Source organism: Roseovarius sp. JB2-10 (assembly GCF_055693585.1).
The window spans coordinates 2098274-2210260 of the sequence record NZ_CM146337.1; the positions used below are offsets into that span (position 1 = coordinate 2098274).

Annotated in this window: 109 protein-coding genes, 1 tRNA gene, 1 other RNA gene, 2 pseudogenes and 1 riboswitch (2 of these 114 only partly in view); of the genes and pseudogenes, 69 read left to right on the forward strand and 44 right to left on the reverse strand. The window is 57.5% G+C overall.

The features are described from left to right. The 4 genes from ACZ1HJ_RS10560 to ACZ1HJ_RS10575 form a co-directional block, all read right to left on the reverse strand. Positions 1-860: the 5' portion of a 5-bromo-4-chloroindolyl phosphate hydrolysis family protein gene (locus tag ACZ1HJ_RS10560; RefSeq protein ID WP_472718628.1), read on the reverse strand. 43 nt of this gene lie to the left of the window's left edge; 860 of the gene's 903 nt are visible here — the first part of the coding sequence; the start codon lies at positions 858-860; the stop codon falls past the left edge of the window. Positions 861-1215: 355 nt separating this feature from the next. Beyond that, on the reverse strand, positions 1216-1989 hold the full coding sequence (locus ACZ1HJ_RS10565; protein WP_472718629.1) for a hypothetical protein: 774 nt from the start codon (positions 1987-1989) through the stop codon (positions 1216-1218). Positions 1990-2296: 307 nt separating this feature from the next. Further along, the gene (locus tag ACZ1HJ_RS10570; RefSeq protein WP_472718630.1) at positions 2297-3115 is read right to left on the reverse strand and encodes a TerC family protein; all 819 of its coding nucleotides are present in this window, start codon (positions 3113-3115) and stop codon (positions 2297-2299) included. An 89-nt stretch (positions 3116-3204) separates the two neighbouring features. Continuing rightward, positions 3205-3606, reverse strand: a complete 402-nt coding sequence (locus tag ACZ1HJ_RS10575) for a DUF6314 family protein (protein ID WP_472718631.1) — start codon at positions 3604-3606, stop codon at positions 3205-3207. 122 nt (positions 3607-3728) lie between these two features. Here ACZ1HJ_RS10575 and purB point away from each other — a divergent pair, with 122 nt between their 5' ends. The 7 genes from purB (at position 3729) to nthA (ending at position 8612) form a co-directional block, all read left to right on the forward strand. Continuing rightward, positions 3729-5036 carry an adenylosuccinate lyase gene (purB, locus tag ACZ1HJ_RS10580; protein ID WP_472718632.1) on the forward strand — a complete coding sequence of 436 codons (1308 nt, stop codon included), beginning with the start codon at positions 3729-3731 and terminating at the stop codon, positions 5034-5036. Between the two features lie 98 nt (positions 5037-5134). Then, positions 5135-5668 (forward strand): tetratricopeptide repeat protein, encoded by a 534-nt coding sequence (locus ACZ1HJ_RS10585; RefSeq protein WP_472718633.1) that lies wholly within the window; start codon positions 5135-5137, stop codon positions 5666-5668. A gap of 101 nt (positions 5669-5769) precedes the next feature. After that, the gene (locus tag ACZ1HJ_RS10590; protein ID WP_472718634.1) at positions 5770-5934 is read left to right on the forward strand and encodes a hypothetical protein; all 165 of its coding nucleotides are present in this window, start codon (positions 5770-5772) and stop codon (positions 5932-5934) included. 127 nt (positions 5935-6061) lie between these two features. Continuing rightward, positions 6062-7132, forward strand: coding sequence for a flagellar motor switch protein FliG (locus tag ACZ1HJ_RS10595; RefSeq protein ID WP_472718635.1), 1071 nt, complete (start codon positions 6062-6064; stop codon positions 7130-7132). Positions 7133-7369: 237 nt separating this feature from the next. Next, positions 7370-7711: a ScnB-like protein gene (locus tag ACZ1HJ_RS10600; protein WP_472718636.1), complete on the forward strand. Its 342-nt coding sequence runs from the start codon at positions 7370-7372 to the stop codon at positions 7709-7711. Then, positions 7704-7967, forward strand: a complete 264-nt coding sequence (locus tag ACZ1HJ_RS10605) for an SH3-like domain-containing protein (RefSeq protein ID WP_472718637.1) — start codon at positions 7704-7706, stop codon at positions 7965-7967. The genes ACZ1HJ_RS10600 and ACZ1HJ_RS10605 overlap by 8 nt, the downstream gene beginning before the upstream one ends. 6 nt (positions 7968-7973) lie before the next feature. Further along, positions 7974-8612, forward strand: a complete 639-nt coding sequence (gene nthA / locus ACZ1HJ_RS10610; RefSeq protein ID WP_472718638.1) for a nitrile hydratase subunit alpha — start codon at positions 7974-7976, stop codon at positions 8610-8612. On the opposite strand, the gene hemF is transcribed toward nthA, so the two are convergent. The 5 genes from hemF to ACZ1HJ_RS10635 all read right to left on the reverse strand — a co-directional run bounded on the left by hemF (position 8613) and on the right by ACZ1HJ_RS10635 (position 12623). Continuing rightward, complete coding sequence (gene hemF / locus ACZ1HJ_RS10615; RefSeq protein ID WP_472718639.1) at positions 8613-9503, reverse strand: oxygen-dependent coproporphyrinogen oxidase; 891 nt, start codon at positions 9501-9503, stop codon at positions 8613-8615. Between the two features lie 12 nt (positions 9504-9515). After that, positions 9516-10316 carry an SDR family NAD(P)-dependent oxidoreductase gene (locus ACZ1HJ_RS10620; protein WP_472718640.1) on the reverse strand — a complete coding sequence of 267 codons (801 nt, stop codon included), beginning with the start codon at positions 10314-10316 and terminating at the stop codon, positions 9516-9518. Between the two features lie 46 nt (positions 10317-10362). Beyond that, positions 10363-11355 (reverse strand): class I SAM-dependent methyltransferase, encoded by a 993-nt coding sequence (locus tag ACZ1HJ_RS10625; RefSeq protein WP_472718641.1) that lies wholly within the window; start codon positions 11353-11355, stop codon positions 10363-10365. Position 11356: 1 nt separating this feature from the next. After that, a complete protein-coding gene (gene clpS / locus ACZ1HJ_RS10630; protein ID WP_472718642.1) occupies positions 11357-11695 on the reverse strand; it encodes an ATP-dependent Clp protease adapter ClpS in 339 nt (112 codons plus the stop codon). 136 nt (positions 11696-11831) lie between these two features. Continuing rightward, positions 11832-12623, reverse strand: a complete 792-nt coding sequence (locus ACZ1HJ_RS10635; RefSeq protein ID WP_472718643.1) for a pseudouridine synthase — start codon at positions 12621-12623, stop codon at positions 11832-11834. A 62-nt stretch (positions 12624-12685) separates the two neighbouring features. On the opposite strand from ACZ1HJ_RS10635, the gene ACZ1HJ_RS10640 reads away from it, so the two are divergent. Beyond that, the gene (locus tag ACZ1HJ_RS10640) at positions 12686-13135 is read left to right on the forward strand and encodes a nucleoside deaminase (RefSeq protein ID WP_472718644.1); all 450 of its coding nucleotides are present in this window, start codon (positions 12686-12688) and stop codon (positions 13133-13135) included. An 8-nt stretch (positions 13136-13143) separates the two neighbouring features. Here ACZ1HJ_RS10640 and ACZ1HJ_RS10645 read toward each other — a convergent pair whose 3' ends face one another. Further along, a complete protein-coding gene (locus ACZ1HJ_RS10645; RefSeq protein ID WP_472718645.1) occupies positions 13144-13836 on the reverse strand; it encodes a metal-dependent hydrolase in 693 nt (230 codons plus the stop codon). A 128-nt stretch (positions 13837-13964) separates the two neighbouring features. Between ACZ1HJ_RS10645 and gatC the strand changes: the two genes are divergently transcribed. The 5 genes and pseudogenes from gatC to rnpB all read left to right on the forward strand — a co-directional run bounded on the left by gatC (position 13965) and on the right by rnpB (position 17601). Next, a complete protein-coding gene (gene gatC, locus ACZ1HJ_RS10650; protein ID WP_472718646.1) occupies positions 13965-14252 on the forward strand; it encodes an Asp-tRNA(Asn)/Glu-tRNA(Gln) amidotransferase subunit GatC in 288 nt (95 codons plus the stop codon). Beyond that, positions 14252-15740: pseudogene (gene gatA / locus ACZ1HJ_RS10655) on the forward strand (Asp-tRNA(Asn)/Glu-tRNA(Gln) amidotransferase subunit GatA). Before gatC ends, gatA begins: the two are co-directional and overlap by 1 nt. 36 nt (positions 15741-15776) lie before the next feature. Continuing rightward, entirely contained in the window at positions 15777-16502 is a 726-nt protein-coding gene (locus ACZ1HJ_RS10660) for a hypothetical protein (RefSeq protein ID WP_472718647.1), read from the forward strand. A gap of 2 nt (positions 16503-16504) precedes the next feature. Further along, a complete protein-coding gene (locus ACZ1HJ_RS10665; protein WP_472718648.1) occupies positions 16505-17197 on the forward strand; it encodes an N-acetylmuramoyl-L-alanine amidase in 693 nt (230 codons plus the stop codon). A gap of 11 nt (positions 17198-17208) precedes the next feature. After that, positions 17209-17601, forward strand: an RNA gene (gene rnpB, locus ACZ1HJ_RS10670) — RNase P RNA component class A. Here rnpB and ACZ1HJ_RS10675 read toward each other — a convergent pair. After that, complete coding sequence (locus ACZ1HJ_RS10675) at positions 17602-18357, reverse strand: phosphate/phosphite/phosphonate ABC transporter substrate-binding protein (RefSeq protein WP_472718649.1); 756 nt, start codon at positions 18355-18357, stop codon at positions 17602-17604. Between the two features lie 192 nt (positions 18358-18549). Here ACZ1HJ_RS10675 and rpmG point away from each other — a divergent pair, with 192 nt between their 5' ends. Beyond that, complete coding sequence (gene rpmG, locus ACZ1HJ_RS10680) at positions 18550-18717, forward strand: 50S ribosomal protein L33 (protein WP_007814563.1); 168 nt, start codon at positions 18550-18552, stop codon at positions 18715-18717. 66 nt (positions 18718-18783) lie between these two features. Here rpmG and radC read toward each other — a convergent pair whose 3' ends face one another. The 3 genes from radC to ACZ1HJ_RS10695 all read right to left on the reverse strand — a co-directional run bounded on the left by radC (position 18784) and on the right by ACZ1HJ_RS10695 (position 20988). After that, positions 18784-19605 (reverse strand): RadC family protein, encoded by an 822-nt coding sequence (gene radC / locus ACZ1HJ_RS10685; protein WP_472722197.1) that lies wholly within the window; start codon positions 19603-19605, stop codon positions 18784-18786. 336 nt (positions 19606-19941) lie between these two features. Beyond that, positions 19942-20661, reverse strand: a complete 720-nt coding sequence (locus tag ACZ1HJ_RS10690; RefSeq protein WP_472718650.1) for a Bax inhibitor-1/YccA family protein — start codon at positions 20659-20661, stop codon at positions 19942-19944. Between the two features lie 126 nt (positions 20662-20787). Beyond that, positions 20788-20988, reverse strand: coding sequence for a DUF1127 domain-containing protein (locus ACZ1HJ_RS10695; RefSeq protein WP_472718651.1), 201 nt, complete (start codon positions 20986-20988; stop codon positions 20788-20790). A 123-nt stretch (positions 20989-21111) separates the two neighbouring features. On the opposite strand from ACZ1HJ_RS10695, the gene ACZ1HJ_RS10700 reads away from it, so the two are divergent. After that, entirely contained in the window at positions 21112-21987 is an 876-nt protein-coding gene (locus ACZ1HJ_RS10700) for a LysR family transcriptional regulator (protein ID WP_472718652.1), read from the forward strand. Here the strand turns inward: ACZ1HJ_RS10700 and ACZ1HJ_RS10705 are convergent. Then, positions 21974-22936, reverse strand: coding sequence for an NADPH:quinone oxidoreductase family protein (locus ACZ1HJ_RS10705; protein WP_472718653.1), 963 nt, complete (start codon positions 22934-22936; stop codon positions 21974-21976). The genes ACZ1HJ_RS10700 and ACZ1HJ_RS10705 overlap by 14 nt on opposite strands. Positions 22937-23247: 311 nt before the next feature. Here ACZ1HJ_RS10705 and ACZ1HJ_RS10710 point away from each other — a divergent pair, with 311 nt between their 5' ends. From ACZ1HJ_RS10710 to ACZ1HJ_RS10730, 5 genes are all read left to right on the forward strand, one after another. Beyond that, positions 23248-23619, forward strand: coding sequence for a helix-turn-helix domain-containing protein (locus ACZ1HJ_RS10710; RefSeq protein ID WP_472718654.1), 372 nt, complete (start codon positions 23248-23250; stop codon positions 23617-23619). 58 nt (positions 23620-23677) lie between these two features. Next, positions 23678-24466 (forward strand): inositol monophosphatase family protein, encoded by a 789-nt coding sequence (locus tag ACZ1HJ_RS10715; protein WP_472718655.1) that lies wholly within the window; start codon positions 23678-23680, stop codon positions 24464-24466. Positions 24467-24568: 102 nt separating this feature from the next. Then, on the forward strand, positions 24569-25165 hold the full coding sequence (locus ACZ1HJ_RS10720; protein ID WP_472718656.1) for a heme NO-binding domain-containing protein: 597 nt from the start codon (positions 24569-24571) through the stop codon (positions 25163-25165). Continuing rightward, positions 25162-26208: a diguanylate cyclase domain-containing protein gene (locus tag ACZ1HJ_RS10725; protein ID WP_472718657.1), complete on the forward strand. Its 1047-nt coding sequence runs from the start codon at positions 25162-25164 to the stop codon at positions 26206-26208. The genes ACZ1HJ_RS10720 and ACZ1HJ_RS10725 overlap by 4 nt, the downstream gene beginning before the upstream one ends. 145 nt (positions 26209-26353) lie before the next feature. After that, positions 26354-26965, forward strand: a complete 612-nt coding sequence (locus tag ACZ1HJ_RS10730; RefSeq protein ID WP_472718658.1) for a hypothetical protein — start codon at positions 26354-26356, stop codon at positions 26963-26965. A gap of 18 nt (positions 26966-26983) precedes the next feature. Here ACZ1HJ_RS10730 and ACZ1HJ_RS10735 read toward each other — a convergent pair whose 3' ends face one another. The 6 genes from ACZ1HJ_RS10735 to bcoG are packed head-to-tail and all read right to left on the reverse strand — an operon-like array spanning position 26984 to position 34078. Beyond that, entirely contained in the window at positions 26984-27769 is a 786-nt protein-coding gene (locus ACZ1HJ_RS10735; protein ID WP_472718659.1) for a carnitinyl-CoA dehydratase, read from the reverse strand. Beyond that, positions 27766-29826, reverse strand: a complete 2061-nt coding sequence (locus tag ACZ1HJ_RS10740) for an acetate--CoA ligase family protein (RefSeq protein WP_472718660.1) — start codon at positions 29824-29826, stop codon at positions 27766-27768. The genes ACZ1HJ_RS10735 and ACZ1HJ_RS10740 overlap by 4 nt, the downstream gene beginning before the upstream one ends. Positions 29827-29834: 8 nt before the next feature. After that, entirely contained in the window at positions 29835-30995 is a 1161-nt protein-coding gene (locus tag ACZ1HJ_RS10745) for an acyl-CoA dehydrogenase family protein (protein ID WP_472718661.1), read from the reverse strand. Between the two features lies 1 nt (position 30996). After that, on the reverse strand, positions 30997-32406 hold the full coding sequence (locus tag ACZ1HJ_RS10750; protein WP_472718662.1) for a carnitine 3-dehydrogenase: 1410 nt from the start codon (positions 32404-32406) through the stop codon (positions 30997-30999). Next, the gene (locus ACZ1HJ_RS10755) at positions 32406-33170 is read right to left on the reverse strand and encodes an SDR family oxidoreductase (RefSeq protein ID WP_472718663.1); all 765 of its coding nucleotides are present in this window, start codon (positions 33168-33170) and stop codon (positions 32406-32408) included. The genes ACZ1HJ_RS10750 and ACZ1HJ_RS10755 overlap by 1 nt, the downstream gene beginning before the upstream one ends. Continuing rightward, the gene (bcoG, locus tag ACZ1HJ_RS10760) at positions 33167-34078 is read right to left on the reverse strand and encodes a 3-dehydrocarnitine:acetyl-CoA trimethylamine transferase BcoG (RefSeq protein ID WP_472718664.1); all 912 of its coding nucleotides are present in this window, start codon (positions 34076-34078) and stop codon (positions 33167-33169) included. Before bcoG ends, ACZ1HJ_RS10755 begins: the two co-directional genes overlap by 4 nt. Before the next feature lie 79 nt (positions 34079-34157). On the opposite strand from bcoG, the gene ACZ1HJ_RS10765 reads away from it, so the two are divergent. Beyond that, on the forward strand, positions 34158-35048 hold the full coding sequence (locus ACZ1HJ_RS10765; RefSeq protein WP_472718665.1) for a GlxA family transcriptional regulator: 891 nt from the start codon (positions 34158-34160) through the stop codon (positions 35046-35048). A gap of 50 nt (positions 35049-35098) precedes the next feature. Here the strand turns inward: ACZ1HJ_RS10765 and bhcR are convergent, their stop codons facing one another. Further along, a complete protein-coding gene (bhcR, locus tag ACZ1HJ_RS10770) occupies positions 35099-35932 on the reverse strand; it encodes an HTH-type transcriptional regulator BhcR (protein ID WP_472718666.1) in 834 nt (277 codons plus the stop codon). 197 nt (positions 35933-36129) lie between these two features. On the opposite strand from bhcR, the gene bhcA reads away from it, so the two are divergent. The 4 genes from bhcA to bhcD all read left to right on the forward strand — a co-directional run bounded on the left by bhcA (position 36130) and on the right by bhcD (position 40503). Continuing rightward, positions 36130-37320, forward strand: coding sequence for an L-aspartate--glyoxylate aminotransferase BhcA (gene bhcA, locus ACZ1HJ_RS10775; protein ID WP_472718667.1), 1191 nt, complete (start codon positions 36130-36132; stop codon positions 37318-37320). Then, positions 37320-38291: a beta-hydroxyaspartate dehydratase BhcB gene (gene bhcB / locus ACZ1HJ_RS10780; RefSeq protein WP_472718668.1), complete on the forward strand. Its 972-nt coding sequence runs from the start codon at positions 37320-37322 to the stop codon at positions 38289-38291. The genes bhcA and bhcB overlap by 1 nt, the downstream gene beginning before the upstream one ends. Positions 38292-38310: 19 nt before the next feature. Next, positions 38311-39474, forward strand: coding sequence for a 3-hydroxy-D-aspartate aldolase BhcC (gene bhcC, locus ACZ1HJ_RS10785; protein ID WP_472718669.1), 1164 nt, complete (start codon positions 38311-38313; stop codon positions 39472-39474). Positions 39475-39537: 63 nt separating this feature from the next. Next, entirely contained in the window at positions 39538-40503 is a 966-nt protein-coding gene (gene bhcD, locus ACZ1HJ_RS10790; protein WP_472718670.1) for an iminosuccinate reductase BhcD, read from the forward strand. 77 nt (positions 40504-40580) lie between these two features. Here the strand turns inward: bhcD and ACZ1HJ_RS10795 are convergent, their stop codons facing one another. Continuing rightward, positions 40581-41216, reverse strand: a complete 636-nt coding sequence (locus ACZ1HJ_RS10795; protein ID WP_472718671.1) for a ChrR family anti-sigma-E factor — start codon at positions 41214-41216, stop codon at positions 40581-40583. Next, positions 41213-41755 carry a sigma-70 family RNA polymerase sigma factor gene (locus ACZ1HJ_RS10800; RefSeq protein WP_472722198.1) on the reverse strand — a complete coding sequence of 181 codons (543 nt, stop codon included), beginning with the start codon at positions 41753-41755 and terminating at the stop codon, positions 41213-41215. Before ACZ1HJ_RS10800 ends, ACZ1HJ_RS10795 begins: the two co-directional genes overlap by 4 nt. Before the next feature lie 212 nt (positions 41756-41967). On the opposite strand from ACZ1HJ_RS10800, the gene ACZ1HJ_RS10805 reads away from it, so the two are divergent. From ACZ1HJ_RS10805 to ACZ1HJ_RS10835, 7 genes are read left to right on the forward strand one after another with little or no spacing between them, the layout of a single operon-like run. After that, positions 41968-43251, forward strand: a complete 1284-nt coding sequence (locus ACZ1HJ_RS10805; protein WP_472718672.1) for an NAD(P)/FAD-dependent oxidoreductase — start codon at positions 41968-41970, stop codon at positions 43249-43251. Continuing rightward, positions 43248-43997, forward strand: coding sequence for a DUF1365 domain-containing protein (locus ACZ1HJ_RS10810; protein WP_472718673.1), 750 nt, complete (start codon positions 43248-43250; stop codon positions 43995-43997). The genes ACZ1HJ_RS10805 and ACZ1HJ_RS10810 overlap by 4 nt, the downstream gene beginning before the upstream one ends. Beyond that, a complete protein-coding gene (locus ACZ1HJ_RS10815; protein WP_472718674.1) occupies positions 43997-45154 on the forward strand; it encodes a class I SAM-dependent methyltransferase in 1158 nt (385 codons plus the stop codon). Before ACZ1HJ_RS10810 ends, ACZ1HJ_RS10815 begins: the two co-directional genes overlap by 1 nt. Then, positions 45147-45665 (forward strand): chalcone isomerase family protein, encoded by a 519-nt coding sequence (locus ACZ1HJ_RS10820; RefSeq protein ID WP_472718675.1) that lies wholly within the window; start codon positions 45147-45149, stop codon positions 45663-45665. Before ACZ1HJ_RS10815 ends, ACZ1HJ_RS10820 begins: the two co-directional genes overlap by 8 nt. Then, complete coding sequence (locus ACZ1HJ_RS10825) at positions 45665-46891, forward strand: MFS transporter (protein ID WP_472718676.1); 1227 nt, start codon at positions 45665-45667, stop codon at positions 46889-46891. The genes ACZ1HJ_RS10820 and ACZ1HJ_RS10825 overlap by 1 nt, the downstream gene beginning before the upstream one ends. Further along, positions 46888-47436 carry a DUF3833 domain-containing protein gene (locus ACZ1HJ_RS10830; RefSeq protein WP_472718677.1) on the forward strand — a complete coding sequence of 183 codons (549 nt, stop codon included), beginning with the start codon at positions 46888-46890 and terminating at the stop codon, positions 47434-47436. Before ACZ1HJ_RS10825 ends, ACZ1HJ_RS10830 begins: the two co-directional genes overlap by 4 nt. 1 nt (position 47437) lies before the next feature. Next, the gene (locus ACZ1HJ_RS10835) at positions 47438-48160 is read left to right on the forward strand and encodes an SDR family NAD(P)-dependent oxidoreductase (protein WP_472718678.1); all 723 of its coding nucleotides are present in this window, start codon (positions 47438-47440) and stop codon (positions 48158-48160) included. A gap of 9 nt (positions 48161-48169) precedes the next feature. On the opposite strand, the gene ACZ1HJ_RS10840 is transcribed toward ACZ1HJ_RS10835, so the two are convergent. Genes ACZ1HJ_RS10840 through ACZ1HJ_RS10850 form a run of 3 tightly spaced genes read right to left on the reverse strand, consistent with a single transcriptional unit; the run spans position 48170 to position 50588 of the window. Continuing rightward, positions 48170-48898: a glycosyltransferase family 2 protein gene (locus ACZ1HJ_RS10840; protein WP_472718679.1), complete on the reverse strand. Its 729-nt coding sequence runs from the start codon at positions 48896-48898 to the stop codon at positions 48170-48172. After that, complete coding sequence (locus tag ACZ1HJ_RS10845; protein WP_472718680.1) at positions 48898-50301, reverse strand: hypothetical protein; 1404 nt, start codon at positions 50299-50301, stop codon at positions 48898-48900. Before ACZ1HJ_RS10845 ends, ACZ1HJ_RS10840 begins: the two co-directional genes overlap by 1 nt. A 26-nt stretch (positions 50302-50327) precedes the next feature. Then, complete coding sequence (locus ACZ1HJ_RS10850; RefSeq protein WP_472718681.1) at positions 50328-50588, reverse strand: hypothetical protein; 261 nt, start codon at positions 50586-50588, stop codon at positions 50328-50330. Positions 50589-50763: 175 nt separating this feature from the next. Between ACZ1HJ_RS10850 and ACZ1HJ_RS10855 the strand changes: the two genes are divergently transcribed. Beyond that, positions 50764-51585 (forward strand): DUF547 domain-containing protein, encoded by an 822-nt coding sequence (locus tag ACZ1HJ_RS10855; RefSeq protein WP_472718682.1) that lies wholly within the window; start codon positions 50764-50766, stop codon positions 51583-51585. 7 nt (positions 51586-51592) lie between these two features. Here the strand turns inward: ACZ1HJ_RS10855 and ACZ1HJ_RS10860 are convergent, their stop codons facing one another. After that, complete coding sequence (locus ACZ1HJ_RS10860) at positions 51593-52129, reverse strand: peroxiredoxin-like family protein (RefSeq protein WP_472718683.1); 537 nt, start codon at positions 52127-52129, stop codon at positions 51593-51595. A gap of 88 nt (positions 52130-52217) precedes the next feature. Here ACZ1HJ_RS10860 and ACZ1HJ_RS10865 point away from each other — a divergent pair, with 88 nt between their 5' ends. From ACZ1HJ_RS10865 to ACZ1HJ_RS10880, 4 genes are all read left to right on the forward strand, one after another. Continuing rightward, positions 52218-52988, forward strand: a complete 771-nt coding sequence (locus tag ACZ1HJ_RS10865; RefSeq protein WP_472718684.1) for a helix-turn-helix transcriptional regulator — start codon at positions 52218-52220, stop codon at positions 52986-52988. Between the two features lie 82 nt (positions 52989-53070). Then, on the forward strand, positions 53071-54591 hold the full coding sequence (locus ACZ1HJ_RS10870) for an FAD-binding domain-containing protein (RefSeq protein WP_472718685.1): 1521 nt from the start codon (positions 53071-53073) through the stop codon (positions 54589-54591). A 4-nt stretch (positions 54592-54595) separates the two neighbouring features. Next, the gene (locus tag ACZ1HJ_RS10875) at positions 54596-54733 is read left to right on the forward strand and encodes a DUF2256 domain-containing protein (protein ID WP_472718686.1); all 138 of its coding nucleotides are present in this window, start codon (positions 54596-54598) and stop codon (positions 54731-54733) included. After that, a complete protein-coding gene (locus ACZ1HJ_RS10880; RefSeq protein WP_472718687.1) occupies positions 54730-55989 on the forward strand; it encodes an FAD-binding domain-containing protein in 1260 nt (419 codons plus the stop codon). The genes ACZ1HJ_RS10875 and ACZ1HJ_RS10880 overlap by 4 nt, the downstream gene beginning before the upstream one ends. A gap of 13 nt (positions 55990-56002) precedes the next feature. On the opposite strand, the gene ACZ1HJ_RS10885 is transcribed toward ACZ1HJ_RS10880, so the two are convergent. Continuing rightward, entirely contained in the window at positions 56003-58729 is a 2727-nt protein-coding gene (locus tag ACZ1HJ_RS10885; protein WP_472718688.1) for an ATP-binding protein, read from the reverse strand. A gap of 245 nt (positions 58730-58974) precedes the next feature. Here ACZ1HJ_RS10885 and ACZ1HJ_RS10890 point away from each other — a divergent pair, with 245 nt between their 5' ends. Then, the gene (locus ACZ1HJ_RS10890; protein ID WP_472718689.1) at positions 58975-60447 is read left to right on the forward strand and encodes an extracellular solute-binding protein; all 1473 of its coding nucleotides are present in this window, start codon (positions 58975-58977) and stop codon (positions 60445-60447) included. Positions 60448-60572: 125 nt separating this feature from the next. Here ACZ1HJ_RS10890 and ACZ1HJ_RS10895 read toward each other — a convergent pair whose 3' ends face one another. Continuing rightward, positions 60573-61460, reverse strand: coding sequence for a LysR substrate-binding domain-containing protein (locus ACZ1HJ_RS10895; protein ID WP_472718690.1), 888 nt, complete (start codon positions 61458-61460; stop codon positions 60573-60575). A 358-nt stretch (positions 61461-61818) separates the two neighbouring features. Between ACZ1HJ_RS10895 and ACZ1HJ_RS10900 the strand changes: the two genes are divergently transcribed. Together ACZ1HJ_RS10900 and ACZ1HJ_RS10905 are read left to right on the forward strand one after the other, a co-directional pair. Further along, the gene (locus ACZ1HJ_RS10900; RefSeq protein WP_472718691.1) at positions 61819-64008 is read left to right on the forward strand and encodes a dehydrogenase E1 component subunit alpha/beta; all 2190 of its coding nucleotides are present in this window, start codon (positions 61819-61821) and stop codon (positions 64006-64008) included. Further along, on the forward strand, positions 64005-65045 hold the full coding sequence (locus ACZ1HJ_RS10905) for an ACP S-malonyltransferase (protein WP_472718692.1): 1041 nt from the start codon (positions 64005-64007) through the stop codon (positions 65043-65045). Before ACZ1HJ_RS10900 ends, ACZ1HJ_RS10905 begins: the two co-directional genes overlap by 4 nt. A 133-nt stretch (positions 65046-65178) precedes the next feature. Here the strand turns inward: ACZ1HJ_RS10905 and ACZ1HJ_RS10910 are convergent. Further along, positions 65179-65255: transfer RNA gene (locus tag ACZ1HJ_RS10910), tRNA-Arg, on the reverse strand. Between the two features lie 48 nt (positions 65256-65303). Continuing rightward, the gene (truA, locus tag ACZ1HJ_RS10915; RefSeq protein WP_472718693.1) at positions 65304-66071 is read right to left on the reverse strand and encodes a tRNA pseudouridine(38-40) synthase TruA; all 768 of its coding nucleotides are present in this window, start codon (positions 66069-66071) and stop codon (positions 65304-65306) included. A 111-nt stretch (positions 66072-66182) separates the two neighbouring features. Between truA and ACZ1HJ_RS10920 the strand changes: the two genes are divergently transcribed. Further along, the gene (locus ACZ1HJ_RS10920; RefSeq protein ID WP_472718694.1) at positions 66183-67598 is read left to right on the forward strand and encodes a YcjX family GTP-binding protein; all 1416 of its coding nucleotides are present in this window, start codon (positions 66183-66185) and stop codon (positions 67596-67598) included. Continuing rightward, a pseudogene (locus ACZ1HJ_RS10925) lies at positions 67595-68585 on the forward strand (YcjF family protein). Before ACZ1HJ_RS10920 ends, ACZ1HJ_RS10925 begins: the two are co-directional and overlap by 4 nt. 7 nt (positions 68586-68592) lie before the next feature. On the opposite strand, the gene ACZ1HJ_RS10930 reads toward ACZ1HJ_RS10925, so the two are convergent. Continuing rightward, on the reverse strand, positions 68593-69405 hold the full coding sequence (locus tag ACZ1HJ_RS10930) for an alpha/beta fold hydrolase (RefSeq protein WP_472718695.1): 813 nt from the start codon (positions 69403-69405) through the stop codon (positions 68593-68595). 54 nt (positions 69406-69459) lie between these two features. Between ACZ1HJ_RS10930 and ACZ1HJ_RS10935 the strand changes: the two genes are divergently transcribed. Then, positions 69460-69780: an ArsR/SmtB family transcription factor gene (locus tag ACZ1HJ_RS10935; protein WP_472718696.1), complete on the forward strand. Its 321-nt coding sequence runs from the start codon at positions 69460-69462 to the stop codon at positions 69778-69780. A 21-nt stretch (positions 69781-69801) separates the two neighbouring features. On the opposite strand, the gene ACZ1HJ_RS10940 is transcribed toward ACZ1HJ_RS10935, so the two are convergent. After that, positions 69802-70212, reverse strand: coding sequence for a group III truncated hemoglobin (locus ACZ1HJ_RS10940; protein WP_472718697.1), 411 nt, complete (start codon positions 70210-70212; stop codon positions 69802-69804). A 49-nt stretch (positions 70213-70261) separates the two neighbouring features. After that, positions 70262-70894 (reverse strand): MSMEG_1061 family FMN-dependent PPOX-type flavoprotein, encoded by a 633-nt coding sequence (locus ACZ1HJ_RS10945; RefSeq protein WP_472718698.1) that lies wholly within the window; start codon positions 70892-70894, stop codon positions 70262-70264. Positions 70895-71134: 240 nt separating this feature from the next. Here ACZ1HJ_RS10945 and ileS point away from each other — a divergent pair, with 240 nt between their 5' ends. From ileS to rnc, 3 genes are all read left to right on the forward strand, one after another. Next, positions 71135-74050: an isoleucine--tRNA ligase gene (ileS, locus tag ACZ1HJ_RS10950; protein ID WP_472718699.1), complete on the forward strand. Its 2916-nt coding sequence runs from the start codon at positions 71135-71137 to the stop codon at positions 74048-74050. Between the two features lie 136 nt (positions 74051-74186). Then, on the forward strand, positions 74187-75023 hold the full coding sequence (gene lepB, locus ACZ1HJ_RS10955) for a signal peptidase I (RefSeq protein WP_472718700.1): 837 nt from the start codon (positions 74187-74189) through the stop codon (positions 75021-75023). Continuing rightward, positions 75020-75703, forward strand: a complete 684-nt coding sequence (gene rnc, locus ACZ1HJ_RS10960; protein WP_472718701.1) for a ribonuclease III — start codon at positions 75020-75022, stop codon at positions 75701-75703. Before lepB ends, rnc begins: the two co-directional genes overlap by 4 nt. A gap of 458 nt (positions 75704-76161) precedes the next feature. On the opposite strand, the gene ACZ1HJ_RS10965 is transcribed toward rnc, so the two are convergent. The 3 genes from ACZ1HJ_RS10965 to ACZ1HJ_RS10975 are packed head-to-tail and all read right to left on the reverse strand — an operon-like array spanning position 76162 to position 80891. Then, complete coding sequence (locus tag ACZ1HJ_RS10965) at positions 76162-78489, reverse strand: DUF3604 domain-containing protein (RefSeq protein WP_472718702.1); 2328 nt, start codon at positions 78487-78489, stop codon at positions 76162-76164. Positions 78490-78516: 27 nt separating this feature from the next. Then, a complete protein-coding gene (yihU, locus tag ACZ1HJ_RS10970; RefSeq protein ID WP_472718703.1) occupies positions 78517-79407 on the reverse strand; it encodes a sulfolactaldehyde 3-reductase in 891 nt (296 codons plus the stop codon). A gap of 47 nt (positions 79408-79454) precedes the next feature. After that, positions 79455-80891: an NAD-dependent succinate-semialdehyde dehydrogenase gene (locus ACZ1HJ_RS10975; protein ID WP_472718704.1), complete on the reverse strand. Its 1437-nt coding sequence runs from the start codon at positions 80889-80891 to the stop codon at positions 79455-79457. A 127-nt stretch (positions 80892-81018) separates the two neighbouring features. On the opposite strand from ACZ1HJ_RS10975, the gene ACZ1HJ_RS10980 reads away from it, so the two are divergent. The 5 genes from ACZ1HJ_RS10980 (at position 81019) to ACZ1HJ_RS11000 (ending at position 87495) form a co-directional block, all read left to right on the forward strand. Next, positions 81019-81795: a GntR family transcriptional regulator gene (locus ACZ1HJ_RS10980; protein ID WP_472718705.1), complete on the forward strand. Its 777-nt coding sequence runs from the start codon at positions 81019-81021 to the stop codon at positions 81793-81795. Positions 81796-82004: 209 nt separating this feature from the next. Next, complete coding sequence (gene era, locus ACZ1HJ_RS10985) at positions 82005-82913, forward strand: GTPase Era (RefSeq protein WP_472718706.1); 909 nt, start codon at positions 82005-82007, stop codon at positions 82911-82913. Beyond that, complete coding sequence (locus ACZ1HJ_RS10990) at positions 82910-83242, forward strand: DUF1491 family protein (RefSeq protein ID WP_472718707.1); 333 nt, start codon at positions 82910-82912, stop codon at positions 83240-83242. Before era ends, ACZ1HJ_RS10990 begins: the two co-directional genes overlap by 4 nt. Before the next feature lie 110 nt (positions 83243-83352). Then, a complete protein-coding gene (locus tag ACZ1HJ_RS10995) occupies positions 83353-84858 on the forward strand; it encodes a hypothetical protein (protein WP_472718708.1) in 1506 nt (501 codons plus the stop codon). 123 nt (positions 84859-84981) lie between these two features. Beyond that, positions 84982-87495 (forward strand): GcvT family protein, encoded by a 2514-nt coding sequence (locus tag ACZ1HJ_RS11000; RefSeq protein WP_472718709.1) that lies wholly within the window; start codon positions 84982-84984, stop codon positions 87493-87495. 137 nt (positions 87496-87632) lie between these two features. Here ACZ1HJ_RS11000 and ACZ1HJ_RS11005 read toward each other — a convergent pair whose 3' ends face one another. Next, positions 87633-88148 (reverse strand): peptidoglycan-binding domain-containing protein, encoded by a 516-nt coding sequence (locus ACZ1HJ_RS11005; RefSeq protein WP_472718710.1) that lies wholly within the window; start codon positions 88146-88148, stop codon positions 87633-87635. A gap of 34 nt (positions 88149-88182) precedes the next feature. After that, positions 88183-88578 carry an OB-fold nucleic acid binding domain-containing protein gene (locus ACZ1HJ_RS11010; RefSeq protein ID WP_472718711.1) on the reverse strand — a complete coding sequence of 132 codons (396 nt, stop codon included), beginning with the start codon at positions 88576-88578 and terminating at the stop codon, positions 88183-88185. A 129-nt stretch (positions 88579-88707) separates the two neighbouring features. Here ACZ1HJ_RS11010 and ACZ1HJ_RS11015 point away from each other — a divergent pair, with 129 nt between their 5' ends. Both ACZ1HJ_RS11015 and ACZ1HJ_RS11020 read left to right on the forward strand, forming a co-directional pair. Further along, the gene (locus ACZ1HJ_RS11015) at positions 88708-89031 is read left to right on the forward strand and encodes a 2Fe-2S iron-sulfur cluster-binding protein (RefSeq protein WP_472718712.1); all 324 of its coding nucleotides are present in this window, start codon (positions 88708-88710) and stop codon (positions 89029-89031) included. Further along, positions 89031-89858 carry an FG-GAP repeat domain-containing protein gene (locus tag ACZ1HJ_RS11020; RefSeq protein WP_472718713.1) on the forward strand — a complete coding sequence of 276 codons (828 nt, stop codon included), beginning with the start codon at positions 89031-89033 and terminating at the stop codon, positions 89856-89858. Before ACZ1HJ_RS11015 ends, ACZ1HJ_RS11020 begins: the two co-directional genes overlap by 1 nt. Before the next feature lie 13 nt (positions 89859-89871). On the opposite strand, the gene purD is transcribed toward ACZ1HJ_RS11020, so the two are convergent. Continuing rightward, on the reverse strand, positions 89872-91134 hold the full coding sequence (purD, locus tag ACZ1HJ_RS11025) for a phosphoribosylamine--glycine ligase (protein WP_472718714.1): 1263 nt from the start codon (positions 91132-91134) through the stop codon (positions 89872-89874). Positions 91135-91245: 111 nt separating this feature from the next. On the opposite strand from purD, the gene xseA reads away from it, so the two are divergent. Then, a complete protein-coding gene (gene xseA / locus ACZ1HJ_RS11030) occupies positions 91246-92736 on the forward strand; it encodes an exodeoxyribonuclease VII large subunit (RefSeq protein WP_472718715.1) in 1491 nt (496 codons plus the stop codon). A 110-nt stretch (positions 92737-92846) separates the two neighbouring features. On the opposite strand, the gene ACZ1HJ_RS11035 is transcribed toward xseA, so the two are convergent. Next, positions 92847-93212 carry a hypothetical protein gene (locus tag ACZ1HJ_RS11035; RefSeq protein WP_472718716.1) on the reverse strand — a complete coding sequence of 122 codons (366 nt, stop codon included), beginning with the start codon at positions 93210-93212 and terminating at the stop codon, positions 92847-92849. After that, positions 93184-94377, reverse strand: a complete 1194-nt coding sequence (locus tag ACZ1HJ_RS11040) for an alkane 1-monooxygenase (RefSeq protein WP_472718717.1) — start codon at positions 94375-94377, stop codon at positions 93184-93186. The genes ACZ1HJ_RS11035 and ACZ1HJ_RS11040 overlap by 29 nt, the downstream gene beginning before the upstream one ends. Positions 94378-94558: 181 nt before the next feature. Between ACZ1HJ_RS11040 and ACZ1HJ_RS11045 the strand changes: the two genes are divergently transcribed. The 10 genes from ACZ1HJ_RS11045 (at position 94559) to ACZ1HJ_RS11090 (ending at position 106973) form a co-directional block, all read left to right on the forward strand. Beyond that, positions 94559-96244 carry an NAD(P)H-dependent oxidoreductase subunit E gene (locus ACZ1HJ_RS11045; RefSeq protein ID WP_472718718.1) on the forward strand — a complete coding sequence of 562 codons (1686 nt, stop codon included), beginning with the start codon at positions 94559-94561 and terminating at the stop codon, positions 96242-96244. A gap of 71 nt (positions 96245-96315) precedes the next feature. Beyond that, complete coding sequence (ftsY, locus tag ACZ1HJ_RS11050) at positions 96316-97899, forward strand: signal recognition particle-docking protein FtsY (RefSeq protein WP_472718719.1); 1584 nt, start codon at positions 96316-96318, stop codon at positions 97897-97899. A 37-nt stretch (positions 97900-97936) separates the two neighbouring features. Next, complete coding sequence (locus ACZ1HJ_RS11055) at positions 97937-98839, forward strand: EamA family transporter (protein ID WP_472718720.1); 903 nt, start codon at positions 97937-97939, stop codon at positions 98837-98839. A 20-nt stretch (positions 98840-98859) separates the two neighbouring features. Then, entirely contained in the window at positions 98860-99465 is a 606-nt protein-coding gene (locus tag ACZ1HJ_RS11060; RefSeq protein WP_472718721.1) for an inner membrane-spanning protein YciB, read from the forward strand. Positions 99466-99566: 101 nt separating this feature from the next. Beyond that, the gene (locus tag ACZ1HJ_RS11065) at positions 99567-100199 is read left to right on the forward strand and encodes a hypothetical protein (protein WP_472718722.1); all 633 of its coding nucleotides are present in this window, start codon (positions 99567-99569) and stop codon (positions 100197-100199) included. Positions 100200-100287: 88 nt separating this feature from the next. Then, a riboswitch (SAM riboswitch) is annotated at positions 100288-100366 on the forward strand. Between the two features lie 56 nt (positions 100367-100422). Further along, a complete protein-coding gene (metZ, locus tag ACZ1HJ_RS11070) occupies positions 100423-101604 on the forward strand; it encodes an O-succinylhomoserine sulfhydrylase (protein WP_472718723.1) in 1182 nt (393 codons plus the stop codon). 247 nt (positions 101605-101851) lie between these two features. Continuing rightward, positions 101852-102952, forward strand: a complete 1101-nt coding sequence (folE2, locus tag ACZ1HJ_RS11075; RefSeq protein WP_472718724.1) for a GTP cyclohydrolase FolE2 — start codon at positions 101852-101854, stop codon at positions 102950-102952. Positions 102953-103120: 168 nt separating this feature from the next. Further along, positions 103121-103897: a hypothetical protein gene (locus ACZ1HJ_RS11080; RefSeq protein ID WP_472718725.1), complete on the forward strand. Its 777-nt coding sequence runs from the start codon at positions 103121-103123 to the stop codon at positions 103895-103897. Between the two features lie 26 nt (positions 103898-103923). Then, complete coding sequence (locus ACZ1HJ_RS11085; RefSeq protein ID WP_472718726.1) at positions 103924-105372, forward strand: TrkH family potassium uptake protein; 1449 nt, start codon at positions 103924-103926, stop codon at positions 105370-105372. Positions 105373-105374: 2 nt separating this feature from the next. Then, a complete protein-coding gene (locus ACZ1HJ_RS11090; protein WP_472718727.1) occupies positions 105375-106973 on the forward strand; it encodes a thiamine pyrophosphate-binding protein in 1599 nt (532 codons plus the stop codon). A gap of 13 nt (positions 106974-106986) precedes the next feature. On the opposite strand, the gene ACZ1HJ_RS11095 is transcribed toward ACZ1HJ_RS11090, so the two are convergent. Next, positions 106987-107709: a Hint domain-containing protein gene (locus ACZ1HJ_RS11095; RefSeq protein WP_472718728.1), complete on the reverse strand. Its 723-nt coding sequence runs from the start codon at positions 107707-107709 to the stop codon at positions 106987-106989. Between the two features lie 251 nt (positions 107710-107960). On the opposite strand from ACZ1HJ_RS11095, the gene ACZ1HJ_RS11100 reads away from it, so the two are divergent. The 5 genes from ACZ1HJ_RS11100 to mlaD form a co-directional block, all read left to right on the forward strand. Next, entirely contained in the window at positions 107961-109190 is a 1230-nt protein-coding gene (locus tag ACZ1HJ_RS11100; protein ID WP_472718729.1) for an acyl-CoA dehydrogenase family protein, read from the forward strand. Positions 109191-109367: 177 nt separating this feature from the next. After that, entirely contained in the window at positions 109368-110000 is a 633-nt protein-coding gene (locus ACZ1HJ_RS11105) for an ATP-dependent Clp protease proteolytic subunit (protein WP_472718730.1), read from the forward strand. 140 nt (positions 110001-110140) lie between these two features. Beyond that, positions 110141-111406 carry an ATP-dependent Clp protease ATP-binding subunit ClpX gene (gene clpX / locus ACZ1HJ_RS11110; protein ID WP_472718731.1) on the forward strand — a complete coding sequence of 422 codons (1266 nt, stop codon included), beginning with the start codon at positions 110141-110143 and terminating at the stop codon, positions 111404-111406. A 177-nt stretch (positions 111407-111583) separates the two neighbouring features. Beyond that, complete coding sequence (locus ACZ1HJ_RS11115; RefSeq protein ID WP_472718732.1) at positions 111584-111967, forward strand: NADH:ubiquinone oxidoreductase subunit NDUFA12; 384 nt, start codon at positions 111584-111586, stop codon at positions 111965-111967. An 8-nt stretch (positions 111968-111975) separates the two neighbouring features. After that, positions 111976-111987 carry the 5' portion of an outer membrane lipid asymmetry maintenance protein MlaD gene (mlaD, locus tag ACZ1HJ_RS11120; protein ID WP_472718733.1) on the forward strand. Its footprint extends 450 nt past the window's final position, so 12 of the gene's 462 nt are visible here — the first part of the coding sequence; the start codon lies at positions 111976-111978; the stop codon falls past the right edge of the window.

The window sequence follows — 111987 nt, forward strand, 5'->3', positions numbered from 1 at the left end:
CGCTGCAACCGGTCGCGCAGCACGTCGATCTCAATCTCAAGATCGGTTTGGTTATCGGCCAGAAGCTTTTGCGTCTTGGCCACGAAATTCTCTTCCAGATCGGTCAGCAACATCATGTAATCCGACCGCGCCCCGGCATCGCGGGACCGGGCATAGATATCAGCGAACTTGGCGGTCGCATCGCGCGCGCCCACCAGATAGATGCCCATGTACTTGCGCGCTGCGGTCAGATCGCGCGGGTCGTTTTCCACGGTGCGCAGCATGTCGCGGACGCTGGCCTGAAAGCGCTCAACACGGGACTCGGCCTGCCGGTCGCCCGCGCGTTTGATCGCATCGGACATGGCCGCCAGATGGGTTTCGGCCTTTTCAACGGCGCGCGCCACGCGGTCCGTCTGAAACTGGTCCACGCCTTCGAGGCCCTTGTCCTTCATCGGATCAAGACCAAAGGCAAAGCTGTGCAGCAGCGTGCCGATCACGCCGTAAATCACCGGTGCCACGATACCGCCACTGGCGGCAAACCCGGCGACAGCCAGACCCAGACCGGTCAGTACGGAGCCGAACATCTTGCGCGGAATGCCAGGTCGTCGCGCCACCTTGCGGGCCTCAAAGGCCTCTTGCGCCAGAACACCCTCGCGGGTCATCCACGCGGCCAAGAGCAGCAGGCCAAGTGCGGCCAAATTAAGCGCCAAGGCCACCGGGCCGTTGCCAAAAGCGGACCAGATCAGGGGCAGAGGCGCCAGAAACAGAAGATTGATGCGGCCACCAGCACGGGTACGCCGCGCGCCTTGGTAAGATCCACGGCGTGGAGTGCCCGGAGGTCCGCCATCAGGGCTGTATTTGCCACCGTAGCGCTGTGCCATGTCAGACGCCCCCCGAGATCGAAACGAAGAGGATCAGAAGCACAAGCAGGAAGAATGCAAGCTTTTGCAGCCCTGTTTCTGTCATGAAAATCCCCGGTGTCCTTTATTCAGGTGTAAATCTAGGGGATGCAGGCGCAGCATACTAGGGGGAAGATTCCCATGCGCGGCTCATTGCAGGAATGTGGTGCGAGGGTGAAAGCCAGCAAAGCAAGCTATTTGCTGCACCTGATTTTGGTCAGTCAGGCTCGAATGGCAGCTTTGAGCCCTAAGCGACGAGTTCTGCACGACGCATGAATGTCCGCCAACTCGGTCAATGTAGCAACAAATTCATCAGGCTGATCCGGCGGATCACCGTTCATACTAGGCTACCGCGTTCGAAGTCAGTTATATGCCGATAGCCTGTATCTCTGAGCCTTTTTGCAATGCGATCCCGCCCCGCTTTGCTTTGCGAAACTTCTTGCACCTCGCTGGGCAACAAGGCGGTCACTGGCACCATTCGAACAGGTGATAACGGGGTATCAAGCACTATTTTTGGTCGGCCTTTTGCAACCATTCCAAAGATAATACCGATACCGCCATCAGAGGTTAGAAATTTATCTGGAATGGCGTCGCTTGATACCGGGATTTCCGAAGACGCAACATTAGTTTGCTCAAGAAGCTTAGTAATACCGCCCCAAGCCGCGACCTGTCTGGCTGTTTGCTCAATCAGCGCAAAGGCGGCGGAGGATTGGATGTCCTCGAAGGCCATATCTTGGTGGCCTTTCACTTCGATGAAAACTTCCATTTCGAAGCCGTTTCGCAGTTCGTTCTTATCTTCCTCGAACGGGTCAGAAAGCCCGTCTGATGCGATAATCAGGCTTTCTGTTGCGCGGATAATCTTGAATGCCTGTCTGCCGCCTGGCCATGGAGGAGATCCCAGGAACATTGGATTGACGATATAGGTGATGACATCAGGATCGACCGCGCCGATTTTTTCCCAGTAAGCTTGCAGAGCATCATAAGTTTTTTGGTTTGCCGGATCATCGGGATCGCGCTGATTTGCATTAGCCTCGACCATGTTTCCTGCCGTGATCTCGCCTTTAGGAGCTGGTCGAGAAAACAGTGATTTAATCCAATCGAGAAATCTCATGTCGCCTTCCACTTCAAATTTAAATTTTTTGATATCTGGAAACGCGCAGAAGAGCGATAGCAGTCTTTCGCGCAGTTGCGGCGAAAGTTCAAAATGTCCGCTTAGCGGCCATCTTTTGTTCTAATGCGTCGATTGTTTGTTTCGAATGTCTGGAAAGTGACCTAGAGGCGCCCTACCAGTATCCCGCGTACCGATAGCGCATGACATCAGCGTGTCCTGCCAGCAAGTTCCATAGCCTTGTAGACATGTCGCACAATGGGCGGCAGATGGTTAGTGGCCGCCCATTGTAGTGCTGTCGGTAATCCTTTTAGTGTTTTGACGCCGTGCGCCGTTCGGCATTCAGCTTGCGGGTATAGCCCGACTGGATAACCTCAACCGCCACAAGCACAATCACCGAGAAGTAGAAGGTGGTTTTGGACATGGGCACGACCTCATAGCCAAAGAATTTCAGCGCGAGGCTGTCGTCATGCATTGCGTGAGCCGCTGCCTGACCGGATTCGCCCAGAAGAACCACGCCGACGATCAGCAGGATGAAAAGACCGAGCACCTCGTACATGCGGTTTTTCTCAAGAAACCGCGTGACGCCATCGGCCAGCACCAACATCGCCAGCCCCGAAAGGATGATCGCCGTGGCCAGAATGGGGAAAACATCGGTGATCGCCAGTGCCGAGAGGACCGAGTCAAACGAAAAGATCAGGTTCATGATCACGATCATCATCACGACCCGGAAGGCGGATTTGCCCGGTTTGCCTTCCACATCCGTGTCCAGATGCTCGATCGTCAGCATGTGGCCGATTTCCTTCACCGCCGTGTAGATGATGAAAATGCCGCCGATAATGAACACACAGGTCGCAAAATTGACGCCGCCTTCTATCAGGCCGGGGCTGTTAAATACGTAAAACGGCTCGGCCATCGCGTCGATCAGCCGGATCATGGTGAAGAGAAGTACAACCCGCAGAACCACCGCAAGGATGATGCCCCAGAACCGAACGGCCTTTTGCTGCGCGACGGGCGCGCGTTGGCTTTCGATCGAGATGTAAAGCAGGTTATCGAACCCCAGAACCGCCTGCAAAAAGCATAGCATCAGCAGGTTGCCCAGGTTTTCCACTGTCAAAAGTTCAGCCATTTGGTCTGTCCTCGCACGTTTTGAACTGTTTTTGCTGCTATAGCGCGGGTCGCCCGCGAAAACAAAACGAAACGGTACGTCCAAATGCTTTAGGGCGCGGGTTTGTATTCCGAAACCATCACGTAATCCTTGGCCGGGCCTGTGACGCGCCATATGACGCGAAACGTTGGCCAGCTGTCGAAATCATAGGTCACATCATACTGGTCGGGATCACACCAATGGCTGGTTGCGCCACCCGTGGCCGGAACCTGGTGAAAAAATCGGCCATCGTCGAACCAGACGGTCAGATCGGGATGCCACAAATACCGCCGTTCGGCCTGCATCGGGGGATGCGTGCCAACGCGTAATTGCCCGGTTTCGTGGTAGGCAAGCCCGCTTTCCGTGCGTGTCCACGTGGCGGTGCCGGTGAACGTACCCGCCGGGTCCCGCGCCGGCGTGATCTGTCGCGACACCGCCCAACGCCCTTCGAAATCGTCCAGAACGCGGGTCATTGCCGTGTCAGGGCGTCGCTGGAGTGGGCATTCCGTCTCATCTGGCTGCTCCTGCCTTGCCGCTGCCGCGCGGGCGGTCTAAACCGCGCGCAACGATACAAGCATCGCGTAAGGACCGCCATATGATTCCCCGCTATTCCCGCCCCGACATGGTTGCCATCTGGTCACCCGAGACCAAGTTCCGCATCTGGTACGAGATCGAGGCGCATGCCTGTGATGCGATGGCCGATCTGGGTGTGATCCCGCGCGAAAACGCTGAGGCCGTGTGGAAAGCCAAAGATGTCGAGTTTGACGTCGCCCGCATTGACGAGATCGAGGCGGTGACCAAGCATGACGTGATCGCCTTTCTGACCCACCTGGCGGAGCATGTGGGCAGTGAAGAGGCGCGGTTTGTGCATCAGGGTATGACCAGCTCGGACGTGCTGGATACCTGCTTTAACGTACAGCTGACCCGCGCGGCGGATATCCTGATTGCCGATCTTGAGGGGCTCTTGGCCGCGCTCAAGCGCCGGGCGATCGAGCATAAAGACACACTGCGGGTTGGCCGGTCCCACGGCATTCACGCAGAACCCACCACGATGGGTCTGACCTTCGCTCGCTTCTATGCTGAGATGGACCGCAACCTGAGCCGCATGCGCGATGCCCGGGCGGAGATCGCAACCGGCGCGATTTCCGGCGCCGTAGGCACATTTGCCAATGTTGATCCAGCGGTCGAAGAACATGTGTGTGACAAGCTGGGCCTTGTGCCCGAGCCGATCAGCACCCAGGTCATCCCGCGTGACCGCCATGCGGCGTTTTTCGCGACACTGGGCGTGATTGCCAGCAGCATCGAAAACGTCGCCACAGAAATTCGACATATGCAGCGGACGGAAGTGCTGGAGGGTGCGGAATTTTTCTCGATGGGCCAAAAAGGCTCCTCCGCGATGCCGCACAAGAAAAACCCGGTGCTGACCGAAAACCTGACAGGTCTGGCGCGGTTGGTCCGCTCGGCCGTGGTCCCGGCAATGGAGAACGTAGCGCTTTGGCACGAACGCGACATTTCGCATTCCTCGGTCGAGCGTATGATCGGGCCGGATGCCACCATCACGCTGGATTTCGCCTTGGCGCGGCTGACCGGCGTTGTCGACAAAATGCTGATTTTCCCGGACAACATGCTGGATAACATGAACAAATTCCCCGGACTTGTGATGTCTCAGCGGGTGCTTCTGGCGCTGACCCAGGCGGGCGTGAGCCGTGAGGACGCCTATGCCATGGTGCAACGCAACGCGCTGAAGGTTTGGGAAGAACGGACGGATTTCAAGGCGGAACTTCTGGCGGATGCCAATGTGGTTGCGGCCTTGGGCGCCGACGCGATCGAAGAGAAATTCGACATGGGCTATCATACCAAACATGTGGATACGATCTTTGCGCGGGTTTTTGGCGAGGATTGAGCAAAAAAATCCGGTTCGAAACTTTTTCGGCGAATAAAATTCGACGGCCCGTGTTTTCCCATTAATACAGTATGAAATCATTAGTATCAGGAGCTATTATGTTTCGAACAACACTTATACTTGCCCTCACGCTTCCCGCCGTCGCATTTGCAGCGGGAGGCGACAGCTCATCTGCCCCCAAACCCTCGGAAACGACCAAGTCGTGTACTGATGGTAAAATCTGGGACAAAGGCAGCAAATCCTGCGTTCAGGCCAGCAATGAAGTGCTGGATGATGACACGCTTTACGGTGCGGTCCGTGAGTTTGCCTATGCGGGACAGTATGAAAATGCGCAGACTGTTCTGGCGGCGATGTCTGACCAGAAAGACGACCGCGTCCTGACCTATTGGGGTTTCACACACCGCAAAATGGGCGATGTAGAGACCGGCATGGCATATTACCGTCAGGCAATTGCCACGAACCCCACAAATATTCTCGCCCGCTCCTATATGGGACAGGCCTTGGTTGAACAGGGCGATCTGGCCGGTGCAAAGCAACAGTTGAAGGCGATTGAAGACGCAGGCGGCACAGGTAGCTGGGCGCAGACGTCTCTTGATCAGGCCATCACCACTGGCAAAACCTACACCTACTGAATGACGCTTCAGGCCCGGGCCAATGGGCAGTAATTGCAATCGTCATCGCGAAACCTGCAAATCTGTGATACAATGTATCCAGATTTGCAGGAGGTCCGGGTATGAAATTCAAGATCATCGTTGCACTTGTCGCAGTAACTTTTGGTACGTCCGCGATAGCGGGAGCCGGGTGTAAGGGCGGCCACAAGCAACAGGTTCAATCCTGTGCCGCTGGTTTGGTCTGGGACAGTGAAAGCGGAAGCTGCGTGTCGCAGGTTAACAGCTAAAATCTGACCTCTGGATTTGAGGCAGGATAAGCAGCGTTCATAGCTGTAAATATTCTTCTTTTGTTCTTAGATAAATGTTCACTCTTCCTGACGTATTCTGGGGGCCACTCCAGGAATGAGGGACAGGATGAACGACATGACACCACTTGCCCGGTTGTCGCCACCGCAAATGCCGGGGGCTACGGTTGCGGGGCTGACGCGTCGTCAAAAGGCTGCCATCGTGGTGCGTTTTTTGCTGAACGAAGGTGCTGAGGTGCCTTTGACGGATTTGCCCGAGCCCTTGCAGGCGTCTTTGACCACCCAAATGGGTTCGATGCGGTATGTTGATCGATCAACACTTGCGGATGTTGTCGCGGAATTCGCGCGGGAGCTTGAGGCGATGGGGTTGACCTTTCCTCGCGGTGTAGCCGGCGCATTGACCGCACTGGATGGCAAGATAAGCCCCCAGACTGCGGCGCGGCTGCGCAAAGAGGCGGGCGTGCGCCAATTCGGCGATCCGTGGGAGCAGATTTTCAATGCGGGTACTGACAATTTGATCCCCATTCTGGAACAGGAAAGCATCGAGGTTGCGGCGGTTGTGCTCTCCAAGCTGGATGTCGCACAGGCGGCGGAGTTGTTGGGGAAATTGCCGGGCGACAAGGCGCGGCGGATCACATATGCAGTATCGCAAACTGGCGCTGTGACGCCGGATGCAGTGGATCGCATTGGTCTGTCGTTGGCGGCGCAATTGCATGATGTACCCGAAACGGCCTTTGATAGTGGTCCAGTGGAACGGGTTGGCGAAATTCTGAATTTCTCACCAGCGGCCACACGTGATGACGTGCTTGTCGGTTTGGACGAAACGGATGAACAGTTTGCGGCCTTGGTTCGCAAGGCCATCTTTACCTTCATCAATATTCCCGATCGCTTGAACCCGGTGGACGTGCCCAAAGTGTTGCGCGAAGTGGATCAGGTCGTGCTGGTGACGGCATTGGCCGCGGCCGCGGATGGTGAATTGGCATCTGTGGCGGAGTTCCTGTTTGAGAACATGTCCAAGCGAATGGCCGATTCCATCCGCGAAGAGATCGAAGAACGCGGCAAGGTGAAAGCGAAGGACGGCGAGGAGGCGATGACTGAGGTCGTCAATGCAATCCGAACGCTTGAAGCCAATGGCGAAGTGATGCTCATCGTGCCGGAACAAGAAGACGACGAGGAATAGCGGCAACCGCCGCTTTGGCGCGTGCGATTATGCGAACGCGTTACTTCTGGCGCGCTTGGCGCAGCAGCTGTTTTGCATCGCATTTAGCTGCGTTGCCAATTTCTAGTGGTTTCAACACTCAAGACCTTGCGCCTTGAGGGCTTGAACAACCGCGAGATCAGTCACAAAATCATTTACCGAAAGTCACGAGGGCCAAAGCGGTGGACACATCTTTGAGGTCGGCTTAGGCTGCAGACCATGAGTGATATTGATGGACGCCGCTGGCATGACATGGGCGGGCAACCCGCCGGGGATGTTCCCATGGAAGGCCATGATTTTGCCCTTTGGGAGAAACGTGTTGATGCACTTATGGTGCTCTGCGGCGGCAAGGGTCTTTTTACCGTGGATGGTTTGCGGCGTGCGTTGGAAGACATGGGCGAAGACGCGTTCGAAAAGCACAGCTATTACGAACGCTGGATCGCTTCGGTGAACCAGAACCTGATTGAAGCAGGCACCTACACACTGGAAGAGCTTGCCACCAAGATGGAAGAAGTTGCCGCGCGTGGCGCAAGCTATGGCGAGGCGCAGAACAATGACTGAGCGTGTGCGTGTCAAATCCCTGATGCCACCGGGCCATGTCCGGGCGCCCGCTTATCTGCGCGGAAAAACAGGCATCGTTGAGCGCAGTCTTGGCCCCTTTGGCAACCCGGAACAATTGGCTTACGGCCATGCGGCGGACAAAAAACACCTTTACCGCGTCCGCTTTACCATGGCTGAAATCTGGGGTGATGACGCCGAGGTGCCGAATGACACGTTGGATGCCGAAATCTACGAACACTGGTTGGAAAAGGCCTGATATCCGATGCCACATGATCATCCAGACCACTTGAGCCCCTCCGGCCACCCCTATCGCGCCGATAATGACGGTCCGTTGACCTATTGGCAGCGGATGGAAATAGCCGTGCGCGAGATCCTGATCGAAAAGGGTGTGATGACTCCGGCTGAAATCGCCGCGCAGATCGATGCCATGGATGCCAGAAGTCCGGCGGATGGGGCGGCCGTTGTGGCGCGCGCCTGGGTCGATCCGGATTTCAAAGCGCGTTTGTTGCAAGATGCGGGTGCCGCGAGCGATGAGATGGGTTTTGATATTGGGCCGCTCAATCTGATTGCCGTTGAAAACACGCATGAGACGCATAATCTGATCGTCTGCACGCTCTGCTCCTGCTACCCGCGCAACCTTTTAGGCTTGCCGCCGGATTGGTACAAGACACGCGAATACCGCAGCCGTGCCGTGCGTGAACCCCGTTCCGTTTTGCGCGAATTCGGCGTTGATCTACCGGATCAAATTCAGGTGCGGGTGCACGATAGCACCGCCGACATGCGCTATGTCGTGCTGCCTGCGAGACCTGAAGGCACAGAAAATTTGAGCGAAGCGCAACTGGCCGAACTGGTCACACGGGATTCGATGATTGGCACTGGTTTACCCCGAATGCCGGGCTGATCAGGTCCATTTCGCGATGGGCGGCAAACTCATGAGCACCGCGTTCGCATCATGCCCCGTCGCCAATCCAAACTTGGTGCCGCGATCGTAAACAAGGTTATACTCAGCGTAGAGACCACGGTGGATGAGTTGCGTTTCCTTATCCGCTTCGGTCCAGGGCTGCGTACGCCGCTTTTCGATCAGCGGTACAAAAGCAGGTAGGAAGGCGCGCCCGATATCTTGGGTCAGCGTGAAATCAGCCTGCCAATCGCCCGAATTGTGATCATCCATAAATATCCCACCAACGCCCCGCGCACGGCCGCGATGCGGGATGTAGAAATACTCATCCGCCCATTCCTTGAGGCGCGGATAAAAATCTGTGCCGTGCGGATCCAGATGCGCCCGCTGAGTTGCATGAAAATGTGTGGTATCTTCGGCGTATTCGATGCACGGGTTCAGGTCAGAGCCGCCACCGAACCACCAGGCATGAGGGGTCCAGAACATACGCGTGTTCATGTGCACCGCAGGCGCATGCGGGTTTTGCATGTGCGCGACCAACGAAATGCCGGACGCCCAGAAACGTGGATCATCGGCAATTCCGGGAACGCCCCGCGCAGCCATCGACTTCTGTGCCGCTTCCCCCAAGGTGCCATAAACTTCCGACACATTGACCCCAACTTTTTCAAATACCCGTCCGCCACGCATCACGCTCATCAGGCCGCCGCCGGCATCCGACCCATCATCAGAGCTGCGTTTGGTTTCGCTGACGTCAAACCGGCCAATCCCCCGGTCTGACAACGGGCCAGTGTCATGCGTGTCTTCCAGGGTTTCGAACGCGGCGACGATCTGATCGCGCAAGGTCCGGAACCATGCGGCGGCTTTTTGTTTCTCTTCGGTAAAATCAGCAGTCATCGGAATGTCCAGTTAGTGGGCAGGGGCGGAGACGGCATCCAGCAGCGAGCGGCCACCGTCGACGGTCATAATTTGTCCGGTCATGAAGCCCGACCCGTCACAGGCCAGATATTGCACGGCCTCGGCCAGTTCCGCTGGTGATGCAATCCGTCCCAACGGAGTGTGTTCCTCGATGTCCTCGCGAAACTCGGTCTGCTCGCGAAGCGTGTCTTTCAGAGATGCACTCATGACCGAGCCAAAAGCCACAGCATTTACGCGAATTCTGTGCGGTGCCAGGGCGACCGCAAGGCTCCGTGTCATCTGGTCCAGCGCGGCGGAGGCCACGGAATAGGCCATCAGTTCTGGATGTGTGCGCCGCGCGGCGATCGAGGACAAATTGACGATGGTTCCGATATTGCCTTCCGGCTGGTCTTCGGCCTGTTTGATCATGCGCTTGGCCACCAATTGCGACAAACGCAACGCTGTGATCAGGTTTTGATTGAGCAGCATGACCACCGCATCGTCATCAGTGTTGAGGGGATCGGAGGTGACCACCTGCCGGGACGCGTTGACCAGGATATCGACCTGATCAAAAGCGTCGATTGTCGCTGACAGCAAATTTGCCTGGGTCAGTTTTTCGCGCAAATCTCCCGCGAAGTATCTGATATTGCTACCTTCTTCATTTTTGCCAATTTCCTTTTTCAGATGCTCTTCGTCGATGTCGGCAAACATCACATTTGCGCTTTTGTTGGCAAAATGTCTGCCGATGGCAAGGCCGATGCCGTTGGCTCCGCCGGTGACAATCGCGGTTTTGCCAGAGATTGAGAAGGACATGGATGCGCCTTTCAGGGTGATTCTGCCAAAGGCAGGCTATGCGAATTCAACGCGCCTTGCGAGACGGTCGCGTGGCGTGCAGGATTTTAAACCTATTGTCGCCAGCAGCTTCGCTTACGGACGCAAAAAGACCGGCGATTGCGGCCTCATACGGTAAATGGCGATTGGCCACCAGCCATAGCTGACCGGAGGGTTTGAGCATCGCGGCGGCGGCCGCAATAAAGGCGCGCCCCAATGCCGGGTCGGCGCTGCGATCGGTATGAAAAGGCGGGTTGGTGATGACGCAATCCACCAAGGCAGCAGGTCGCCACCGCGTTGCATCTTCCCAATGCAGGTGAACACGCGGGTCGTTAAGGTTGAGGCGTGCGCAATTCAATGCGGCATGATCCGCTTCGACAAAATCGATATGGGTGATGCCGTCATGTTCCAAGGCGCGGGCACTCAGATAGCCCCAACCGCCACCCAGATCGACAACATGTGCGCCCAGTTTGACCGGCAGCGTGTCGGCGAGCAGGCAGGAGCCGGGGTCAATCCCGTCGGCGGAAAAGACGCCGGGCTGGGTGAGAAATCCACTGCCAATGTCTACTGCCTCGCCCAAAAGCCACTCTTCAAAAGCAGAGGTCGCGTTGAACCAGAAGAGTTTGCCATGTGCTTTGGAGAGGGGTGCAGACACATCGACGCGTTTGCGGCATTCCTTGAGGATAGATTCGATTCCGTCGGTTTTCGCGCCATCCACAATGATCGGCCCGTCGGTGATTTGAGCGGCCTGTGCAACCAACCCACGGGCCAGTTGCTTGGCACGTGGCAGGAAAACTACCGATATGCTGTATCGGCCTTCCGGGGCCGTCATGCATGTCTGGCCCTGAGCAGTGTAGTGATCGACATCTGGTTTAAAGCCGGTGATCACATCGACACGATCACGCGGCAAATCGCCCAGATCATGCGCGCCAGCTCGCGGCGCAAACACAGCAATCCGACCGGAATCGGGCAGGGTCGCGTCACCATTTTCCAAGGCCAGCGAGAGACGCGAATTCGTCAAATTATTCTTTTTCCATCGTGCATTGCAGAGGGTGTTGGTGTTGCCGCGCAAAGTCCATGACCTGCGCCACCTTGGTCTCCGCGATCTCGTGGCTGAAAACCCCAACCACGGCCACACCCTTTTGGTGGACGGTCAGCATGATATCGAACGCCTGTGCATGTGACATGCCGAAAAACCGTTCCAGAACAGCCACGACAAATTCCATCGGTGTGTAATCGTCATTGAGCAACATAACCTTGTAGAGCGGGGGCCGCTTGGTTTTGGGACGCGTTTCGACAACAACCGAGGTATCCTGGTCGTCATCGTCATTGCCTGCCATCGTTACAGTGTGCTGGATCATGTTCTACAAAGGCGCTTTGAAAAGAAGCTGTTATGAGCAGTCTATATAACCTGCGAATGGTGGGTGAAAAGGGGGCGACCGGAGGAACCTGCCGGAATGACCGGATTTTCGCTCTAAATGCGCACGATTTGCATCTTCAACGGCGACGTTTCCGCACAGGTTTGGGGCGTTTCTTTTGGGCGTCGGCAGGCTTTGGTGCTTCTATCCCCAATTGATCGCGCAAGATGCGCGGGCGGATTTCCTGAACCTCGCCGGGTTTGAGCTGCGCCAGTTGAAACGGCCCGTAGGACGTGCGGATCAGGCGGTTCACACTCAGGCCCACCGCCTCCATCGCGCGCCGAATTTCGCGGTTCTTCCCTTCACGAATGGCCACCGTAACCCAGGCATTGGCGCCCTGTTGTCGGTCTAATGTCACCGTCATGGGTTGGAAATTTTCGCCCTCGACCGTCAGACCTTTGCGCAAGGGTTCGAACGTATCATCACTTGGGCGGCCCTTGACGCGCACGCGGTATTTGCGCACCCACCCGGTCGCGGGCAATTCCAGCTTGCGCTTGATGCCGCCATCATTGGTCAGCAAAAGCAGGCCTTCGGAGTTCAGATCCAAACGCCCAACGGACAGAACGCGGGGCAAATCCTCGGGCAATTCGTCAAAAATCGTGGTGCGACCCTGTTCATCGCGCGTGGTTGTGACCAATCCGGACGGCTTGTGATAAAGCCAGAGGCGTGGCGGTTCAGGTTCGCCCAACTCGCGACCATCCACAGTCACTTTATCTGCGTCGGTTACATTGAGGGCGGCGCGCGCGATAGTCTCACCGTTGACGGTGACGCGACCCGCTTCGATCATACGCTCCGCCTCGCGCCGACTGGCAATGCCGGCACGGGCGATCACTTTGGCAATCCGGTCGCCTGCTGGGGATTTGGTGCTCATGGCCCCCGATTAGACCATTCGCAGGACTTGCGAAAGCGCTGATCAGCGGGCAAAGACGCCCCATGACGTTCAAAAGCCATATGCAATTGGCCCTGTCCGAGGCCCAGGCCGCCGCCGAACGCGGCGAAGTGCCCGTGGGTGCTGTGTTGGTTGATCCCTCAGGCAAGGTCTTGGCGCAGGCCGGTAACCGCACCCGTGAGCTGAATGACCCAACCGCGCACGCGGAGATTTTGGTGATCCGTGCGGCCTGCGCCGCTGCGGGGAGCGAGCGGTTACCGGGCCATGATCTTTATGTGACGCTTGAGCCTTGCGCGATGTGCGCGACTGCGCTGTCAGCTGCCCGCATTGCGCGGCTCTACTACGGGGCTGCCGATCCCAAATCAGGAGGCGTTGCGCATGGAGCGCGGGTCTTCACGCACCCGCAAAGCCATCATGTGCCCGAGGTTTACGACGGTATTGCCGCCGACGCATCCGAGGCCTTGCTGACGGGATTTTTCAGCGCACGGCGATAAGGGCGTCGTCAGATCGAGATTGGCACTAACACGTCCGGCTCGATAACCTTTACGTCCGGCAATGCGTTGATCAACACCTCTGCCGATTGTTCAAGGATTGGGAATGTCTTGTAGTGGCAGGGGATCAACGTCTTGAAATCAAAGAACTCCTTGGCCGCATAGGCCGCACGCCGCATGTCCATGGTGAAATGACCACCAGCACAAAGGATGCCAATATCCGGCGCGTGCAGATCATTGAACACTTTCATGTCTGCCATCACATCCGTATCGCCTGACAGGTAAATCGTGTGCCCCTCGGCCGTGATCATATAACCGCATTCGGTGCCGGGCACATTCGGGCCGTCGGGGCCAGCCACGCTGGAGGAATGCGTGGCATGCACCATCGTCACGGCCACACCGCCCAGATCAACCGTACCACCCTTGTTGAAGCCCACGGTCGCGATCTTCTGGCTCTCCTCCCAGTGGGACATCAGATCATATTGCCCGACCACGGGCACCGACAGCGCCTTGGCGATGTTCAGCACATCGGCCACGTGGTCAAAATGCGCATGCGTCAGCAGGATATGCGTTGCGCCGGATGTCGCCTCTTCATGCGCATCTTCGGGCAGCATCGGATTGCCGTTGAGCCATGGATCGATCAACAGAACTTGCCCGCCGATGTCGATTTTGAATGACGCGTGTCCCAGCCATGTGATGTTCATGATGTCCTCCGGATCAAGTTTTGATCAGCCTATCACGGGAATGGCCTACGAAAAGGGGGCAGGTGGCTTGCGGGGGCGCGCGTGCGGCGGTAAACGCAGAAACGACAGAATTGACCCGGAGACATGCCATGTCGATCGACACCGAAACCGCCGCTAAAGTGGCCAAGCTGGCCCGCATCCGCGTGGAAGAAGATGCGCTGCCCGCATTGGCGCAGGAGTTCAACAACATCCTGGGGTTCATCGAACAACTCAATGAGGTTGATGTCGACGGCGTGGAGCCGATGGTCAGTGTCACGCCCATGCGGCTGAAACGGCGTGAGGATGTGGTCAATGACGGGGACCAGCAGGGCAAGGTCTTGTCAAACGCGCCCGATGCGCGTGAAGGGTTTTTTGCGGTGCCGAAGGTGGTTGAATAATGTCTGATCTCAACAAACTGACAATTGCCGATGCGCGCGACAAACTGCGTGCCGGGGACATCACAAGTGCCGAGCTGACGACCGCCTGTCTTGAGCAGATTGAGGGCGCCGGGGCTCTGGGGGCTTTTGTGCACCACACGCCCGATCTGGCGATGGAGCAAGCCAACGCCGCCGATGCACGGATTAAGGCGGGCGATGCGCCCGCGATGTGCGGTATCCCCTTGGGCATCAAGGATCTTTTCTGTACTAAAGGCGTGCCGAGCCAGGCGGCAAGTGCCATTCTGAACGGGTTCAAACCGGAATATGAATCCACCGTGTCGCAGAACCTCTTTGATGCGGGCTCGGTCATGCTGGGCAAGCTCAACATGGACGAATTCGCCATGGGCTCGTCGAATGAAACCAGCACCTATGGCAACGCGGTTAACCCGTGGCGGCGCGGCAATGAAGACACGGCGCTGACACCAGGTGGTTCATCTGGCGGCTCGGCCAGCGCGGTGGCGGCTGACCTCTGCCTGGGCGCGACGGGTACCGACACGGGCGGCTCGATCCGCCAACCGGCGGCTTTCGTGGGCATCACCGGGATCAAACCCACCTATGGGCGCTGTTCGCGGTGGGGCATCGTGGCCTTTGCCTCGTCCCTCGATCAGGCGGGACCGATGACCAAATCCGTGCGGGATGCAGCGATCATGCTGGAAGCGATGTGTGGGCATGACCCGAAGGATCTCGACCTCGGCTGAGCTGGCCGTGCCCGATTTTGAAGCGATGCTGACCGGCGACATCAAGGGCAAGGTGATCGGTATCCCCAAGGAATACCGCATGGACGGGATGCCGGAAGAGATCGAACAGCTCTGGGCCGATGGCACCGAAATGATGCGCGATGCCGGGGCCGAGATCCGCGACATCAGCTTGCCGCATACCAAATACGCGCTGCCCGCCTATTATGTGATCGCCCCGGCTGAGGCGTCGTCGAACCTCGCGCGCTATGACGGTGTGCGCTATGGCCATCGCGCCAAGCTGGCGCAGGGCGACGGCATCACCGAGATGTACGAAAAAACCCGTGCCGAAGGCTTTGGCCCCGAGGTGCAGCGCCGCGTGATGATCGGCACCTATGTGCTCTCCGCCGGGTTCTACGACGCCTATTACAATCGCGCGCGCAAGGTCCGCGCGTTGATCAAGAAAGATTTCGAGGATGTCTTTGCCGAGGGTGTCGACGCGATCCTGACACCCGCCACGCCAAGCGCTGCCTTTGGGCTGGGGGAAATGGCAGATGCTGACCCGGTGCAGATGTATCTCAACGACGTTTTCACCGTGACGGTCAACCTCGCGGGCCTGCCAGGCATCAGCGTACCTGCCGGTCTGGACAAGCGCGGATTGCCCTTGGGGCTGCAGCTGATCGGCCGTCCATGGGAAGAAGGCGATCTGCTGAATTGTGCTTATGCCCTTGAGGGGGCCGCCGGTTTTGTAGCCAAACCGGAAAAATGGTGGTAAAAACCGGCCAAAAGAAAAAGACGGCAGGATGAGCAAATGCGTTTTTTAATGATGACAGCCGCCGCTGTGGCGTTGACGGCCTGTACGCCCCCGGTTCCCGATAGTGGGGCAGGCGTGGGCTTTGGCAATTACGAAGAATATCAACAACAGCAACGGGCGCGCGACGCGCAGTTGACGGGCAATGCCTTGCCCGCGCCGGATGCGGTCTCGGAAGAAACGCTTGATAGTGGCACAACGGTTGTCGTGGCCGATGATGGCTCGGAACTGGCGGCCCAAACCCAAGCGGCGTTGAACGAACGTCAGGTCAATTCTGGTGAAGCAATTGTGCATGCCAGCCCGTCGAACCCGGCGCCTGAGGCCGTGAGTGCCACGGGTATTTCTGCGGAAAACGATTTTGATGCCGTGGGCGCGCAACGCTCGATCGAAAGTGATGCCGCCAAGATCGCGCAAAACCGATCGCAGTACAAAGTGATCGAGGCTGAAGCATTGCCCAAACGGTCGGGCAATGGGGGGCCGAACATTGTGGATTATGCTTTGGCAACCAAACATCCGCGTGGCACGCAGGTCTATCGCCGTATTGGTCTGAGCCTCGAGAGCAAGGCGCAACGCAATTGTGCCAAATACCCGTCACCCGATAAGGCCCAGAGCGAGTTTCTGGCCAAGGGCGGCCCGCAGCGAGATCGTCTGGGCCTTGACCCGGATGGCGATGGGTTTGCCTGCGCGTGGGATCCGGCACCGTTTCGCAAGGCGGTGGGCGGCTGAACGTGGGGTCTGACCACCCCTCGGCAGAACTCTTTCCTTCTCCCAATTGTGGCCCGCGCCGCGATGGCGCGCGCCCCGACATGATCGTCCTGCATTACACAGCGATGCAGACAGCACTTGCCGCGCGCGATCGCTTATGTGATCCAGTCGCCGAAGTCTCCAGCCATTACCTGATCAGTGAACAGGGCCATATCTGGCAACTCGTGGCCGAGGATCAACGCGCCTGGCATGCGGGTGCGGGGCAATGGGGCGACGTAACGGACGTCAATTCGCGCTCCATCGGGATAGAGTTGGCCAACACCGGCGCACATCCCTTTCCCGAGCCTCAGATGGTAGCGCTTGAGGCCGTGATGTATGGCATCATTGAGCGCTGGCACATTCCGCCGGAGCGCGTGATTGGTCATTCGGACATGGCCATTGGGCGCAAAAGTGATCCCGGTTCCCGGTTTGACTGGCGTCGGTTGGCGGCGCAGAATTTGAGCATATGGCCGGAAACCACAGGCTGTGCGGGTGATTTTGAAGCGGACGCACGCGCATTTGGCTATGCGTGGGAGGGAGGCCCTCAGGACTGCCTCGAGGTATTTCGGCTCCGCTTCAGACCATGGGCAACAGGCCCACTGGATGATGTGGACCGCGCCTTGATGCATGATTTGGCAAGCCGCTATCCCGTTGACCGCACCGCTTTTAGCGCCTAAGCCCACCCTGCGCGGAAGGCCGGATGGCCGCGGGGCTCTGGCCTCGAGGAAAGTCCGGACTCCACAAGGCAACGGTGCCGGGTAACGCCCGGCCGGGGTAACCCGAGGGAAAGCGCCACAGAAATCAGACCGCCTCCGCCTGCGGAGGTAAGGGTGAAACGGTGGGGTAAGAGCCCACCGCGCGGCTGGCAACAGACGCGGCACGGCAAGCCCCACCGGGAGCAATGCCAAATAGGGACCGCAGGCGGGGTTTGGTCGGGCAACCGATACCGCCCGCAGGCAGCTTTGGCCCGGCGGTCCGGGTTGGCAGCTAGAGGTGCTTTGGCAACAAGGCATCAAGATGAATGGTCATCCAGAGGGGGCAACCCCTTGGACAAAATCCGGCTTACAGGCCTTCCGCGTGTTTATCTTGTGATCTCTTCATCCGGTCTGGGAACGGCGAGGTAGGCCGATTTGGGGATATCGATCAGCCCGTGAATGCCAAGCGCTGCGCGATCCTTGGCGTCGAGCCCTGCAATCGCGGCTGAGACCGCATCAAACGTGGCCTGACGGTTGGCGCCAGCGGCGGCGATATAGGGCAGGCCGGGGGTCGGCGCTGTCCATTCCAGCACGCGAAGCTTGGAGGCAAAGGCCTCGTACCGCTGCATCAGCCGCCACGATACTCCATCAAGCGCTGCGATGTCGGCCTCGCCCTCTGCCACCATCCGCGCGGACATCAGATGCCCGTGGCTTTGCACGCGGTCTTCAAACCAAATGCCGCGGGGTTGCAGATGGGCCCAAGGGGCGGCGTAGCCGGATTGTGAAAACGTTTGGTTATAGGCAAAGCGCGCACCAGCGAAGGCAGTCACGTCGGCGCGCGGATCATTGTGGCGCACCACGATGGCGCTGCGGTAGTGACCGGGCGGGCAGTCGTTGAGCCCGAAATCCGGCGTGCCAATGAGCGTGACCTGATCGTGCAGCCAGAGGCGGTAGGGCATGCCGCAGGTCTGACTGAGCACCAGATCAGGGGAGTGCCAGACACTGAACTCCTCGGCCTCTTGTGACAATGCCTCAGGGCCGTCCACGCCACGCAAGCTCAGTTCGGCCCGGATGTGCGCCCAATAGCGGTCATGCGCCTGTGCCAATTCGGGGCGGGCATACATCATCAAATTCGCGATCATCGGTCCGTCCTTGCCAAGGAAACACCGGCAGTTTGACGCGATACGCCGCGCAATTGCAATCGGGTGCGACGGATGTGACAGCATTTCGCACCGGCAGGGGCGAATGCCGGTTGACTCGGGGGCCGCGCCGGGTAAAAGGCGGGTTCTAGATTTTCACGGGCCGCAGGGCGTGCCCGACGCAGGAGCACTATCATGGCGAAGCCGACCACAATCAAAATCCGCCTGAACTCGACCGCGGGAACCGGCCACTTCTACGTGACCAAGAAAAACGCGCGCACCATGACCGAAAAAATGGTTGTGCGGAAATATGACCCGGTTGTGCGCAAGCATGTCGAATACAAAGAAGGCAAGATCAAATAAGATCGCCTGACGATGACGTATCTAAAGGGCCGCGCCTTCGGGGGCGGCTTTTTCTATTCGGGGGGCTCAGAAAAGTTTGGCCGTGCGGAAGGAGAACTCCTCTTCTTTGCCAATGACCACATGATCATGGATCGTGACACCAATGGCCTCACAGGCGGCGGCGATCAGTTTGGTCATTTGGATGTCTTCGGGGCTGGGCGTGGGATCTCCTGACGGGTGATTATGTACCAGAATGAGCGCGCTGGCATTCAGCTCTAGCGCGCGCTTGGCCACTTCGCGTGGATAGACCGGCACGTGATCCACGGTGCCTGCGGCCTGTTCTTCATCGGCGATGACCGTGTTCTTGCGATCCAGGTACAGCACGCGAAACTGCTCGGTATCGCGATGCGCCATTGACGTGCGGCAATAGTCGATCAGGTCCTTCCAGGATGACACCACATCGCGTTGCAAAATCTTGGCCTGACCCATCCGGTGGGCAAATGCCTCGGCGATGCGCAATTGCAGATAGACCTGTGGCGTGGCGCCGTCGATCTGCAGCAGCCGGTGTTCCGAAGCCGCCACCACGCCGTTGAGGTCACCAAAGGCCGCCAGCAGGCGCTTGGCCAACGGTTTCACGTCGATGCGCGGAATGGCATTGAAGAGCAGTAACTCCAGAAGCTCATATTCGGGCATCGCTTTGTGCCCGCCCGTCAAAAACCGATTGCGAAGGCGTTCGCGGTGTCCCCAATAATGCGGCCGCTTGGACCCATCCGCTTGGGTCAGCAGCCCGCCGCCTGCGGCTTCGGATGCCTCGAGCCGTGTGGTGCGTTGGTAGGACTTTTCGAAGGCAGGTCGCGTCTCCACGCCCGGTGGCGCGCTACGCGCATCCAGATCCGCGAGACCGGCCATGGCATCTTCGGAGAACCCATCTTTTGTCCGCGATTGTTTTGGCGACCGTGCGGACAGCCCCGTCAGTTCCTTAACGCGCGCCCATCGATCCGTTTTGTCTATTTTCTGTTTTTCACCCATGGCATCTCCGACACGCAACCCGGTGACGCGGCAGAGACACTGCCCGCATCACCAATCGTCAGAAGTATTTCCTGGGCATGGTTAACCCCGGGTTAATCCTTAACAGAACGTGATCTTGGGGGCTTTGGACGGGGTGCCGCTCGGCCTTGGCGCGGACCCAAAAGAAAAGGGCCGGTCGCTGTGACCGGCCCTGATCGGAATAATGTGCTTGCTGGTTTACTCGCGGTTGCCGAGCAGTTGCAGCAGGAACATGAACATGTTGATAAAGTCCAGATACAAGGCCAACGCGCCCATGATCGCGGCTTTACCCAACCATTCGGTGTCGCCGTGATGGGCGTGCGCCAAATAGGTGTTCTTGATATTTTGCGTGTCATACGCTGTCAGACCGGCAAAGATCAGCACACCCAGGATCGAGATTGCGAACATGATCGCTGGTGAGCCCAGGAAGATGTTGATGATCGATGCGACGATCAGACCGATGACGCCCATGATGAGGAAGCTTCCCCAGCCGGAGATGTCTTTCTTGGTCGTGTAGCCCCAGAGGGACAGACCCGCAAATGCGATCGCTGTGGTCAAGAAGACCTGTGCGATTGAGAAGTCGGTGAAGACCACAAAGATGTAGCTGATCGAAACGCCCATGACGGCCGCAAATGTGTAGAAGAACAATTGCGCCGCGGCTGCTGAAAGCTTGTTGATCATTGCGCTAAAGGCAAAGACCATGATCAGCGGGGCAAACATGACGACCCAACGTGTCATGCCTGTGAACAACGTTTCCATCAATGCCGCGTTGTTGCCTACGGCCCATGCAGCAAGGAATGTAAGGACCATGCCCACGGACATTGTGCCGTAGACTTTGTTCATATGGGTGCGAAGACCCTCATCAATCTGGGCGGTACGCGTGCCTGCGGTGCTCCGGATTGTGTCAAATTCAGCCATAAAAACCTCCGATACGTGACCTGACTGCCCCAAATATTGGGGGTTCGCCTGTTATATTGGTCACTTGAGCCCGTTTTTCAAGGCATTCCGGAGGTGGAAACGGAGTATTTCGACGGCATTCGAACGTTATTTTGCGGGCATATCCCAAAAGGGTCGCTTTGCTTCTGTTTCCACGTCGTGCCGGGTCAATCCGATATCACGCAAAGCCGCGTCGTCCAGACGGGCAAGGGCCCGGCGCTGCCGGTAGACAGAAATCAGATCAAACAAAGAGACGCGCCGTGTTGGAACTGGGCTGCATTTTTGATGTGTGTTGGACAGAAATGCCATGTCGTTTCCTTTCGGTTTGCTGATGGTTCAGTCATTTAGTATTTCGTATGTTGATCTTTTCGCAGAAATGCGTTCATATTGAAAATGAATGTTTATGGAGATCATCATCAAGGAATGTGATGAATGCGAAATCTTGATATAACCACACTGCGATCCTTCGTGGCGGTTTCTGATCATGGCGGTGTGACCCGTGCGGCTACGGCGCTGAACCTTACGCAATCTGCCGTGTCGATGCAGTTGAAACGTCTGGAGGAAATGCTCGGCCTTGATCTGCTGGATCGCAGCAACCGCAAAATCAGCCTGACGCCATCCGGGGAGCAACTACTGACATATGCCCGCCGTCTGGTGGACCTGAACGACGAGGTTGTGGGGCGATTGACCGATCAGGTCTGGGAGGGTGAGATCACCTTTGGTGTGCCACATGATATCATCTACCCGGTGATCCCGCGCGTGCTGAAGAAATTCAACGCGGCTTTCCCCCGGGTTCGCGTGCATCTGAATGCATCCTATTCAACGGCCCTGATCGAGGGCTATGGTCAGGGCGAGGTTGACTTGATCCTGACCACCGAAACGATCGTAGGACCCGGCGGCGAGACGTTATCGCGGGCACCACTCAGGTGGTACGGCGCCCCGGGCGGTGCTGCCTGGAAACAACGCCCTCTGCCGCTGGCCAACTGTCGCAACTGCATGTTCCGGCCCGGCGCAATTGCGAAGCTGGAACAGGCCGAGATTGACTGGGAAAGCGCGATCGACTCGAATTCAGACGGCGCCATTGAGGCAACGGTAAGTGCGGATCTGGCGGTCACCACCATTCTGGAGGGCAGCGCGCCGCGTCATCTGGAACTTGTACCAGCCGCTGCCAACCTGCCGGATCTTGGGGTGCAATTGATCAACATGTATGGCGGCCGCACCCCGCGCAATGAGTTGGTCGAACAACTGGCCCTGATGCTGCGCAGCGGGTTTTGCGCGGGTGAGGCGTCGAGCGTTAATCGATTGTAACCACAACCTTGCCCGTTGAGCGCCGGCTGCGCAAAAGCTCAAGCGCGTCCGCAGCCTCGTTAAGCGGCAGGGCATGGCTGACATGCGGTGTGATGCGACCGGCTTCGAACCAGGTCATCAGGGTCGCAAGACTTTCGGTGACGATCTCGGGGCGGAACTTCAGATATCCACCCCAGTACAGTCCCATGACGGTGATGTTTTTGACCAGCAGGTGATTGGCCGGAATTTGCGGCACGTCGCCGCTGGCAAAGCCAATGGGCAAAATGCGCGCCTCGGGGTTGCAGGCGCGGAAGGCGGCGGTGAATTGGTCTCCACCGACCGGATCATAGACCACGTCCAACCCGCCCAATGATTTGCAGATATCCCGGATGTCCTGCGTTTTGGCGTCGATCAGATGATCGGCCCCGGCAGCACGGGCGGCGTCGAGTTTGTCCGCGCCGCGGGCGCAGGCGATGACGTTGGCCCCCATCAGTTTGCCGATCTCAACCGCCGTCAGGCCGACGCCGCCCGCGGCACCCAGAACCAACAGGTTTTCACCCGGTTGCAGGCGTGCCTTGTACTCCAACGCCACGTGACTTGTGCCATAGGCGACCTGAAACGCGGCCGCCTGGGTGAAGCTGAGCGTCTCTGGCAAAACAACGGCGCGGTCGGCGGGAAAACAGCCGTATTCCGCCAAACCGCCCTGACCGGCAAAAACTGCAACCCGCGTCCCGACAGGTGGTGCCTGAGTATCTGGGCCGACAGCGTCAATTGTGCCCGCAACTTCCATGCCCAAGGTGAAAGGCGGTTGCGGCGTATCCTGATATTTACCGCTCATCATCAGAAGGTCGGCAAAGTTCAATCCGCACGCGCCGATCTTGACCCGAATTTCGCCGGTTGCCGGTTCGGGCAGAGCGCATTCTTCCAGCTTCGGGGGCGTGTCAAACGTGGTCACTTGAAAGGCGCGCATAGGGTCCTCGTGGAATGAAACAGGCTCGGGCGCGAGCGTTGCGGCGGGCGTAATCCAAAGACGGAAGCGCGTCAAACGTTCTTGGGGGCCGGTCAAATGCCCTGACCTAAAGTATAGGTGCTCGTCTAGATTGTTTCTCTTCCGGATAGATAACGTTTTCGGTTAGCAAATTTTCTTGTATTTTAGTGGCACAATGTTACCCTGTCAGCGCGCTGCAGGGATGCGTGGCGCACTGAACGGTAAATATTAGGCCCACCGATCCTGAATTTTCAGGGCCGGATGTTTTGGGATAGTTAAAGGAAGGAATAACCATGCCGCACCCCGTCGACGTACACGTCGGTAAACGTGTTCGCCACCGTCGCTGGCTTGTCGGAATGACTCAGCAACAACTGGCGGAAAGCGTTGGAATTAAATTCCAGCAAATCCAGAAATACGAAACCGGAGCCAACCGCGTCAGCGCGTCACGGCTTTGGGATATCGCTGATGCGCTGGATGTCGAAGTCAGCTTCTTCTTCGAAGGGCTCGACAGTGAAAGCGCAGAACGTCACGAAGGCAATTCGGTTCCCTCCGATCTGTTGGGTGACAAGGAAGCACTCGATCTTGTGCGCTCCTATTATGCGATCCCGGAAAACCAGCGTCGCCGTCTCTTTGATCTGGCGCGCGTTCTCAGCGACGTCGCTTGAGGCACCGCTGAATTCTGTCTAATCATGCGGCATGACGCAGCGTGGGGACGGAGTTTCTATGGACATTGAAAACATTATCGCCACCGCTCATGCGGTGGCCGATGCCGCGCGCTCTGCGGTGCTTCCCTATTTCCGGTCCGATGGCCTGACGGCTGAAAACAAAGCCGGTCGCGGATTTGATCCTGTGACAGAAGGGGACCGGGCCACCGAACGGGCCATGCGTGACGTGTTGGCTCAAATGCGCCCCCAAGATGGCATTCTGGGCGAAGAATACGGTGAACAACTGGGCCAAAGCGGTCTGACATGGGTGCTGGACCCCATTGATGGCACTCGTGGCTTTATGTCAGGCACGCCAACTTGGGGTGTCCTGATCGCAGTGTCGGATGCGTCCGGCCCGATTTATGGCATCGTTGACCAGCCTTACATTGGCGAGCGTTTCGAAGGGGGCCTGGGGCAGGCGCGTGTTGTTGGGCCACGCGGAGAAAAGGCATTGGCGGTTCGGGGTAGTTGCGGGCTGGCGGATGCTGTTCTCTTCACGACATTTCCCGAAGTTGGCAGCCCCGAAGAGGGCGCGGCCTTTGCGGAGATCGCCAAACAGGCAAAACTGACGCGCTACGGCATGGATTGTTATGCCTACGCCTTGTTGGCGGCAGGGCAGATTGATTTGGTGATCGAAGCGGGGTTGCAGGCCTATGACATTCAGGCACCGATGGCCGTTGTCAAGGCCGCGGGCGGTATCGTCACGGACTGGCAGGGAGGCCGCGCGCATCAGGGCGGCCGTGTCGTGGCGGCAGCAGGGGCCGAGCAGCATACCCAAGCGCTGGCCATTCTGTCCCGTGTGAGCTGATCCTTCAGGGGCATCCCGACAGAGAAAATTACGACAATTTGAGATGTAGAGTTGGTGTTAACTCTGCGCTGCCATTCTGCCCGCAACTGAATGGAGTGGGCTATGCACGGCTTGATCAACAGATCGATCGAGAGATTTGTACGCGATACATATGGTCGCGACGCTTGGGTAGGCGTCACACAACGGCTGGATCTTGGGTACACTGAATTCGAATCGATGCTAACCTATGAGGATGAGCTTACCGGCGAAATCCTGAAGGATCTGGCAAATCTTCTGGACAAACCCGTTTCGGACATTCTCGAAGATATCGGCACGTATTTGGTGTCGCATCCAAATTTCGAGTCCGTTCGACGGTTGCTGCGGTTCAGCGGCGTCACGTACGAAGAATTCCTGCATTCTCTGGATGATTTGCCCGCACGAGCAAGGCTGGCCGTTTCCGACATTGAATTGCCACGGCTGGAATTGCGGGAATTCGCAACCGATAGTTTCTGTTTGTCGGTGTATTCCCGCGAAGTAAAATTGCCGGGTTTCGGCCATGTCGTCACCGGCCTGCTGCGCGCCATGGCGGATGATTACGGTGCGCTCGTGTTCCTGGAACACAAGGGCGGTGGTGAAGATCACGAGCTGATTGACGTCAAATTGCTGGAAACAGCGTTTGCCTCGGGACGCACGTTTGAATTGGGGGCCAAAGCCGGATGACTCAATCACATAATCTCCATGACATCAGCGCTTTGTTGGATGCTTTGTGCCCGATGCATGCCATTCTCGACGCCACGGGTCATATCGTTCATGCTGGCGCGTCCGTGCACAAACTTCATGCAACTGGCAATGCCGTAGGGGCGCGGTTCCTGGAGTTTTTTGAAATCAAGCGCCCGCGTGTTGCGGCAACCATGTCTGATCTCAGGAATATGGCGGGCGTTAAATTGCACCTGCAATTGCGCGCGTTGCCGCGTACCGAATTGAAGGGCATTCTCGTTCCATTAAGCGAGACGTCTTCTTTCGGCCCCAAAAGCGGGGCGATTGTGAACTTATCCTATGGGATCTCAGTCCTCGATGCGGTGAATGATTTCTCGTTGACCAGTGCTGATTTTGCGCCCACGGATTTAGCCGTTGAAATGCTCTATCTGGTAGAGGCCAAGTCGGCTGCGATGGAAGCCTCGCGCAAGCTGAACCTGCGTCTTCAGGGCGCAAAAATAGTGGCAGAAGAACAAGCCTTTACCGATACGCTCACCGGTCTTCAGAACCGGCGCGCAATGGACAAGGTGCTGACGCGTTTGATGGAATCCGAACAGGATTTTGCGTTGCTGAACCTGGATCTGGATTACTTCAAACTGGTGAATGACAATATGGGGCACGCCGCGGGTGACCATGTATTGCAACATGTGGCGGAAGTCATGGTCAACGAAACCCGGGATTCCGATACGATCGTCAGGACAGGTGGCGATGAGTTCGTCTTGATATTTGATCGCCTGACGAGCCGAACACGGGTCAAGGAAATATCTGAAAGGTTAATCCAGCGTCTCGAAGAGCCTATCGTTTTCAACGGCCAGGAATGCCGTATTTCCGCCAGCATCGGGGCGACGCTCAGCTGTGATTACAAGACGCCGGATTTGGACCAAATGATGGATGATGCGGATGTCGCGCTCTACGAAGCCAAAGCGCGGGGACGCGGCCAGCATGTAATTTACGAAGAGGCATTGCGCCAGGAGTCCAGTGTAGTCGCCTTGCCGCGCCACGGATAAAATTCAAAAACTGCCCACGCAATACGAGCCTTTGGCAAATACCCGCCACGCGCAATCGTGATCTCTGGTACAGGCCGCATGGCCTCGACAAGCCACAGCCAAAACGGTAATTCTGACGCCAAGCAGGGCAGGAATTGCGGGTACAATGATAGTTTTAACCAGAATTCTATGTGTTTTGTCGCTGGTTTTTGCGGCAACGAACGTATCCGCGCGGTCGGGCGGGCCAGCCCCTGGAACGCCACAGGAAATCAACGCACTTGCCCGGGCCATTTTGGCTCTGGGCGATGAGGTTGACCCGGAAGAAGCACTGCGCGCGGCACGTATTACGTACCAGCATACCTACCAGCTGGCGGGTGAATACCAGATCACAGATGGGCCATTGATCCACAACACCAAGGTGAATATGGGAACGCGGCCCCGCGGATTATGCTGGCATTGGGCGCAAGACATTGAAGCACGTCTTAAGCAGGAAAACTTCAAGACCCTCGATTTGCATCGCGCCGTTGCCAATTCCTTCAACCTCCGTCTGGAACATAGCACCGCGTTGATCAGCAAGAAGGGCGATCACTTCAAAAATGGCATTGTCCTTGATCCTTGGCGCAAGGGTGGTGTCCTGTTCTGGTCACGAACGTCGGAGGATCGGCGATATGACTGGATGCCTCGCGATGAGGTGTTGGCGAAAAAACGTCAACAACATCGCACCAATGTCAGCACCAAAAACCGCCCGGTCAACCAATTGCGCCGTGCAGACAAATAGCACTGCGACAGGGCGGCCTTATTTCCCCTTCCAGACCGGGTCGCGTTTTTCCGCAAAGGCGCGCGCCCCTTCCATCTGATCCTCAGACGCATAAAGTTCATCCACGGTGCCGAATTGCCGTTGCGTGATGCGGTTCATGGCATCCTGAAATGTCATCGCTTCGGCTTCGCGCACGATCTCTTTGATCGCGGCATAGACCAACGGCGGACCAGAGGCCAAATGATCCGCCAAAGCGTGGGTTTCGGCCATCAGATCTGCGGCCGGAACAATCCGGTTGATCATCCCCCATCGTGCCGCTTCTTCGACGTCAATCCACCGGCCCGTCAACAACATCTCCATGGCGATATGATAGGGAATGCGCTTGGGTAACTTGACCGATGCCGCGTCCGCCACGGTGCCAGACCGAATTTCGGGCAGCGCAAAGCTTGCGTGATCTGCCGCCAGGATAATGTCCGCCGAAAGGGCCAGCTCCAAGCCCCCACCGCAGCAAATACCGTTGACCGCCGCGATGATCGGTTTGTTCATGGCGCGCATTTCCTGGATGCCACCAAACCCGCCGGCACCGTAATCGCCGTCAACCTCGTCGCCGTCTGCCGCCGCCTTGAGATCCCATCCGGGGCAAAAGAACTTGTCGCCGCCACCGGTGATGATCGCCACACGCAAATCCGGGTCATCGCGAAATTCCTTAAACGCTTCACCCATGATGCGGCTGGTCACAAGGTCAATCGCGTTTGCTTTTGGCCGGTCCAGCGTGACCTCGAAAACCGGACCCCGGCGTTCGGTTTTAATGGGGCTGTCTGTCATGGTGTGTCTCCGATCCTGATCAGGGCGTCTGCGGCAACCGCCCGTTCCGGTGTGCAAACAAGCGGGTTGATTTCAACTTCGTCCAACGTGTCGGCGTGACGGGTAACATAGGCTTGCACGGCCAGTATAGCGGTGACAATCGCTTGCTTGTCCGCACCGCGCGCGCCGCGATAGCCGTTCAGAACCGGGGCGATGCGCAATTCATCCAACGCCTCAAACACGTCGGCTTCTGACACGGGCAGCAAGCGCGATGTGCTGTCCTGCATGAGTTCTGTCAACGTGCCCCCGGCTGCAATTGTCAGCACGAAACCATGTGCCGGGTCCCGGATGACACCGATGAGCAACTCGGTCACGCCGTCAGTGATCATTTCCTCGACCAGAAAGCTTTCCGTTTCCATTATTTGCGCTGCTGTGCATAACGCCTTGACGCTTTGCAGGCCCAAGATCACGCCGCCTGCTTCGGTTTTATGCGCCAATCCTTCGGCCTTCAGCACCACGGGGAACGTCAAACCTTCTGTCGCTCTTGACAATGCGTCTCGCGTTGGCACCTGTACCGCGCGCGGCACGGTCAGGCCGTGTTCGGCCAAGGCTGCCTTTGCCTCAGCCTCCGACAGCAAACGCACACCTGATATGTCACCGGGCAGAAGGATGTCCGCCGGCTCCGCGCGATCCTGTCCCACAAATGCCGCCGCTTCGATTGCGCTCAGCGTGTCATCCAGACCGTGCATCGGGATCAGCCCGGCGTTCGCGATCCGCAGGGCGGTTTCTTCTGACATGGCCTCGGGCAGGGTGGCCACGATCGCAAGCGGTGTGCCGGAGGCTTTGCTGGCCTGTGCGCCCGCGGTGATGGTGCAATCCCACGCCGCCGGATCACACCGATCCGGTCGCGGATAATCGGTGATCAGACAGCCAAGCGCCACGTCGCCGGACAGAGCGGCGGTGAATGTGGCCGTCATCGCCTCGACATCGTCCCAGATAAAGGTGTGGTAATCCAAAGGGTTGGCCAGTGCGACCATCGGGCCGAGAGCCGCGCGCAGGCCATCATGCTGCGCCTTCGATAGCGCCGGAAAGGTGATTTCGCGACCCATTGCGGCATCTGCCATCAAACTGGCCTCTCCGCCTGAGCAGGACATCGACACGATGCTGGATGAGGGAAGAGGCCCGGAGAAATGCAGAAGTTTGAGGGCCTCCAAAAGCGCAGTCAGACTATCTACCTGCGCGATACCGAGCCGGGCCAAAAGGGCGCGCGCGCCAGCGTCGCTTCCCGCGAGGGATGCGGTATGGGACACCGCGGCGGCGCGGGCCTGTTCGGATTTTCCGGCCTTCAGCGCCACCAATGCCTTGCCAAGGCGCCGGGCGTCCGCCGCCAGCGCTTCGAACGCTCGCAGATCGCCAACACCCTCGATATGCATCCCCAATGTCGTGACACGCGGATCGGCCAGCAGGCCGCGGCCGATCTGGGCCAGACCGATTTGCGCCTGATTTCCGGCCGTCACAACATAGGCCAACGGCAGGCCGCGTGCCTGCATGGTCAGGTTGATCGCCATATTCGAACTTTGGGTCAGGATTGCCACGCCCTTTTCGACCCGCGTGCCGCCGTGCTGATCAGGCCAGAGCAATGCGCCATCGAGGTAGTTGATGAAGCCATAGCAATTGGGCCCGATGATCGGCATATCACCAGCGGCCTCAAGCAGTTTTGCTTGCAAATTGTCACCATCGCCGGTTTCCGCCTGCGCTTCGCGAAAACCGCTGGCGAAACACACAGCACCACCGGCGTTGATACTTTGCAGATGGCGCACGGCCTCAATAGTCAGATGCCTGTTTACGCCGATAAATGTGGCGTCGGGTGCCTCCGGCAGATCATCCAGAGAAGGCAGGGCCGGCAGCCCGCCGACGGTTTCTTTTTTGGGGTGTATGGGCCAGATTTTACCGTCGAAACCCATTTTAAGGCATTGTTCCACCACGGAATTACACCACGCGCCGCCGCCGACAACCGCAATGGAATTGGGCCGCAAAAGGCGCGATAGGTCCGGCGTTAATTTTTCTTTGGTATTCACGTCGTGGCCTACGCCCCCAATGGCCGCAGCAATTCGCGGCTGATGATATGGCGCTGGATTTCGCTGGTACCATCCCAGATACGCTCCACCCGCGCGTCGCGCCAGAAGCGTTCGATCGGGAAGTCATCCATCAGGCCCATGCCGCCATAAATCTGCAGCGTGGCATCGGTGACCCGCGCCAGCATTTCACTGGCATAGACCTTGGCGGATGCGATCTCGCGATTGGCCGGCAGACCTTGATCCAGCCGCCATGCCGCCGACAGGGTCAGCAGGTCAGCCGCGTCAATCTCGGTGATCATATCGGCAATCTGGAAGCTAACGCCTTGGAATTTACCAATGGCCTGGCCGAATTGTTCCCGTTCGGCGGCATATTCCAGCGCCATGTCAAAACAGCGGCGGGCGCGGCCGACGGACATAGTCGCCACCGTTATCCGCGTGGCATAAAGCCATTCGTTCATCACCGCGAAACCGCCATCGACCTCTCCCAGCACCTGCGCATCAGGCAGGCGGCAATCGTCAAATTCCAGAATGCAGTTCTTGTACCCGCGATGGCTGACAGAGTTGTAACCGTCCCGGATGGTAAAGCCCGGCGTGCTGCGATCGACCAGGAAGGTCGTGATCCGTTTCTTCGGGCCGCGCGGTGTATCGTCTTCGCCAGTGGCGACAAAAACAATAATGAAATCAGCGTGGTCCGCACCGGAGATGAAGTGTTTAGTGCCGTTCAGCACCCAATCACCACCCTCACGCCGCGCACTGCATTTCATCCCGCGCACATCCGATCCTGCCCCCGGTTCGGTCATGGCCAGCGCATCCATTCGCTCGCCGCGCACGGCCGGCAAAAGGTAGCGTTCGCGCTGTTCGCCCTCGCAGGCCATGAGGATATTCTGTGGACGGCCGAAGAAGTGATTGAGCGCCATGGAGCCGCGCCCCAATTCCCGCTCAACCAGTGCAAATTCCAGATGGTTCAGACCGGCGCCACCAACGTCTTCGGGGAAGTTGCAGGCATAGAACCCCAGATCAATTGTCTTTTGCTTGATCGCTTGGGCAACTTCTTCTGGAACACTGCCGGTGCGTTCGACTTCAGCCTCGTGCGGGTATATCTCATTCTCGACGAAACTGCGCACGGTCGAGACGATCATCTCTTGTTCATCGGTCAATCCGAAATGCATATCAGTGTCCTTTATGCAGGGCGGCCAGCGCCTCGACTTTTTCACGAACATGGTCCAAAGGCTCACAGGTCCGGCGGGTTTCCAGGCTGACATGCAGCATGAACTGGTCACAGGTGGCCAGAAGTTCCCCGTCACTCGCGCGCTTCATCTCGTGAAAACAACGCAGTTTTTTACCCTCGCCCTGCGTCACGCGGGTATGGACCTCAATGGGTTCGCCAGCATGGGTTTCCAGCACGTAGTTCACTTTCGTCTCGACGGTGAAATAGCTGAGGCCGCCCGCGATGTAATCATCATCCGCGCCCACATGGGCCATGATTTCTTCGGCGGCGTCGGAAAAAAGTTGTCCGTAGCGGCCCTCGTTCATGTGACCGTTCACATCCGTCCAGTCCACGGGAACCGTGCGGCGCATGGATATGATCGGGTTTGTGTCCTCCAGTGTCGGCCGCAGCGTATTCTGGTGGGTCTTGATCAAACGACCCGCGGCGTTGCCCTGCTGTTTAAGTGCGCGCATCATGGCGATCAGGTTGTTATCGCGTTTGCGTTCCAATTCGCGGATCGACAGGTGACCGGATTGATCGTCGGACTGCCCGGCGATTAAATCCACCAGTTCATCGGTAAATTCCGGCACGTCCATCAATTTGGTCCAGGGCCATTTCAACGCCGGGCCAAACTGCGCCATAAAATGCTTCATACCCGCCTCGCCACCGGCCACGCGGTAGGTTTCAAAAAGCCCCATCTGCGCCCACCGGATGCCAAACCCGTAGCGAATTGCATTGTCGATCTCTTCCGTGGTGGCGATGCCATCCTTGACCAGCCACAGCGCCTCGCGCCACACGGCCTCAAGGAACCTGTCGGCGATATGCGCATCGATTTCCTTACGCACCAGCAAAGGATAGAGGCCGATATCTGTCAGGGTTTGTTTTGTCTTTTCAATCGTTTCTGACGCGTTCTTTGCTGTGGGAACAACCTCGATCAGCGGCAGCAGGTAGACCGGGTTGAACGGGTGCGTCACAACGATCTGTTCAGGTCGCGCGGCGCCGTCTTGCAATTCTGACGGTTTGAAGCCGGACGTAGAGGAGCCGATTACAGCACTTTCTGAGCAATGCGCCTGAAGCTCTTGATAAACTTTATGTTTTAGCTCCAGTCGTTCTGGTACACTTTCCTGAATCCATTCGGCACCTTCGACCACTTCGGCAATGGTGTCGTGAAAGCTTAGCGTGCCTTCGTCCGGCAAGGCGTAGTCATAAAGCATCGGCAGCGCGTGGCGCGCATTGCCCAAGACCTCACCGATTTTGCGCTCTGCTTCCGGGTCGGGATCAAAGACCCGAACGTTCCACCCGTTGAGCAGGAACCGCGCGGCCCATCCGCCGCCGATCACGCCCCCGCCAATGATTGCTGTTGTTCTGGTCATCAGTTGATGCTCTCCGTATGTCCGTCCACGGCCATGATCTGGCCCGATATCTTGCTGGCGGCCGGCGACGCGAGAAAGAGCGCCATATCCGCCAGATCGTCGACGCTCACCCAGCTTTTGAGCGAGGTGCAGGCGACGTATGAGGCACGCAATTCTTCGACAGGCGTCCCGGTCGCGGCACTTTCATTGGCCAGCACCCGTTCCATCCGATCGCCTTCGACCGCACCGGGGCAGATGCAATTCACGCGCACGCCCGCCGGGCCAAGCTCCATCGCCAGTGTCTTGGTCAGGCCCACGATGCCCCATTTTGCCGCCGCATAGGGGGAGCGCAGCGGGTAGCCGAATTGTCCTGCCGTCGAAGATGTGAGGATGATCAGGCCCGAACCTTGCGCCCGCATTACGCGTGCCGCCCATCGGCAGGTCAGGAAGGCGCCGAACAGGTTCACACTCACACAATCGCGCCAGGCTGCGTAGTCCAGATCCTCGATCCGTCCCGCCGGTCCGCCCGTGCCCGCATTGGCGCAGACCACGTCGACGCCGCCCCATTCCGCCTCGACCTCTGCCAAAAACGCATCCATCTGCGCCTCATCGGTCACATCGGCTTCACCTGCGATGAAATCCGGATGCGCGTCCCGCACCGCGGCCACCGCGCTCGCATCGGCGTCGCAGACCGCAACCCGGTCGCCCTCGGCGGCAAAGCGTTTCGCCAGCCCCAGACCAATGCCCGACGCCCCCGCCGTGATCAGGACGCGGCGGCCACTCATCCCCGTGGGGCCCGTTTGGTCAGGCGCAGTTTCTTGCGAACCTCATCTGGGCCAATGACACTGGCGCCCAGACGTTCGATGATTTCCCGCGCGCGGGCCACAAGTTGCCAGTTTTCTGCCAGCACACCGCGGTCGAGCATCAAGTTGTCTTCGAGCCCGACACGTACGTTGCCACCCGCCAGAACCGAGGCTGCGACATAGGCCATCTGATCCCGCCCAAGCGAGAAAGCCGACCAATTCCAATCACTTGGCACGTTGTTTACCATGGCCATAAAGGTATTGAGATCATTGGGCGCGCCCCAGGGAACACCCATACAAAGCTGTACCAACGCGTCGGGTTCCAGCACGCCATCGGCCACGAGCTGTTTGGCGTACCACAGATGACCGGTATCGAACGCCTCGATCTCGGGCTTTACACCGAGTTCGGTCATCATCCCGCCCATGGCTGTCAGCATGCCGGGCGTGTTGGTCATCACGTAATCGGCCTCGGCAAAGTTCATCGTGCCGCAATCAAGCGTGCAGATTTCTGGCAGGCATTCGGCGATATGTTCCATCCGCTCCGTCGCGCCAACCATATCGGTGCCATCCACCGTGGGCAGGGGGGCTTCAACCCCGCCAAAGACCATGTCACCGCCCATCCCGGCGGTCAGGTTCAACACGACATCGACGTCAGCATCGCGCACCCGGTCCGTCAGTTCGCGGTAGAGCTTGGGGTCGCGCGACGGCGCGCCGGTTTCAGGGTCACGCACGTGGCAATGCACAATGGCCGCACCGGCCCTGGCGGCGGCAATGGCACTTGCGGCGATCTGCTCAGGTGAGCGTGGCACATGCGGGCTGCGATCCTGGGTCGACCCCGATCCGGTCACGGCACAGGTGATGAAAACCTCTCGGTTCATGGCAAGCGGCATCTGAGTCTCCCTGAATAAAACTTGGCGCAAGCGTAGCGCCGTGATACCTATCGATAGCTTGCCGAATAGGACAAAAAACATGCCTGAATGGTCAAAACAATCCTCCGACCCGGTGCGCATCGCCTTTCTGATCTTTGATCAGTTTTCCAACCTGTGCTTGGCCAATTGTCTGGAACCCTTGCGGGCGGCCAACACTCAGACCTTGCGACAGGCATTTGAGTGGCAGATATTTACCCCGGACGGTCAGCCCATTTTGTCCTCAAGCGCGATGCAAATCTTGCCCCACGGGCCGCTTTCGTCGCTGAAACAATGCGACTACCTGTTTGTTACCGCAAGCTACGACCACGACAGGCATGATACGCCGGCCAATCGTCGCGCGTTATTGCGTGCCTCCTCTTTGGCGCGCGTCACGGTCGGGTTGGACGCAGGGTCTTGGCTGATGGCGTCTGCCGGGCTTCTGGATGGCCGCCGGGCGACGGTCCATTGGGACCTGTTGGACGGATTTACCGAACACTTTCTGGAGGTTGATGCAGAACAGGCCCGTGTGGTCCGGGATGGCCCGATGATGACCTGTGCTGGTGCGATGTCGGCGCTGGATATGACGCTCGACCTGATCAGTGAGCATCTGGGTATTGCTGCGCGATTGGACGTTGAGGCGCTTTTCATTCACGGCGATCCGCCAATTGGAATGAGCCACGACAAGATGATGGTGCGCGACCCGCTGGTCAGCCGTGCGCTGACCAAGATGCGAGAGAATTTGGAACGCCCATTGCCGCTGGAGGCCTTGGCGCGTCAGCTGTCCTGTCAGCCTCGCACGCTTGATCGTCGGTTTCGCGCCGGCCTGGGCGCGCCGCCGGGCACAGTTTATCGCCACCTGCGGCTGGCCTCTGCCCGCAAGATGCTGGAAGGCACCAAGCTGGGTGTTGCCGAAATTGCGGTGCGGTGTGGATATGAATCTCCCCCGCGATGACGCGAGCAATCCGGCGCCATTACGGTACGACGCCGCGTGCGTTGCGCAGCTCAGCCGTCTGACGGATCGGCAGGTATCTGCGCGCCCATGCCGCGTGACACTTCGTGTGCGGCTTCACGCACCTGTTTTGCAATGTCGTCGATCCGATCCTGCGACATGCGGCTGGTTGGGCCGGACACCGAAATGCCAGCGACGGCCTCTCCGTACACATTGAGTATGGGTGCCGCGACGCACCGCATACCGGTGGCTTTTTCCTCATCATCAAAGGCCCAGCCCCGGTCGCGCGCCGCCTGCAAATCCTGTTTGAGCGCGTCGGATGTGATGACGGTCTTGGCCGTGAACCCTTCCAGGTCCTGGGTGTCGAGAAATCGTTCGATACGGTCTGGTGCGTATTGGCTCAAAAGCGCCTTGCCGATCCCTGACGCGTGCATGGGAGAAACCGTGCCAGGCGGGAAAAACGCCCGAATGGTTTCATTGGTCTCAATCTGGCCCACAAACATGACCTTGTCATTCACTTCGATCCCAAGATTTGAGGTCTCGCCCGTTTGCTCCATCAATCGCCGCATGGCCGGCCGACTTCGTTCCAACACCCCGCTGCGGTGTGAAAAGGCAGAACCCAGACGATACGCGGCCGCGCCGATATGCCATGTTTGAGTTTGCGGATCGATTTCCACCACGTCCCTTGCCTCCAACGTAGACAGGACGCGGTGCATGGTTGCGGGGGATTGATCCAGGCTTGTGGCAATCTGGGTCAAGGTCAACCCCGCATGTGCCGCCAGAAGATCAAGCACGTCAAAGGCGCGATCCAGCGATTGTATCGTGGATTGCTCTGGCTTTGCATAGAATGCTTTGGGCCGACCTTTCTTGCGGGGGACTTGGGTCATTTTGGGCGCTCCAACAGTCAATTTCACTTTCGCTCTTTCTATATTGAAAATATTTTTTAGCCAGTGAAAAAATACAAAACACTGTAATTATTGAATTTTTGTAATTATCAATCAAAATGAAAAACACTTTCAAAAAAATTTATCCTGCATGCCCTTTCCCGTATTGTGATGTGTATTCGCCATAGGAGGGCATCGAAATGAGCTTTCAAAACCCTGTATTTATTCCCGGCCCGACCAATATGCCCGAGGCGCTGCGCCTCGCAACTTATATGCCGACGATTGATCACCGCTCACCGTTGTTCGGTGAGATTTTGCACCCCGCACGGGCGGGCGTTCAGAAAATTCTGAAGAGCACGACGGCAGAGGTTTTCATATTCCCGTCAACAGGCACCGGTGGCTGGGAAACAGCCCTGACCAATACGTTGAGTGCTGGCGATACGGTTCTGGCCGCCCGCAATGGAATGTTTTCGCACCGTTGGATCGACATGTGCGAGCGCCACGGTCTGGAGATGCAAATTGTTGATACGCCGTGGGGGCAGGGCGTGCCCGTTGACCGGTACGCAGAAATTCTGACCGCAGATCGCGGACACAAGATCAAAGCGGTCTTGGCCACGCACAACGAAACCGCCACGGGCGTCAAATCTGACATCGCGGCCGTACGCCGCGCCCTTGATGCGGCGGCCCATCCGGCGCTGCTCATGGTTGATGGTGTTTCGTCGATCGCATCGATGGATTTTCAAATGGATGACTGGGGCGTCGATATTGCCGTCACAGGCAGCCAAAAGGGCTTCATGCTTCCGGCGGGTCTTGCCATTATCGGGTTTTCACCCAAAGCGATGGCGGCGCTAGATCATGCTGATCTGCCGCGCACCTTCTTTGACGTGCGCGACATGGCCAACGGCTACGCTGCCAATGCATTTCCCTACACGCCGCCGGTTGGGTTGATCAACGGGTTGAAAATGGCGACGGAAATGCTGTTGGAGGAGGGGCTGGACAATGTCTTTGCCCGCCATCACCGCATTGCCGAAGGGGTGCGCGCCGCGACCCGAGCCTGGGGCCTTGATCTTTGTGCGCAAAGGCCGGATCTTTATTCCGATACGGTGAGCGCGATCTGCACGCCCGAGGGTTTCAACGCCACGGACATCGTCACCCACGCGGACAAGAAATATGACGTGGCCTTTGGCGTTGGACTTGGCGACGTCGCAGGCAAGGTGTTCCGGATCGGACATCTGGGGCAGCTTACGGATGTGTTGGCGTTGTCCGGCATCGCAACCGCAGAGATGACGATGGTCGATCTGGGTCTGGATATCACGCTTGGGTCGGGTGTTGCTGCGGCGCAGGACTATTACCGGTCCAACCGGGCCACGGCTTTGCGGGCGGTTGCGTGATGGATGACATGGCCCCCCTGAATTTGCCAACGCTGGATGACATGCTGGCGGCTGCCGATCGGATCGCACCACATGTGCACCGGACGCCGGTTTTGACGTCGACCTTTCTCAACGACCTGACGGGCGCTGAGCTGTTCTTCAAATGCGAAAATTTGCAAAAAGCCGGCGCATTCAAGGCGCGCGGGGCGTCGAACGCGGTGTTTGGGCTGACAGATGCTCAGGCCGCGCAGGGTGTGGCGACACATTCCAGCGGTAATCATGGCACGTGCCTGTCTTATGCCGCCGGGCGGCGTGGAATTCCCTGTACGGTAGTGATGCCCCATACTGCACCACAGGCCAAAAAGGACGCGGTTCGTGGTTACGGGGGCCGGGTTGTGGAATGCGAGCCGTCAACCACCAGCCGCGAGGCGGTGTTCGCCGATGTGCTGGCCGAAACCGGTGCTGAATTTGTGCACCCCTACAATGACCCCCGTGTGATTGCCGGGCAGGGTACCTGTGCAAAAGAGCTGATTGAACAGGTCGACGGTCTGGATGCCATGGTTGCCCCTATCGGCGGCGGCGGGATGATTTCCGGCAGTTGTCTGACGCTTTCTAACCTGGCGCCGGACATTAAGATTTATGCGGCCGAACCCGAGCAGGCCGATGACGCCTATCGCAGTTTCAAAGCGGGTCGCATTATCGCCGATGACGCGCCGGTGACCGTGGCGGACGGGCTGAAAGTCCCCCTCAAAGAGCTGACATGGCACTTTGTATCGCACCATGTCACGGACATTTTCACCGCCTCCGAAGACGAGATCATCGCGGCGATGAAACTGACCTGGGCCCGGATGAAAATCGTGATGGAGCCATCCTGCGCGGTGCCATTGGCCACAATCTTGAAAAATCGGGAAGTTTTTGCCGGCAAACGCGTTGGCGTTGTGATCACCGGCGGAAATGTCGATCTCGACAAGCTTCCCTGGATGACACGCTAACCTGAAAGAGGACACGAACATGAACGCACAAACGGACTTTTCACGACTCGAAGTTGGCTATGACGTCCCCGCCTTGCCGGGTATGAATGCCGCAGACATCCAGACACCGGCATTGGTTCTTGATCTGGATGCGTTGGAGCGGAACATCAAGAAAATGGGCGATTGGGCCAAAGCGCACGGCATGCGGCACCGGGTACATGGCAAAATGCACAAATCGGTTGATGTGGCCCTGTTGCAGGAAAAACTTGGCGGCAGTTGCGGCGTGTGCTGTCAAAAGGTCTCGGAGGCAGAAGTTTTTGCCCGCGGCGGGATCAAAGACGTGCTGGTGTCCAATCAGGTCACCGATCCGCTCAAAATTGACCGGCTTGCCCGGTTGCCCAAGTTCGGTGCACGGACGCTGGTTTGCGTGGATGACCCGGCCAATGTGGCCGATTTGTCCGCGGGCGCGCAAAAGCATGGCACGGAAATCGAATGTCTTGTCGAAATTGACTGTGGCGCGGGCCGCTGCGGTGTGACGACAACCGATGCGGTTCTGGAGATCGCTCGGTTGATCGATGCCGCCGAAGGTTTGAAATTCAGCGGTGTCCAGGCCTACCAGGGTGCCATGCAGCACATGGACAGCTACGCGGATCGTAAGGCGAAATTGGACGTCGCAATTGCGCAGGTTGCTGATGCGGTCGAAGGCTTGAAAGCCGCTGGTCTGGATTGCGACATTGTGGGCGGTGGCGGCACAGGATCCTACTATTTCGAGGGAAATTCTGGCGTTTACAACGAGTTGCAATGTGGCTCTTACGCTTTCATGGATGCGGATTACGGTCGTATTCGCGATAAGGATGGCAACCGGATTGACGAGGGCGAATGGGAAAACGCGCTCTTCATCCTGACCACCGTGATGAGCCATGCCAAGGCCGACAAGGCAATCGTTGATGCCGGCCTGAAGGCGCAATCGGTCGATAGTGGTCTGCCGATGATCCATGGACGCGACGACGTGGCTTATCTGAAGTGTTCGGATGAGCACGGCGTTGTCGGCGATCCTGACGGGGTGCTCAACGTCAATGACAAGCTGCATTTGGTGCCGGGGCACTGCGACCCAACCTGCAACGTGCATGATTGGTATGTCGGCGTGCGTGGGGGCAAGGTCGAGACACTCTGGCCGGTTTCAGCGCGCGGCAAGGCCTATTGAAGGCGTCCTGAATTAGCGGGGTGGCTGCGGTCATCCCCGTCGTAAATTTTCAAAGAGGTGAATATGTATATCGTCCCTGAAAGTGCGGTCGCCGATCTGGTGACGCGGGCAGATAGTTTTGCCGCAGTCGAGCAAGTGTTTGCATCCATGTCGAAACGGTCCGCCTACAACTTTCCTGTGATCCGCGAAGCCATCGGTCATGCGGATGCGCTTTATGGTTTCAAATCTGGTTTTGACCGGGATGCCCTGAATTTAGGTTTGAAATCAGGCGGATACTGGCCCGGAAATGCGGCCAAGGGCCTGACCAACCACCAATCCACGGTGTTCCTTTTTGATGCAGATACCGGGAAATGTCGTGCGGTGGTGGGCGGTAACCTATTGACCGCGCTGCGCACCGCGGCTGCGTCCTCGGTGTCGATTACCCATCTTGCGCCCAAAAACGCAAAGGTTCTTGGGATGATCGGCGCAGGCCACCAGTCTGCGTTCCAATTGCGCGCGGCGCTGGAGCAGCGCGATTTCGATAAAATCATCGGTTGGAACTACCACCCCGAAATGTTGAGCCGTCTGGAAGAGGTGGCCAAGGAGGCGGGATTACCCTTCGAACAGGTTGAATTGGACCGGTTGGGCGCTGATGCGGATGTGATCATTTCGATCACGTCTAGCTTCGATCCGATCCTGAAGGACGCACATGTCACCGGGGGCACGCATATCGCCTGCATGGGGACGGACACGAAAGGCAAACAGGAGGTTGAAGCCGCGCTTGTGGCGCGGGCAACGGTGTTTACGGACGAGGTCGTGCAATCGATCAGCATCGGCGAATGCCAGCATGCGATCGCGGCAGGATTGATCGATCAAAAACAGGTCAACGAAATCGGTGCGGTGATCAACGGTGACCATCCCGGGCGTACGTCCGAAGACGAAATTACGCTGTTTGATGGAACGGGCGTGGGCCTGCAGGATTTGGCTGTGGCCGACGCGGTGCTGACACGCGCGATCGAACAAGGCATCGCGGTCGAGGTCGATTTCTGACCCCTGTAACAACAGCCGCATTCAACAAAAAACGGGCATCAGAAGATGCCCGTTTTGCCCTGACCAGAGTGAACTGATCAGATTTTAAAGAGCGGTTGCAGCATACGCGGCATCCAAGAATTGAACCGCAGCGACGCATCTGTTGCAGCAAGGCAAATGCAGGGCTCGCCATCTTCGGCGACCGGTGTGTGTTCCAGATCAGAGTCGGCAATTTCAACATCACCGGCGCCAAACCGCCCGGTTTCGTCGCTGAACGCACCTTGCAGCACCAATGTCATTTCCAAGCCGTTATGGCCGTGATCCGGCACGGCCTGTCCGGGTGGGATGTAAAGCAACCTGACGCTGCCTTCCGCGTTTTGCGAAAGGATCGATTGCCGCGCGCCCAGACCAATGGTTTTCCACTTTGGGGGAAGCCCGTCCAGCGCCTGCATGATGGGGCCCGGAAAAACGCCTGACCGGGCATAAACCGGTGCGGTCTCAACGGCGTCATCCAGCCGGTCAAACAGGTTTTGCTTGGCCGCGTCCGACACGTCGATCGCCTGACCCGTTTCCAAAAGAGCGCCGCCTGCGCTTTGATGCGCGCCCAACCGGGCACGGCATTCGTCGCACATCGAAACATGTGCGGCGACGACCAACGCGAAAGGATCAGCCAATGCACCGGACGCATAGCTGAGCAATATGTGGTCTGGGATATGATGGATAATGTCCGTCATGTTTGCCTTGTACCTTTTAGCTCGTGGCGCAACCGCTCTAATCCGAGACGGATGCGTGATTTGATTGTCCCTAGGGGTAACCCTGTTTGTTCCTGGATCTCGCTATGACTTAGCTCGCCCAAGTATGCTTTCTCGACCATGTCACGCTGATCTTCGGTCAGTGTTGCAAGAGCGTCACGCAAAAGCGTGGTTTCTTGCTCGAGTGCGATGATCTGCACCGAATCTACGTCGGTCGTTGTCTCTTCTTTCAGCTCTTCCGGCACGGGCCGGCGAGATTTGCGTATGATGTCGATCTGCCTGTTACGGGCGATTTGATAGATCCAGCTTGAGACCTGCGCCCGATGCGGATCAAACGACGCGGCCTTGTGCCAGACCGACAGCATGACATCCTGCACGATATCCTCTGCTTCAGCCGCAGAAACGCCGGACCGCAAAATGAAGCCTTTGAGCTTTGGCGCAAAGAAATCAAAGAGTTGCGAGAATGCTTGTCTGTCGCGATCATCGCGAATGGCAAGCATCCAAAGCGTCTGATCCGACATTGTCTGAGATGGAATTTCGCTCACGTCCTGCCCATTTACATCAGTCACTGATGTTGCAAACAAATGATACCCGGCAGGTGGCCGGGTTTCTACGGAAATTTGCTGCACCACGTTCGACATGCCATTGTTACGTCGCGGGATTTGGGATGGATCATTTTTTTGATCCAGCGGATCGTGCGGGGCGTAACCGTGTGAAATAAAGGAAGTCCAGTATGTCATTTGATGCCCTGCGGGTTGGCGGTCAGAACATTGCAATTGTCGGCGGGGGCATATCCGGAATGGCCGCGGCGTATCTGCTGTCAAACCACCACAATGTCACGCTCTACGAGGCTGAGCCGCGGCTGGGCGGGCATGCGCGGACGGTTGTTGCAGGGCGCAACGGCGATCAGCCCGTGGATACCGGTTTTATTGTTTTCAACCACGTGACGTATCCGCATCTGACGCGCATGTTCCATCATCTGGATGTGCCGGTTGAGCATTCCAACATGAGCTTCGGCGTGAGTGTGGGGGGCGCGGGCGGCGTGGAATATGCCCTGACCAGCCTTAAGGCGCTTTTGGCCCAACCTGGTAACCTGACGCGACCTGCGTTCCTGCGCATGGTGCGCGACATCCTGCGGTTCAACGCCAATGCCGAGGCTCTGGCGCGCGATGACAGATTGACGATCGGCGAATTGATCAAAGAACTGAACCTGGGAGATTGGTTCCAGCGCTACTATCTGTTGCCCTTTTGCGGGGCAATCTGGTCAACCCCGCCGGATGAAATCCAGAACTTCCCAGCTAAATCGCTGCTACGGTTTTTCCGCAACCACGCGCTGCTTGGTGTTTACGGCCAGCATCAATGGTGGACCGTCAAAGGTGGCAGCATTGAATATGTCCGCCGCCTGCAGAGCTGTCTGGAGGCGCGGGGGTGCCACGTGCATACCGATACGCCGATTGCAGCCATTGATCGTACGCCGTCGGGCGCCCGTGTTCATGTGGCCGGACAGCCAAGCAGGGATTTTGATCAGGTGATCCTGGCCTGCCATTCCGATCAGGCGCTGAAATTGCTGGCAGCACCCACGAAAGACGAAACCGCGATTCTGTCGGATATGCGGTATCAGGACAATGAAATGGTCCTGCATTGCGACACCGCCCAGATGCCGCGTCGCCGGTCATGCTGGGCCAGTTGGGTCTGTCGCGCCGATGGCGATCCGATGAACGCGCCGGTCAGCGTGACCTATTGGATGAACAGCCTGCAGAATATCCCTGAAAACGATCCGCTTTTTGTCACGTTGAACCCGTTGCGCCCGATCGACGATGCGCATGTCTATGACACGAAAACCTTCCGGCACCCGGTGTTCGATATGGCCGCACTGCGCACGCAGGAGCGGTTGGCTGGTATCCAGGGCGATAACAATACCTGGTTTGCCGGTGCATATCTGCGCAACGGATTTCACGAAGACGGATTTGCCAGTGCGGTGCGCGTGGCCAAAGAGCTGAACCGTCAGTTCGCATGAGTGATTGGCCGGATCATATCGCGGGCAGTACAACCCATGCGCGGCGCGGGGGCATTGGAAACGCCTTCACCTATGGCGTCGACTACGTCTTGATTGATCCAAAGGCCCGTCGCGGTCCGATGCTGTTTTCCCGCAACCGGTTTAACCTGACGGCTGTAAATGACAAAGACCACGGCGGCCCGGTGGGACAGGGCCGTGGCGTGGACTGGGCCAGCGATATCTTCGAACAAGCGGGCATGCCGGAGGATTGCGCGATCCACCTGCTGACGCAGCCCAGTTTTGCGGGATACATATTCAACCCGGTCAGTTTTTGGCTGTCGATGCGCGGGGATCACCTGATTGCCGCGATTGCCGAGGTCAACAACCCTTGGGGGGATCGCCACAGCTATCTGTGTCATTTGCCGGATTTCACACCCATCACGCCGGGCGCCAGCATGCATGCGACAAAGCTGATGCATGTGTCGCCGTTTCAGGATGTGGCGGGCGACTATCAGTTCAATTTTGACGTCACGCCGCAGAAAATTGCCATCCGCATCGGGTTCAAAAATGGAGACGACGGTGTGATTGCCACTCTGACCGGCGCGCGCAAACCCTTGTCGAACCGGTCAATCCTGGGCGCGTTGGTTCGCCGCCCCACCGGTGCGCTGCGCACCATCACTCTTATTCACTGGCAGGCGTTGCGCCTGAAGCTCAAAGGGGCGGTTTATCGCACCCGGCCCACCCCACCTGAAACTGAGGTAAGTTAATGTTCTACCTGACGAAACGCCTGAAACACGACTTTCTGGAGAGCTGCGCAGGCATCCGGTGGGGCAGTGCGACAATCACCACGCCAGAAGGCGAAGTGCATCATTTTGGCAAGGGCGAACCGCATGCGGAAATGATCATTCACGATTGGTCCGTCGTATCCGCCATGGCCGCGCGGGGCGATATCGGCATGGGCGAATGCTATGTCGCGGGCCTGTGGGACACGCCATCGATTGAAACCTTCGCAACCGTGGCCATCAAGAACATGGATCACCTGCAATCCTATGCCTTCCCGAATTTCTGGAGCAATTTGAAGTTCCGCGCGATCGACCGGATCATGCGGGCCAACTCCTTGCGCGGCTCCTCGCGCAACATCCGCGCGCATTACGATGTGGGCAATGAGTTTTACCAGCAATGGCTCGATCCCAGCATGACATATTCATCGGCGCTTTATACCCCGGAAGATGATGATCTGGAGCGTGCACAAAACCGGAAATACGACCGCATTCTTGATCGATTGGGCGATGGCGAACAGGTTCTGGAAATTGGCTGCGGCTGGGGCGGTTTTGCCGAACGCGCCGCAGATCAGGGGCGTCATGTTACCGGGCTGACCATATCGCCCAGCCAAAAAGGCTTTGCCGACGCGCGCCTTGATGGGCGGGCGGATATCCGGTTGCAGGACTATCGCAAGACATCGGGCAAATTCGACAATATCGTTTCTATTGAAATGGTTGAGGCCGTGGGCGAGAAATACTGGCCAACCTACTTCTCAACGCTCAAATCGCGCCTCTCGGATGGGGGCAGGGCCGTTGTGCAGGCCATCACCGTGCCAGATAGCAATTTTGACATTTACCGGAACTGCTCGGATTTCATTCGCCAATACACCTTTCCGGGCGGGATGTTGTTGTCCGATGCGATGATCTCATGGCATGCCCGCAAAGCTGGTTTGCAGGTGCGGGACAACTTTGCGTTTGGGGATCACTACGCCCGCACGTGCCGCGAATGGTCAACCCAGCTTGAAGCGAGCCGCCCGCGTATCAATGCGCTTGGGTTCGATGACGCGTTTCTGCGGACCTGGCGCTATTACCTGGAAATCTGCGCGGCCTCGTTTTCGACCGGTCAAAGCAACGTGGTGCAGGTGGAGCTTGCACATGCGTAAATTGCTCTTGGTCGTCACGCTGTTGCTGTCTGCAGCGCCATTGCGCGCCGCCGATGGCATGGCCGTGATCACCAAAGCAATTGAAAATCCCCAGGTGCGGGGGGAGGCCACGTTTCGGTGGCTGGGTATACCGCTTTATACTGCGCGCCTCTACACGATGGATGGCACCGCCTATTCGCGCACGCGCCCGGTGGCGCTCGATTTGGAATATGCCCGCAAAATCAGCCGCGACAGCCTGATCAATGCCACCGTGTCTGAGCTGGAACGCCTCGAAGGCTCGCAGGCCGATCACGCGGTCATCGGCGAAAAGTTCCAGCCGTGCTTTCGCGATGTCGATGCGGGCGATCATTTTCTGGCCGCAACGACGGGACCAAACGATGTTGAACTATATTTCAACGGCGCCCGCACATGCCGGGTATCTCATCCGGACCTCAGCGCCCGTTTCCTGAACATCTGGCTCTCATCCAACAGCAGATCGCCTGACTTGTCGCGGCAGCTCAGGGGCGGCTGATGCGGTATTTCAACGTCAGTCTTTTCGCCATGCTGCTGGCTGCGGCAGGCTTGCCACTCTATATTCACCTGCCGCGCTTTGCGACGACGGAAATGGGGTTGAGCCTCTCCACGGTTGGCCTGATCCTGATCGGCATCCGCCTGCTGGATTTTCTGCAAGACCCCCTGATTGGCCGCGCCATTGACCATTGGAACCGGTCACATACCGTCTTTGCGTGGATGGCGGCGCTGGGAATGGCGGCCGGGTTTGTGATGCTCTTCTCCATTGCCCCGCCAATCCGCGCAGAGCTGTGGCTGACCCTGTCTCTGGTTTTGGTGTTTACGGCCTATTCCATCGGCAGCATCCTTTTTTACGGTCAAAGCGCCGCGATCGCGGGCAGCGGTTCACCGCGCGACATGTATCGCCTCGCAGCCTTTCGCGAATCCGGCATGATCACGGGTATCGTTCTTGCCGCCATTGCACCCGTCGCTCTGGCCAGCCTGACAGGCGCGCCGTCCGGCTACGCGCCCTTTGGCATCCTTCTGGCGGTCGTAGCGGTCATCATTGCCATCCAGACCCGCACGCTCTGGCAAGAGGCATCCACGCCCGAAGAGGCTTTGACCTGGCAGGCGCTGAAAACCTCCGGTGCGGCGCGTCTTGTCCTGTTGGCCTTCGTCAATGCTTTGCCAGTCGCAATCACCTCAACCCTGTTTTTGTTCTTTGTCGAAGACCGCCTGTTACTGCCCGACCTGTCCGGACCATTTTTGATCCTGTTCTTTCTGGCCGCGGGCCTGTCGGTCCCGTTTTGGTCTCGCGCCGTGGCCTGGTTCGGCGCGCGGCGTGTTCTGATCCCGGCGATGATTTTGGCAATCCTCAGCTTTGTAGGCGCCGCCGCGCTCCCGGCGGGTGCGGCCTGGGGCTTTGCCCTGATCTGCCTGGCCTCCGGCGCTGCCTTGGGGGCTGACATGGTCATTTTGCCCGCACTTTTTGCCACCACCTTGTCGCGCGCGGGCCTTCAGGCAGGCCAGGCTTTTGGCGTTTGGTCATTTGCCGCAAAGTTCGCTTTGGCACTTGCCGCCTTGGCGTTGCTGCCAATGCTGGAGGTGAGTGGATTTGTCCCGGGTGGAAAAAATTCAGCCGGGGCGCTCACGACGCTGACGGCCGCATATGCAATTTTACCATGTATTCTCAAGCTCTTGGCCATCGCGATGGTCTGGAAATTACCACAGGAGGATTTAAGTAAATGAATACCTTATGTGTCATTCTGATCCTCATTCTGGCGATTGTGATTTGGAAGCCAGGCTTTGGATTTCGCAGCCAGAAACCGGCACATTACGCCGAAACAGGTCCTGCGTTTGACATTCAAAAGCACCTGGCCGGGCCACTTTTGTCTGAAGGGATCATCTACGGGCCGAATGGGCAGGTCGTATCGCGATTTGTGGCCGATTTCATGGGCGAATGGGACGGTGACACGGGCACGCTGGCTGAAGATTTCACCTATGCGACCGGCCTCAAGGTGCAGCGCAAATGGTACCTCACCATGGGGAAAAACGGTCATTTCACCGCAACGGCTGATGACATCATTGGTGAGGCGCGCGGCATCATGTCGGGGGCAACGGTGCAACTTTTCTACCGCATCAAGGTCGACGAATCCGGTGGTGGGCACGAGCTGGATGTAACGGACTGGATGTACCTGATGGAAAACGGCACCATTCTCAATCGGTCCGAAATGCGCAAGTTTGGCGTCAAGGTGGCGGAGCTGATTGCCTCCATCCGCCCGGTTGGGAGCTGAAATGTTCAAGGGAAAAAGATATTGGATCGTAGGTGCCAGTGAAGGGTTGGGGCGCGCTCTGGCCGAAGCGCTTGACCGGGAAGGCGCGCGGCTTGTGTTGTCCGCACGCACCGAGGCGCGCCTCGCGGATTTGGCGGCGGGCCTCTCGGACGCGGATGTTGTGCCGGTGGATGTCACGGATGCTGCATCCGTCGCCGCAGCCGTAAAGGCCGCCGGGCCAGTCGACGGCATCGTGTATTCTGTGGGGGCGTATGAGCCCATGAAGGCGCAGGAGTGGGACCCGGAAACCGTTCAATGGATATGCGAGGCCAATTACATGGGTGCCATGCGGGTGATGGGCCATGTCGCGCCCGAATTCGCCCGGCGCGATCACGGGCATATCGTCATGATTGGCTCTTTGGCTGGCTTTACCGGCCTGCCCGGGGCCACGGGATATGGATCCAGCAAGGCAGCGCTCATGCACATGGCTGAGAACCTTTATGCCGATTTGCGCCAGACAAACGTCAAAGTGCAATTGGTCAATCCGGGTTTCATCAAGACCCGCCTGACTGAGAAAAACGAATTTGACATGCCTTTTATCGTGACAGCGGAAAAGGCAGCGGAATTGACCTTGAATGCGATGCGCAAAGACCGGTTTCAAACCAGTTTTCCAACGCTGTTTTCGCTGTTCTTCCGTATCGGTCGCTTCCTGCCGAAACGGCTTTTTCTGTCGATGATGTCGTAAGGATCGCACTCAGCGCGTCGGGTGTTCGGCGGCCTGCCACTTGCGGCGCCGGTCGGCAATGGCGGTGCGCAGGATCGTCCCGATAATCGCGTGACCGGCCAACAGGGTGCCGCGTACCGTTCCAGAAATTTTCGAGACGCCAATGCGCACGCGGTAATCCACGGGCACTTCTGTGATATTCAGGTCTTCCTGAATGGCGCGCAACTGCATTTCGACGGTCCAGCCGAACGCCTTGTCTTGCATATCGATCTGCCGCAGGGCTGTTGCACGAATGGCCCGGAACGGGCCCAGATCGGTATAGCGCACCGACCAGAACACATAAATGAGCCAACAAGCCAGCCAATTGCCGAACTGTTGTTGCGGGGTGAGTGAGCCGCGTGCGCGTTCGCCCAAACGGCGAGACCCAATCACCAGATCAAGGCCCTTTGTGGCAATCGGATCGATCAGACGATCCATTTGTTGGGGGAAATCGCTATAATCGCCATCCAGAAAGACGATGATATCGCAGGCGGGCAGAGCGGCGATCCCGGCCAGACAGGCCGCGCCGTAGCCCTGTTCTTGGGCAACCGCAATCTTGGCATCAAGCGATTGCGCAATATCAACCGTTTGATCGGTCGATCCATTGTCGGCCACCACGATATGATCCACCCAATCGGGAACATCGCCCAGAACCTTGGCGATTGCGCCCGCTTCGTTGAGCGCGGGAATGACAAGCCCAATGCGCGCACCATTTCGCATCAGGCAGCCCTCCGCTGCAGAACATGTGATGAAGGCGGGCGGACCAGATCAAGGATGAGCATGCCCCATACGGGCAACCAGATCGCCCAGACGATGCCGTACCGATAGATGTCGGCGGCCTCCCGCGCTGCGAAGTGAAAAAAGAGGTAGTGCAGGGGCATCAAGACACCGGCCAGCATAATGCCGCGTACGGGGAAGAAACACATGAACGGCGCCATCCACACAAAGTACCAAGGCGTCTGTGACGGGGCGAGCACGTAAATCGCGGCCGCAATTACAAACATCCGGAAGAGAATGGTGGCCGGATCCGGGGACATGCGCCAACACACGGCCAATATCGTCAAAACAAGCAGTACGCCAAGACCCGGCCGCGCCAGCATCGGGGCAACCACCCCCGTGATCGCGTCACTGACCAAAAACGCGGCTGACGAGGCCTTCCAGTTTTGGGCAAAAGCCACAAATCCCGACGTTTCGTCCAAGCCCGCCGCCAGAATGGGGCCGATCATGATCAGCAAAATGGCCGCAGTAACGGTCAGGATGGCCAAGGCCATCCGGGGGCGTTGCAGGTTTTGCCGAAGGATCGGTGCGACAAGAATAACTGGCCAGATTTTGACACCTGCCGCCACGGCCAACACCGCTGACGCCCCGATGGATCGACCGCGCAGTACCAGATACGCCGCAATCAGGACCGGCAGCATCAGGACCGGTTCCATATGTGCCGAATTCGCAACTTCCTTGATCACCAGCGGGTGCCACCAATAAAGCGCCGCCCAGAGCGGAGATCGACCCAGACGTTGCAAAATCATCAGGATAAAGCCCAAGGACACAGCCTCGAAAATCAGCAACATCCAACGCCACCCGTCCAGATCGAATGGCGCGATCACATGGGCAGCGGCAAAAACCGCCTGTAGGGCAGGCGGGTAGACTGTTCGGTATTCCGGGTAATTGATGCGTTCCAGCACATCGGCACCCTTTGTGGTCAGGCCCTGCAATTCGGGTGCTGCATCGCCTTGAGCCACGTCGAGCGGCGCATATTCGAAGGGCGAAAATCCATGCGCGACAACCGCGCCGTCCCAGAGGTACCGGTTGTAGTCATCCTCCAGAATGGTGGGCCCTCCGATCTGCACAACACGGGCAACCAGACCCACGAGGCACACGAGCAGAAGAAGTTTGCGCGTTGCGACGGCCGGTGTCCGGACCACAAGACCCGGCAAGCCCAGGCTGATCAGTACCGCCATCCCAACATAGATGACCACAAAGGGGACAATTGGCATGTCCACCACGTCCACATCATAGCCGAATGAGGGTGCGACCAAGCGTAGTGCCACTGACCACAGCAGAAGGATGGCGCCCAACCCCCACCAGATCATCAACCAAATGGGCCGGGGCGCGTCAGTGGACATGCGCAAGCATCGCGTCTGGGCTGCGGTTAATAGTCAAAGCTGCCGCGACGCGTGCTGGTGCGGCGTTTTTTCTTTTTCTTCTTTTTCTTTTTGGCCTTGGTTGTCGATTGCTCGTTCTGGGCAACCTTGTTGCTGCGCGACTTCGAGAGTTCCTCGACAGAGTCCTGTGCGCTCTTGAACCCAAAGAGACCTTTGCCCGTCTCCGCGGCGCTGGCATATGTGCCTGACGTGGCCAAAACGGCCGCTGCCACAAGTGCTGCGAGCGATGATTTCGTTACATGCGCCATGCTGTGTCCTATCCAATGAGACTTTGTGTTGGTGATCAGCATTAAGGCATCATTGGTCGATTTTGAATTGAACTTTGGTTCACGGTTAAGTGTGAAGAACTTGAGGGCGCGTGCACGTATATGAGCGTTCACACGTCACCCGCGTCTTGCCGCTGAGCCACCAGAAGGACACCACATGCCCACACGTTTCTTGATACTTGCTGCCAGCTTGTTGTTCTTGCCGGCTGGATTGTTGGGAGGCTGGTCCTCCAGCGCACCCGAAAGCTGGGAATACTGGGAATACAACAACCCCGAAAACACGCAGCCGCTGGATCACAGCGCATGGGATGCTTTTTTGCAAACCTACGTGCGTTCAGACGGCCTGGGCTACAACACCGTGGCGTATGGTGCTGTCTCGGCACTGGATCGCGCCGCACTTGACGGCTATATTGATTACTTGACGGGTATCGAGATCACCGAACACGCGCGGCCCGTTCAGTTGGCCTATTGGCTCAATCTTTACAATGCCCTGACGGTCAAAGTTATCCTGGATCATTACCCGGTCAAATCCATTCGCGACATCCGGTTGGGTGGGTTGTTGAGCCGCGGTCCGTGGGACGGGGAATTGATCGAGGTTGAAGGCGAGCCGATGACATTAAATGCCATTGAGCATGAAATTCTGCGACCCATCTGGCAGGATCCTCGTCTACATTATGCAATCAACTGCGCCTCCGTTGGATGCCCGAATTTGCACGATCAGGCCTTCACGGCCAGCAATACACCCGCGCTTTTGGACCGGTTGGCGCGCGATTACCTCAGCCACCCGCGTGGGCTCAGAATCGAAGATGATCATGTGACTGTGTCTTCGATCTTCCAATGGTTCGCGTATGATTTTGGTAATGCCGAGGCGGAAGTCATCGCCCATATCGCGCAATACGCCCCACCAGAAACCGGTGAGGCGCTAAAACGTATCGGTGAGATTGACGATACCGAATATGATTGGTCCCTGAACGAGTGACGGGGGTTCAGACGGCTCCCTGATATTCGCCGCGTGCGGGATAGTCGTTGGCGATTGCGAAATCCAATGCGCCGACGAGTTCCGAAAAATGTGGGCGCACGAAGGGCATTGTCTGTACTGAGCCGTAGTAGAGTGCCTGTTCCGGCGTGACCATGAACAGGCCGGGTTCAGAAAAGAGTGCGGGTTCTTCGATGCCGATGGATGTCTTGCCGCGTGAGGTCGAGATATAGAGCCCCCATTCACGGGCCTTTTCCAACGACAGGTCATAGCCAAAGCGCAGACCCGATGCGTTGATTTTATCGGCCATGGCGCGGGTGCGCTCTTCGCCATCTGAACTGACGGCAATGGTTTTGACGCCACGATCGGCAAAGTCACCAACGCGTTTTTCCAACTCCGTTAGGTACGTGGCACAAAGTGGGCAATGCAGACCGCGATAAAAGCAGATCACGGTGCCGCGCTCTGATCCATCCGTCGCAAGATCAAAGTCACCATGGTCCAATGTGGGCAGGGAAAGGTTCGGGGTTTTTTGGCGTGGCATCAACATATGAAATCTCCTGTTTTTTCATCTTGCCCTCGGAGATAACTGAAATTAATGTCATATAAACCCGAATAAATTGATACAAACACCTAAAATGTCCAAATTTGATCGCCTGTCGGCCCTGATGGCCCGGTTTGAACTGTCTGTTACGCCTTGCCTTGCTGCAGAGGCGAATTTTCTGATCCTGGCACGCAGTGATATGCCAGAACCGGATATGCTTGTGCTGGCAACGGATGGCCGCAAACCGGAATACGACGCACACAAATACGAGCCGCTTTTGAGCGCATATGTAAGTTGGGGAGGGCCGCAAAACCCGCTTCTCGCGGCACTGCCAGCGGCAATTTGGCATCCGCTGCGGGACGATCCTGACATGTTGGGTGTGGTGACACTATTGCTGACAGAACAGCAAGTGTCGCGCTGCGGGGCGGCATCGGTTTTAAACCGGTTGGGCGAGGTACTAATCGTGCGCTTGATGCGCGCGCAAATAGAAGCAGGCGCGATGCAAACCGGGCTGTTGGGTGGACTGGCTGATCTCAGGCTGAGCCGTGCCATTGTTGCGATGCATGATCAGCCAGAGCACGCATGGCGGGTCGAAACGCTAGCGGATGAGGCAGGCCTCTCTGTCAGCCGCTTTGCCGAACTCTTCCGTCAGGCGGTTGGTATCACGCCACTGGCCTATTTGCGCAAATGGCGTCTGGTTCTGGCAAAACAGGACCTTGAGCGGGGCGAACGTGTACAGCGCGTTGCAGCCCGCTACTGCTATGGCTCGACGGAGGCGCTTAGCCGCGCCGTGTCGCAGGCCTACGGGGTGAGCCCTGTGCAGATCAGAAAAGCCGCAGGGGCGCAGGTGTCTTCCTCAATCTGACCGTTTGAGCGCCACGGATTTGAGAATTGCCACAACCGCTTTAGGTTCTGTGCCAGACACGCTCTCAGTTCGGGAAGACCACGTGCATATTGTCTGGTTCAAACGCGACCTCCGGGTCAGCGACAATCGCGCGCTTGCGCAGGCCGCCCAACAGGGGGATGTCCTGCCGATTTATGTTGTGGAACCGGAGCTGTGGCAGGCGCCTGATATGTCAGGCCGTCAATGGGCGTTTATCGAGGAGTCTTTGCACGAACTTCGGGCGGATCTGGCCGCCTGTGGTCAGCCGCTGATTGTTCGGGTCGGGGATGTCACGCAGGTATTGGAAAATGTGTTGGCGCAACACGGCATCACGGCGCTGTGGTCCCATGAGGAAACCGGCAATGATTGGACGTTTCAGCGCGATCTGAAGGTGGCTTCATGGTGTCGGGTGCACGGTATCGCGTGGAATGAGATCCGCAATCACGGGGTAAAGCGCCGCCTGGCGTCGCGCGATGGGTGGGCCGGAGATTGGGATGCCTTCATGCGTGAACCGCTCACGCCGGCACCATCATTGGCCCCATTGGCCATTGACCAGGGCGGCATTCCGACAGCCCGTGAGCTGGGCCTGTCACCGGATATCTGTCCGCAACGCCAGATCGGAGGTTGGCGCGCCGCCCGCGAACGGCTGGACAGTTTTCTGACCGAGCGGGGCGAGACCTACCGAACGGCGATGTCTTCGCCCATTGCGGGCGAATATGCCTGTTCGCGCCTGTCGCCGCATCTTGCCTGGGGCACGATGTCGATACGGGAGGTGGCGCAGGCCACATGGGCCCGCCAGCGCTCCTTTAAAGCGGCCGCGCGCCCGGCGGACAAAACCTGGCGTGGGGCTCTGACGTCATTTAACGGGCGGCTGCACTGGCATTGTCACTTTATCCAAAAACTGGAGGATGACCCGCGGATCGAATACCGGAATTTCCACAGCAAATATGATGGCGTGCGGCCGTCTTCGCCGGATCAGGCCACACTTGACGCATGGGCGAAAGGTGAAACCGGTTTGCCGTTTTTAGATGCCTGCATGCGGTATCTGCGCGCCACGGGATGGTTGAACTTCCGGATGCGATCCATGGTCATGGCAACCGCCAGTTATCATCTGTGGCTGGATTGGCGCGCACCCGGTCAGCAATTGGCGCGGTATTTTACCGATTACGAACCGGGCATTCACTGGAGCCAGGTGCAGATGCAATCGGGCACAACAGGCATCAATGCGGTGCGGATTTATAACCCGGTGAAACAAGGGCATGATCAGGACCCGACCGGTGCCTTTACCCGAAATTGGGTGCCGGAATTGGGGTCGATTGACGACAAATTCCTGCAAGAGCCCTGGAAGGCCCCGAACGCCGGTGCTGTGTTGGGGGCCGCCTATCCCGTTCCAATTGTTGATCATATTGCGGCCGCCAAAGAGGCACGCGCGCGTATCTGGGCGGTGCGTCGAGGCGATGCGTTTCGCGAGGAGGCTTCCGCGGTGATGGCCAAGCATGGCAGCCGCAAAAGTGGCATCCCGAACAGGGGGCAGCGTCACCGAAAGAAGAACGCCGCCCAATTGTCTTTGCCGCTTGGGGATTGAGGCCATGAAAATGAAGCGAAAGTCCGACCTGCCGACCAAGATCTGCGTAACATGTGGCCGCCCGTTTGCATGGCGCAAGAAATGGGCCAAGGTTTGGGATGAGGTGCGCTATTGTTCACAAAAATGCAGGCGGACATCATGAGCACGCAATTCGAATTTGAAGACTTGGATGCCGGATCCGAAAAGTTGACATTTACCCCCACACGGCAGGCAGGATTGGCGCGGCTCGACCAGTTCGCAGCGCGCATGGGAAAACACTATACCAGCCAGCGGAATTTCGATTTCGGCCCTGAACGGCGCAGCAATGTGTCTGCTCTGTCCCCGTGGATCCGCCATCGGTTGATCACTGAAGAAGAAGTTTTGACAGCGACACTTGCACGCCATTCGCTGTCGGGTGCCGAGAAGTTCGTGCAGGAAGTGTTCTGGCGAACCTATTTCAAAGGCTGGCTGGAGCAGCACCCGAGCGTTTGGCTGGCCTATCAGGATGGTGTGCGCCGGGCGTTGGAGGACGTCGAAGCAAATGCGTCATTGGCGACGGACTATACCGATGCCATTGCCGGACGCACAGGCATTGCGTGTTTTGACCATTGGTCGCAGGAGTTGATCGCAACCGGATACCTGCACAACCATACGCGCATGTGGTTCGCGTCGATTTGGATCTTCACACTTCGGTTGCCTTGGGAATTGGGCGCGGATTTTTTCCTGCGTCATCTGTTAGACGGGGATCCGGCGTCAAATACCCTAAGCTGGCGATGGGTGGGTGGACTGCACACCAAGGGAAAAACCTATCTGGCCCGCGCGTCAAACATTGCAAAATACACAGGTGGTCAATTTTGTCCGGACCAACAGCTTGCCGGTTTTGCAGCTCCTCTGGACGAACTCACCGTGCATCCAAGGGTGCCGCTGCCATTGGCGCAGAGCCTGCCGGATGCCATCGCGGATGGGTATTTGTTGTTGATCACAGAAGAAGATGCCGAAATCCAAGCAAATTTGCCGCGCGCACCATCTGCCGTATTGGGGATGCATGCGACGGATGCGCGCTCCCCAATGGATGTGCCGGACAATGTGCGAGCTTTCGCGAGAGGCGCTATCGCCGACGCCTGCGGTCGGGCAGTCCAAAGCGCAGATACCTCTCACGAGGATGCAAATTGGGCCGAGCGGATTATCAACGCCGCTGACGCGGCAGACACTAAAACGGTGATCACGGGCTACGCCCCTATCGGCCCCGTGGCGTCATGCCTCAGGGATGCCGAAACCCCGTTGAAGGACTCGGGCATCGAACTCCACCAAATTCGTCGTGACTACGACACGCTGGCATGGCCCCATGCGACCCGCGGCTTTTTCGCATTGAAAAAGAAAATACCGCAGATCTTGCGCGACATCGGTCTGGCCGGATAAACCCTAGCGCCCGTTATGCCGTTTGGGTCAACGCATTGCTCAGGTGCTCTGCCAATTCACCCGGCGCGCTTGGCTTTTGCAAGAATGGCGCGTTGACGACGCCCATGTCGCGCAAAGAATAGGCCGCGTAACCTGACATGTAGATGATTGGAATATCCGGGTGATACGCGCGGACTTCGGCGGCAAGGTCGAAACCGCCAACGCCACCGGGCATCACAATGTCCGTCAGCAAAAGGTCAAACTCCAACCCGTCTTTCACCATCTCCAGCGCTTTTCGACCGGACGGCGCCGTCAGAACCTTGTAGCCCAGACTTTCGATCAGTGCGTGCATCGCCTCAAGCAGATGCGCTTCGTCTTCCACAAGGAATATGCGCTGGCCATTCCCCACGACGGGCAACTGGCGACCGATCGGGTCTTCGCGCTTGTTGCCGATGGAGCCTCGGGGCAGCAGGAGACGCATTGTCGTCCCGCGTTCTTCTTCCGAATAGATCCGCAATTCCCCGCCCGACTGCTGGACAAAGCCGTAGACCATCGAAAGACCAAGTCCAGAACCAGAATTGGTTGATTTCGTCGTAAAGAAAGGGTCCAGCGCGCGCCGTTTCACTTCTTTGGTCATGCCAGGTCCGTTATCCGACACGGAAAACTCGACATACCGGTAGGCTACATTCTCATCTTTTTGCTGTTGGCGAAGCTCCGACGCGAGCGTGTTGGTGATGTAACGATTGGGTTCTCTGCCCGCCTCGGTGGCGGTCGCACTCAGCTCGGCCACACCGCGAACTGCGATTGAAATCTTGTCGCCGGTCCCAGTGCGCAAAATCGCATCGCGGGCATTCAGCACCAGATTGAGGATCGCATTTTCAAGCTGTCCGCTGTCGCAAAAAACGATCATGTCGGGTTCATCAATTTTGAAATCAAGCGTGATGAATTCCTCAATCGTTGGCTCAACCAAGCCACGGAATTCGTTCAGAATTTTGTCAACCTTGTGGGACTTCGCAATACCGGGCTGGCGTTTGGCAAAAGACAGCAAACGGGTCGAAAGCTGGCTGCCCCGATCTACGGAATCAAGGGCGATCTGGGCAAACTTGGCGCGTTTTTCCTCGTTTTTGCCATGGGCACATAGTTGAACGGCATATTGAATTGTGGCCAGTAAGTTATTGAAATCATGTGCGATGCCGCCCGTAAGTTGCCCCAAGGCGTCCAATCTGCTGGCCCGTTCGATCTGTTGGCGGTTCTGTTCGGCCACCGACACGTCATCAATGGCCAACACCGTGCGCACAACAGACTTAGGGTCGTCGACCTTGTTGCTGGTCAATCGCACGTAGCGACCATCGCCGCGCCCGGCGCGCTCCATCAGGGCAATCTCGTTATTCAGATCCTGACCTGCGATCACCCGGTTGATCGGGTCGGAAGACGCATCAAGCGGGGAGAGATCCTCGCGATCCAGAAACTTCACATTGCTTGGGCGCTCAAAAGGGGCCTCATGTGAAATGCCACCAATGAAATGTCGCGCGGGCAAGTTGGCAACGACGATTTTCCCCTCCCGGTCAAACGCAATGATGCCACTGGACGTCGTATCAAGGATGGTCTCGAGGCGCCCGCCAAGCTGTCGGATTTCATCATTGCGATGCTCGAGCGCTTCGTTTGCGTCCCGAAGCTCGGTCGCGTTTTGCTTGAAAACCGCCAGAGCATCATTCATGGCGCTCAATTCATCATTTCCCAAAACCTGCTGCTCGGTGTCTTGCTCTCCGCGTGCGATTGCAAGCACCCGGCGGGTGAGCCTGGAAATGCGGCGGTTGAACTGACGCTCGACAACAAACACAAGTGCACCGATCACGAGCGCGGCCACAATCGCCGTGATCAACGTGATAAAAAAACGCGTGCGTTGGACCAACGCGCCGGCTCTTTTGCTAGTATTGAGCAGTTCGGATCGGGCGTCGGTAACGCGCGACTGGGACAAAGCCAACAAGTTGTTGGCCAGTACCTGGCGCGCCTCGGCAATTGCAGTCACTTTGGATGTTGCCGCTTCATGTTCGTCGATCTGGTTGAAAATGCCGCTGCTTCCAAAAGTGGCATCGTTCATGTCGATGGCAAGCTTTGCCAACAAAGTCTGGGTTTCGCCGCGACGCAATTTGGCAATCTGCGTCGCAAGGTTACGCATGTGGAACTGCAGATTTGTGCGCCGGACCAGAGGCAATTCAGCCGAAAAATTTTGCTCGACAGCGGCAATGGAAAATCGTTCGGTCCCTACCAGGTCTGCAATGCTGTTCAAGATGATCAGATTTCCGAAGATCTCCCGCGTTTGGTTTGCGTCGACAGTTTCGTCCCGTGCGCCCAACCGGCTGATGTTTTTATCCAGCGAAATCTTATGTGTCGCAATTTCAGAACCCAAAAGGGCAAGCATCGAACTTGATGCCGCACGGGCGGCCAAAGCCTGGTCCTTGATGCGGTTTTCGGTCTCTAGCTTGATAATTTTGGCGTCTGTTTCCTCGGCGATCAGCGCTTTGTACAGATTTAGACTGTCGACCATCTGGATAACATTCGCAGGCTCTTCCGTGCCTGTGTCCGAGGAGGCCAGGGTCGTGCTCAACACATCAATTTCGATCTCAAGCACTTCCGACGCGTCGCGCAATTGATCAACGTCGTTAACGAACTGTAGGTTTTCAACATCCACGGCAATCCGGTTGACTTCATCGTTCAGTTGCGTTGTGCGAAATGCGGTTCCAACCAAATTGTCGGACACCTGTGTTTGCTCTGTGATAATTTCGCGTGTCGCAAAATAGACGATGATGGGCTGGGATAGGACCAGCAGGACAATCAGTAGGAGTACCAATCGTAATCGGAGCGCGATCCTTGAGAATCCAAGCTGTATTTGCTGCAACCTCGACCCCAAAATTGCGGTGACAATACACGTTACTAGAACATCAGTTGGTGTTATACAACCTAATCGGGTGCTGTTGCCAGGCCCGATGAATTGGGGAGAGCGACGTGAAAATCAAAAGCACCATGGGGTTGAGGCCAAGCCGACGCGAGGTAATGGCGGGTTCACTGGCGATCGGTGCCTATGCATGCGCGCCGATAAGGCTGAGCGCTATGGAGCTGGACGGGCTGAGTGACAAGGCCGCTGAAAAAGCCAAGGAGCTGGCCGCAGGCCGCGTCGTGGAATTGCGGTTTCTGATCCCGGATGGCTCGCAGGACAATGTGGCGCCCGTGGTGGCCGAGTTTACTGCCCGTACGGGCATCCGCATTGCCATCGAACGGGTGCCCTTGGAGGATATCAACACCCAACTGATCCTCAATTCGCTTGCCAACGAAAACCCTCCTGATCTTGCGTTGCCAGCAACTTTTGGTCTCCCCGATCTTGTGGACGCGGGTGTGCTGCGCCCGTTGACCGATTTTGCGCGCATTTATGAACCCCCCACATTGCGCAGTGGAATGCTCTATGACATCGGCGATAGTTTTGATGACGACCTGTATGGGTTTCAGACGGATGGCGACACATATGTCATGTTCTACAATGCGGATCTCTTGAACGATCCAGGTGAGCAGGAGCGTTACGCCGAAGAAACCGGGGCCGCGTTGGGTATTCCGGACACCTGGCAAGAGCTTGACCGGCAATTGGCCTTCTTTCACCGGCCTGAGCGGGGGCTTTACGGCGGGGCTCTGTTTCGCGTTTCAGGGTATCTGGCTTGGGAATGGTGGGTACGGTTCCATGCCAAGGGCCTCTGGCCATTCTCGCTTGAAATGGAGCCGCAAATTGCCTCGGTACAGGGTGTCGAAGCGCTGACCGAGATGATCGACGCATCGCAATATCTGGTGCCAGAGGTGTCCATGCAGGGTTTGTTTGAAAACTGGGAACGGTTTTCGCGCGGCGATGTCTATTGCAATATCGGATGGGGTGGGACGCAGAAGTATCTGAACGGTCCAACGTCCAAAATGCGCGGTAGGTTAGCTTATGGCCCAACTCCGGGCGGATTGGTTCAAGGTGAGGTTTTGAAGACGCCTTACTTCAATTGGGGCTGGAACTACGTCGTGACCCAAGCCAGCCAGGAACCCGAAATTGCCTATCTGTTTTCGCTTTTCGCCAGCAGTCCGGACATCTCAACTTTGTCTATTCGTGCCCGAGGCGGGTATTTCGATCCGTTTCGAGATGAACACTACGCGGACCCTACCATACGGCAGGTCTATTCCGACGCGTTTTTGTCGGAGCATCGGCAAAGCCTGCAATCCTCGATTCCTGATCTCTACATCGCCAACCAGAGCGAGTATTTTGGTGTTTTGAACAATTGGCTGGACGCCGCCCTGAATGCGCAGGTCACGCCGAAACAGGCTTTGGAACGTGTGGCACAGGAATGGTCGTTGATCACAACCCGCGCCGGCGTTGAAAATCAGAAAGAGCGGTGGGCCGGGTTGCGTGAAAAGTACCCGGCTACGGCGCGGAGGCTTCTGCAAGACCTCTGACGGACGCCATTGAACGTGCCAGGCTGATCGTGGGGAATATTAATTTAAACCAGCAGTGAAGCATCATTGGCAGTGAGACGCCCAGTGATGACGAAACGAGCGCAATGATCAGCCGCGCGCGCCGGTCATTTTGAAAATGCCGTGCCAAGCCAGGCCACAAAGGAGGACAGGGCAGGATGGTCGGGTTTGTATTTCGGCCAAACAAAAAAATAACTGTCGGGCACGGCGACAGCCGGTCCAAACACAGGTACCAGCCGTCCGGTCTCAATTTCAGCTTTTGCCATGAAGTCCGGTAACAATGCCGCACCCGATCCATGCGCGGCCGCCGCTGCCATTGTGGAGAATTGATCGAACAACATGCCCGGCAACGCCCTGGTTTCGATGTTGTGGGCCGAGAACCAGCGCGGCCAGTCATGCGGGCGCGTTTCAAGTTGCAGCAATGGCAGGTTGAGAACGTCAGATGCGCTTTCAAGGGAGTTGTTGATCAGGGATGGCGCGACCACGGCCTGTACCTTTTCGCTTTTGAGCTCCAGATGATGCGCACCCTGCCAGTTTGGCTGGCCGCAATGAATGGCACCGTCAAACTCTTCACGGTGAAAGTCAAAGGGCTCCAGCCGCGTGGACAGGTTTACGGTAATCTCGGGATGTTCGGTTGCAAACTCTGGCAGTAGGGGAGCCAGAACGTGCATGGCAAACGCAGGAAGGACCGCCAGATGCAGGCTTCCGCCGCGCGGGTTGGATCGCAGCCGTACCGACGCCCGCGAGATATCCAGCAGAGCCGCGCGGGTGACCGCACAATACTCTTGCGCCGCGGGCGTCAGGATCAGGCCGGATGTTCCCCGCTGCACGAGTGTCAGCCCCAACTGTCCTTCCAATACTTTGATCTGACGGCTGATGGCGCCGTGGGTCAGCGACAATTCCTGGGCGGCCGCGCTGGCACTTCCGAGGCGGTCAACGGCCTCCAGCGCCCGCAGTGACGCGGTGGATGGGATCAATCTTCTGGAACCAGTCATGTGAGTTTTTCTCACATATGTGAGACTTTGTTTCCATCGTTTTTTGTATTTTTGCAGCGTAGCTTGTGGCGAAATGTAACGGGTTGCCCGGTTTGCCGCCTGATCACCTCATTCACGTTAACGGCATGCGAGGCATCGAGATGTCAACGATCGTTCAAATCTTGTGGGGGGCACGGTAGTGCGGGGTGGACAAATCGGTGGCCTTCCCACCGGTGGACGACCGGAGCTGAAACAGGGTGCCGCCACCCGATACGCGTGCAATGTTCGCCTGGCCATTGCCTGTGCCGACGATGGGCTGCACAACGGCCCATCACGCGAGGCCTGCCTACGCACCACACAGATGTAAAAAGGGACATCGATGGATCGCGCCGAGATTGTACATCAGGCTTTTCTGCAAAGGGTGGCCGCACAGGATTTCCCAACAGGAAACGCCCCGATACCGGCTTTGTCAGCGGAGGATGGCGTAGCGCTCTACCGCGCACAATGCCTCAGCCGTGCGCTGGATCGGACCAGCCGCAACATGCAGAAAAACGGTACCGGGTTTTACACCATCGGGTCATCCGGTCACGAAGGCATGGCGGCTGTTGCGCATGCCCTGCGCCCGACAGATATGGCGTTTTTGCATTACCGCGACGCGGCCTTCCAAATCGCGCGGGCAGCACAGGTGCCCGGACAGCAAATCGCATGGGACATGTTGCTGAGTTTTGCGTGCTCTTCGGACGATCCCACATCAGGCGGGCGCCACAAGGTATTGGGTTCAAAGGCACTTTGCATTCCGCCTCAAACCTCCACCATCGCAAGCCACTTGCCCAAGGCGGTGGGCGCGGCCTTTTCCCTCGGGCTCGCCCGTCGGCACGCACCCGAGCACCGGACCTTACCGGATGACGGCATCGTGTTGTGCTCATTCGGCGACGCATCAATAAATCACTCAACGGCGCAGGGTGCCTTCAACACGGCGGGCTGGACCTCGGTGCAATCCACTCCGTTGCCCTTGCTGTTCGTATGCGAAGACAACGGAATAGGCATTTCCGTCAAGACGCCAACAGGTTGGGTAAAAGCGTCGATGCAAAACCGGCCCGGCATCCGGTATTTCAGCGCCAATGGGTTGGACATTTTCGACACCTACAAGGTCGCCGTTGAGGCAGCGAATTACGTTCGGACCCGGCGCAAACCGGCCTTCCTGCATATCCGAACGGTTCGTCTATATGGCCATGCGGGTGCGGACGTGCCGACAAGCTATCTCAGCCGCGCAGAAGTTGAGGCGGACGAGGCCAACGATCCGTTGTTGCATTCCGTTCGCTTGCTCTCGCAGGCAGCGGCTCTAACTCCCGACGATGCGCTGCGCATTTACACCGAAACCTGCGAACGAACGGACCGCATTGCGACAGAAGTTGTCACCCGCCCTCATCTCGGGTCCGCGACGGACGTGATGGCAAGTATCGTGCCACCGCCCCGACATTGCGCGCCCAAAAATGGACCTTCAGAAGCAGCGCGAAACGCCGTTTTCGGAAATGATATCAAAGCAATGGCGCAGCCGCAGCCTATGGCCAAGCTGATCAACTGGGCGCTAAGCGACCTGATGCTGGATCATGGTGAGATCGTCATGATGGGCGAGGATGTGGGCCGTAAAGGTGGTGTCTACGGCGTCACGCAACGGCTGCAATCCCGATTTGGCGCAGACCGTGTCATTGATACCTTGCTGGACGAACAATCCATCCTGGGGCTGGCGATTGGGATGGGGCATAACGGCTTTGTGCCAATCCCCGAAATCCAGTTTCTGGCCTATCTCCACAATGCCGAGGATCAATTGCGCGGCGAAGCCGCCACCTTGCCTTTCTTTTCATGTGGGCAATTTACCAATCCCATGGTCGTGCGCATCGCCGGGCTTGGCTATCAAAAGGGTTTTGGCGGGCATTTCCACAATGACAATTCGCTCAGTGTTCTGCGTGACATACCCGGCCTGATCCTGGCGTGCCCCTCAAATGGCCCCGATGCTGTTGGGATGATGCGCGAGGCCGTCCGTCTGGCCCGTGAAGAACAGCGTCTCGTTGTCGTGGTCGAACCGATAGCCCTTTATCCAATGCGCGACCTGCATGAGGCAGGCGATGGCGCCTGGATGGGTACCTATCCACCGCGCGAAACGCGTATCGGACTGGGTGAGGTTGGAATTCATGGTGCTGGTCATGAATTGGCTATCGTGACCTATGGCAACGGCTATTATTTGTCCCGCCAGGCCTGCAAAATCCTGCAAGAAACTCACGGCATCCAGACACGGATAATTGACCTGCGCTGGCTGGCCCCATTACCGCTCGAAGCGCTGGATGCGGCCGTGGCCGGGAGCGAAAACCTGCTGGTGGTGGATGAATGCCGCCAAAGTGGCAACGTGTCCGAGGCATTGATCACCCATTTCGCGGAGACGGGACAGCGCGCCACGCGCCTGACCGCTCAGGATAGTTTCATCGCCACCGGACCTGCCTACGGCGCCACGCTGCCGTCGACAAAAGGGATCATCGACGCCGCCCTGAAAAAGCTGGAGCGCTCATCATGAGCCGCACTGCCGTTTTGATTTGCCCTGGACGCGGGAGCTACAACAAACCCGAACTGGGCTATCTGGCCCGCCATCACGGACATCACGCCAACGCGTTGGACCGCTTCGATGCGCTGCGTAGTGCGCAGGATCAACCGCCCCTCCGTGCTCTTGATGCCGCGGCCCGGTTTTCGCCAGGCCAGCACATGGTCGGCAGTGCCGCATCTGCCCTGATTTACGCATCCGCCTGGTGCGACGCACAGGAGCTGGCCGAGGATATAGAGGTGGTTGCGGTAACCGGAAACTCGATGGGCTGGTACATTTCGATGGCCGTGGCCGGGGCGCTTACACCGGATGATGGTTTCTCTCTGGTCAACACAATGGGCCGGTTGATGGAGGAGCAGGGGCAGGGTGGGCAGGTTATCGTGCCGATCACAGATGAAAACTGGCAACCCGATCCTGACCGCCGGGCCCGATTGATGGCAGAGATCGAACGGATCAATACAACGTCTGATCAATCGCTTGGCTTATCCATTGATCTCGGCGGTGCTCTGGTTTTGGCCGGGAACGAACCGGGCCTGAAGGCCATCGAGGCGTGGGTTGGCACACCGCTTGCGCCGCTGCCGCATCACGCAGCGTTTCATACGGACATTGTCGCACCTGTCGCCAGTGCGGGACGCGCGCAGCTTGGTCATCTGACCCAGGGGCAACCAAACCTGCCGCTGATTGACGGGCGAGGGACGATCTGGTGGCCCGGTGCCAGCGATACATCGGCCCTCTGGGATTACACATTGGGTCATCAGGTTGTGAAACCCTATGACTTTGCGCGCGCGGTCCAATGCGCCGCACGCGAATTTGCGCCCGACTTGTTCATTCTGACCGGCCCCGGCAGCACCTTGGGCGGCGCCATCGCACAGTCTTTGATAGCCATTGATTGGCAGGGGATGGACAGCAAAACCGCCTTCCAAAACCAGCAGGCAACCTCTCCGGTCCTGATTTCAATGGGGCGCGAGGACCAACGGTCAATCGCTGTGTTTCCTTCTGCGTCACGCGCTTGAACTGATTTAACCATCTGCCTTAAATGGTTAAATTTATGATGCGACCCATGGATGATATCAATCAACGCGGAGGTCGCATGGCGCAGAAGGTCACAAACGATTGCGCGCGATGGCATTGAAAAGTGGAAACCAATGGCGATCCCGGAAGGACTCGAACCCTCAACCTGCTGATTAGAAGTCAGCTGCTCTATCCAGTTGAGCTACGGGACCGCTTGAGGTGCAGCTTTAACGCGGGCCAAGGCCAAGATCAAAGGCAAATCAGACGAAGGGGTCTTCCGGGTAGGTGACCTCTGCGAGATAGAGACCTTGCGGTGGGCAAACCGGCCCGCAGGCGGCCCGATCACAGGCCTCAAGCGCCGTTTTGATCCGCTCTGGTGGCCACGAACCGCCCCCAACGCGTTCCAGCGTGCCCACGAAACTGCGCACCTGATTGTGCAGGAAGGACCGGGCGCGGACATGAAAATGCACTTCGTCTCCGGCGCGCGTCTGGACAGGTTCGATGGTGATCGCATCAACGGTTTTGACCGGGCTGGCGGCCTGACAGATGCTCGAACGGAAGGTGGTGAAATCATGTTTGCCGATCAGGTGGGCCGCTCCGGCGCGCATCGCATCGACGTCGAGCGGATGCGATACTTGCCAAACCAAACCCGCATCATGGGTCGCAGGGGCGCGGCGGGTCAGCAAGCGAAAGAAATACTGCCGCTCCAACGCAGAAAAACGTGCATGCCAGTCTTCGGCAACTTCTGTGCAGGCCAGAATGGCAATCGGCGCGGGTTTCAGATGATAATTCAGGGCCTCAGACAACCGAAACGGATCCCAGTCCTGCGCCATATCGCAATGCGCCACCTGTGCCAGCGCATGCACGCCAGCATCGGTACGTCCGGCCGCCGCGATCGTATGCGCCCCGGGTTCCAATTTGGCCAACGCAGCCTCGATCGCGCCCTGAACCGAGGGCTGATCTGCTTGTCGCTGCCAGCCAGCGAAGGGCGCACCGTGATATTCGACTTTGAGGGCGTATCTGGGCATGGCAGCCACATAAACCGGGGCGGGCAGGGGAACAATCCCCCAAACCTCCCCTCTGGCAACCTTCGGCGGGCATAGCTATCTATGGGCGATAGGGGCTGAAAGGGCAGTTAATTGGTCATTTCCACGATTGCAGATGGCGTAACGCGGGGCATTGAAAACGTCAGCGACACCATTTCCGAGACATTGTTTGAGCCGGTCATTCGCCTGGGCGTGACCGGTTTGGCACGTTCGGGCAAAACCGTGTTCATTACGTCTCTGGTGGCCAATCTGATGGACCGCGCACGTATGCCCGGCCTGTTGGCGGCCAGCGATGGGCGCGTTCAGGCCGCGTTTTTGCAGCCACAACCGAATGATACGGTCCCGCGGTTTGACTATGAGGCGCATCTGGGGGCATTGACCGCAACCACGCCCCACTGGCCCGACAGCACCCGCGCTGTTTCGGAACTGCGCCTGTCGCTCAGAGTGCGCCCAAGCGGCCTGCTTGGCGGATTGCGCGGGCCCCAAACGGTGCATTTGGACATTGTGGACTATCCAGGTGAATGGCTTTTGGACCTTGCTTTGTTGGATAAAAGCTATGCGGCATGGTCCGATGAGGTGTTGACCCGCATCGCGGACCGGCCGGAGGCTCAGGCGTTTCTGGCGCAAGCCAAGGGGACGGACGCAGCAGAAAAGCTCGACGAAACCGTTGCTAAATCTTTGGCGGAAACGTTCACCGCCTATCTGCAGGCCGCGCGCAGTGCCGGGTTTTATGATTGCACGCCGGGGCGCTTTTTGTTGCCGGGCGATCTGGCAGGCTCGCCAGCCCTGACCTTTGCCCCGCTGAACCATCCTGACCGTCCGCCGCGCCGTGCGCTCTGGCGCGAGATGGAACGCCGGTTTGAGGCCTATAAAACCCAGATTATCAAACCTTTTTTTCGCGACCACTTTGCCAAGATCGATCGCCAGATCGTATTGGTGGACGCACTCGGTGCCATCCACAAAGGGCCGCAAGCGGTCGAAGACATGCGCCACGCCATGGCGGATATTCTGGGGGCCTTCCGTCCTGGGCGGAACGATTTTCTGACCCGGTTGCTGATGGGGCGCCGGGTCGAAAAAATCCTCTTTGCCGCCACCAAAGCGGATCATCTGCACCACACGCAACATGATCGTCTGGCCGCAATTATGCAGACGCTGACGCGTGATGCCCGGGACAAGGCCGATTTTGCCGGTGCCGAGACACATGCCATGGCCATCGCCGCCCTGCGGGCCACGGTCGAAGAAACCATACCCCATGAGGGGAGTGATCTGGCCTGTGTGCGGGGGCAATTGTTAGAGACAGGCAAACAGGCCGCATTTTATCCCGGTGATCTGCCCGAAGACCCGCAACGACTGATGTCAGCCGCCCGTGACGGTGCGGAAAAGTGGCTGGATGCAGATTATCAGGTCATGCAATTCGCGCCGGCGAAACTGACGCTGAAACCCGGCGAAGGTCCACCCCACATCCGTCTGGACCGCGCGGCGCAATTCCTTTTGGGAGATAGGTTATGACCAAAGGTCCGGTTCTGATTGATCTGGAAGACAGCGCGCCTGCTGCCAACCCGGACACTGCCCCCCGTGCCGGATCTTGCGCCCGCCCCAAAGGGTCAAGCGATGCAAACCGTTGCGGCATTGACGGCGCGCCGCCCCTCGCGATTGGCGCGGTGGTTCTGGGGCATTCTGATGTCACTCTTGGGCGTTGCGCTTTCTGTGGCGGCTTGGGACTTTGTGACGGGCCTTCTGGAGCGCGCGCCGCTTCTGGGGTGGGCGGTCACCGGGTTGTTGGGTGTGCTGGCTCTGGTCATGCTGGCGATTGCACTGCGCGAACTGGCGGCATTTTCACGCCTCAAACGCATCGATACGCTACAGACAGAAGCCGAAGTTGCCCTTGCAGAACAGGATCTCGGGAAAGCGCGCAAAGTGGTATCGCGGCTGACGTCGTTTTATAAAAACCGCGATGAAACCCGGTGGGGCCGTGACCGGCTGGCGGAATATGGCGCGGATCAGTTTGACGCATCAGGCCTTTTGGGTTTGGCTGAGACGGAACTGATGGAGCCGCTGGATCAGGCGGCCTTGCGTGAGGTTGAAGCCGCGGCGCGGCAGGTTGCGACCGTTACAGCTATTGTGCCGCTGGCATTGGCCGATGTGGTGGCTGCACTTACCTCCAACATCCGGATGATCCGCCGGGTGGCTGAGATTTACGGTGGTCGTTCCGGCACGTTGGGCAGTTGGCGACTGACCCGCGCGGTGATGACCCATCTGGTGGCAACAGGTGCAGTGGCAATTGGCGATGACCTGATCGGCTCTGTGGCGGGTGGCAGTGTGCTGTCCAAACTGTCCCGCCGGTTTGGCGAGGGTATCGTGAATGGCGCGTTGACCGCCCGTGTCGGTGTGGCCGCGATCGAGGTTTGTCGTCCGCTGCCCTTTAACCGCACCAAGCGCCCCTCTGTCACCGGGTTGGTCAAACGCGCGCTGACAGGGCTGTTTGGCAAGGGCTGACCCGGGGTCAGATGTTGCCAAGCAACGACCCGAGCAGAGCGGCAGGTGCATCCTCCTGCACAAGATGCGCAGCGTCTTCAATCGGGGTGAATGTCTTTGCATTCAGGAGCTTGGCAATTTTTCGGCCGCGTTCGGGCGGGATGAACGTGTCCTGCATGCCCCAGGTGACATGGACATCAAAATCCGTGGGACGGTAGAGTTTTTGCGCCGCTTCGATATTGGCCAGATCGGCCTGGGCAATCTGTCGGTAGAACGCGGGTTTGCCGTCATCGCCGGACCACGAGTTCAGATAGGTGCGAAACGCCTCTTCGCGCAGCGGATGGTGCGCTGCAGCCTGGATATAGGCGCGAAACAAGGCTTCATGTGCGTAATCGGGCAGCCCGGCAAAGGCCGGCTCATATTGCGCCACATGGGCATAAAACGGAGAGCCGGACGGCAAAATCGCCACCGAGTTCACCAGATGAAGTTTGCCATAGTCCAACCCGTTGATGAAATGACCGCGCAGCGCAGCCAGACCGCCGAAATCGTGGCCGACAACCTGTGGTCGGTCGAGACCCCAATGATCAAACAGAGCCGCCAGTAAATCACTCTGCACGGATTCGGTGACGTTTTGCGCAGCACCCTTTTCGGATTGCCCCGTGCCGAGCATGTCGAAGTAGTAGACAGAATGCGTATGGGCGAGCCATGGCGCGATCGCCCGCCAGGATTGAGACGACCACGGAAAGCCATGCACGAGGACAATCGGATCACCTTTGCCGATCGATCCCCAGGCCACGGACTGGCCTTCAAATGAATACCGTTCATCAAGCGCCAGACGCATTTTTCTCTCCATTTACGTATTTACAAATAGCAATATTGCGATATAACTATTGATATGCCAAACAGAGAAGATCAAGTCAAGGCGCTCGCGAATGAAACGCGGATCGAGGTGCTTCGCATACTGGATGAGCCGATGAAGCATTTCAGCGGTCAGGAATCCGCGGATCCTGTTGAAACGGGTGTTTGTGTGCAGCTTATCGCCGCGCATTTCGGGGTGAGCCAGCCCACGATGAGTCGCCATATCGAGCTTTTGAAGCGCGCGGGTTTCATCATAGCCAAACGGCAGCAGAAATGGACATATTGTTCGCGTAACGAGGCAGCGCTGGCGGATTACGCCGCGTGGCTCAAGGCGTCGCTCAACATCAAAGCTAATTGATGTCTTTGGGCAAATCGGGCGTCACCGTAGTTTCGGCACACCGCCTGGGAGTTTTTCGCGGTCTACGACGGCCGCGCGCATGCTACGTCCGATGCGGTGCGACAGCGCGGACCATCTGACCGCCTGATCCTCGGTTAATTCCCCTTTCAAGGTGCTGTCAAACAGCGCCAACCAGCTTTCGAACATGCCCGGCTGGACGTTGCCCGCGTTCACATGCACTGCCACAGGACTGCCATCGTAGCTGCGCTCGTGCAGGATCGTGTTGGCCCAGAAATCTGCCACTTTGGCTTCATGTGCGGGCCAGTCTTCTACATGTGCCGCAAAGACGGGCGCCAGACCCGGATGCTCGCGAACGGCCGCGTAAAATACCGCCACAACACGCTCGATATCTGGGCGCGCGATGTCAAAACGGGGGGGCAGGGCGGTGTTCATACTCCTTTCCTGCACCGGCACAGCGCGCCGTGCAAGGGGGTGGTTCGCCCTATTCGTCGTAGAGCCTGTTTTCGTCGTTATGCCGCAGCCGGGCCGTCATCTCGTCATAGGCGATGTCCAGCTCTCCATGCGCAATCAGCGCCTCGGCATAGGTTGGCAACGCGGTCACCTCGCTTTGCTCTTCCGGGTGCCACAGACGCGAGCGGATAATGGATTTGCCGCAATGGTAAAACGCTTCTTCTACGCGCACGATCACCGCAAAATCCGGCACCCGACCTTTGATGGCGCATTGTTCGCGCACGGCCATGTCTTCGACCACCACGGCGCTGCCGTTCACACGCACCACCTCGTTGCGGCCAGAGACCAGAAAAATCAGCCCGACGCGCCCTGTTTCCATGATGTTGCGGAAGCCGTCATAGCGGTGATTGCCCGGCCGGTCGGGAATGGCCAGCGTCTTTGGGTCGAGCACCTTTACGAAGCCCGCAGGATCACCCTTGGGCGAGACATCCATGTTGCCTGCCTTGTCCACCGTGGCCATGGTCAGAAACGTCGAATGCTCAATCCAGATGCGGCAGAGATCATCAATATGGTCGATGAATTTCTGCGTCTGGCTGTCGTAGGGTTGGCGCTGGTTACTATAAACGTGGTCTATCGACGTCAGCACATCTTTGGGCTCGTACATGGGCGTCCTTTCGTGGTGTCTGTGTCCAGTCTAGCATGATGATGCCGTTGGCTGTGTGTCATATATCTTGTGCCGCTCCGCCGGGCTGCCTATAACGCCGGACATGACACGGATACTGGCGATCATTATTCGAATTATATGCCCGGCGCTCTGAGACCATCGAGCCGCCGGGACAAGGCGTATGAGCTCACGCGCCGCCCCAGATTTTCCCAACATACCCGCATATGAAGGACGCCACTGATGTGCGCCGAGACACCTGACTACAAAGATACGCTGAACCTGCCTCAAACCGATTTCCCGATGCGCGCGGGCCTGCCCAAACGCGAGCCTGAATGGCTGGAGAGGTGGAACAAGATCGGCATCTACGACACCCTGCGCAAAAAGGCCGCCGAGACGGGTGGTGCGCGCGAAAGCTTCACCCTGCATGACGGCCCTCCTTACGCCAACGGGCATCTGCATATCGGCCACGCGCTAAACAAGATCCTCAAGGATATGGTGGTACGTTCACAGCAGATGATGGGCCGCGATGCGCGCTACATCCCCGGCTGGGACTGCCACGGGCTTCCAATCGAATGGAAGATCGAGGAGCAATACCGCAAGAAGGGCCGCAACAAGGATGAGGTCGATATCGTCGACTTCCGCCAGGAGTGCCGCAAGTTCGCCGATGGCTGGATCGACATCCAGCGCGATGAGTTCAAGCGCCTGGGCGTGACCGGCAAATGGTCCAAGCCTTATCTGACGATGGATTTCCGGTCAGAGCGGATCATTGCGGAAGAATTCCAGAAATTTCTGATGAACGGCACGCTTTACCAGGGCTCCAAACCTGTCATGTGGTCGCCCATCGAACAGACCGCACTGGCTGAGGCCGAAGTTGAGTATCACGACAAGGATAGCTTCACCATTTGGGTGAAGTTCCGGGTGGTAACTGCCGGGGATCTGGAAGGCGCAAATGTTGTCATCTGGACAACCACCCCCTGGACCATCCCGTCCAACAAAGCCGTGGTTTTTGGCGAAAACTTCTCCTACGGGCTTTACGAAGTCACCGCGACGCCCGAGGAATGCTGGGCCGCGCCGGGGGATCGTTTCATCCTCGCCGATAAACTGGCGGCGGATGTGCTGGGTCGTGCGCGCTTGGCCGACAATCAATGGACACGTGTGCGCGATGTGACGGCGGATGAGCTTTCCGGTCTGTCGTTGCAACACCCGCTGGCTGGTGCCGAGGGCAGCAATGGCGAGTGGGATGATCTGCGTGATTTCCGCGCCGCGGACTTCGTGACCGATGAAGAAGGCACCGGTTTCGTGCATTGCGCACCTTCCCACGGCATGGAGGAATACGAGCTGTACCGTGATCTGGGCATGCTGGGTCAGGTCATCACCTATAACGTGATGGATGATGGCTCGTTCCGCGCGGACCTGCCGTTCTTTGGTGGCAAATACATCCTCAGCCGCAAGGGTGGGGAAGGCGATGCCAACAAGGCCGTGATCGACAAACTGGTCGAGGTTGGTGGCCTTCTGGCGCGTGGCAAGATCAAGCACTCCTATCCGCATTCCTGGCGTTCCAAAGCACCGGTGATCTACCGTAACACGCCACAATGGTTTGCCGCGATCGATCAGGCCGTTGGTGACGGGCAGGACACCCACGGCACCACGATCCGCGAACGTGCCCTGACCGAGATCGACAACGTCAACTGGACGCCCAAGACAGGTCGCAACCGGCTTTATTCGATGATCGAGGCGCGACCAGACTGGGTGCTCAGCCGCCAGCGTGCCTGGGGCGTGCCGCTGACCTGTTTCGTGCGCAAAGGGGCGCTGCCGACCGATGACGGCTTCCTCCTGCGCGATGAAAAGGTCAACGCCCGCATCCTTGAAGCGTTTGAGGCCGAAGGAGCAGATGCCTGGTACAAGGACGGCGCCAAAGAGCGGTTCTTGGGCAATGACTACGCCCATGAAGACTGGATCAAGGTCGATGACATTCTCGACGTTTGGTTCGATTCAGGATCGACCCACGCGTTTGTTTTGCGCGACCGTGAGGATGGCAGCGATGATGGCCGTGCGGACCTATACCTGGAAGGCACCGACCAACATCGCGGATGGTTCCATTCGTCATTGCTGCAAAGCTGTGGCACCCAAGGCTGCGCGCCCTATCGCGGTGTGCTGACCCATGGGTTCACGCTGGACGAGAAGGGCATCAAGATGTCCAAATCTCTGGGCAACACGATTGTGCCCGAGGAGGTTGTGAAGCAATACGGCGCCGACATTCTGCGCCTCTGGGTGGCCCAGACGGACTACACCAATGATCAGCGGATCGGCCCCGAAATCCTAAAGGGGACCGCAGACAGCTATCGCCGGTTGCGCAACACGATGCGTTTCATGCTGGGGGCCTTGGCGCATTTTGATGAAAGCGACCGGGTGGAGCCTGCCGACATGCCTGAATTGGAGCGTTGGGTCCTGCACCGTCTGGCCGAGCTGGATCACAAGGTGCGCACCGGTTACGCCGCCTATGATTTCCAAGGCGTGTTCCAGGCGCTTTTCAACTTTGCCACGGTCGAGCTCAGCGCGTTCTACTTCGATATCCGCAAGGACGTGCTCTATTGCGACGGGGATACGGCGCGCCGTCGGGCGGCCCGCACCGTGCTCGATCTGCTCTTTGCCCGTCTGACCACGTGGCTGGCCCCGGTTCTGGTCTTTACGATGGAGGAGGTCTGGTTGGAGCGTTTCCCCGGTGAGGAGAGTTCGATCCACCTGACCGACATCCCGGAGACGCCCGCCGATTGGCTGGATGAGCCGCTGGCCGCCAAATGGGCGCAGGTTCGCCAAGCCCGCCGTGCTGTGACCGCAGCGCTAGAGGTGCAGCGCACGGACAAGGTCATTGGTGCCTCGCTTGAGGCATCGCCTGTGGTTCACGTCCGGGATCCGGAGATGTTGGCCGTGCTGAAATCGGTCGATTTCGATGATATCTGCATTACGTCTGACATCGCTCTGACCGGAGATCCCAGCCCGGCTGAAGCCTTCCGCTTGCCCGAAATTGATGGCGTGACCGTCGTGTTCGAGCCTGCAACCGGTGAAAAATGCCAACGCTGCTGGAAAATCCTGCCCGATGTAGGCACCCATGCGCATCCGGGCACGTGCAAACGCTGCAACGCAGCATTGGGATAACACTAACAGCGGATCACGTCATCACGATGTGGTCCGCCGACCTTTGGCGCTCTTCGGATCATCGGGGAAACGCTGCTTGACACCCACGACGTTGCTGACCATGTAGCGCGTCAGACCCAATGATCGGAGATGCCATATGGCCTCGGACGCCAAAGAGACCAGTTCCATCGTCGAGACGATCAAAACGGTGGTGTATGCACTGCTGCTTGCCGGTGTTTTCCGCACTATCTTTTTCCAGCCGTTCTGGATCCCGTCCGGTTCCATGAAAGACACGTTGCTGATTGGCGATTTCCTGTTTGTGAACAAGATGGCCTATGGCTATTCCTATGCGTCCTGCCCGTCGATCCGAATTCAGCGTTTGGGGATCGATATCGATGCCGCGGACATTTGCGGTTTTCTGGACGGGGATAACACGCGCCTGATGGGCTCCGAGCCAGAGCGCGGTGATATCATCGTCTTCCGTCACCCGGTACAAGGTACTGACTTTATTAAACGTCTTGTGGGTTTGCCCGGTGATAAGCTGCAGATGAAGAATGCGGTTCTGCATATCAATGGTGAGCCGGTGGAGCTTGAAGACGCAGGTGTCTTTGAGGAGATTTTCGAGGCGCAAGGCCCGATCCGCTCGCGCCCGCGATGCGAAAACGGCGTGGTTGGCGAAGGGGCGAATTGCCAGAAGTCGCGGCAGATCGAAACACTGCCCGGCGGACATTCGCACAACATTCTGAACATCAGACCGCAACGCTCCGACAATACCGGCGTGTTCACCGTGCCGGAGGGGCATTATTTCTTCATGGGAGACAACCGCGATAACTCCACGGATCTGCGCTATCTTCCGGCCGTGGGCGGTGTGGGCTTTGTGCCATATGAAAACCTGATTGGCCGCGCCGGACGCGTGATGTTCTCATCCGCAGGCCGCTCCATGCTGTTTTTCTGGACCTGGCGCGGGGACCGCTTCTTCAAGGCGTTGGATTGAAGATTGGGGCTGAATTAAAGGCGCTTGAGGCGCGGTTGGGTCACCATTTTTCCGACCCCGCGTTGTTGGTTCGCGCGGTCACGCATTCTTCGATGTCTTCGGCGACCCGCGATGACAATCAGCGCCTAGAATTTCTGGGGGATCGTGTGTTAGGCCTCGTCATGGCGCAGGCGGTGTTGGAGCATGACCCTGCGGCAACCGAAGGGCAGCTGGCCCCGCGCTTCAATGCATTGGTCCGCAAGGAAACCTGTGCCGACGTCGCGCGTCAGGTCGATATCGGGGCCGTGCTCAAGTTGGGCCGGTCTGAGATGATGTCAGGAGGGCGGCGCAAGGAGGCGCTGCTCGGTGACGCGATGGAAGCGGTCATTGCGGCGGTCTATCTGGACGGCGGATTTGATATCGCAAAAACCATGATCCTGCGTCTGTGGGGAGACCGGGTGGGTAAGGTCGAGGCCGATGCCCGCGATGCCAAAACAGCATTGCAGGAATGGGCGCAGGCCCGGGGATTGCAGCCGCCACGCTATGTCGAGGCCGCCCGCACAGGCCCGGATCATGCCCCGCAGTTTACGATAGAGGCGCAGCTTGAAGGGCACGATCCGGAATCTGCCACTGCCGGGTCAAAACGCCAGGCGGAACAAGCCGCGGCAAAGGCACTTTTAGGACGCGTTGAGCAAGGTTGAGTACCCGCTTCGAGCCCAAAATGACTCAAGCATCGGATTGGCTTACTGTCCGCTTTTCGACTGTCGAGAAGGGTCACAACTGGCGTTGCTGTATCGTTGGAAGTTTAGCTTGAAAGCCGAAGCGTTTCCGTCTCCCGAGAGACCCGCGCCAGATCAAATACGGTAATTGCTTTCATAGCGGCAAAGTGGTCGTGAACAGCATGGTGATGCCAGTCATTGCAAGAACCAAAGGCGCCAAGTATTCACGAATGCCCGGCTGTTGCAGGCTCTTTGGTTAATCTAGCTTGAAAAGCATGATCCGACTGGACCCGACAGGAGGGTTTTGCCATCGCACGGACGTACGTTCGGCCTGAATGACATGCCCAGCTGGAGCAGTGTAGTCATCAGAAAGGCGAGCTGCCTAGAGCCCGTCCTCAGGCCAGGTTACGCTTTGCGGAGACAGTTTCACCATATCGGCACTAAGCCGCGACTTCGCGAAGCACGTAGATCGGACTGGACCAAGCCTGCGTTCCGTCTTCCAAGGTGACGCGCACATAAAACGGGTTGTCTCTGCCGGTCTGTGGGCTCAGGTTGCGCTCAATCTGTACCGAAGTATGCGGGTTTTGGTCGGGCAGCCGGAACAGGCGGATACCGCGCGGCAGGATATCGGATGCATCCAACACGGTGTCTTCATATCCGATGTCGGCCAATGCGACGCGTTCATTGATCAATGCCGTGCTGAGCGTGATTTCACCAGCAGTGCTATCCTTCAGATCGGCGATGAAACCCGCGAAATTGCCAGTTGTGACCGATTGCCATGACAGCTCAGCTCCGTCTTTGAGCTCGAGTGTCTTGTCGCGATTAAAGAAGTTCACGGGCACAGCAGAAGTCACAGTGGCTTTGTCAAAAACCGCAGACCCATCCCATGGCACGGCACGGAAACGCCCGCGATATTCTGCACCCTCCCATATCACACAGATCCGAGTCCCAAGGTCTTCTTCGGTGTAAGGGCGATGGCATTCCAGATGACCGAGACCGTTGAAGATATCGATGCGGCGCACGGGTGAAGCCGCGTCCACACTTACCTTGAGGTGAACGTTACCGGCGGGGAGATGGACAATGTCGCCCATCATCGCCGCTGTACACGGCTTGGTTTCGCAATCAGCGCTCAGTAGCGGATCATCAAGATACTGCGTCGCGGGGCCACCAAACGTTGCTGTGACCTCGAGCCGAAGCCGACCACTTGGCCCACCGGTCGTCGCATAATGGTGGCGCGCATTGATGCAATCGATCAAGCCATCTCGCGTCAATTCCGGCATCAGAAAACAAGTGAGGCCGCCGACCGCGCCAAACCAACCGGCACCGGGGTAGCTCGCTCCAGGGCGGCCCTTGTGGCCATCGGAATTGCCGATAATGCCAACGCGGTATCCGCTTTTGAATGCATCCTGCACGATCCATTCAAATGTGCCCCAGGCGGAATGAACTTCTACGGACTTTTCGAAACGGCCGTCATGGGCCATGGTGATATCAGCATAGCGCCCGCCGCAATGGGCAAAACAGATGACGTCCCATTCCTTGTTTTCGGCAAAAGCTTCGAACAATTCGCCCGCCGTGTGGCAATCAGTGCCAATGTCGCTTTGGTCCTCGATCAATGCGTGAGAGGACCGGCGCATCGTGCGCCCTTCAACGGGGAAGAACACGTTCCGGTCTCCACCAAGCGCCGTGTTTCCGGACCATTCATAACCGGGTAGCGTGACGAATTCTCCATCCTTGTTGAAATGCGCGGTGACTTTGTTGAGGTCTTTCCAAAACGTATCCGTCATCTGGAAGTCATTGCCTTGGTGGGCGCAGGCATCCAAGAACGCTTTATCGCGCCCGAATGTAAAATAATCAGCGGCGCTGTTGGTCCCCAGAGTTTCGTCCGATTGACCGTGCAGATCACCCCAAAAACTCATAAGTGGCGGGGCGTCTGAAACAATCGCCGGATTGCAGGTTGTGACACGCGATCCGTCTGGGGCGTGAAGGGTGATCTCCAAGGGACCGCTCTCGCGCGCCACAAGCCCATCGAGCACCGTCGAGAAAGTTCCCCCCACCACCTCAATTGAATCTGGTAGATTTTCGATCGGCTGATTTGCTTTAGGTGTCAGCGTCATCGCCGCCTTGTTCGTCGGGTTACCCCAAGTGTCTTCGGCTTTGATCTTCAACGCAAATGGCGCGCCGCTGGCAATTGTTGACGGCACCACAGCAACCCATGCCTCCGGTACGCCGGGCACGATAGATATCGCTGGTTGCATGGCTAACGTTTGGAAGTTGTAGGTGGCGATTGGATCGACCAAGACGCGAAATTCATACCGGCTTTCGCAGAAGGTTTGCAGGCGCATACCGGGGCCACCATGATCGGTCACACCAAAGCGAACCGTGATTGTGTCACCTTCCTTCATGAAGCCTTTGACAACTTTGATCTGTAGCGTTCGGTCCCATGGGCGAATGTTGCCTTTCGGATCAAAACGGGCCTGCAAGACGGCATTGTTCGAAGCTAGAAACTCGGTATAGCCCGCGGCTTTTGGATCTTCGAATTGCGGATTGGTCTGGTCGGTGGCAAAGCGCCAGACCACGCGGATGCTGCCGCTGTCATCAACGCCGAAACGCCCGGCCGTATAGGTCAGCGTAAAGCTATGGTGGGTTCCCGCATCGAACTCTCCAGACTTGTCCAAAACGGCAGTGCCCAGATGTGATGGGTCGATTGGTGTGCGCAACGCGCCGTTATGCATTTCAAGCGGTGTCATCAAAGAGTTTGGATCTGACATTGGCGATACCTTTTGGCTTGTCGAAATTCAGGTTCCGTCGGCTGGGAAGTGATTTTTGTGCAGCATATCGTAGATCGCCGTCCAATCCTGCCCGCCACGCCCAGCATTTTGGGCCTCGGCGTAAATTGTTTCAGCCTGTGTCGGGAGCGACAAGGAGACGCCAAGCTCTTTGGACAACGTCAATGCGATATCCAAATCCTTCTTCGCGAGGCTGATCATGAAGGCAGGGGTCAAATCGCCCTTCAAGACTTTAGCGGGATAGGTCGTGCTCAAATGCCCACGACCGGCAGCCGTGCCATTCATCACGCTGATGGCGAGATCGCGATCAAGGCCGGTTGCATCCGAGAATGTAAGGACCTGAGCGGTCAGGACATTAAGGCTGGTGGTCATTAGGTTGTTGACGATCTTCATGCGAGACCCGGTGCCTGGCCCACCGCAATCAATGATCGTGTCACCCATGCATTCAAGGACTGGGCGCACTGTTTCAAGGTCGTCCTTTTCTGCACCGACCATAAACAATGACGTGCCCAATGCAGCCTCAACTGATGTGCGTCCAACAGGTGCATCGACCATCGCGATGTTTTTTGCCGCCAGGTCTGTGCGAATACTGTCGGTCTCGGATGGGTGGATCGTTGACATGTCGATCAGGATTGCACGCTCCGAAATGCCTTCGATAACACCGCCGAAATCAAAGATCGCATGCCGTACGATTTTGCCGTTGGGTAGCATTGTGATTACGAAGTCAGCACTATTTGCCGCATCGGCGGGAGATGTCGCCGCTTGCCCGCCGTTTGACACGTGCGCGTCCATCGCTGAGTCAGCCAGATCGAAACCAACAACCGTGTGTCCGGCCTTTATCAAGTTTTTCGCCATGGCGAGGCCCATTGTTCCGAGCCCTACAAACCCGATTTTGGTCATCTCAAAGTCCAATCATTCTCAGGATCATTGTTTCACAACGCGCTGCATTATCCGTCCATGTTCACTTGGCTGACGAATTTTGTCTTGCAGTAGGCATCGAACCCTTCCGGGCCACCTTCGTTGCCGAAACCACTGTCTTTGACACCCCCAAAGGGCGCTTCTGCCAAGGCAGGCGAGAAGTTGTTCACACCGATCCAGCCCGCTTCAAGGTCGTCTGCCACATTGGTCGCGATGTCCAGCGAACGGGTGAACGCATAAGCTGCAAGGCCGTAATCCAGCCCATTGGCCAGCTTCATCGCTTCATCGTATGTGGAAAACGGAACAATCGGTGCAATCGGACCAAAGGGTTCTTGCGTCATCAGCGTTGAGTCATGTTCCAGATCAGTAACGATTGTCGGCTGCCAAAAGTGACCTTTACCACCAATGGGATTGCCGCCAGTGACAGTTTTGCCGCCGCGCGTTTGCACATCCGACATGATCTGTTCCATGTTCCGGACGCCGCGCGCATTGGCCAATGGACCCATGGTTACCCCGTCCTTCATGCCATTACCCACATTCAGCGCATTCACACGCTCGGTGAAACGGGACAGGAATTTCTGATAGACGGAGTCGTGCACATAGATGCGACTGACCCCCAAGCAGACCTGGCCCGCGTTGCGGTATTTGAACCCCGCAGTCATATCCGCCGCCTTTTCTGCATCCGCGTCGCCAAAGACCAAAACAGGCGCGTGCCCACCCAGTTCCATCGTGGCCGGTTTCAGCAACTCGCCCGCAAGTTTGCTGAGCTGCCGCCCAACAGCGACGGACCCGGTCAGAGATACTTTTGCAATGATGGGCGAACGGATCAGATAGTCCGAAATCATCGCCGGATCACCCATCACCATGTTCAGAACACCGTCCGGCACGCCGGCATCCTGGCACGCTTTTACAATCCCTGATGAGACGCCTGGCGATTCCTCGGATGGTTTGATGATCATTGAACAGCCCGCGCCCAAAGCCGCTGCAATCTTGCGGCCAAACATCACGCCCGGAAAGTTCCAAGGGGCAAACGCAGCGACGGGGCCAATCGGTTCTTTGATTGTTGTTTGGCGATACCCTGGCTGCCGCTGTGGCAACAAACGGCCATAGGTTCTAATCGCTTCACCCGCACACCACTGGAAAACATCGACAGTGCGGTCCAGTTCGCCGCGCGATTCCGCGAGAGGTTTGCCTTGCTCCAGCGTCATCAAAACAGCCAGATCTTCCATGCGTTCTTCGATCAGTGAAGCACAGCGGTTGAGAATCTTGGAACGCTCCCAAGGGGAGGTTTTAGACCAAACTCTAAATCCACGATCCGCCGCCTCAAGCGCGCGGTCCAAATCAGACGTTTCGGCGCAACACACCAGTGCAGCGACTTCACCCGTCGCCGGGTTTTCGACCTCGATCGTCTGCGCACCGCTGCCTTCGCACCATTCGCCGTCGATAAACAGGTTTCGTTTGTCCATGAATCATACCCCTACAAAGCAGTACCGAATTTCAGGTGCGGAATCGCGCAGTTGATATATAGTAATCACAGAAATAAACTCATTACTATGTAGTAATTGCCTCCGCCAAAGTCTGGAAACCCCGATCATGCCCACAACGCCCGACATAATCAAAGCCCGACTGGCGCGTGTGTCCAAGGCATCCAAGACACGCATCAAGCATCGGCTTTTGGCCGAAGCCATATTGGAACTGGTACATGACGGCACCCTTCGAACTGGCGACCATTTGCCAACAGAGGCAATCTTGGCCGAAGAACTGCCCTTCAGCTTAGGCACAATTCAAAAGGCACTGCGCAACTTGTCTGAGTTAGGCGTCGTCAATCGTAAGACAGGGATCGGCACGGTCATTGCTGAGAAGACAGAAGAGATTTTTGATCTCTGGCAATTTCGTTTTGTAAACAATGCAACCAACGCGCTGTTGCCAGTCTACAGCAGGGTCACCGCCCTGGAGAAAATTCATGCAAAAGGCCCTTGGAGCGATTTCCTGGGTAACGAAGACACCTACGTCAGGATCACCCGCGAAATCGACGTCGATCATCGGTACAAACTGCTCAACTTCTTTTACCTGTCTGACAAACAGTTTGGATCTGTTCTCGATCTTGATGCGACCGCCTTTGAGGGTGTGCATCTGCATGCGGTTATCCGGCAAGAATTCGGTATTGGCACGGTACGCACTAACAATCGGGTCGTCTGCTCTGCTTTTCCGGACCCTGTTAGTCTGCGACTTGACCTTCCGTCTGCAGCACGCGGGATCATCTGTGATATTCTTGGTTTTGCGTCATCAGATCGGCCGCTGTTTTTCCAACAAGTCTATGTTCCTGCGCATGCTGATCCGATGGAATTCAGGGAAATTAGACCCCAGTAGAAATCGGACGAAGGAATGATCCGGTCCGTGGCCTACGCGCTTAAATCACGTTTTGACCCAAACATACGGTTCCAGGAACTTGTACTACCGGGCGTTGGCCCCACGCGCAGCGAAAGCTTACTTTGTCCACGATTTGGACCTTCGGTTTAAACTGGTAGGACGTGCGGATATGGGCTACACCGCCGCCGGTACCACAACAGGAATGTCATATGCCAACCCGCGCCGGCTTTGTTGCCCTGATCGGAGAGCCCAATGCGGGCAAGTCCACGTTGCTCAACCGTATGGTTGGCGCGAAAGTCAGCATTGTGACCCACAAGGTCCAAACCACGCGTGCGCGCATCCGGGGCGTCGCCATTGAAGCCGAGAGCCAGCTGGTGTTTGTCGACACGCCCGGCCTTTTCAAACCGCGCCGCCGGTTGGACCGTGCGATGGTCGCAGCCGCTTGGGGTGGTGCGTCGGACGCGGATGTGGTCGTGTTGCTGGTTGAAGCCCACCGCGGTGTCACGGAAGGGGTCGAGCGTATTCTCGACGGGTTGGGTGAGGTCACGGAAGGTCGCAAGGTGGCGCTGGCCATCAACAAGATCGACCGGGTGAAATCCGAAGCACTTTTGTCGCTGACGCAAGACTTGAACAATCGGTTTGAATTCACTGAAACCTTTATGATTTCTGCAGAAAAGGGGCATGGTGTGGACGCGCTGCGCACCTGGCTGGCCGGTGAGATGCCCCAGGGGCCGTGGCTCTATCCGGAGGACCAGATTGCTGATCTGCCGCTGCGCATGATTGCTGCGGAAATGACGCGCGAAAAACTGACTTTGCGGCTCCATCAGGAATTGCCCTATCAGTTGACGGTCGAGACGGAAAACTGGGAAGAACGCAAGGACGGATCCGCCAAGATTGATCAGGTGATCTATGTCATGCGCGACGGTCACAAGGGTATTGTACTGGGCAAAAAGGGCGAAACGGTCAAGGCGGTCTCGAAGGCGTCCCGCGAAGAACTGGAAGAGTTTCTGGGCCGCCGCGTGCATCTGTTTTTGCAGGTTAAAGTCCGACCCAATTGGTTGGAGGAGGCGGAGCGGTATTCGGAAATGGGCCTTGATTTCAAGGATGGTAACGCGTGACGCGCCTGACGGCCGAATTTTGGGTGCAAGCCTACCTGACCCGTTTGCGCCTGCAGGATATCCCCGCCTTTGTTGTTGCCCATGGCGATGACACGGCTGGCGCGGTTTTGGTCAAACTCAACACGCTTGATGGCCAAGCCACGGCATTTCAGCGCAGTTTTGATTTGATGAGCGGCGCGCGCCAGTGGGTTGAGCTGTCAAAAGGGCCTGAGACTGACGTGGATGCGGCAATCACCAAACAGCGCGGTTTTGATCCCGATTTGTGGGTCATCGAAGTGGAAGACAGCAAAGGCCGGCACCTTCTGGACGAGCCCGGATTGTCGGACTGACCTGCGGAAACGACGGCGCTCACGCAAAATAATCGAAACACCACCACAGTTCCGCCCGATTTGGTGGCGAAGTTTACCCTCGAAAAAAACGCATATTCGCGAGGGGTTTCATGCTTAACTTTCAGGTTGTCGGCTTTGGTTTCATTCTGGCGCTGGTCGGATTGGGTGTTGATTATCAACAGCAATCGCAGAAATCCGGCCTCGAATTGGGCGAATTGACCGCGGGTGCCTATGTTGGCACGATCACCGGTCGATTTGCTGATGTGCAAGACGCCAAGGAAGCTAAAGTTGCTGAAAAAGAACGCAAATCCCGCGTGCGGGGCGGGGCGCGGATGTATCTGCCCGAAGCCCCGGAAGGATGGACCCGCCGTGAACTGGTGGCAGGCGACAACAGTCTGATTTCCCCGCCCGCCCGCGAAGTGTCCGAAACCGAACAAGAGCTGCTTCAGAGCAGCACACTGTTGAGAAATATGGCCAAAAAGTCTGAGAAACAGGCGCTGGAAACACGTAACTCACAAACGTGGGTTTATGAGCGCGGTGACGAAATTATTTCGATCCGGGCGTTTTATACAGAGCTGCCCAAGGGCAATACAATCTCAGACAATGCCATGACCATGGTCATCGGCAATATGAGCGCGCTGAATTTGATCGAAGGGTGGAGCGTTATTCAGGGGGTGGCGTATGGCTTCTACCCCGGTTGGGAGCCAGATATCCAAAAGACCTACCGCGTATTTAGCGCCGTTGTCGGTTTCGGCGACGAGGTGAAGATCAATGTGCGCACAACGGCGGATGATGAAGTCACCCGCGAAATCCTCAGCCTGATTGACTATGATGGCCTGAACGGGCTTTTACCGCGCCCGTTGGACCATGTGGGTGCAGACGCACCGGAAGTACCTGCGGAACTTCAGGCCGATCTGGCCAAGAAAATGATCGACATTCGGGATGACCTTATTTCGAAACGTACTCAGGCCGCTGAGAACTGGTTGATGTCTGCGTCCTCGCCCGAGGATGCAATGACGCTCGCCCTGCGTCAGGCTGGGTTTGGCATAAAAGGGTCCATGGCGGAGGAAGACGCAGCCCTTGAAGAAACTCAAAAAGCGCTCGCGCTTGAAAGCGCGGTTGCCGTGGAGATTGAGGCGAAGTTGGATGAACCACCCACGCTGGAACCCGTTGAACAACCCGTGAAAAAAGCAAGCGTTGCGCCGGCTGAGATTGCCGAGCCAAAAGACGAGGATGTCGCACAGCGCGCAAAGAAGGAATTGTTCTCTAAGCCATTGAGCGCAGAAAAAATAAGTAAGTTGCAAGCGATGAGCGCGTCGGAGCGGTCAATCGCAATGATGGGCCTGAACGTATCGGTGCGGAAATTCGAAGAGAAAAACGGCCTTGCCGAAGGCTCATGCAGCTTTTCGATGGAAAACTACCGGGTCGAGTGTGGCGAGACGCAAGCATCTGTTCAACCAACAGAAAAAGAAAGCGTTCTTGGAAGCATTTTGAACAAGTTTTCGGCCGGGAGTGATGCCAAAGAACCCAGTCCGGCCGCCAAACCCAAGCGCTTGCAGCTTTCGGGCGGTAAGTCGTGTCTGAAAAATGCCGTAGGCGGTTTTTGCAAAAACTGAACCGGTAATTTGGCCAGACCGGCGCACGCGCGTCGGTTTTGCACATTCGAGCGTCGGCTGGGCTGTGCGCATTTCGACAGGATTGATAAAACTCTGTGAAGTCATGTCACGGAGTCGCATCACATGAAAACCACTGTCAAAGCTCTTGTCGTCGGCGGCGGTGCCGTCGGGACCTCGATTGCATATCATCTGGCCAAGGCAGGCTGGGACGATGTGATGCTTCTGGAACGGGACGAGCTGACCTCGGGCTCCACCTGGCATGCGGCGGGCCTCCTGCCGCTCTTCAACATGTCCTATGCCACCACACACATTCACAAATATTCGGTCGATTTCTACAAAACGCTTGAGGAGGAAACGGGCCTCAACGCGGGTTTTGCCGTGGTAGGCAATTTGCGGATGGCACAGACCAAGGAACGCATGGACGAATACATGCTTTATGCGTCGACGGCCGAAACCTGTGATGTGCCCTATGAATGGCTGACCCCGGATCAAATCAAAGAACGGTGGCCGCTGATTAAAACAGACGACCTGGAAGGGGCGATTTACCACCATACGGATGGCTACATTAACCCGGCGGATGTCACCCAGGCGATGGCAAAGGGCGCCCGTCAGCGTGGCGTCATGATCGAACGTAAATGGCAGGCGGATGCGTTCCATTGGAATGGTGAGGCTTGGGAAGTGACTTGTTCCAAAATGGTCGAAAAGGGCGGCAATCTTGTGCCCTCCGACGAGCAGATCACCATCACCGCCGAGCATGTTGTGACCGCCTCGGGCAACCACGCACAACGCACCGCCAAGATGCTGGGCATCAAAATGCCCGCGATCCCGGTTGAGCACCAATTCATCGTCATGGATACGGACCCAGAGCTGGTCAAATACCGCGAAGCAGGCGGGCAGGAGCATCCGGTTGTGCGCGATGCGGACGCGCAATCCTATGTACGCGAAGAACGTGGCGGCTGGATCCTGGGCGTTTACGAGAAAAACGCGCCTGCGGTTTTTGAACACGGTGTGCCTGACAGTTTCCGTGCTGATCTTTTCCCGCTCGATCTGGAGCGGATCGAAGAGCAATACATGGCGATGATCCACCGCGTCCCGTCCTGCGAGGAATCCGGTCTGAAAGACGATTTCAACGGCCCCATCTGCTACACGCCAGATGGCAATCCGCTGGTGGGTCCCGCACCGGGCCTGCGCAACATGTGGCTGGCGGAAGGGTTCAGTTTTGGCATCACCGCGGCGGGTGGTACCGGGTATTACCTGGCGCAGATGATGGTCGATGGCGAGGCCGAGATCGACATGGCCTCGCTCGACCCGAAGCGTTATTCGCAAAACTGGATGACCACCGAGTTCGCGGCGCGCAAGAACGAAGAATGCTACGACCACGTCTATATCCTGCACCACCCGGATGAAGAGCGCCCGGCCTGCCGCCCGTTGCGGACCGCCCCGGCCTATGACCGGCAAAAGGCACGTGGCGCGCAGTTCGGGTTTGTGAATGGCTGGGAGCGTCCGAACTATTTCGGCCCATTGGATGCGCCGGACAATTTCGACCATGACAGCCGTAGCTTCCGCCGTGGCGCGTGGTGGAAACATGCGGTGGATGAGGCCAAGGCGATCCGTGAAGGCGTTGGCCTGATCGATGCAACCGCCTTTACCAAGCACCGTGTTTTTGGGGCAGGTGCCGCGGCATTTCTGGATTGGTTTACCTGCAACAAGCTCCCGAAGGTCGGGCGTATCAACCTGACTTATGCATTGACCAGCTTTGGCACCACCCGGACCGAATATACCATCGTGCGCGAAGCCGAAAACGAGTTCTACCTTGTGTCCGCAGGCGCCTGGACGGAATACGATCAGGACTATTTGCTCAAGGCGATTGAAGACTGGAGCACCGGCAGTTCCAATGATTGGGTTGGGGTGCATGATGTGACCACGCAATGGGGTGTCTTTGCCATCGCAGGCCCTAAATCGCGCGATGTTCTGCGCGAGGTGATCAATGATGCTGATCCGACGACGGCGCTGTCGAACAAGCGGTTCCCGTGGCTCAGCGCGCGCAAGATCGAACTGGGCATGTGCCCGGTGAATGCGATCCGCGTGGCCTATACGGGCGAGCTGGGTTACGAGCTGCACCACCCGATGGAAATGCAAAACTACCTCTTTGATCTGCTTGAAAAGGCAGGTGAAAAGCATGGCATGAAGCTGGTAGGCGCTCGGGCGCAAAACTGGCTGCGTCAGGAAAAATCCTACCGTGCGTTTGGTACCGAACTGGGCCGTGATGCGACCCCTCTGGAAGCTGATCTGCCCCGGTTCGTCGATCTCGACAAAGATTTCCATGGCAAGGACAAGCTGGTGGAAACAGGCATCCGGGCCAAATGCTGCACGTTCCTGATTGACGGGCCCGATGATGCGGACCCTTGGGGGCGTGAGGTGCTTTACACGATGGACGGGACCCGCGTGGGGCGTCTGACGTCGGGCGGGTATTCCGTTGCTTTCGGCAAGTCCATCGGCATGGGATATGTGTCACCGGACCTGGCGATAGAAGGCACAAAACTTCAGGTGAAAATGCAGGACAAGCTTTGGGATGCTGTGGTGACCTGCGACAGCCCATATGACCCGAAGAACGAAGTGATCCGCATCGACGGCTGAGCTGATCGGCAAGCGGAATGACAAAAGGCCGGACAGCGCGTCTGGCCTTTTTCAATTGGGGTCGGGAACAGTAGAGCCCACAAGAAAGGCCGCCTGATGTTTGCGTAAACGATCAGGTAAGGCGCGTAACCTTTTGCTCATTCTTCCCTTTTCACGGCCACGAGCCCAAGCCGTCTGGCGGCGGCCAGCGACAGGATACTGCTGTTGAGGCCCTGGGGTGCCTGATAACGGCGGATTGCGGCGCGGGTGCGCGTATCCATCTGACCCGTGATGGCGCCGCGGTAGAATTGCCGGGCCTTTAGTGCACGCTGTACCGAGGCGATGAATTCTGGGGTCAGAACAGCGGCGCACGGGGTTTCAAACCAGGTTTCCTTTCGCTCTTTGACAATCGCCTGCCGGGTTTCGGTCCGGTAGATGGCGGGTTGATAGACGGTCCCGTCCGCCAGAACTTGTGCCGGTTGTACGAGGATTTGTTCGGTGACGGTTTCGACAACGGCGGGTGTGGCGTCCTTGCCCCAACAGCTGCCCGGCGCCGCGCCGGGTGGCGCCGTGGCCAGGGTTTGAACCAGTTCAGGCTCGGCAACCGGTGACGACGCATCGCAGGCAGCCAACAGGTAGCCTGCTATCAGCAGATAGGGCAGGGATCGCATCATCGCTCGGGCCTCAAAGCCTTGTTTTATTGGCACCTTAGCGGGTTTCACCTGCCGGGGAAAGCGTGGTGTCTGTCTCGAGCAAACGATCCAGCATAAATGAGATATCTTCGATTTCCTCGGCGATGATATGCACAACGCCAGCCTCGCGTTGTAGCCGGCCAACAACACGCAACAAGCGCCCGGAGATCACGGCTCGGCGATATTTCTCATAAAGCGCCCGCCAGACCACGACATTGACCACGCCGGTCTCATCCTCAAGCGTCAGGAAAATAACGCCCTTTGCTGTGCCAGGACGCTGCCGCAGGATCACCAGTCCGGCCACGGCAATCCGCGCGCCTGCCTCCACATGGTCCAGCGCTGAGGCAACGCGAACCGATGGGCCATGCCAGCGGGGTGACGGCGTATTTTGGGGCGGTGCGACAATTTTCATAAGAACAAAAATAGAACATATGTATTTTGTCGCAACTCTTTTCTATCCGGGTCGCAAATGGGGCTGGCAAGACCTACATCGCTTGGCTAGGAACCGCAGTGCAACACGTGGCAAGAGGAGTGCGATCGCATGGCGAAAATCACGTATATCGAGCATAACGGCACGGAGCATGTCGTTGAGGTCGCCAATGGCCTGACCGTGATGGAAGGCGCACGCGACAATAATATCCCGGGTATCGAGGCCGATTGTGGCGGGGCCTGTGCATGTTCAACATGCCACGTCTACGTTGTTGACGAATGGGTTGAGAAACTGCCTGTCAAAGAAGACATGGAAGAAGACATGTTGGACTTCGCCTATGAGCCAAATCCGACCCGGTCGCGCCTGACCTGCCAATTGAAGGTCACCGATGCGTTGGACGGCCTGATCGTACAGATGCCCGAAAAGCAAATCTGATGCGGGCGGCGTTAATCGCCGTCCTTGTACTTGCCATACCCACGGCAGTTTTCGCGTGTCGCACGCCGCCGCATTCGGCGACTGAATTTCGTTTGGAGAGTTTCGTCGCACTGCCCCAGTGCGATCCGCAGTCGAGCCAGCCTTGCCGGGCCAAAGGTGTTTCTGCCGCCTGGTACGCGGGCCCGACAGATGTCTACCAACATGGCGTTTTGGGCGATGCAATTGAGGCGTCGACATTAAGCGTCTACACCAACAGTTCTGCGCGCGACAGCTGCGGCGCCAAGCGTGCAACCCTGGACAAGCGGCATGTCTTTGAAGATATCGCGCCCCGGCTTGTTGACGTGGATGGCGACGGCAGGGTCGAAATCATTACTGTCAGAAGCCATTTCCAAAAAGGCGCGCAATTGGCGATATGGCGTGACGTACCGGGCAAACGCACCCTGCGCCTTCTGGCAACCACACCGTATATCGGGCGGGCACATCGGTGGCTTGCGCCGATAGGAGCGGGCGATCTGGACGGGGACGGACATGTCGAACTGGCCTATATCGATCGGCCTCATTTGGCCAAAACGCTGCGCATATGGCGGTATAAGAGCGGAAACCTGCAGCAGGTCGCGGAACACGCAGGACTGACCAATCACCGGATCGGATGGGATTTTATCCCAGGTGGCGTGCGGTTCTGCAACGGGACGCTGGAACTGATCACCGCAAATGGCCAGTGGACGCGCATCATCGCATCAATGGTGAAAAACGGCTCCATCCAAACGCGCGATATTGGCAGATATGTGAACCCTGATGGCTTGAATGCCGCTTTAAACTGTCAGTGACGGCGCCGATCGGTCACAGCGCCCGCCAGCCAATGTCGCGACGACAGAACCCTTCCGGCCAGTCGATCTGGTCGATCATTGCATAAGCGCGCTCTGCCGCCTCCGCCAAATTATCGCCGCGTGCGGTGACGTTTAAGACCCGCCCGCCTGTGGCCACAAGCTTCCCGTCTTTGCGCGATGTACCGGCATGGAAAATCATGTTGGAACTGTCCTCGATGCCGCCGTCCAACCCGTTGATCACAGAGCCTTTTTCGTAGCTGCCCGGATAGCCTGTGGCGGCCATGACAACCGTCAATGCATGATCCTCTGCCCAATTCACACGCGCCTCGCTTAGTCGCCCTTCGGCGGCAGCTTGCAGCAAATCCAGCACTTGAGCACCCAAACGCATCATCAGCACCTGGCATTCCGGGTCGCCGAAACGCACGTTGTATTCGATCAATTTTGGCTGGCCCTCTTTGATCATCAACCCGGCAAAAAGCACGCCCTGAAATGGCGTCCCGCGCGACGCCATTTCTTCCAGCGACGGTGTGATAATCTCGTCCAGCGCTTTTTGCGTGACGGCGTCTGTCATCACGGGCGCCGGGCTGTAGGCGCCCATACCGCCGGTATTGGGCCCGGTGTCGCCTTCGCCGACGCGCTTGTGGTCCTGTGCCGTGCCAATGGAGAGAGCGGTTGTGCCGTCGCAAAGCACAAAGAAGGATGCCTCTTCGCCCTCCAGAAATTCTTCGACCACGACCTCAGCCCCGGCCCCGCCGAAGGCCCCGTCAAACATGTCGTCAATTGCGGCCAATGCCTCGTCGTCGGTCATTGCTACAATCACGCCCTTGCCCGCGGCCAGACCATCGGCCTTGATCACAATCGGTGCACCTTGGCTGCGGACATAGTCGCGCGCAGGTGCGGCGGAGGTGAAACGCGCGTACGCCGCGGTGGGCGCATTGGCGGCATCACAGATTTCCTTGGTAAAGCTTTTGCTGGCTTCCAGTTGGGCCGCCGCACCAGAGGGACCAAAGACCAGAAAACCAGCCGCGCGCAGATCATCCGCAACACCGGCTGCAAGCGGCGCTTCGGGGCCCACGATGACAAAATCAATCGCGTTCTCTTCGGCAAACGCCACAACAGCTACGCCGTTCATGATGTCCAGATCCGCGCAATCGGCAATGTCCGCGATGCCAGCATTGCCGGGTGCGACGATCAGTTTATCGCATTTCGGATTTTGCATCACTGCCCAGGCCAGGCCATGTTCGCGCCCGCCACTGCCCAAGATCAGAATGTTCATCCGCCCCTCCGTTCCACTGGTTTGGGCCTGAATAGGCGTGACACGAGCCAGAGGCAAGACGGCCGGAGAAGTGATCTTTTCATTGTGGGCGGTATCGGTCATTTATAGGCCATGTCAGACCTGATTGATGACCCGCAACCGGGACAGAACCTGCCGGAATACACCGTCTCTGAAATCTCGGGCGAAGTGAAACGCACGCTTGAGGGCAGTTTTGGCCGTGTCCGGGTGAAGGGTGAGGTTGGCCGCGTGTTTAAGGCGCGGTCCGGGCATCTTTATTATGACGTCAAGGATGACAAAAACGTGCTGGCCTGTACCACGTGGAAGGGGCAGGTGGCGTCCTTGTCGGTTGTTCCCGAGGAAGGTTTGGAAGTTGTCGTTACCGGGCGTCTGACGTCCTTTGGCGCGCAATCGAAATATAATCTGAACGTGGATGAGGTGTCGGTCGCTGGGCAGGGTGCGTTGATGGCGTTGCTGGAAAAGCGTCGAAAGCAGCTTGCCAGCGAGGGTCTGTTTGATGTCGAACGCAAGCAACCCATCCCGTATTTGCCGGAAGTTATCGGCGTTGTGACGTCTCCGTCCGGCGCTGTGATCCGGGATATTCTGCACCGGTTGCGCGATCGGTTTCCGCGCAAGGTGCTGATTTGGCCCGTGGCCGTACAGGGCAGCTATTGTGCACCCGAAGTGGCGCGTGCCATCGACGGGTTCAATCAATTCAGCCCCGGTGGCGCTCTGCCGCGTCCGGATTTGATCATTGTTGCGCGCGGTGGTGGTTCGATCGAAGACCTCTGGGGATTTAACGAAGAAGCCGTCGTTCGCGCGGCAGCGGCCAGCGACATTCCCCTGATTTCCGCCGTTGGGCACGAAACAGACACCACGCTAATTGATCATGCAGCGGACAAACGCGCGCCCACCCCAACCGCGGCGGCAGAGATGGCGGTACCGGTCCGGCTAGAACTGTTGGCATGGCTTGAAGCACAGGAAGCGCGCTTGACCCATGCTCTGACATCCGGTGTGGCAACACGCCAGCAGCGGTTGCGGGATGTTTCGCGGGCTTTGCCGCGCAAGGATGCGCTGCTGGACGGACCACGCCAGCGATTTGACCTTTGGGCAGAAAAATTACCTGCGGCGCTTATGAAGTTGGTTCAGACGCGACATGTGAAACTATCAGAAAAGGCTGGCGCTTTGCGCCCAAGTATCTTGCGACGAAAGATTGATGGGGATCGCCAACGCCTCTCCAACACGGCGGCGCGGCTCAACCTGCGCGCGCTTCAGGCCGATACCACGCGCAAATCCAACGATCTGACGCGCCTTACGCAGCGATTGAGAGATGTCGCCACACGCCAAACCACCGGATGGCGGGACCGAATTGCCGCGATGGACCGGTTGCGGGAAACACTGGGGTACAAGGCAACCCTCCAGCGTGGCTATGCGGTGGTGCGCGGCGATGGCGATGTTGTGACGTGCAAATCCACCGCTGCAAAAGCCGAAGCGCTTGAAATTGAGTTCTCTGACGGCCGTTTGTCGCTGAGCAAGTCGGAAAAACCCACGCGGAAGACGTCAAAACCGAAATCGGATGCGCCTGACCAAGGAAGTCTGTTTTAGACTGTACGTCCCCATGCGGCTTGCGCCGTGATGGATGCAAAATATCGTATTTGTGACACTTAAGTTCGATTTATGGGTGTAAATTGAAATTTCAGATCGACTTTGTGCATTTATACACCAACGTCTGGCCCAGGGCAGATCAGAGGTTCGTGACGCTTTTCCACCTCATAAAGCGGTGATTGCTCCGGGTCGTTTTCGAATTGCGCAATCAACCCATTGGAGGAGCGTTTGAAACTCCAGCACTGTGGCTCTGGTTGCTTTTCGTAAAGAAAACAAATCTGGTCGCCATCTTCATACCACGTTCCATTTTGGCACTGCCCATCCAGATAAGACCAGATAACCCGGCGATTGCTTAGATATTCTTCCGCACCGTAGGGTTGACCCTGACTGCCATAGTAGAACGTTTTGTTTTTCGTGTAGGCGTCGAATTCCTCAGCGCTCATCGTGTCACTGGCCAGTGCGGCCGTTGGGATCACGTGGGCGCAGAGTATCAGACTTGTCAGAATCCGAGGGGTCCGTTGCATGGCCTGAATTTGGCAGATCGGCCTGCGGCACGCCACCGGATTTCGCCTTGTTCAAGATGGCGGGCGGAATGTCGCGAACAGAATGCGCCGGCGGTTTGAACCACACCGGCTGCCAACGCGCACATCGCGGATCCATCACCCGTCGCCAGATCGGCGGCACCAAGGCCAGACCCGCCATGACGGGCAGGGAAAAGGGCAGGCAGGGCATTTTGTCTTCGTCCAGCTGCAGCCCGGGAAAGGCGCGCTGCGGCGTGACATGGTGATCAGAATGTCGTGACGCATTCAACGTCATCGCCGCGGAAAACCAATGCGGCGTGTTCCAAGAGTGCTGCGGTCCCACCGGTTCCAACCGGCCATCTGCCAATGCGTGCCGACGTAAGCCGTAATGCTGCACGTAATCCGACATCAGGATTTGCAACTGTGCGTAAAGCGTAATCATCACAAGCGCTGACAGGCCGGGAAGTCCGGCAAGCAGGAGAGACATCAATGCGGTCAGACATGCCCCGACAATGTAGAAGATATAAGGATGGCGCAGGATGGGTCGACCGTTGCGCAAACGGTTTTCAGCCCGAAGCCCGGCCATAAAACCTGCAGGCCAGGCGCGCAGGGCAAAAACATAGAAACCCTCCCCCATCCGGGCGCTGTTGGGGTCCGCGTCGCTGGCAACATGCGTGTGATGTACGCGTAAATGGGCGCTGGCGTGATGCCCAAACAGCATAGATGTATAAATCAAGCGCCCCACAAAACGGGCGCCACGCGCCGATTTATGAATCAACTCATGCGCCACAGGGTGCGAAATTTGACCGAAGAGCAGTGAGATCGATGCGGCCAGCAATGTCCGGTCCATAGCGCTCAGCCCGGTTTGCCCGCCAACGGCCCAAATACCGATGACAAGCAGCAGAAGATGCGACATGCCGAGCACGAACAGTAAGCCGGTACTGGCCGGAAATTCTGCATCGGGGTCTGCGTTGTGGATTTCTTCCGGGGCCAGGCGATCCAGCAAAAAGGCTATGAGTGTGATGTATCCGACCGCCAGCCACGCCCAAAACCCGCCCCAGAAGGCGGCTGCAAGGATCAGCAAAACCGGGCTGATCGTGGCACTGGCAAACAATCGCATTCAAAAGACCTCAGATCACGGTGCCTGAAGGTCTAAAACCTGAATTCGGCACATTCGCGGCGAAATCGAGTGGAATTTGCGCAAGGCTCAACGTTTCCGAAGGGATGAATGTCGCTTTTGCCCTCGCGTTGCCCCTTTGGGGCAGGTATTTGTCGGGGCACAAAAGGTCAGAGGACATCGCATGGCACTGGATGAGCGCAAGGGCGTCTGGAAATCGGGCAAGGGCAAGGGTCGGCATACGCCAAAGGGGCGTCAGCTGGAGGACCAGCCCTGGGCCGAGGTGCAAGAGCTGTTGGGTGACGCGCCGCGGCGCCGTGATCTGCTGATCGAATATCTGCATCTGATCCAGGATAAATTCGGCCATCTGTCAGCGGCGCACTTGCGGGCTTTGGCGGAGGAGATGCGGGTTTCGCAGGCGGAAGTCTATGAAGTCGCTACCTTTTACGCGCATTTTGATGTGGTCAAGGAGGGTGAGACGCCGCCGCCGGCTTTGACGATCCGGGTCTGCGATTCATTGGCCTGCGAACTGGCTGGTGCACAGCAATTGCAAAAAGCGCTGGAAGACGGGTTGGACGCCGGCGAAGTTCGCGTATTGCGCGCGCCGTGCATGGGCCGATGTGATACCGCGCCTGTGCTGGAGTTGGGTCACAACCATATTGACCACGCCACACCGGAAAAGGTGAACGCGGCAATTGCGGCGGACGACACGCACGTGCATATCCCCGACTATCAGACCTATGACGCCTACGCCGCGGACGGAGGGTACAAGACCCTGGCAGATGTGCGCGCCAATGGCGATTTCGAAACGATCCAGCAGACATTGCTGGATTCCGGGCTGCGTGGATTGGGCGGTGCCGGTTTCCCGTCGGGTCGCAAATGGGGCTTTGTGCGCGCGGCCGAAGGGCCTCGATATCTTGCCGTAAACGGCGACGAAGGTGAGCCCGGGACATTCAAAGACCGCTATTACCTTGAACGAGAACCCCATGTTTTCCTTGAGGGAATGTTGATTGCCGCCTGGGCGGTGGAGGCCGAAACCTGCTTTATCTACATGCGTGATGAATACCCGGCCGTGCTGGAAATCCTGGCCCGCGAAATCACGGCGCTGGAAGACGCGGGCATCGTCGCTGAGGGCTATATTGATCTCCGCCGGGGCGCTGGCGCCTATATCTGCGGCGAAGAAAGCGCGATGATCGAGTCGATCGAAGGCAAGCGTGGTCTGCCGCGACACCGACCGCCATTTGTCGCGCAGGTGGGGGTCTTTAACCGGCCCACGTTGGTCAACAATATTGAAACCCTGCACTGGGTCTGCCGCATCCTGCGTGAAGGCGGGGAGATCCTGAGCGGGGTCGAGAAAAACGGCCGCAAGGGGCTGCGCTCCTTCTCGGTCTCCGGACGTGTAAAGAACCCGGGCGTGCATCTGCTGCCCGCAGGGTCGACCATGATGGATATCATCGACGCCTGTGGCGGGATGCTGGACGGACATAGCTTCAAGGCTTACCAGCCAGGTGGCCCTTCGGCGGGTCTTTTGCCCGCGTCGATGGCCGATATTCCGATGGATTTCGACGTGTTGCAGGAACATGGCACCTTTATCGGCTCGGCCGCGATTGTGGTTCTGTCAGATCAGGACAGTGCCAAAGAGGCTGCGCTGAACATGCTGCGGTTCTTTGAGGATGAAAGCTGTGGTCAGTGCACGCCGTGCCGCGTGGGCTGTGAAAAGGCTGTCAAGCTGATGCAGGCCGACAAATGGGACCAGCCTTTGTTGGAAGAGCTGTGTACTACGATGGCCGATGCGTCGATCTGTGGTCTGGGGCAGGCCGCGCCCAATCCGATCCGCCTGACCATGAAGCATTTTCCCGACGAGGTGTAAGGCGCCCTCGCGCTCTTCCATCTCCCGCCAAAGCGCATTAGGTCAGAGTGAACCATTTGCTCGGGGGACGCATGGCGTTTTTCAAGAAACTCAAGGAACGGCTTTTCCGGTCTTCATCCAAGATCGAAGAGGGTCTGGATGCCATCGTCGAAGAGGGCGGTGAGGAAGAAATCGTCGAAGTCGAGGTGCCCACCCTTGACGCGGAGCCGCCCTTAGCCGATCCCATTCCAGAGCCAGAGCCAGAGCCAGAGCCAGAGCCAGAGCCAGAGCCAGAGCCAGAGCCAGAGCCAGAGCCAGAGCCAGAGCCAGAGCCAGAGCCAGAGCCAGAGCCAGAGCCAGAGCCAGAGCCAGAGCCAGAGCCAGAGCCAGAGCCAGAGCCAGAGCCAGAGCCAGAGCCAGAGCCAGAGCCAGAGCCAGAGCCAGAGCCAGAGCCAGAGCCAGAACTGGAAGAGTGGCAGGCCAAGTCTGACGCGGAATATGAAGCTCTTAAGGCGGATATGGAAAGTGTCACGCCGGAAGAGGCCGCGGCGGCGGAGGCTCTTGAGCCATGGGTTGAGCCCGACGATAGCATCGGCGCGTCGATCGATACCTCTTTGGACGAGATCGAAGAAGATATTGCCAAGCTGGAAGAGGTGGTATCTTCACCCGAACCCGAACCCGAACCCGAACCCGAACCCGAACCCGAACCCGAACCCGAACCCGAACCCGAACCCGAACCCGAACCCGAACCCGAACCCGAACCCGAACCCGAACCCGAACCCAAGAAGCCCGGCTTCTTTGGTCGACTACTCGGGCGGACAGAGAAGAAGACAGTTATCCGCCGGGCGTTGGATGACGATATGCTTGAGCAGCTCGAAGAGTTGCTCATCACGGCGGATATGGGCGTGGACACGGCGCTGCGCGTGACGGCAAACATGGCCGAAGGGCGCATGGGGAAAAAGCTTTCCACTCAGGAAATCAAAGAGTTACTGGCCGCCGAAGTCTCCCGCATCATGGAGCCGGTTGCGCGCCCCATGCCGCTTTATCCCAAAACGCCTCAAGTGGTGTTGGTGGTGGGTGTCAACGGGTCGGGCAAGACCACGACCATCGGCAAACTGGCCAGCCAGTTCCGCGCGGCGGGCAAATCGGTCGTGATTGCTGCGGGCGATACATTCCGCGCAGCCGCGGTGGAGCAATTGCAAATCTGGGGCGACCGCGCCGGAGTGCCTGTCCTGACCGCGCCCGAAGGGTCGGACCCTGCAAGCCTCGCCTATGACGCGATGGAACAGGCACGCAAGGACGGAGCGGATCTTCTGATGATAGACACTGCCGGGCGTTTGCAAAACCGCGCCGATCTGATGGAAGAACTGGCCAAGATCGTGCGCGTGATCCGCAAACAGGATGAAACCGCGCCGCACAACACGCTGTTGGTACTGGACGCGACCACTGGCCAGAACGCACTGAGCCAAGTCAAAACCTTCCAGGACCTCGCGGATGTCTCGGGCTTGGTCATGACCAAACTGGACGGCACCGCTAAGGGAGGCGTTCTGGTGGCACTTGCGGACAAGTTTGGACTGCCCATTCATGCCATTGGCGTGGGCGAGCAAATCGATGATCTCGCGCCTTTCGACCCAGAGGAATTTGCCGCAGCGTTGACCGGGCTCGAGGTGCAGTGAGGGTCAAACTCACGCCTTTCCAAACCGGGCAGTGCGTATGAGCGAGTGGCTCATTTCGCTGGAGGGGACAGAGCAGGGGCACCGCGTTGCCCTGATCCTTGCCCTGGTAGCCGCCTTTCTGCACGCGGTTTTCGGTGCACTGCAAAAAGGCCGATTTGATCCGTGGCTGACCCGCGGGGCCATTGATATCTGGCTGTTTATTCTTGCCGCACCGCTTGCGCTCTTTGTTGTGCCATTCCCCGAGCCGCATATGTGGCCGATATTTGCCGGCGCGGTTGCGATCCATGTGATCTACAAAATCCTGCAAGCCGAAGCCTATGTGCGCGGTGCCTACACGGTGGTGTACCCGGTCGTGCGTGGCACAGGGCCGCTCTTTACCGTGATCGGCGCTTATCTGATTTTTGGTGAGACATTTACAGGGGTACAATGGCTCGGCGTGGCGGTTCTGTTGACCGGAATTTTCGGGCTGGCAGTTTACAATCTGATGTTTCTGGTCACCGAACGCGACACGTTGCCCACGGCCTTGGTGCTGGCCGTTTTGACCGGCCTGATGGTGGCTCTTTACACCACATATGATGCCTATGGCATCCGCGCGACGGCTGACCCATTTACCTTTTTGGCGTGGTTTTTCATGTTCGAGGGGATGACCCTTCCGGCATACGCTTACATGCGTTGGCGCCGTATGGCGGATGCGCCACCCTTGGGACCGCTCCTGAAACGGGGTCTGATTGGTGCTCTGGTTGCGTTTTCGTCTTTCGGCTCGATCATGCTGGCCACGCGGCTGGACAAAGTAGGTGAGGCAGCCGTTTTGCGCGAAACATCTGTGGTTTTTGCAGCGATCATCGGGTGGCTGGTATTGCGCGAAACCGTCGGGCCCCGAAGAATTGCACTGATGGCATTGATTGCCATCGGCGCGGTAATAGTTGAAATGGGCGGGTAACTCGAGGAGACGCACAGGCAATGGCCGGTAAAGAGATCGACGGAAAGCTGAAATTCGCGCTGGAAATGGGCCCTATCCTAGGCTTTTTCATTGCCTATCTGTGGCTAAAGGACCGGGTTTTCACCATTGGTGGAACAGAGTACGCGGGTTTCGTTGCGGTCACTGCAGGTTTCATCCCCATCTTTCTGATTTCTATAGCTATTTTGTGGAAATTGACGGGCCATTTGTCAAAAATGCAGGTGGTTACCGCGGTGCTGATTGTGGTGTTTGGTGGTCTGAGCGTGTGGTTCAATGACCCTAAGTTTTTCAAGATGAAACCCACCATCATCTATGTTCTTTTCGGTGGCGTGTTGGGCTTTGGTTTGATGCAAGGAAGATCCTATCTGCAGTCATTGATGGATGGCATGATGCCGCTAACTGATGAGGGATGGATGATCCTGACCCGCCGTCTCACGATCTTTTTCCTCGCTCTGGCCGCCCTCAACGAAATTATCTGGCGCACGCAATCCGAAGAGATATGGGTGTACTTCAAAACCTTCGGTTTGACGGCTGCGATATTCGTGTTTTTCATGACCCAAGGGCGTGTTTTCAGTGAACACGGCACCGGCGAGGACGACGCCAAATAGACGCGAATGCCAATCCGCCGCGATCCGAAAAATAGGTAAACTTCTACGAATACCCATGGGATTGCCGACTTTAGGCCGCATTTGCAGTCTATCCCGATTGCATGATTAAGCGTGTCACCAACCGTTTCTGGCATTTGGCCACATCCATTCCACCTATTCAGCCGGGCAATCTATTGCCTGTTCTGGTGATGGTGATGCTCTGGGTTGGGCTGCGCTTCAACGGCATGTCCGATGATCAATCCTTCGTCATCGGTTGTGTTACCGCACAGGCCTACACGATCTGGCGCAACCTGCCGAATGCGGCGGCCAGCCTTGAAAACGTCCAGAGCGGGAAACCGCAAATGCTGATCTTTCCGGTTTCGGTTATCATCGTCGTCGCGGGCGTTCAGTTGTGGGTCGGAAGCCCGCTATTCACCCAACGCATCCTGACATTTTTTGGCGTTCTGTTTCTGGCAATCATGGTCTGGGGCATCCTGCGCGAACGGGAAATGCTGGACCGTGTCGTGCCAAAAGACCGCCTGCCACAACAGGTCAGCGCACCGGTCAGCCTCCTGCGGGTAAACGCGATCGTCGCCGCCGTTTTGATCGCCGTGAACGAAGCATTGATTGCTTTTGAAACGCTGGCCGTGTGGATCAGCGTCATGCCACTTCTGTTTTTGGCATTGCACGCGTTTTACTGGCTTATGGTTCTGTCGGTTTTGCCGTCCGTGAACGAGCCGCAATCGCGCGCCTGATCGGCGGTTATTCAACACACATGTCGATACCCCAAGGGATGATACCGCGGCGTACGCACCCGGTTGACGGTCCTTTCGCAGGCGGCTAAACAACCCACGTGGCGATTTGTTACCGGATTGCGGGCCACGTTAAATATCACCGCTAAAGAGGTCAGACGAGGGAACTCCTTTCGCTTGACCGCGACTGGGGTTTTTTTGTGGGCGGCGCGCCCGGAGGACGACGATGGCAGACAAGTGGAAGACACGGACGCAACTGGTTCACGGGGGAACCCGGCGCAGTCAGTATAATGAGGTCAGCGAAGCGATTTTCCTGACCCAGGGGTTTGTCTACGACAATGCAGAAGCTGCGGAAGCGCGGTTTTTGGAGAGTGGCCCGGATGAGTTTATCTATGCCCGCTATGGCAACCCGACGGTCGCGATGTTCGAAGAACGCATTGCGGGCCTTGAGGGGGCTGAAGATGCTTTCGCAACGGCCAGTGGAATGGCGGCCGTCTCGGGTGCACTGACATCCATGTTGGCGGCCGGGGATCATGTCGTTGCCGCCCGTGCACTGTTTGGGTCGTGTCACTACGTGTTGGATGAAATCCTGACCCGCTACGGGGTGGAGGTCACCTTTGTCGACGGTACGGATCTGGACGCATGGCGCGATGCCCTGCGGTCCGACACAAAGCTGGTGTTTTTCGAGACCATCGCCAACCCGACGCTAGAGGTGGTGGATATTCAGGCTGTTGCCGATCTGGCGCATCATGTGGGCGCGCTTGTGGTCGTGGACAACGTCTTTGCCACCCCTGTGTTTTCTCGCGCAATGGAACAGGGCGCGGATGTGGTGGTGTATTCGGCCACGAAACATATCGACGGGCAGGGACGCGCGCTCGGGGGTATCATCCTCGGCAGCCGCGAGTTTATCCGCGGTACCGTTGAGCCCTACATGAAACACACCGGCGGATCGATGTCGCCCTTTACGGCTTGGGTTATGCTCAAGGGATTGGAGACGATTGATCTGCGCGTCAGGGCGCAGGCGGCCTCTGCGCTTGCGTTGGCGGATGCCTTGCAAGGACGCGCAGCATTGACGCGCGTGATTTACCCCGGTCACCCAAGCCATGCGCAACAAGACCTGGTCGCACGCCAGATGGGCAAGGGCGGCACGGTGGTGGCGCTTGAATTGGCGGGCGGAAAAGACGCGGCTTTCCGCTTCATCAACGCCCTCAAAGTCGTGCTGATTTCAAACAATCTGGGCGATGCCAAATCGATCATCACGCATCCGGCAACAACCACACACCAAAGACTGCCCGATGATCAAAAGGTTCTTCTGGGGATCACAGAAGGGCTTATCCGGCTCAGCGTGGGGATCGAAGACACGGATGACTTGATCGAAGACGTGGTTCAGGCACTCGATAGCCTTTGATCGAATTACCCGGTTTCACACGGACGTTTTGGGCGCATAAAGGCGCATGCTTCACGTTCTCATGAAGTTTTGAACAAGGCTGAATCGGGCTTGAAAACAAAGGATATAAGGCCGGCGACACCAAGGCACTACCGCGGCATTTTGGCAAATCCGGCCAATTCGCGTGTTTTCGCGTGAATTCAAACTAAATTTGGTTTTCCCCAAGCCGGGTTATATATCAGCCGGTAGCTACAGCTAAGGATCGACCATGAATATGCAACCCACCGATGTTGACCAGATGCCTCAACGCGATGATGCCGACCGTGCGTTGGCTGTCTTGCGGGAATGGGCACGCAATGCGTCACCGGAAGAAGTGGCTGATCTTGATCCTGCCGTGGCGCGTTTGCTGCCGGAGCAGGAAGTATCGAACTATCCCGCCTTGGCCCGGGCCTACCCCGAAGATTTCACCGTGGATGAGGTCTATCGCGCGTCGCTGCCTGATTTGCAGAACGGACCGAGCTCGCTGATCCGTGGGGCCAAACAGCATCTGCAACATGTCGGGATTTCGAATTTCCGGCTGCCCATCCGGTTCCACACCCGCGACAACGGCGATTTGACGCTGGAAACATCGGTCACGGGGACTGTCAGCCTTGAGGCTGGCAAAAAGGGCATCAACATGTCCCGGATTATGCGATCCTTCTACAAGCACGCAGAAAAAACCTTCAGCTTCGAAGTGATCGAAACTGCGCTCAAGGATTACATCACCGATCTGGACAGTTTTGATGCACGCATTCAGATGCGCTTTTCCTATCCGCTCAAAACCATGTCTTTGCGGTCTGGGTTGGAAGGTTTCCAGTTTTACGACATCGCGATGGAACTGGTTGAGAAAAATGGCGAACAGCGCAAGTTCATGCATCTCGACTATGTCTATTCATCCACATGTCCATGCTCACTGGAGCTGAGTGAACATGCCCGACAAACCCGCGGACAATTGGCGACGCCGCATTCGCAACGGTCGGTTGCACGGTTGTCGGTTGAGGTTCTGGGCACAGAATGCCTGTGGTTTGAGGATCTGATCGAAATGGCCCGTGACGCCGTTGAGACCGAGACACAAGTCATGGTGAAACGCGAGGACGAACAGGCCTTTGCCGAGCTGAACGCGGCCAATCCCATTTTTGTCGAAGATGCCGCACGCCTCTTTTGCGAACGGATGCAGGCGGATGAACGCATCGGGGATTTTCGCGTGATCGCGAGCCATCAGGAGAGCCTGCACAGCCATGACGCGGTAAGTATTTTAACTGATGGCCCCACGTTTTCAGCCGACAGTCTGGACCCCAAACTCTTCAACACTTTGTTCCACGTGGGGTGAATACGCCTGCCTCTGGCACGGGCGTTTGGCTCAATCCTTGGGCATCTAAAGTCATTGGCAAGCGGAAACCTGCGGTTAACTCTTTTTCCGGTTGATCTTGGCCCTGCAAGAATGTGACTCCCGGCATGCGATTACTTCTGCGTCGAGATCAACAATCAGGAATTGCACATGAATTCTCTCGCATCCCAATTTCAAATCTCTGCCGCCGGTTTCCGCCTTGCTGGCTACATGATCGAGAACAACCTGCGGGTGGCTCAGGTCTTTGGCGAAGCAGCCATGACAGCCAATCCGTTTGCCATCCCTTCGGGCATGCGTACCAAACCGCGCGCATCTGAGGCCCCTGCGCGCGCCCGCGCAAACAAACCGCCTGTCGCCAAGCGCACGACCGCTCAAAAAACGGCGGCCAAGCCCGCGCGCACGCAATCAACGGCGGCGAATGCGACCCCGGTCAAGGCACCAATGCCCAAGCCAGTTGCGAAAAAAGCGCAAGTCAAAACCGGTCCGAAGCTTGTGAAAACAACGGCGCCCGCCGCGCCTTCGAAGCCGGACACGCCGAAAGCTGCGAAAGCGCCGGTGGTGGCGAAGACCAAAGCAGCCAAGAAACCCGTTGCAAAGGCGGCGGCCAAACCAGCGGTGAAACGCTCTGCCAAGCCTGCCACGGTGTCACCGGAGTTCAAATCCCGGGTCGCGCGGCCTGACGTCAAATCCGTGACGGCCCCGGTGGCTGCCCCCAAAGCACCTCAGCCCAAGGCACCGGCGAAACCGGCGCAGCCTGAAGCCAAGGTGACCGCTGCGGCCCCTAAAGCATCTGAGGCTGGCGCAAAACGTCACCGGGCGCCGTCAACACCCCCGGACTTCCCAGTTCTCCGAAGACCAAAGCCAAGACCTGAAACAACGCCGGTGCGAAGCAAGGCCTCGCACCGCGCAATCTCGCTTGACACCTGAGCCGCGTGGGGACAACTCTGCGCCTCATGATTGATCTGCGACCTGTCGGATACGTCATCGGTCTGATGGTTACGGCGCTTGGCCTGGCCATGATTTTGCCGATGATGGTGGATATTGCCGAGGGCCGTGGCCATTGGCCGGTCTTTGCCGAAAGTTGCATTCTGACCATCCTCATCGGCGGACTTATGGCTTTGGCCTGCCGCAATGGTGTGAAAGAAGGGCTGACAATCCAGCAGACGTTCTTGCTGACCACCGGTGTCTGGGTTTGTTTGCCCCTGTTCGGGGCCTTGCCATTTTATCTGGGTGCGACGGAAGCGCGGTTCGTCGACGCCATTTTCGAAGCCATGTCAGGGCTGACAACCACCGGTTCTACCGTGCTGTCCGGTCTGGACGAATTGCCGAAGGGTCTGTTGTTGTGGCGCGGCGTGATGCAATGGCTGGGCGGTATTGGTATCATCGTTGTTGCCATGGTTTTCCTGCCGGAATTGCGCGTCGGTGGGATGCAGATTTTCCGAAGCGAAGGCTTTGATACCTTTGGCAAAATTCTACCACGGGCCACTGAGATTTCATCTCGTATCTCGGTAATTTATTTGAGCCTGACGTTGTTTTGCATCCTCAGTTACATTCTGACAGGCATGAACGCGTTTGATGCCACGGTGCATGCGATGACGACGGTCGCCACTGGCGGATTTGCCAATTACGACGCGTCCTTCTCGGCATTTGGGGCCAGCACCGAATACGCAGCCGTAGCGTTCATGATGATTGCCGCATTGCCCTTTGTCCGGTTTGTGCAGATCACGGCAGGCACCGCCAAACCGCTCCTAACCGATCCGCAGGTCAGAGGGTTTTTCGTGACCGCGCTGATGCTGGTTTTGCTCCTCACCCTTTGGCAATTCGTGCAATTGGACACATTGACCGAACCGGTTTTTCGCAAGGTGCTGTTCAACACGGTCTCCATCCTGACTGGAACGGGTTACGCAAGCGATGACTATATGCAATGGGGCGCATTCCCGATTGCCTTGCTGTTTTTTGTGGGCCTGATCGGTGGCTGTGCGGGGTCAACCGCCTGTTCGATAAAGATTTTCCGCTACCAATTGCTCTTTGCCTCCATCGGGGCGCAACTGCGCCGGATACGTTCGCCCAATGGCGTGTTTACCCCCCGCTATCAGGGCCGCGCGATCAGCGACGATGTCCTGAATTCGGTGATGTCCTTCTTCGTGTTTTTCGTGGTCACATTGGGCGTGATTGCTGTGGTTCTTGGCCTGACGGGCCTGGACTTCACCACCTCAGTCTCCGGGGCCGCCGCCGCTTTGGCAAATATCGGGCCAGGCCTTGGCGATACGATAGGACCGGCTGGTAACTTTTCGTCGTTGAACGACACGGCGAAATGGGTTTTGACGGCTGCAATGTTGATCGGACGGCTGGAACTGCTGGCGGTCTATGCCATTTTCACCATGGCGTTCTGGAGAGCGTAACAATGTCGAAATCGTCGGAAAATCGCCCTTTGGGCGCGCAAATCTCGCACATGCTGAAGGCGCGGGGGGTGAACACCATATTCGGGATACCAGGCGTGCATAATCAGGAGATGTATCGCGGCATCGAAGAGGCGGGCATCACCCATGTTTTGGCGCGGCACGAACAGGGCGCTGGCTTTATGGCGGATGGCTATGCGCGGGCGACTGGCACACCCGGTGTTGCATATGTGATCACCGGGCCCGGGGTCTGCAACGTGATGACGCCGATGGGGCAGGCTTATTCCGATTCCGTGCCGGTGCTCGTGATCTCGTCATGTCTTGACGAAACGGCCGCAACCCGCGGTCAATTGCATCAGATGCACGATCAGGAAGCCGCTGCGGCAACGGTTTGTGATTGGTCTTACACCGCAAGAACGCCCGAGGCGGTTTACACTTTGGTTGATCGCGCCCTGACCGAATTTAAATCGGCGCGCCCCAGAACAAAGCATATTCAGGTGCCAATCTCGGCATTGGAAGCATCCGCACCCGGTTTTCCCTGCGTGGCGACACAAGAAGACTATGGCATTGAGCGCCGAATGGATCTGTCGCATCTGGCGGCGACCTTGCAAGACGCCAGACGACCGCTGTTTGTTTTTGGCGGCGGTGCAACATCACGGGCCTGCAGCACATTGGCTGGGGAATTGGTCAATAAATTGCAAGCCGCTGTGTTTACGACCTATGCCGGACGTGGGTGTATCGCCGACAGCTATGAATTGAATTTTGGCAGCTACCTTGCCCGGCCGTCGTCGTTCGACGAATTGGCTAAGGCGGATTTGGTCGTAGTGATCGGATCGGAACTGTCGGAGAACGATTTGTGGCGCAGCCAATTGGGTCAAACCTGCAAGATGGTGCGTGTGGATCGGGATCCCGAGGTTTTGGCGGATTGGCATAATGCCGATTGGCGCATTCTGGCGGACGCCGCGGACGTGTTGCGGGCGTTACGTGACGGCACGACAGGCAAGACGACATCCGAGTGGACTGCCAAGGAAGTTGCAGATGCCCGCGCCCGGTGGAAGTCCGAAGTTGAGGCCGAGCGGCCCGGCATTATCCGTATCTGCGAGGCGTTGCGCGGCGCACTGCCAGACGACGCGATGTATTTCTCCGATATGACGCAGTTTGCTTATGTCGCGCTGGAAACATGGGACATGCCGCGCCCCGGGCATTGGCATCATCCTTATGGGTTTGGCACCCTGGGGTATGCCCTACCTGCCGCCATCGGCGGCGCGGTTGCGCGACCAGACAGCCCGACAGTTTGTATTGCGGGTGACTACGGCTTTCAGTTTACGCTTCAGGAGTTGGGTGTTGCCGTGGAGCTGGGATTGCCGTTGCCGATTTTGCTATGGGACAATGGCAAACTGAAAGAGATTGAAGACAGCATGGTTGGGGCCCAGATTGCGCCAAACGCCGTGATTGCCCGAAATCCTGACTTTTGTGCCTTGGCGGAGGCCTATGGGGCCTATTCAGCACATCCCAAAACCCTTGAGGCGCTTTGTACTGCGACGCGTGATGCATTCAAGGCCGACGGCCCGACACTGATCTACATGACCCCGGATATGACCTGAACTCAGAGCGCGCTCAGGCGCACAGCAAGCGGAGTTGTTCCGGGCTCAGACAGGTTCGGGCCAGGCTTTGCACCTGCGCGTCGGGATTCGATGCGATCTGAGGAAAAATCTCAGAAATTGCGGTGTTTTGCTCTTTCAAAAGGGCAGTAACTGTAGGACGCCCCAGGTAGAAGCTTTCCGACCACAAATTATCCGACAGGATGATTTCATGCTGGTCAAAAAGCACATGAATGTAGGTCAGGTAATGGGGGATGACGCACATCACGCCGGGACGACCGACCAGGGCGCTTGCCTCGATCAATGCCTCTGTTTCGCCCGTGACGGACAAATACGTTTGATCCGTGGTCAAGACACGGTGGCGTGGCGAAACGATCATGTCACGTTCAGGACGTCCGGACCCCAGGGCACCCGCGCGGATCAGAACGGGTAGTGAATTTGGCGTGTTAGGAACATTTGTGCAGGATACGTGCCGTTGTCCCAACCAGCGGATTGGTTGAAAGCCACGATCCCGCGTCAGGACCCGATCACCGATCACTAAATCCTCGACGGCTTTCAGGCCGTGAAGCGTTACAATCCCTGTGCCGGGCGTGAAACAGGTGATCGCCTGAATGTCGCGAGACGACGTTAACGATTGCGGCAAAGCGAGGCCGGATACGGAAGATTCACCAATTTTATGCACTTGGGCATTTGGCGTTTGGGGCGATTCGAAATCGCTATTGATACTAGGAACCTGCATGGTTTGTCCTGTAACTCGTTCAAATAAAACACAAATCCGCCGTTTTGAGTGGAAGACACCAAACACTGGCATCTAAGGCGAACTCAGGAGAGTATCGTTGAAATTTATGGCCGGACTGTGTGGATTTAGCGGTCAGGTTTTGACAATTTTACAAAAATGCAACCTGCAGCCATACAGGTCGACGCGGGATGACGCATCAAAGGTGAGTGAGCGCGGGCTATTGTGCTGGCTGGGAAAAAGGACGGGCGGACATGAATTTTGAGATAAGGCCGGAAATCAAGGCGTTACTGGCCAGAGTGTCCGCCATGGTGCGCGATGACATCATGCCGTTGGAGGCCGAATATCATGCCGAGATAGAAAAGGGTGATCGCTGGCAATTCACAACGCGGCAACGCGACATACTGGAGGGGTTGAAAGCGCAGGCCCGCGAGAAAGGGCTTTGGAATTTCTGGCTGACGGACAGTGATCGCGGCATCGGTTTGAGTACGGTGGAATATGCCTATTTCGCCGAAGAAATGGGCCGGACGCCGATGGGGGCCGAGGTTTTTAACTGCAACGCGCCGGATACGGGCAATATGGAGGTTTTCGAACGCTACGGCAGCGAAGACATGAAAACCCGCTGGCTCGCGCCTTTGTTGGCCGGCGATATCCGCAGCGCGTATTTGATGACTGAACCGGATGTGGCCAGCTCGGATGCCACCAACATCGCCATGTCCTGCGTACGGGACGGAAGTGAGTATGTTCTGAACGGACAGAAATGGTGGGCGACGGGTGCCGGTGACCCCCGCTGTGCCGTTTATATCGTGATGGTGCGCACAGGCGGTGAAGACGCGCCCAAGCATCAGCGCCATTCTATGATTGTGGTGCCTGCTGACACACCGGGCATCGAAAAACTGCGCCCCATGGAAGTGTATGGCGGTGATGACGCGCCCCATGGGCATATGCATTTCCGATTTACGGAAGTACGCGTTCCTGCGGAAAACATGCTGTTGGGAGAAGGGCGCGGATTCGAGATTGCACAAGGCCGGTTGGGGCCGGGTCGGATCCATCACTGTATGCGCGCGATCGGACAGGCGGAAACGGCGTTGGAGCTTATGTGTCGTCGTTCACTTCACCGTGAGGCTTTTGGCAAGAAAGTCGCCCAGCTGGGAGCGAATTTCGACATTATCGCGCAGGCCCGGATGGACATCGAACAGGCGCGCTTGTTGTGTCTCAAAGCGGCATGGATGATGGATCAGGGAGATGCGCGCGCTGCGGCACCTTGGATCAGCCAGATCAAAGTTGTGGCCCCGCTGATGGCTCTGAAGGTCATCGACGAAGCAATTCAGATGTTTGGGGCGCAAGGGATCAGTCAGGACGTGCCGCTGGCTGCAATGTGGACACATGTCCGGACGTTAAGATTGGCAGATGGCCCCGACGCGGTGCATCGCCGGCAAGTGGCGCGGGCCGAATTGCGCAAATACACGCAGGAAAAGCTGTGAATTCCAGTCGTTATCGTCAATGGATGAATGCCGGGCCGTGCCTGATGCAGAAACTGTTAACGATTGGTTGATATATCAAAACGATGCACCACCCCTTGCAGCCCCTTGGGCGCAACACTAAGACTCCTTTAGGACATGATCTCTAAAGATCGCACAGACAGCAGCAGGCAGGCGGATATGAACGACCCATTTGAGACATATATGAACACGCTCGTGCCCATGGTGGTTGAACAAACCAGCCGTGGCGAACGGGCCTATGACATCTTTTCGCGCCTCCTGAAGGAGCGGATTATTTTCCTCAACGGTCCGGTGCATGACGGCATGTCCAGTCTGATCGTGGCGCAGCTCCTGCACCTCGAGGCGGAAAACCCGTCCAAGGAAATTTCCATGTATATCAACAGCCCTGGCGGCGTAGTGACCAGCGGCCTGTCGATCTACGATACGATGCAATACATCAAACCCAAGGTCAGCACGCTGGTTATCGGGCAGGCCGCCAGCATGGGGTCGCTCCTGTTGACCGCAGGCGAAAAAGGTATGCGCTTTTCGCTGCCCAACAGCCGCGTGATGGTGCACCAGCCCTCTGGTGGGTATCAGGGCCAAGCGACGGACATCATGATCCATGCCGAAGAAACGCTGAAACTCAAAAAACGTTTGAATGAGATCTACGTCAAACACACCGGTCAAACGTTGAAAAAAGTCGAAGAGGCGCTGGAGCGCGATAACTTCATGTCGCCTGAGGATGCGAAAGCCTGGGGTTTGATAGATGAGATCGTCGAAAACAGGGTCAAATCCGACGATGATGAAAAATAAGTTAACGGCCCGGTCCCACACCGGGCTGTGACATTTTGAGATTGTGGACCCGAAGTTGCTGGCCTAAGCTGTCTGCGACAAAAGGATCAAACGGTCAGTAAGTTGGCCATAATTGCAGTTCGGACCCTGAAAGGTACGTCATGGCGAATAGTTCCGGCGGTGACAGCAAAAACACTCTCTACTGCAGCTTTTGCGGCAAAAGCCAGCATGAGGTGCGTAAGCTGATCGCAGGGCCAACGGTCTTTATCTGCGATGAGTGTGTCGAGCTTTGCATGGACATCATTCGCGAAGAGACCAAAAGTGCGGGCTTGAAATCCAGCGAGGGCGTCCCGACGCCGCGCGAAATCTGCGAAGTTCTGGACGATTATGTGATTGGCCAGGCAATGGCCAAACGCGTGTTGAGCGTTGCGGTACACAATCACTACAAACGTCTGAACCATTCCGGCAAAGCCGGTGAGGTTGAGTTGCAAAAATCCAATATCCTGCTGATCGGCCCAACCGGCTGCGGCAAGACATTGCTGGCCCAAACGCTCGCCCGTATTCTGGATGTGCCCTTCACGATGGCCGATGCCACCACATTGACCGAAGCCGGTTATGTGGGTGAAGACGTTGAAAACATCATCCTCAAACTGCTGCAATCCAGCGAATACAATGTGGAACGTGCGCAGCGTGGCATCGTGTACATCGATGAGGTCGACAAAATCACCCGCAAGTCCGAGAACCCATCGATCACACGGGACGTATCGGGTGAGGGCGTGCAGCAGGCGCTGCTCAAACTCATGGAAGGTACTGTTGCGGCGGTGCCGCCTCAGGGTGGGCGCAAACATCCGCAACAGGAATTCCTGCAGGTGGATACCACCAACATTCTGTTCATCTGTGGTGGCGCGTTTGCGGGCCTCGACAAAATTATCGCACAGCGCGGCAAGGGCAGCGCAATGGGCTTTGGCGCGGATGTGCGCGATGAGGATGACCGCGGCGTAGGCGAAGTGTTCAAAGACCTTGAGCCGGAAGACTTGCTGAAATTCGGTCTGATCCCGGAATTCGTGGGACGTTTGCCCGTGATTGCGACGCTTGAAGATCTGGATGAAGATGCGCTGGTGACCATCCTGACCCAGCCCAAGAACGCGCTGGTCAAGCAATACCAACGTCTCTTCGAATTGGAAGATGCGCAGTTGAGCTTCACCGATGACGCGCTGAGCGCGATCGCAAAACGCGCCATCGGCCGCAAGACGGGTGCACGTGGTCTTCGCTCAATTCTCGAGGATATCCTGCTCGACACGATGTTCGATCTGCCAGGCATGGAAAACGTTGCAGAGGTTGTGGTCAACGAAGAGGCCGTGAGCGCAGATGCTAATCCGCTGATGATCTATTCTGATCCCAAGAAGGAAGAGGCAAGCGCGGGCTAAACGGCCCGCTATTGCGTTGCGTTCCAAGAGACATCTGCTGAAACCCGCTGATGTGGCACTATGTGCCGCAGGTTTAAGTCTGAACCGGTCCGCAAGATCGTTTGGATAAGGGTCGGTAGCACTGGACCTTTCCCCCTATTTGCGCCATATCAGAGGGTGAGAAAACCGGAGAACCTGATGGGCATTCTGAGCACACTTCTGCGCGCCGCGACCTGGTGGAATGGGCAAACGCTCAACACCCAGCTTTATACGTGGCGCAAGGGTGTCAAAGTGGGCGAAGACGAGCAGGGCAACATTTTTTATCGCACGCGAGATGACAAACGCCGTTGGGTGATTTTCAACGGCGAATGCGAAGCTAGCCGGGTCAGTCCGGATTGGCACGGTTGGCTGCATCACACCTTTGCCGAGCCGCCCACTGAAAAACCATTGGCGCGCAAGGCCTGGGAAAAAGACCACGAAGAAAACCAAACGGGCACAGCCTTGGCCTATGCGCCTGCGGGGTCGATCCGGCGCGGGGCCCCTGCGGACCGCCGCGACTACGAAGCGTGGACACCTGAGTAGGCCATTAAATGTCTGAAAAT

What these genes read in the sequence shown, in the direction of transcription:
- ACZ1HJ_RS10565 (WP_472718629.1), bottom strand. Translation starts at nt 1,989, where the DNA reads ATGAGATTTCTCGATTGGATTAAATCACTGTTTTCTCGACCAGCTCCT.
- ACZ1HJ_RS10570 (WP_472718630.1), bottom strand. Translation starts at nt 3,115, where the DNA reads ATGGCTGAACTTTTGACAGTGGAAAACCTGGGCAACCTGCTGATGCTA.
- ACZ1HJ_RS10575 (WP_472718631.1), bottom strand. Translation starts at nt 3,606, where the DNA reads ATGACCCGCGTTCTGGACGATTTCGAAGGGCGTTGGGCGGTGTCGCGA.
- purB (WP_472718632.1), top strand. Translation starts at nt 3,729, where the DNA reads ATGATTCCCCGCTATTCCCGCCCCGACATGGTTGCCATCTGGTCACCC.
- ACZ1HJ_RS10585 (WP_472718633.1), top strand. Translation starts at nt 5,135, where the DNA reads ATGTTTCGAACAACACTTATACTTGCCCTCACGCTTCCCGCCGTCGCA.
- ACZ1HJ_RS10590 (WP_472718634.1), top strand. Translation starts at nt 5,770, where the DNA reads ATGAAATTCAAGATCATCGTTGCACTTGTCGCAGTAACTTTTGGTACG.
- ACZ1HJ_RS10595 (WP_472718635.1), top strand. Translation starts at nt 6,062, where the DNA reads ATGAACGACATGACACCACTTGCCCGGTTGTCGCCACCGCAAATGCCG.
- ACZ1HJ_RS10600 (WP_472718636.1), top strand. Translation starts at nt 7,370, where the DNA reads ATGAGTGATATTGATGGACGCCGCTGGCATGACATGGGCGGGCAACCC.
- ACZ1HJ_RS10605 (WP_472718637.1), top strand. Translation starts at nt 7,704, where the DNA reads ATGACTGAGCGTGTGCGTGTCAAATCCCTGATGCCACCGGGCCATGTC.
- nthA (WP_472718638.1), top strand. Translation starts at nt 7,974, where the DNA reads ATGCCACATGATCATCCAGACCACTTGAGCCCCTCCGGCCACCCCTAT.
- hemF (WP_472718639.1), bottom strand. Translation starts at nt 9,503, where the DNA reads ATGACTGCTGATTTTACCGAAGAGAAACAAAAAGCCGCCGCATGGTTC.
- ACZ1HJ_RS10620 (WP_472718640.1), bottom strand. Translation starts at nt 10,316, where the DNA reads ATGTCCTTCTCAATCTCTGGCAAAACCGCGATTGTCACCGGCGGAGCC.
- clpS (WP_472718642.1), bottom strand. Translation starts at nt 11,695, where the DNA reads ATGATCCAGCACACTGTAACGATGGCAGGCAATGACGATGACGACCAG.
- ACZ1HJ_RS10635 (WP_472718643.1), bottom strand. Translation starts at nt 12,623, where the DNA reads ATGAGCACCAAATCCCCAGCAGGCGACCGGATTGCCAAAGTGATCGCC.
- ACZ1HJ_RS10640 (WP_472718644.1), top strand. Translation starts at nt 12,686, where the DNA reads ATGACGTTCAAAAGCCATATGCAATTGGCCCTGTCCGAGGCCCAGGCC.
- ACZ1HJ_RS10645 (WP_472718645.1), bottom strand. Translation starts at nt 13,836, where the DNA reads ATGAACATCACATGGCTGGGACACGCGTCATTCAAAATCGACATCGGC.
- gatC (WP_472718646.1), top strand. Translation starts at nt 13,965, where the DNA reads ATGTCGATCGACACCGAAACCGCCGCTAAAGTGGCCAAGCTGGCCCGC.
- ACZ1HJ_RS10660 (WP_472718647.1), top strand. Translation starts at nt 15,777, where the DNA reads ATGCGTTTTTTAATGATGACAGCCGCCGCTGTGGCGTTGACGGCCTGT.
- ACZ1HJ_RS10675 (WP_472718649.1), bottom strand. Translation starts at nt 18,357, where the DNA reads ATGATCGCGAATTTGATGATGTATGCCCGCCCCGAATTGGCACAGGCG.
- rpmG (WP_007814563.1), top strand. Translation starts at nt 18,550, where the DNA reads ATGGCGAAGCCGACCACAATCAAAATCCGCCTGAACTCGACCGCGGGA.
- radC (WP_472722197.1), bottom strand. Translation starts at nt 19,605, where the DNA reads ATGGCCGGTCTCGCGGATCTGGATGCGCGTAGCGCGCCACCGGGCGTG.
- ACZ1HJ_RS10690 (WP_472718650.1), bottom strand. Translation starts at nt 20,661, where the DNA reads ATGGCTGAATTTGACACAATCCGGAGCACCGCAGGCACGCGTACCGCC.
- ACZ1HJ_RS10695 (WP_472718651.1), bottom strand. Translation starts at nt 20,988, where the DNA reads ATGGCATTTCTGTCCAACACACATCAAAAATGCAGCCCAGTTCCAACA.
- ACZ1HJ_RS10700 (WP_472718652.1), top strand. Translation starts at nt 21,112, where the DNA reads ATGCGAAATCTTGATATAACCACACTGCGATCCTTCGTGGCGGTTTCT.
- ACZ1HJ_RS10705 (WP_472718653.1), bottom strand. Translation starts at nt 22,936, where the DNA reads ATGCGCGCCTTTCAAGTGACCACGTTTGACACGCCCCCGAAGCTGGAA.
- ACZ1HJ_RS10710 (WP_472718654.1), top strand. Translation starts at nt 23,248, where the DNA reads ATGCCGCACCCCGTCGACGTACACGTCGGTAAACGTGTTCGCCACCGT.
- ACZ1HJ_RS10715 (WP_472718655.1), top strand. Translation starts at nt 23,678, where the DNA reads ATGGACATTGAAAACATTATCGCCACCGCTCATGCGGTGGCCGATGCC.
- ACZ1HJ_RS10720 (WP_472718656.1), top strand. Translation starts at nt 24,569, where the DNA reads ATGCACGGCTTGATCAACAGATCGATCGAGAGATTTGTACGCGATACA.
- ACZ1HJ_RS10725 (WP_472718657.1), top strand. Translation starts at nt 25,162, where the DNA reads ATGACTCAATCACATAATCTCCATGACATCAGCGCTTTGTTGGATGCT.
- ACZ1HJ_RS10730 (WP_472718658.1), top strand. Translation starts at nt 26,354, where the DNA reads ATGATAGTTTTAACCAGAATTCTATGTGTTTTGTCGCTGGTTTTTGCG.
- ACZ1HJ_RS10735 (WP_472718659.1), bottom strand. Translation starts at nt 27,769, where the DNA reads ATGACAGACAGCCCCATTAAAACCGAACGCCGGGGTCCGGTTTTCGAG.
- ACZ1HJ_RS10745 (WP_472718661.1), bottom strand. Translation starts at nt 30,995, where the DNA reads ATGCATTTCGGATTGACCGATGAACAAGAGATGATCGTCTCGACCGTG.
- ACZ1HJ_RS10750 (WP_472718662.1), bottom strand. Translation starts at nt 32,406, where the DNA reads ATGACCAGAACAACAGCAATCATTGGCGGGGGCGTGATCGGCGGCGGA.
- ACZ1HJ_RS10755 (WP_472718663.1), bottom strand. Translation starts at nt 33,170, where the DNA reads ATGAGTGGCCGCCGCGTCCTGATCACGGCGGGGGCGTCGGGCATTGGT.
- bcoG (WP_472718664.1), bottom strand. Translation starts at nt 34,078, where the DNA reads ATGCCGCTTGCCATGAACCGAGAGGTTTTCATCACCTGTGCCGTGACC.
- ACZ1HJ_RS10765 (WP_472718665.1), top strand. Translation starts at nt 34,158, where the DNA reads ATGCCTGAATGGTCAAAACAATCCTCCGACCCGGTGCGCATCGCCTTT.
- bhcR (WP_472718666.1), bottom strand. Translation starts at nt 35,932, where the DNA reads ATGACCCAAGTCCCCCGCAAGAAAGGTCGGCCCAAAGCATTCTATGCA.
- bhcA (WP_472718667.1), top strand. Translation starts at nt 36,130, where the DNA reads ATGAGCTTTCAAAACCCTGTATTTATTCCCGGCCCGACCAATATGCCC.
- bhcB (WP_472718668.1), top strand. Translation starts at nt 37,320, where the DNA reads ATGGATGACATGGCCCCCCTGAATTTGCCAACGCTGGATGACATGCTG.
- bhcC (WP_472718669.1), top strand. Translation starts at nt 38,311, where the DNA reads ATGAACGCACAAACGGACTTTTCACGACTCGAAGTTGGCTATGACGTC.
- bhcD (WP_472718670.1), top strand. Translation starts at nt 39,538, where the DNA reads ATGTATATCGTCCCTGAAAGTGCGGTCGCCGATCTGGTGACGCGGGCA.
- ACZ1HJ_RS10795 (WP_472718671.1), bottom strand. Translation starts at nt 41,216, where the DNA reads ATGACGGACATTATCCATCATATCCCAGACCACATATTGCTCAGCTAT.
- ACZ1HJ_RS10800 (WP_472722198.1), bottom strand. Translation starts at nt 41,755, where the DNA reads ATGTCGGATCAGACGCTTTGGATGCTTGCCATTCGCGATGATCGCGAC.
- ACZ1HJ_RS10805 (WP_472718672.1), top strand. Translation starts at nt 41,968, where the DNA reads ATGTCATTTGATGCCCTGCGGGTTGGCGGTCAGAACATTGCAATTGTC.
- ACZ1HJ_RS10810 (WP_472718673.1), top strand. Translation starts at nt 43,248, where the DNA reads ATGAGTGATTGGCCGGATCATATCGCGGGCAGTACAACCCATGCGCGG.
- ACZ1HJ_RS10815 (WP_472718674.1), top strand. Translation starts at nt 43,997, where the DNA reads ATGTTCTACCTGACGAAACGCCTGAAACACGACTTTCTGGAGAGCTGC.
- ACZ1HJ_RS10820 (WP_472718675.1), top strand. Translation starts at nt 45,147, where the DNA reads ATGCGTAAATTGCTCTTGGTCGTCACGCTGTTGCTGTCTGCAGCGCCA.
- ACZ1HJ_RS10825 (WP_472718676.1), top strand. Translation starts at nt 45,665, where the DNA reads ATGCGGTATTTCAACGTCAGTCTTTTCGCCATGCTGCTGGCTGCGGCA.
- ACZ1HJ_RS10830 (WP_472718677.1), top strand. Translation starts at nt 46,888, where the DNA reads ATGAATACCTTATGTGTCATTCTGATCCTCATTCTGGCGATTGTGATT.
- ACZ1HJ_RS10835 (WP_472718678.1), top strand. Translation starts at nt 47,438, where the DNA reads ATGTTCAAGGGAAAAAGATATTGGATCGTAGGTGCCAGTGAAGGGTTG.
- ACZ1HJ_RS10840 (WP_472718679.1), bottom strand. Translation starts at nt 48,898, where the DNA reads ATGCGAAATGGTGCGCGCATTGGGCTTGTCATTCCCGCGCTCAACGAA.
- ACZ1HJ_RS10845 (WP_472718680.1), bottom strand. Translation starts at nt 50,301, where the DNA reads ATGTCCACTGACGCGCCCCGGCCCATTTGGTTGATGATCTGGTGGGGG.
- ACZ1HJ_RS10850 (WP_472718681.1), bottom strand. Translation starts at nt 50,588, where the DNA reads ATGGCGCATGTAACGAAATCATCGCTCGCAGCACTTGTGGCAGCGGCC.
- ACZ1HJ_RS10855 (WP_472718682.1), top strand. Translation starts at nt 50,764, where the DNA reads ATGCCCACACGTTTCTTGATACTTGCTGCCAGCTTGTTGTTCTTGCCG.
- ACZ1HJ_RS10860 (WP_472718683.1), bottom strand. Translation starts at nt 52,129, where the DNA reads ATGTTGATGCCACGCCAAAAAACCCCGAACCTTTCCCTGCCCACATTG.
- ACZ1HJ_RS10865 (WP_472718684.1), top strand. Translation starts at nt 52,218, where the DNA reads ATGTCCAAATTTGATCGCCTGTCGGCCCTGATGGCCCGGTTTGAACTG.
- ACZ1HJ_RS10875 (WP_472718686.1), top strand. Translation starts at nt 54,596, where the DNA reads ATGAAAATGAAGCGAAAGTCCGACCTGCCGACCAAGATCTGCGTAACA.
- ACZ1HJ_RS10880 (WP_472718687.1), top strand. Translation starts at nt 54,730, where the DNA reads ATGAGCACGCAATTCGAATTTGAAGACTTGGATGCCGGATCCGAAAAG.
- ACZ1HJ_RS10895 (WP_472718690.1), bottom strand. Translation starts at nt 61,460, where the DNA reads ATGACTGGTTCCAGAAGATTGATCCCATCCACCGCGTCACTGCGGGCG.
- ACZ1HJ_RS10900 (WP_472718691.1), top strand. Translation starts at nt 61,819, where the DNA reads ATGGATCGCGCCGAGATTGTACATCAGGCTTTTCTGCAAAGGGTGGCC.
- ACZ1HJ_RS10905 (WP_472718692.1), top strand. Translation starts at nt 64,005, where the DNA reads ATGAGCCGCACTGCCGTTTTGATTTGCCCTGGACGCGGGAGCTACAAC.
- truA (WP_472718693.1), bottom strand. Translation starts at nt 66,071, where the DNA reads ATGCCCAGATACGCCCTCAAAGTCGAATATCACGGTGCGCCCTTCGCT.
- ACZ1HJ_RS10930 (WP_472718695.1), bottom strand. Translation starts at nt 69,405, where the DNA reads ATGCGTCTGGCGCTTGATGAACGGTATTCATTTGAAGGCCAGTCCGTG.
- ACZ1HJ_RS10935 (WP_472718696.1), top strand. Translation starts at nt 69,460, where the DNA reads ATGCCAAACAGAGAAGATCAAGTCAAGGCGCTCGCGAATGAAACGCGG.
- ACZ1HJ_RS10940 (WP_472718697.1), bottom strand. Translation starts at nt 70,212, where the DNA reads ATGAACACCGCCCTGCCCCCCCGTTTTGACATCGCGCGCCCAGATATC.
- ACZ1HJ_RS10945 (WP_472718698.1), bottom strand. Translation starts at nt 70,894, where the DNA reads ATGTACGAGCCCAAAGATGTGCTGACGTCGATAGACCACGTTTATAGT.
- ileS (WP_472718699.1), top strand. Translation starts at nt 71,135, where the DNA reads ATGTGCGCCGAGACACCTGACTACAAAGATACGCTGAACCTGCCTCAA.
- lepB (WP_472718700.1), top strand. Translation starts at nt 74,187, where the DNA reads ATGGCCTCGGACGCCAAAGAGACCAGTTCCATCGTCGAGACGATCAAA.
- ACZ1HJ_RS10965 (WP_472718702.1), bottom strand. Translation starts at nt 78,489, where the DNA reads ATGTCAGATCCAAACTCTTTGATGACACCGCTTGAAATGCATAACGGC.
- yihU (WP_472718703.1), bottom strand. Translation starts at nt 79,407, where the DNA reads ATGACCAAAATCGGGTTTGTAGGGCTCGGAACAATGGGCCTCGCCATG.
- ACZ1HJ_RS10975 (WP_472718704.1), bottom strand. Translation starts at nt 80,891, where the DNA reads ATGGACAAACGAAACCTGTTTATCGACGGCGAATGGTGCGAAGGCAGC.
- ACZ1HJ_RS10980 (WP_472718705.1), top strand. Translation starts at nt 81,019, where the DNA reads ATGCCCACAACGCCCGACATAATCAAAGCCCGACTGGCGCGTGTGTCC.
- era (WP_472718706.1), top strand. Translation starts at nt 82,005, where the DNA reads ATGCCAACCCGCGCCGGCTTTGTTGCCCTGATCGGAGAGCCCAATGCG.
- ACZ1HJ_RS10995 (WP_472718708.1), top strand. Translation starts at nt 83,353, where the DNA reads ATGCTTAACTTTCAGGTTGTCGGCTTTGGTTTCATTCTGGCGCTGGTC.
- ACZ1HJ_RS11000 (WP_472718709.1), top strand. Translation starts at nt 84,982, where the DNA reads ATGAAAACCACTGTCAAAGCTCTTGTCGTCGGCGGCGGTGCCGTCGGG.
- ACZ1HJ_RS11005 (WP_472718710.1), bottom strand. Translation starts at nt 88,148, where the DNA reads ATGATGCGATCCCTGCCCTATCTGCTGATAGCAGGCTACCTGTTGGCT.
- ACZ1HJ_RS11010 (WP_472718711.1), bottom strand. Translation starts at nt 88,578, where the DNA reads ATGAAAATTGTCGCACCGCCCCAAAATACGCCGTCACCCCGCTGGCAT.
- ACZ1HJ_RS11015 (WP_472718712.1), top strand. Translation starts at nt 88,708, where the DNA reads ATGGCGAAAATCACGTATATCGAGCATAACGGCACGGAGCATGTCGTT.
- ACZ1HJ_RS11020 (WP_472718713.1), top strand. Translation starts at nt 89,031, where the DNA reads ATGCGGGCGGCGTTAATCGCCGTCCTTGTACTTGCCATACCCACGGCA.
- purD (WP_472718714.1), bottom strand. Translation starts at nt 91,134, where the DNA reads ATGAACATTCTGATCTTGGGCAGTGGCGGGCGCGAACATGGCCTGGCC.
- xseA (WP_472718715.1), top strand. Translation starts at nt 91,246, where the DNA reads ATGTCAGACCTGATTGATGACCCGCAACCGGGACAGAACCTGCCGGAA.
- ACZ1HJ_RS11040 (WP_472718717.1), bottom strand. Translation starts at nt 94,377, where the DNA reads ATGCGATTGTTTGCCAGTGCCACGATCAGCCCGGTTTTGCTGATCCTT.
- ACZ1HJ_RS11045 (WP_472718718.1), top strand. Translation starts at nt 94,559, where the DNA reads ATGGCACTGGATGAGCGCAAGGGCGTCTGGAAATCGGGCAAGGGCAAG.
- ftsY (WP_472718719.1), top strand. Translation starts at nt 96,316, where the DNA reads ATGGCGTTTTTCAAGAAACTCAAGGAACGGCTTTTCCGGTCTTCATCC.
- ACZ1HJ_RS11055 (WP_472718720.1), top strand. Translation starts at nt 97,937, where the DNA reads ATGAGCGAGTGGCTCATTTCGCTGGAGGGGACAGAGCAGGGGCACCGC.
- ACZ1HJ_RS11060 (WP_472718721.1), top strand. Translation starts at nt 98,860, where the DNA reads ATGGCCGGTAAAGAGATCGACGGAAAGCTGAAATTCGCGCTGGAAATG.
- ACZ1HJ_RS11065 (WP_472718722.1), top strand. Translation starts at nt 99,567, where the DNA reads ATGATTAAGCGTGTCACCAACCGTTTCTGGCATTTGGCCACATCCATT.
- metZ (WP_472718723.1), top strand. Translation starts at nt 100,423, where the DNA reads ATGGCAGACAAGTGGAAGACACGGACGCAACTGGTTCACGGGGGAACC.
- folE2 (WP_472718724.1), top strand. Translation starts at nt 101,852, where the DNA reads ATGAATATGCAACCCACCGATGTTGACCAGATGCCTCAACGCGATGAT.
- ACZ1HJ_RS11080 (WP_472718725.1), top strand. Translation starts at nt 103,121, where the DNA reads ATGAATTCTCTCGCATCCCAATTTCAAATCTCTGCCGCCGGTTTCCGC.
- ACZ1HJ_RS11085 (WP_472718726.1), top strand. Translation starts at nt 103,924, where the DNA reads ATGATTGATCTGCGACCTGTCGGATACGTCATCGGTCTGATGGTTACG.
- ACZ1HJ_RS11090 (WP_472718727.1), top strand. Translation starts at nt 105,375, where the DNA reads ATGTCGAAATCGTCGGAAAATCGCCCTTTGGGCGCGCAAATCTCGCAC.
- ACZ1HJ_RS11095 (WP_472718728.1), bottom strand. Translation starts at nt 107,709, where the DNA reads ATGCAGGTTCCTAGTATCAATAGCGATTTCGAATCGCCCCAAACGCCA.
- ACZ1HJ_RS11100 (WP_472718729.1), top strand. Translation starts at nt 107,961, where the DNA reads ATGAATTTTGAGATAAGGCCGGAAATCAAGGCGTTACTGGCCAGAGTG.
- ACZ1HJ_RS11105 (WP_472718730.1), top strand. Translation starts at nt 109,368, where the DNA reads ATGAACGACCCATTTGAGACATATATGAACACGCTCGTGCCCATGGTG.
- clpX (WP_472718731.1), top strand. Translation starts at nt 110,141, where the DNA reads ATGGCGAATAGTTCCGGCGGTGACAGCAAAAACACTCTCTACTGCAGC.
- ACZ1HJ_RS11115 (WP_472718732.1), top strand. Translation starts at nt 111,584, where the DNA reads ATGGGCATTCTGAGCACACTTCTGCGCGCCGCGACCTGGTGGAATGGG.